General features: G+C 49.4%; 105 protein-coding genes and 1 pseudogene (1 of these 106 running past the window's edge). 72 read left to right on the top strand and 34 right to left on the bottom strand.

Features of this window, described 5'->3' with window-relative positions; genetic code table 11:
• Window positions 1–163, bottom strand: partial view of a hypothetical protein gene (locus ABO04_RS02375; protein ID WP_160809023.1) — the 5' portion only. It extends 107 nt beyond the left edge of the window; the window shows 163 of its 270 coding nt (coding positions 1–163); it begins with the start codon at window positions 161–163; its stop codon lies off the left edge, out of view.
• Window positions 164–257: 94 nt separating this feature from the next.
• Here ABO04_RS02375 and ABO04_RS02370 point away from each other — a divergent pair, with 94 nt between their 5' ends.
• The 3 genes from ABO04_RS02370 (at window position 258) to ABO04_RS02360 (ending at window position 1988) form a co-directional block, all read left to right on the top strand.
• On the top strand, window positions 258–518 hold the full coding sequence (locus ABO04_RS02370) for a type II toxin-antitoxin system Phd/YefM family antitoxin (protein WP_160809022.1): 261 nt from the start codon (window positions 258–260) through the stop codon (window positions 516–518).
• A 2-nt stretch (window positions 519–520) separates the two neighbouring features.
• The gene (locus ABO04_RS02365; protein WP_345852751.1) at window positions 521–781 is read left to right on the top strand and encodes a Txe/YoeB family addiction module toxin; all 261 of its coding nucleotides are present in this window, start codon (window positions 521–523) and stop codon (window positions 779–781) included.
• A gap of 133 nt (window positions 782–914) precedes the next feature.
• Window positions 915–1988, top strand: coding sequence for an Rpn family recombination-promoting nuclease/putative transposase (locus tag ABO04_RS02360; protein WP_160809021.1), 1074 nt, complete (start codon window positions 915–917; stop codon window positions 1986–1988).
• A 720-nt stretch (window positions 1989–2708) separates the two neighbouring features.
• Here ABO04_RS02360 and ABO04_RS12305 read toward each other — a convergent pair.
• Complete coding sequence (locus ABO04_RS12305; RefSeq protein WP_345852768.1) at window positions 2709–3032, bottom strand: hypothetical protein; 324 nt, start codon at window positions 3030–3032, stop codon at window positions 2709–2711.
• Here ABO04_RS12305 and ABO04_RS02355 point away from each other — a divergent pair.
• The 14 genes from ABO04_RS02355 (at window position 2937) to ABO04_RS02290 (ending at window position 17012) form a co-directional block, all read left to right on the top strand.
• Window positions 2937–4088, top strand: a complete 1152-nt coding sequence (locus ABO04_RS02355) for an ABC transporter ATP-binding protein (RefSeq protein ID WP_345852765.1) — start codon at window positions 2937–2939, stop codon at window positions 4086–4088. The two genes, ABO04_RS12305 and ABO04_RS02355, sit on opposite strands and share 96 nt — an antisense overlap.
• 35 nt (window positions 4089–4123) lie before the next feature.
• Window positions 4124–4852, top strand: a complete 729-nt coding sequence (locus ABO04_RS02350) for a class I SAM-dependent methyltransferase (RefSeq protein WP_160809020.1) — start codon at window positions 4124–4126, stop codon at window positions 4850–4852.
• A complete protein-coding gene (locus ABO04_RS02345; RefSeq protein WP_160809019.1) occupies window positions 4852–5940 on the top strand; it encodes a DegT/DnrJ/EryC1/StrS family aminotransferase in 1089 nt (362 codons plus the stop codon). Before ABO04_RS02350 ends, ABO04_RS02345 begins: the two co-directional genes overlap by 1 nt.
• A gap of 9 nt (window positions 5941–5949) precedes the next feature.
• Window positions 5950–6636, top strand: a complete 687-nt coding sequence (locus ABO04_RS02340) for a WbqC family protein (protein WP_160809018.1) — start codon at window positions 5950–5952, stop codon at window positions 6634–6636.
• On the top strand, window positions 6629–7612 hold the full coding sequence (locus ABO04_RS02335) for a sulfotransferase (protein WP_205012732.1): 984 nt from the start codon (window positions 6629–6631) through the stop codon (window positions 7610–7612). The genes ABO04_RS02340 and ABO04_RS02335 overlap by 8 nt, the downstream gene beginning before the upstream one ends.
• A 54-nt stretch (window positions 7613–7666) precedes the next feature.
• A complete protein-coding gene (locus ABO04_RS02330) occupies window positions 7667–8932 on the top strand; it encodes a glycosyltransferase (RefSeq protein ID WP_160809017.1) in 1266 nt (421 codons plus the stop codon).
• A 305-nt stretch (window positions 8933–9237) separates the two neighbouring features.
• Complete coding sequence (locus ABO04_RS02325) at window positions 9238–10626, top strand: hypothetical protein (protein WP_160809016.1); 1389 nt, start codon at window positions 9238–9240, stop codon at window positions 10624–10626.
• Between the two features lie 11 nt (window positions 10627–10637).
• Complete coding sequence (locus ABO04_RS02320) at window positions 10638–12185, top strand: glycosyltransferase family 4 protein (protein WP_160809015.1); 1548 nt, start codon at window positions 10638–10640, stop codon at window positions 12183–12185.
• Between the two features lie 14 nt (window positions 12186–12199).
• On the top strand, window positions 12200–13057 hold the full coding sequence (locus ABO04_RS02315; protein ID WP_160809014.1) for a sugar nucleotide-binding protein: 858 nt from the start codon (window positions 12200–12202) through the stop codon (window positions 13055–13057).
• Window positions 13058–13073: 16 nt separating this feature from the next.
• A complete protein-coding gene (locus ABO04_RS02310; RefSeq protein WP_160809013.1) occupies window positions 13074–14105 on the top strand; it encodes a GDP-mannose 4,6-dehydratase in 1032 nt (343 codons plus the stop codon).
• Between the two features lie 47 nt (window positions 14106–14152).
• Entirely contained in the window at window positions 14153–15184 is a 1032-nt protein-coding gene (locus ABO04_RS02305; protein ID WP_160809012.1) for a dehydrogenase, read from the top strand.
• Window positions 15181–15765, top strand: a complete 585-nt coding sequence (locus tag ABO04_RS02300) for a D-sedoheptulose 7-phosphate isomerase (protein ID WP_160809011.1) — start codon at window positions 15181–15183, stop codon at window positions 15763–15765. Before ABO04_RS02305 ends, ABO04_RS02300 begins: the two co-directional genes overlap by 4 nt.
• Window positions 15765–16451 (top strand): nucleotidyltransferase family protein, encoded by a 687-nt coding sequence (locus ABO04_RS02295; RefSeq protein WP_205012731.1) that lies wholly within the window; start codon window positions 15765–15767, stop codon window positions 16449–16451. The genes ABO04_RS02300 and ABO04_RS02295 overlap by 1 nt, the downstream gene beginning before the upstream one ends.
• Window positions 16452–16454: 3 nt before the next feature.
• A complete protein-coding gene (locus ABO04_RS02290) occupies window positions 16455–17012 on the top strand; it encodes an HAD family hydrolase (RefSeq protein ID WP_160809009.1) in 558 nt (185 codons plus the stop codon).
• Here the strand turns inward: ABO04_RS02290 and cysC are convergent.
• Window positions 16989–18794 (bottom strand): adenylyl-sulfate kinase, encoded by a 1806-nt coding sequence (cysC, locus tag ABO04_RS02285; RefSeq protein ID WP_240141378.1) that lies wholly within the window; start codon window positions 18792–18794, stop codon window positions 16989–16991. The genes ABO04_RS02290 and cysC overlap by 24 nt on opposite strands.
• Before the next feature lie 47 nt (window positions 18795–18841).
• On the opposite strand from cysC, the gene cysQ reads away from it, so the two are divergent.
• Together cysQ and ABO04_RS02275 are read left to right on the top strand one after the other, a co-directional pair.
• Window positions 18842–19630 (top strand): 3'(2'),5'-bisphosphate nucleotidase CysQ, encoded by a 789-nt coding sequence (gene cysQ / locus ABO04_RS02280; RefSeq protein ID WP_240141377.1) that lies wholly within the window; start codon window positions 18842–18844, stop codon window positions 19628–19630.
• Between the two features lie 19 nt (window positions 19631–19649).
• On the top strand, window positions 19650–20594 hold the full coding sequence (locus tag ABO04_RS02275) for a glycosyltransferase family 2 protein (RefSeq protein WP_160809007.1): 945 nt from the start codon (window positions 19650–19652) through the stop codon (window positions 20592–20594).
• Between the two features lie 109 nt (window positions 20595–20703).
• On the opposite strand, the gene ABO04_RS02270 is transcribed toward ABO04_RS02275, so the two are convergent.
• The 5 genes and pseudogenes from ABO04_RS02270 to ABO04_RS02250 all read right to left on the bottom strand — a co-directional run bounded on the left by ABO04_RS02270 (window position 20704) and on the right by ABO04_RS02250 (window position 23754).
• Window positions 20704–21003, bottom strand: a complete 300-nt coding sequence (locus tag ABO04_RS02270; RefSeq protein WP_160809006.1) for a type II toxin-antitoxin system RelE/ParE family toxin — start codon at window positions 21001–21003, stop codon at window positions 20704–20706.
• Window positions 21000–21266, bottom strand: a complete 267-nt coding sequence (locus tag ABO04_RS02265; protein WP_160809005.1) for a YlcI/YnfO family protein — start codon at window positions 21264–21266, stop codon at window positions 21000–21002. The genes ABO04_RS02270 and ABO04_RS02265 overlap by 4 nt, the downstream gene beginning before the upstream one ends.
• A gap of 300 nt (window positions 21267–21566) precedes the next feature.
• Window positions 21567–21689, bottom strand: a pseudogene (locus ABO04_RS02260) (integrase core domain-containing protein); the annotation flags it as partial.
• Window positions 21690–21848: 159 nt separating this feature from the next.
• Window positions 21849–22040 carry a hypothetical protein gene (locus ABO04_RS02255; protein ID WP_160809004.1) on the bottom strand — a complete coding sequence of 64 codons (192 nt, stop codon included), beginning with the start codon at window positions 22038–22040 and terminating at the stop codon, window positions 21849–21851.
• Window positions 22041–22587: 547 nt separating this feature from the next.
• Entirely contained in the window at window positions 22588–23754 is a 1167-nt protein-coding gene (locus ABO04_RS02250; RefSeq protein ID WP_160809003.1) for a damage-control phosphatase ARMT1 family protein, read from the bottom strand.
• A 105-nt stretch (window positions 23755–23859) separates the two neighbouring features.
• Between ABO04_RS02250 and ABO04_RS02245 the strand changes: the two genes are divergently transcribed.
• The 4 genes from ABO04_RS02245 (at window position 23860) to ppk1 (ending at window position 27479) form a co-directional block, all read left to right on the top strand.
• Complete coding sequence (locus ABO04_RS02245; protein WP_240141376.1) at window positions 23860–24393, top strand: hypothetical protein; 534 nt, start codon at window positions 23860–23862, stop codon at window positions 24391–24393.
• Window positions 24394–24433: 40 nt separating this feature from the next.
• Entirely contained in the window at window positions 24434–24946 is a 513-nt protein-coding gene (locus ABO04_RS02240; RefSeq protein WP_345852749.1) for an N-acetyltransferase, read from the top strand.
• An 80-nt stretch (window positions 24947–25026) separates the two neighbouring features.
• Window positions 25027–25299 carry an oxidative damage protection protein gene (locus ABO04_RS02235; RefSeq protein WP_160809001.1) on the top strand — a complete coding sequence of 91 codons (273 nt, stop codon included), beginning with the start codon at window positions 25027–25029 and terminating at the stop codon, window positions 25297–25299.
• Window positions 25300–25349: 50 nt separating this feature from the next.
• Entirely contained in the window at window positions 25350–27479 is a 2130-nt protein-coding gene (gene ppk1, locus ABO04_RS02230) for a polyphosphate kinase 1 (RefSeq protein WP_164504217.1), read from the top strand.
• Between the two features lie 217 nt (window positions 27480–27696).
• Here the strand turns inward: ppk1 and ABO04_RS02225 are convergent, their stop codons facing one another.
• The 11 genes from ABO04_RS02225 to ABO04_RS02175 form a co-directional block, all read right to left on the bottom strand.
• The gene (locus ABO04_RS02225) at window positions 27697–28128 is read right to left on the bottom strand and encodes a universal stress protein (protein WP_160809000.1); all 432 of its coding nucleotides are present in this window, start codon (window positions 28126–28128) and stop codon (window positions 27697–27699) included.
• 394 nt (window positions 28129–28522) lie between these two features.
• Window positions 28523–31135, bottom strand: coding sequence for a glycosyltransferase family 39 protein (locus ABO04_RS02220; RefSeq protein ID WP_160808999.1), 2613 nt, complete (start codon window positions 31133–31135; stop codon window positions 28523–28525).
• Window positions 31136–31242: 107 nt separating this feature from the next.
• Window positions 31243–32259 carry an endolytic transglycosylase MltG gene (gene mltG / locus ABO04_RS02215; protein ID WP_160808998.1) on the bottom strand — a complete coding sequence of 339 codons (1017 nt, stop codon included), beginning with the start codon at window positions 32257–32259 and terminating at the stop codon, window positions 31243–31245.
• A gap of 99 nt (window positions 32260–32358) precedes the next feature.
• Window positions 32359–33600, bottom strand: coding sequence for a beta-ketoacyl-ACP synthase II (gene fabF / locus ABO04_RS02210; RefSeq protein ID WP_160808997.1), 1242 nt, complete (start codon window positions 33598–33600; stop codon window positions 32359–32361).
• Between the two features lie 33 nt (window positions 33601–33633).
• Window positions 33634–33873, bottom strand: coding sequence for an acyl carrier protein (acpP, locus tag ABO04_RS02205; protein ID WP_160809120.1), 240 nt, complete (start codon window positions 33871–33873; stop codon window positions 33634–33636).
• A gap of 171 nt (window positions 33874–34044) precedes the next feature.
• Window positions 34045–34788: a 3-oxoacyl-ACP reductase FabG gene (fabG, locus tag ABO04_RS02200; protein WP_160808996.1), complete on the bottom strand. Its 744-nt coding sequence runs from the start codon at window positions 34786–34788 to the stop codon at window positions 34045–34047.
• A gap of 60 nt (window positions 34789–34848) precedes the next feature.
• The gene (gene fabD / locus ABO04_RS02195) at window positions 34849–35787 is read right to left on the bottom strand and encodes an ACP S-malonyltransferase (protein ID WP_160808995.1); all 939 of its coding nucleotides are present in this window, start codon (window positions 35785–35787) and stop codon (window positions 34849–34851) included.
• Between the two features lie 3 nt (window positions 35788–35790).
• The gene (locus ABO04_RS02190) at window positions 35791–36747 is read right to left on the bottom strand and encodes a beta-ketoacyl-ACP synthase III (protein WP_160808994.1); all 957 of its coding nucleotides are present in this window, start codon (window positions 36745–36747) and stop codon (window positions 35791–35793) included.
• A 16-nt stretch (window positions 36748–36763) separates the two neighbouring features.
• Window positions 36764–37810 carry a phosphate acyltransferase PlsX gene (plsX, locus tag ABO04_RS02185; RefSeq protein ID WP_160808993.1) on the bottom strand — a complete coding sequence of 349 codons (1047 nt, stop codon included), beginning with the start codon at window positions 37808–37810 and terminating at the stop codon, window positions 36764–36766.
• Between the two features lie 50 nt (window positions 37811–37860).
• Window positions 37861–38043 (bottom strand): 50S ribosomal protein L32, encoded by a 183-nt coding sequence (gene rpmF / locus ABO04_RS02180; protein WP_160808992.1) that lies wholly within the window; start codon window positions 38041–38043, stop codon window positions 37861–37863.
• A gap of 22 nt (window positions 38044–38065) precedes the next feature.
• Entirely contained in the window at window positions 38066–38569 is a 504-nt protein-coding gene (locus ABO04_RS02175; RefSeq protein WP_160808991.1) for a YceD family protein, read from the bottom strand.
• 68 nt (window positions 38570–38637) lie between these two features.
• On the opposite strand from ABO04_RS02175, the gene ABO04_RS02170 reads away from it, so the two are divergent.
• The 9 genes from ABO04_RS02170 to ABO04_RS02130 all read left to right on the top strand — a co-directional run bounded on the left by ABO04_RS02170 (window position 38638) and on the right by ABO04_RS02130 (window position 49103).
• Window positions 38638–39234 (top strand): Maf family nucleotide pyrophosphatase, encoded by a 597-nt coding sequence (locus ABO04_RS02170; RefSeq protein ID WP_240141375.1) that lies wholly within the window; start codon window positions 38638–38640, stop codon window positions 39232–39234.
• Window positions 39235–39396: 162 nt separating this feature from the next.
• Entirely contained in the window at window positions 39397–39768 is a 372-nt protein-coding gene (locus tag ABO04_RS02165) for a hypothetical protein (RefSeq protein ID WP_160808990.1), read from the top strand.
• A gap of 249 nt (window positions 39769–40017) precedes the next feature.
• Entirely contained in the window at window positions 40018–41292 is a 1275-nt protein-coding gene (locus tag ABO04_RS02160; RefSeq protein ID WP_345852747.1) for a TolC family protein, read from the top strand.
• On the top strand, window positions 41289–42785 hold the full coding sequence (locus ABO04_RS02155) for an efflux RND transporter periplasmic adaptor subunit (protein ID WP_160808988.1): 1497 nt from the start codon (window positions 41289–41291) through the stop codon (window positions 42783–42785). The genes ABO04_RS02160 and ABO04_RS02155 overlap by 4 nt, the downstream gene beginning before the upstream one ends.
• 107 nt (window positions 42786–42892) lie before the next feature.
• Window positions 42893–46102 carry a CusA/CzcA family heavy metal efflux RND transporter gene (locus ABO04_RS02150; RefSeq protein ID WP_160808987.1) on the top strand — a complete coding sequence of 1070 codons (3210 nt, stop codon included), beginning with the start codon at window positions 42893–42895 and terminating at the stop codon, window positions 46100–46102.
• Window positions 46103–46347: 245 nt separating this feature from the next.
• Window positions 46348–46779, top strand: a complete 432-nt coding sequence (locus ABO04_RS02145; RefSeq protein ID WP_160808986.1) for a hypothetical protein — start codon at window positions 46348–46350, stop codon at window positions 46777–46779.
• 26 nt (window positions 46780–46805) lie between these two features.
• The gene (locus ABO04_RS02140) at window positions 46806–47093 is read left to right on the top strand and encodes an HPr-rel-A system PqqD family peptide chaperone (RefSeq protein ID WP_160808985.1); all 288 of its coding nucleotides are present in this window, start codon (window positions 46806–46808) and stop codon (window positions 47091–47093) included.
• Window positions 47090–47998, top strand: coding sequence for an HprK-related kinase A (locus ABO04_RS02135; protein WP_160808984.1), 909 nt, complete (start codon window positions 47090–47092; stop codon window positions 47996–47998). The genes ABO04_RS02140 and ABO04_RS02135 overlap by 4 nt, the downstream gene beginning before the upstream one ends.
• Window positions 47991–49103, top strand: a complete 1113-nt coding sequence (locus ABO04_RS02130) for a nucleotidyltransferase family protein (protein WP_160808983.1) — start codon at window positions 47991–47993, stop codon at window positions 49101–49103. Before ABO04_RS02135 ends, ABO04_RS02130 begins: the two co-directional genes overlap by 8 nt.
• A 9-nt stretch (window positions 49104–49112) precedes the next feature.
• On the opposite strand, the gene mgtE is transcribed toward ABO04_RS02130, so the two are convergent.
• From mgtE to ABO04_RS02100, 6 genes are all read right to left on the bottom strand, one after another.
• Window positions 49113–50555, bottom strand: coding sequence for a magnesium transporter (gene mgtE, locus ABO04_RS02125; protein ID WP_160808982.1), 1443 nt, complete (start codon window positions 50553–50555; stop codon window positions 49113–49115).
• 585 nt (window positions 50556–51140) lie between these two features.
• Complete coding sequence (locus ABO04_RS02120) at window positions 51141–52340, bottom strand: hypothetical protein (protein ID WP_160808981.1); 1200 nt, start codon at window positions 52338–52340, stop codon at window positions 51141–51143.
• A gap of 42 nt (window positions 52341–52382) precedes the next feature.
• On the bottom strand, window positions 52383–53117 hold the full coding sequence (gene mtgA, locus ABO04_RS02115) for a monofunctional biosynthetic peptidoglycan transglycosylase (protein ID WP_160808980.1): 735 nt from the start codon (window positions 53115–53117) through the stop codon (window positions 52383–52385).
• Entirely contained in the window at window positions 53114–53947 is an 834-nt protein-coding gene (gene aroE, locus ABO04_RS02110; RefSeq protein ID WP_160808979.1) for a shikimate dehydrogenase, read from the bottom strand. The genes mtgA and aroE overlap by 4 nt, the downstream gene beginning before the upstream one ends.
• Window positions 53948–53980: 33 nt before the next feature.
• Window positions 53981–54892: an energy transducer TonB gene (locus tag ABO04_RS02105; RefSeq protein WP_160808978.1), complete on the bottom strand. Its 912-nt coding sequence runs from the start codon at window positions 54890–54892 to the stop codon at window positions 53981–53983.
• Between the two features lie 6 nt (window positions 54893–54898).
• Window positions 54899–56758 (bottom strand): RNB domain-containing ribonuclease, encoded by a 1860-nt coding sequence (locus ABO04_RS02100; protein ID WP_160808977.1) that lies wholly within the window; start codon window positions 56756–56758, stop codon window positions 54899–54901.
• A gap of 645 nt (window positions 56759–57403) precedes the next feature.
• Between ABO04_RS02100 and gltX the strand changes: the two genes are divergently transcribed.
• The 5 genes from gltX (at window position 57404) to ABO04_RS02075 (ending at window position 67619) form a co-directional block, all read left to right on the top strand.
• A complete protein-coding gene (gltX, locus tag ABO04_RS02095) occupies window positions 57404–58795 on the top strand; it encodes a glutamate--tRNA ligase (RefSeq protein WP_160808976.1) in 1392 nt (463 codons plus the stop codon).
• A 52-nt stretch (window positions 58796–58847) separates the two neighbouring features.
• Window positions 58848–62573, top strand: coding sequence for a methionine synthase (metH, locus tag ABO04_RS02090; RefSeq protein WP_160808975.1), 3726 nt, complete (start codon window positions 58848–58850; stop codon window positions 62571–62573).
• A 357-nt stretch (window positions 62574–62930) separates the two neighbouring features.
• Complete coding sequence (gdhA, locus tag ABO04_RS02085; RefSeq protein ID WP_160808974.1) at window positions 62931–64274, top strand: NADP-specific glutamate dehydrogenase; 1344 nt, start codon at window positions 62931–62933, stop codon at window positions 64272–64274.
• Between the two features lie 191 nt (window positions 64275–64465).
• Window positions 64466–66373 carry a lytic transglycosylase domain-containing protein gene (locus tag ABO04_RS02080; RefSeq protein ID WP_160808973.1) on the top strand — a complete coding sequence of 636 codons (1908 nt, stop codon included), beginning with the start codon at window positions 64466–64468 and terminating at the stop codon, window positions 66371–66373.
• A 7-nt stretch (window positions 66374–66380) separates the two neighbouring features.
• On the top strand, window positions 66381–67619 hold the full coding sequence (locus ABO04_RS02075; protein ID WP_160808972.1) for a multifunctional CCA addition/repair protein: 1239 nt from the start codon (window positions 66381–66383) through the stop codon (window positions 67617–67619).
• On the opposite strand, the gene ABO04_RS02070 is transcribed toward ABO04_RS02075, so the two are convergent.
• Window positions 67594–69345: an ABC transporter ATP-binding protein gene (locus ABO04_RS02070; RefSeq protein WP_160808971.1), complete on the bottom strand. Its 1752-nt coding sequence runs from the start codon at window positions 69343–69345 to the stop codon at window positions 67594–67596. The genes ABO04_RS02075 and ABO04_RS02070 overlap by 26 nt on opposite strands.
• Window positions 69346–69363: 18 nt before the next feature.
• Entirely contained in the window at window positions 69364–70191 is an 828-nt protein-coding gene (gene dapF / locus ABO04_RS02065; RefSeq protein WP_160808970.1) for a diaminopimelate epimerase, read from the bottom strand.
• 364 nt (window positions 70192–70555) lie between these two features.
• Between dapF and gspG the strand changes: the two genes are divergently transcribed.
• From gspG to ABO04_RS01995, 14 genes are all read left to right on the top strand, one after another.
• A complete protein-coding gene (gene gspG, locus ABO04_RS02060) occupies window positions 70556–70993 on the top strand; it encodes a type II secretion system major pseudopilin GspG (protein WP_160808969.1) in 438 nt (145 codons plus the stop codon).
• A gap of 18 nt (window positions 70994–71011) precedes the next feature.
• Complete coding sequence (locus tag ABO04_RS02055; RefSeq protein ID WP_160808968.1) at window positions 71012–72196, top strand: type II secretion system F family protein; 1185 nt, start codon at window positions 71012–71014, stop codon at window positions 72194–72196.
• Window positions 72196–73887, top strand: a complete 1692-nt coding sequence (locus ABO04_RS02050; RefSeq protein WP_160808967.1) for a GspE/PulE family protein — start codon at window positions 72196–72198, stop codon at window positions 73885–73887. The genes ABO04_RS02055 and ABO04_RS02050 overlap by 1 nt, the downstream gene beginning before the upstream one ends.
• Window positions 73868–74686: a hypothetical protein gene (locus ABO04_RS02045; RefSeq protein WP_160808966.1), complete on the top strand. Its 819-nt coding sequence runs from the start codon at window positions 73868–73870 to the stop codon at window positions 74684–74686. The genes ABO04_RS02050 and ABO04_RS02045 overlap by 20 nt, the downstream gene beginning before the upstream one ends.
• 18 nt (window positions 74687–74704) lie before the next feature.
• Window positions 74705–75241 carry a PilN domain-containing protein gene (locus ABO04_RS02040; protein ID WP_164504214.1) on the top strand — a complete coding sequence of 179 codons (537 nt, stop codon included), beginning with the start codon at window positions 74705–74707 and terminating at the stop codon, window positions 75239–75241.
• Complete coding sequence (locus tag ABO04_RS02035) at window positions 75223–75780, top strand: hypothetical protein (protein WP_160808965.1); 558 nt, start codon at window positions 75223–75225, stop codon at window positions 75778–75780. Before ABO04_RS02040 ends, ABO04_RS02035 begins: the two co-directional genes overlap by 19 nt.
• A 39-nt stretch (window positions 75781–75819) precedes the next feature.
• On the top strand, window positions 75820–76365 hold the full coding sequence (locus tag ABO04_RS02030; protein ID WP_160808964.1) for a hypothetical protein: 546 nt from the start codon (window positions 75820–75822) through the stop codon (window positions 76363–76365).
• 18 nt (window positions 76366–76383) lie between these two features.
• On the top strand, window positions 76384–78678 hold the full coding sequence (locus ABO04_RS02025; protein ID WP_160808963.1) for a FecR domain-containing protein: 2295 nt from the start codon (window positions 76384–76386) through the stop codon (window positions 78676–78678).
• Window positions 78675–79199: a type II secretion system protein gene (locus ABO04_RS02020; protein WP_160808962.1), complete on the top strand. Its 525-nt coding sequence runs from the start codon at window positions 78675–78677 to the stop codon at window positions 79197–79199. Before ABO04_RS02025 ends, ABO04_RS02020 begins: the two co-directional genes overlap by 4 nt.
• A 6-nt stretch (window positions 79200–79205) precedes the next feature.
• Window positions 79206–79619: a type II secretion system protein gene (locus ABO04_RS02015; RefSeq protein WP_160808961.1), complete on the top strand. Its 414-nt coding sequence runs from the start codon at window positions 79206–79208 to the stop codon at window positions 79617–79619.
• Entirely contained in the window at window positions 79613–80266 is a 654-nt protein-coding gene (locus ABO04_RS02010; RefSeq protein ID WP_160808960.1) for a type II secretion system protein, read from the top strand. The genes ABO04_RS02015 and ABO04_RS02010 overlap by 7 nt, the downstream gene beginning before the upstream one ends.
• A 253-nt stretch (window positions 80267–80519) precedes the next feature.
• The gene (locus ABO04_RS02005; protein WP_160808959.1) at window positions 80520–82229 is read left to right on the top strand and encodes a tetratricopeptide repeat protein; all 1710 of its coding nucleotides are present in this window, start codon (window positions 80520–80522) and stop codon (window positions 82227–82229) included.
• A gap of 183 nt (window positions 82230–82412) precedes the next feature.
• Window positions 82413–82733 (top strand): multidrug efflux SMR transporter, encoded by a 321-nt coding sequence (locus tag ABO04_RS02000; protein ID WP_160808958.1) that lies wholly within the window; start codon window positions 82413–82415, stop codon window positions 82731–82733.
• Window positions 82734–82821: 88 nt separating this feature from the next.
• Window positions 82822–84744 carry an ATP-binding cassette domain-containing protein gene (locus ABO04_RS01995; RefSeq protein ID WP_160808957.1) on the top strand — a complete coding sequence of 641 codons (1923 nt, stop codon included), beginning with the start codon at window positions 82822–82824 and terminating at the stop codon, window positions 84742–84744.
• Between the two features lie 267 nt (window positions 84745–85011).
• Here ABO04_RS01995 and ABO04_RS01990 read toward each other — a convergent pair whose 3' ends face one another.
• The 3 genes from ABO04_RS01990 to ABO04_RS01980 form a co-directional block, all read right to left on the bottom strand.
• Complete coding sequence (locus ABO04_RS01990; protein WP_160808956.1) at window positions 85012–86022, bottom strand: fatty acid desaturase; 1011 nt, start codon at window positions 86020–86022, stop codon at window positions 85012–85014.
• A gap of 831 nt (window positions 86023–86853) precedes the next feature.
• Entirely contained in the window at window positions 86854–87363 is a 510-nt protein-coding gene (gene trmL, locus ABO04_RS01985; RefSeq protein WP_160808955.1) for a tRNA (uridine(34)/cytosine(34)/5-carboxymethylaminomethyluridine(34)-2'-O)-methyltransferase TrmL, read from the bottom strand.
• A gap of 5 nt (window positions 87364–87368) precedes the next feature.
• A complete protein-coding gene (locus ABO04_RS01980; RefSeq protein WP_345852746.1) occupies window positions 87369–88061 on the bottom strand; it encodes a ComF family protein in 693 nt (230 codons plus the stop codon).
• Between the two features lie 142 nt (window positions 88062–88203).
• Here ABO04_RS01980 and bioB point away from each other — a divergent pair, with 142 nt between their 5' ends.
• From bioB to ABO04_RS01950, 6 genes are all read left to right on the top strand, one after another.
• Complete coding sequence (gene bioB, locus ABO04_RS01975) at window positions 88204–89214, top strand: biotin synthase BioB (protein WP_160808953.1); 1011 nt, start codon at window positions 88204–88206, stop codon at window positions 89212–89214.
• 4 nt (window positions 89215–89218) lie between these two features.
• Window positions 89219–90382: an 8-amino-7-oxononanoate synthase gene (bioF, locus tag ABO04_RS01970; RefSeq protein ID WP_160808952.1), complete on the top strand. Its 1164-nt coding sequence runs from the start codon at window positions 89219–89221 to the stop codon at window positions 90380–90382.
• A gap of 1 nt (window position 90383) precedes the next feature.
• Window positions 90384–91139 carry a pimeloyl-ACP methyl ester esterase BioH gene (gene bioH, locus ABO04_RS01965; protein ID WP_160808951.1) on the top strand — a complete coding sequence of 252 codons (756 nt, stop codon included), beginning with the start codon at window positions 90384–90386 and terminating at the stop codon, window positions 91137–91139.
• Complete coding sequence (gene bioC / locus ABO04_RS01960; protein ID WP_160808950.1) at window positions 91129–92025, top strand: malonyl-ACP O-methyltransferase BioC; 897 nt, start codon at window positions 91129–91131, stop codon at window positions 92023–92025. Before bioH ends, bioC begins: the two co-directional genes overlap by 11 nt.
• The gene (gene bioD, locus ABO04_RS01955) at window positions 92026–92709 is read left to right on the top strand and encodes a dethiobiotin synthase (RefSeq protein ID WP_160808949.1); all 684 of its coding nucleotides are present in this window, start codon (window positions 92026–92028) and stop codon (window positions 92707–92709) included.
• 120 nt (window positions 92710–92829) lie between these two features.
• Complete coding sequence (locus ABO04_RS01950) at window positions 92830–93618, top strand: peptidoglycan-binding protein (protein ID WP_160808948.1); 789 nt, start codon at window positions 92830–92832, stop codon at window positions 93616–93618.
• 136 nt (window positions 93619–93754) lie between these two features.
• Here the strand turns inward: ABO04_RS01950 and ABO04_RS01945 are convergent, their stop codons facing one another.
• Window positions 93755–94168 carry a hypothetical protein gene (locus ABO04_RS01945; RefSeq protein ID WP_160808947.1) on the bottom strand — a complete coding sequence of 138 codons (414 nt, stop codon included), beginning with the start codon at window positions 94166–94168 and terminating at the stop codon, window positions 93755–93757.
• Window positions 94169–94323: 155 nt separating this feature from the next.
• Window positions 94324–95268: a prolyl aminopeptidase gene (gene pip / locus ABO04_RS01940; protein ID WP_160808946.1), complete on the bottom strand. Its 945-nt coding sequence runs from the start codon at window positions 95266–95268 to the stop codon at window positions 94324–94326.
• 319 nt (window positions 95269–95587) lie between these two features.
• On the opposite strand from pip, the gene ABO04_RS01935 reads away from it, so the two are divergent.
• The 8 genes from ABO04_RS01935 to ABO04_RS01900 all read left to right on the top strand — a co-directional run bounded on the left by ABO04_RS01935 (window position 95588) and on the right by ABO04_RS01900 (window position 103718).
• Window positions 95588–96751 carry a patatin-like phospholipase family protein gene (locus ABO04_RS01935; RefSeq protein WP_160808945.1) on the top strand — a complete coding sequence of 388 codons (1164 nt, stop codon included), beginning with the start codon at window positions 95588–95590 and terminating at the stop codon, window positions 96749–96751.
• A gap of 5 nt (window positions 96752–96756) precedes the next feature.
• A complete protein-coding gene (locus ABO04_RS01930) occupies window positions 96757–97479 on the top strand; it encodes a TerC family protein (protein ID WP_160808944.1) in 723 nt (240 codons plus the stop codon).
• 22 nt (window positions 97480–97501) lie between these two features.
• The gene (locus ABO04_RS01925; RefSeq protein WP_345852745.1) at window positions 97502–98014 is read left to right on the top strand and encodes a universal stress protein; all 513 of its coding nucleotides are present in this window, start codon (window positions 97502–97504) and stop codon (window positions 98012–98014) included.
• Window positions 98015–98410: 396 nt separating this feature from the next.
• A complete protein-coding gene (locus ABO04_RS01920) occupies window positions 98411–99175 on the top strand; it encodes a 3',5'-cyclic-nucleotide phosphodiesterase (protein WP_160808943.1) in 765 nt (254 codons plus the stop codon).
• A 12-nt stretch (window positions 99176–99187) separates the two neighbouring features.
• Window positions 99188–101572 carry an ATPase, T2SS/T4P/T4SS family gene (locus ABO04_RS01915; protein WP_160808942.1) on the top strand — a complete coding sequence of 795 codons (2385 nt, stop codon included), beginning with the start codon at window positions 99188–99190 and terminating at the stop codon, window positions 101570–101572.
• Between the two features lie 260 nt (window positions 101573–101832).
• On the top strand, window positions 101833–102642 hold the full coding sequence (locus ABO04_RS01910) for a GGDEF domain-containing protein (RefSeq protein WP_160808941.1): 810 nt from the start codon (window positions 101833–101835) through the stop codon (window positions 102640–102642).
• 96 nt (window positions 102643–102738) lie between these two features.
• Window positions 102739–103092 carry a hypothetical protein gene (locus ABO04_RS01905; protein ID WP_160808940.1) on the top strand — a complete coding sequence of 118 codons (354 nt, stop codon included), beginning with the start codon at window positions 102739–102741 and terminating at the stop codon, window positions 103090–103092.
• Between the two features lie 488 nt (window positions 103093–103580).
• Entirely contained in the window at window positions 103581–103718 is a 138-nt protein-coding gene (locus tag ABO04_RS01900) for a hypothetical protein (RefSeq protein ID WP_160808939.1), read from the top strand.
• Window positions 103719–103843: 125 nt separating this feature from the next.
• On the opposite strand, the gene fumC is transcribed toward ABO04_RS01900, so the two are convergent.
• Both fumC and queF read right to left on the bottom strand, forming a co-directional pair.
• A complete protein-coding gene (fumC, locus tag ABO04_RS01895) occupies window positions 103844–105247 on the bottom strand; it encodes a class II fumarate hydratase (protein WP_160808938.1) in 1404 nt (467 codons plus the stop codon).
• A 34-nt stretch (window positions 105248–105281) separates the two neighbouring features.
• Window positions 105282–105701: a preQ(1) synthase gene (queF, locus tag ABO04_RS01890; protein WP_160808937.1), complete on the bottom strand. Its 420-nt coding sequence runs from the start codon at window positions 105699–105701 to the stop codon at window positions 105282–105284.
• Window positions 105702–105780: 79 nt separating this feature from the next.
• Between queF and smc the strand changes: the two genes are divergently transcribed.
• The 7 genes from smc to ABO04_RS01855 form a co-directional block, all read left to right on the top strand.
• Window positions 105781–109335, top strand: a complete 3555-nt coding sequence (gene smc / locus ABO04_RS01885) for a chromosome segregation protein SMC (protein ID WP_160808936.1) — start codon at window positions 105781–105783, stop codon at window positions 109333–109335.
• 80 nt (window positions 109336–109415) lie between these two features.
• Complete coding sequence (locus ABO04_RS01880; RefSeq protein ID WP_160808935.1) at window positions 109416–110555, top strand: cell division protein ZipA C-terminal FtsZ-binding domain-containing protein; 1140 nt, start codon at window positions 109416–109418, stop codon at window positions 110553–110555.
• A gap of 686 nt (window positions 110556–111241) precedes the next feature.
• A complete protein-coding gene (locus ABO04_RS01875) occupies window positions 111242–111787 on the top strand; it encodes a L,D-transpeptidase (RefSeq protein WP_160808934.1) in 546 nt (181 codons plus the stop codon).
• Window positions 111788–112082: 295 nt separating this feature from the next.
• Entirely contained in the window at window positions 112083–112460 is a 378-nt protein-coding gene (gene rpsL / locus ABO04_RS01870) for a 30S ribosomal protein S12 (protein ID WP_160808933.1), read from the top strand.
• A gap of 64 nt (window positions 112461–112524) precedes the next feature.
• Window positions 112525–112995 carry a 30S ribosomal protein S7 gene (gene rpsG / locus ABO04_RS01865; RefSeq protein ID WP_160808932.1) on the top strand — a complete coding sequence of 157 codons (471 nt, stop codon included), beginning with the start codon at window positions 112525–112527 and terminating at the stop codon, window positions 112993–112995.
• A gap of 74 nt (window positions 112996–113069) precedes the next feature.
• Window positions 113070–115160, top strand: a complete 2091-nt coding sequence (gene fusA / locus ABO04_RS01860) for an elongation factor G (protein WP_160808931.1) — start codon at window positions 113070–113072, stop codon at window positions 115158–115160.
• Window positions 115161–115188: 28 nt separating this feature from the next.
• On the top strand, window positions 115189–115343 hold a 155-nt coding region (locus ABO04_RS01855; protein ID WP_240141388.1), incomplete at its 3' end, for a GTP-binding protein.

Here is a 115343-nt window from a genome sequence, read left to right as displayed (position 1 = left end):
CACCACAACTTCTGGATTGCTTCACGCCTGCGGTGTTTGCAATGAACTGTGCTTGGTGCCAAGCGAAATCAGGTGAGGGCTTTATAAAATACAGCAGGCAGGGTGCAATAACCTGTCTACTATGCAGACGTTCAGCCAATGGAGGAATAATAAGGGATCCCATTCCTCCATGCTCCCTTTAAAGAGGGAGTTTGTGGCTTGTGTCTGATGTGTATCTTTTTTATAATTAGACAATTTATTGTACAAGTAAGGTTGCCATGAAGGTTGTTACTTATTCGCATGCGCGCAATGCGCTGAAGTCTGTTTTGGATGATGTCATTCAGGATGCTGATGTAGTTATTATTAGTCGCCGCGATGCAGAGGGTGACGCCGTGGTGATGTCGCTGGATAGCTATAACAGCATCATGGAAACACTGCACTTAACCAGTAATCCGGCAAATGCCGCCGCCCTGGCTAGGGCAATTGCTCAAGACAAGGCAAGACAGGCACAAGACCATCCATTGCTTTCCGCCGATTAATTGTGCGAGTCATTCGTTTTGTTCCTGATGCGTGGGAGGCTTATCTTTACTGGCAAGATCAGGACAAAAAAACGCTCAGGCGCTTGAATTCGCTGATTACCGCCACTGCTCGTGATCCATTTGTTGGTATTGGCAAACCGGAACCACTTCGGGGTGAATTATCGGGCTATTGGTCAAGACGTATCGATGAAACTAATCGCCTGGTTTATCGTGCTACTGATATCGAATTGGTGGTTATTGCCTGTCGATTTCACTATGAATGATGAAGCAACAGAGGACACCTGTTAGCTGGCCGGAGTCAATCGGCTGAAGAAATGGAATCCATGCCGGTGTGAGCAGAAAAGACCAGAATCAGTTAAAACATTCCTTTTTCCATTATTCCATTACACTTTGAGGATGGATCACGACCACAGCTACAAACTGTTGTTTTCTCATGCCGAAATGGTGGCGGATCTGCTGCGCGGCTTCGTGCGGGAAGACTGGGTGCAGGAACTGGATTTTTCCACCCTGGAAAAAATCAACGGCAGCTATGTCAGCGACGACCTGAGAGAACGCCATGACGACATCATCTGGCGGCTGCGCCGGAAAGAGGATCCGGCTGGAGAATGGGTGTATGTCTACCTGCTGCTGGAATTTCAATCTTCGGTTGACTGGTTCATGGCCGTACGCATCATGACCTATGTCGGCCTGCTGTATCAGGACCTGATTCACAGTGAATCCATCCAGGCCGGCAAACGTTTGCCGCCGGTACTGCCCATCGTTTTATATAATGGAGACAATCGCTGGCAAGCGCCGATTGACATCAGCGCACTGATCTATCCGGCACCTGGCGGACTGGAACGCTACCGCCCGCAGCTGAACTACCTGCTGCTGGATGAAGGCAGCTACCATGAACACGAACTGGCAGAACTGCGCAACCTGAGTGCTGCTCTGTTCCGGCTGGAGAACAGCCGCACCCCGGACGATGTCAAAGATGTATTGCAAGCGCTGATCGACTGGCTACAATCTCCTGAACAGACATCGCTGCGACGGGCATTTACTGTCTGGATCAGACGGGTATTTCTGCCTGGCAGAATGCCAAACATTAGCTTCGACGAAATTCACGACTTACAGGAGGCACACGACATGTTGTCAGAACGCGTCAAGGAATGGACCAAAGACTGGAAACAGCAGGGTATTGAAGAAGGCATTGAGCAAGGCATTGAGCAAGGCATTGAGCAAGGCATTGAGCAAGGCATTGAGCAAGGCATTGAGCAAGGCATTGAAAAAGGCATTGAGAGGGGCAGGCTGATCGGATTGCAGCAAGGTGAGTCGACATTTTTGCTGTGGTTGCTGGAGCGCAAATTCGGCCCGCTCGACCATGCTGTTGTTACCCGCGTCAATACTGCTGATTCTCAAACACTGCAGCACTGGGGCGAGCGCATTTTGACAGCACAAACTCTGGATGAGGTATTTAGCGGCGCAGACTGATTGTTGTACTCTCGGATCGTCACAGCTTGCGGCTTCCTCGTAAGGACGGTGATTAAGTTTTGTAGGGTGCACCATGTGCACCGCATCTGCTGTTTATGTTGGCCACAATCCGTGTTTTCACCGTGATGATGCATGGATATCGTATTCCGGCCTTGCTGCTATCGTTATTGGTCGGTGCACATGGTGCCCCTGCGACTCACACCACCGCCGCATGATGCACAAAGTGTATCCTGCCACTAAATACGTCTATTCCAAACGAGAACTCAAGCACAGGATGACGGGTTTCAGTATTTCTTTCCGATCTCTGAAAGAATGAAGCAATCCAGCCTCCTTGCAATCGACCAGCTGGATTATTCCGGTGTTCGCAAGGATAATGACGGTTTACCCGGCTTTTTCCTGAACAAAAGCCCGGGAGATCCTTCAAAAGCATAATATCATCGTTAATTTTTGATATAAAAATGGACATCAACAGTCTTAACACGAGCAGGATTAACCTCGAATCAATCAGGAACATACTGAATAAATTACTGTCTTTTATCGCGAACGTATTTGTCCCCAGCCACAGACCTACAGACTACAGCGAAAAAAAATTTGCCATGCCTCAAATATCCACTCTGAAACGTTGCCAACACATCTTTACAACTGCATAACAACCCATCGCATCCTATAAAATACCGCACATCAAACGCAAAATATTTTGAGTAATCTTTTCAGTAGCAATCAGCCTGCATGAACGATAAAGACACCATGGACCAGGAGCAGGATGACATCGCCATCCGAGTCAGCAATCTTTCCAAGTGCTACCAGATCTACGACACCCCGCGAGATCGGCTCAAGCAATTCATCCTGCCCCGGATACGACACGCTGTTGGCAGACAATCCGCGCAATACTTCAGAGAATTCTGGGCACTCAAGGATGTATCGTTTGAAGTAAAAAAAGGGGAAACCATCGGCATCATTGGCAAAAACGGCAGTGGCAAATCCACGTTGTTGCAGATGATCTGCGGCACCCTTAATCCCACTGCCGGCAGCATTACCACTCATGGCCGCATTGCCGCGTTACTGGAACTGGGCTCCGGCTTCAATCCGGAGTTTACCGGGCGTGAAAACGTATACATGAACGCCTCGGTGCTAGGGTTAAGCAAGGAAGAAATCGATCAACGTTTTGATGATATTGCTACCTTTGCGGATATTGGCGAGTTTATCGAACAGCCGGTTAAAACTTATTCCAGCGGAATGTTCGTACGATTAGCTTTTGCCGTAAATATTATGTCGCAGCCCGAGGTTATGGTAGTGGACGAGGCTCTTGCGGTTGGAGATATGGCATTTCAAGCCAAATGTATGACAGCGCTTCGTCGCTTGCAAGATAAAGGCGCTACAGTTCTTTTTGTAAGCCACGATATCAGCAGCATTAAAAGCCTGTGCTCACAAGCCATCTATCTCGAACATGGCCTGATGAAAGCTTTTGGTAAAGCTGCTTCTATAGCTGAGGATTATGAGCGAATAGTTCGTGAAGAAATGAATTGTGATGTACAGGCAGTGCCTATGCTGATAGATAATTCATCGCCTGAACGCTCTATTTCCTCATCAAAAATAAATAAATCGCTGGTTTTCAAAGTGTCAAATGAATTCGATGAGAGAGCAAAACTGTTCCGCTATGGCAAAGGGGGGGCGCGGATCCGGTTTGCTGAGTTGGTTGATATGAATGATCAGCCAGTGGTATCGGCTGAATTTAACCAGCAGGTAAAAATAAGAATCTACCTGGATGTACAGATTGATGTTGTTATATCTGCGAATTACTACATACAGGATGACAAAAAGAATCTGATTCTGGGGGCGGGGTTATCAACAGTTGGTGAACCACTGTTACATGGCGTTCCTGATAATCGTTACTCGGTGGCTTATACAACACGACTACCGATACAGGAAGGAAATTACAGTATTCAATTGCAATTAACAAAACCTGTCATTGCAGATCAGTCTGCAGAATTTCTTGATGTAATAGATGATGCAATCGTTTTCAACGTTCAAAGAAGAGCAAACAGACGTATATGGACAAAAGTCTATATTGAAAACTCTCTGGAAGTGCATGCAGTATGAAGTATAGGCACAGCTTTCATAATCGATTGAAATTGATGGGTACCAAGACCTATTGCCCGCTTTGCCAAGTAAAAAATGGCGGATTTAATCCCTTGCCAGATTTTTATAAACTTAATGCTGAACAATATGGATTTATCCATTTTGGTAATGGCGAGATGACAGCACATGAAACCTATTCATGTTCCAAATGTGGAGCATCAGATCGCGAGCGTTTATATGCTTATTGGCTGGAATATTTTTATAAATCTGAAGATAAGTGCGCAAATAAAGCAATTCATTTTGCACCAGAAGCGGGTTTGTCTGCTTTTCTACAAAAAACTGAACTGTTTGAAGAATACGAAACTGCTGATTTGATGATGGGTGGAGTTACCTATGAAACCGATCTCATGAATCTTCCTTTTACCGACGGAAGCTATGATTTTTTCATCTGTAGTCATGTGCTTGAGCATGTTTTTGATGATGATGCTGCTATTCGCGAGCTATTCAGGGTGACCAGGAAAGGAGGGCAAGGGATATTGATGGCACCAATAATTGTTGGGTTGTCTAAAACCATCGAAGATCCGTCTATTACAGATGAAGGAGAACGCTGGCGTTTGTTTGGACAAAATGACCACGTCCGCCTATATGCCCATGATGATTATGTTGCTCGCATTGGCGTATCTGGGTTTAAAGTTCACCAGTTTGATGAATCGTATTTTGGACAGTGGTTGTTTAAAAAGTTAGGGCTTAAATCCAGTAGCATTCTTTATGTGGTTTCCAAATAGTGATTCCTGTTACCCGCACAACCCTGCCTGATCTCGAAGATTACCTGACCTACCTGTGGCAAATCTGGAAGTCCGGCCAGCTGACCAATAATGGTGTGCTGTCCAGACAGCTACAAGCAGAAGTGATGGCATTTTTGGGTACCAATAATCTTGCACTGGTATCCAATGGCACACTCGCATTACAGCTAGCCATCAAAGCCTTGAGGCTCCAAGGTGAGATTATTACTACCCCCTATAGCTATGTGGCTACAACCAATACGATCTTATGGGAAGGCTGTACACCCGTATTTGTAGATGTCGATTCTGAATCATTTTGTATTAATCCTAACCTGATCGAAGCAGCAATTACAGAGAGGACGACGGGAATCCTGGCTACCCATGTTTATGGCTATCCTTGTGATGTTTCACGGATTCAGGAAATTGCTGATCGCTATAAATTAAAAGTGATTTACGATGCTGCCCATGCATTCGGCGTGCGTCTGCACGGCGAATCGCTGTTGAATCACGGTGATTGCAGCACCTTAAGTTTTCATGCAACCAAGCTTTTTCATACTGCCGAGGGTGGAGGTGTTGTTTGCCGGGACGAAGAGGTGGCAAAACGAGTTTTCCTCATGGGAAAATTTGGTCATATTGGAGAAGATGAATATCTCGATCTCGGTATCAATGCCAAAATATCCGAACTACATGCTGCCATGGGGTTGGTGGTGTTGCCTAAAGTGCCAGAAATTATTGCTGCACGGCGAGAATGTTCGGCGTGGTATGACGATTTGCTTGGCGGACTGGATCTGCAGCGCCCTAGAGTCATTGATGGCCTTGAATATAACTACGCCTACTATCCGGTTGTATTCCCATCACATGAAGCCATGATGAAGGTCCGTGCGGCGTTGCAGGCGCGTGACATCTTTCCGCGCCGTTATTTCTATCCTTCGCTCAATACATTGCCCTTTCTACCTGAACTTTTGCGTCGATCTTGTCCCGTTTCGGAATCTCTGGCGCATCGTGTGCTGGCGCTGCCGTTGTACCCTGCATTGGCTCGGCAGGATGTGGAAAGGATTGCAGTTTGTATCAGGAGAGTGGTGGTTGCATGAGTGTTTGAAATGAAGCTTGCCATCATGCAACCCTACTTTTTTCCCTATCTGGGATACTTTCAGCTCATTCACGCGGTGGATGCGTTCGTAGTGTATGACGATGTGAATTACATTAAGGGGGGCTGGGTTAACCGCAACTACATTCTTGCCAATGGCGACAGGCGACTCATTACCCTGCCACTACAGGATGCTAGTCCAAATAAACTCATCAATCAGGTCGAGGTCGGCAGCCAACACAAGATCCTGCAAAACTTACGCCATTGTTATGGCAAGGCGCCACACTTTAATGTCGTCTATCTCATTATCGAGGACATTCTTTCTCAGACAGAGAGAAATCTTGCTCGCTTCCTCGACTACCAGTTAAGACTTATCTGTGGCTATCTCAGCCTGAGCCCGCAATGGCATATCTCCTCTGCGCTGGACAAGGATAACGGATTGCGTGGGCAGGACAAAATTCTAACCATCTGCAAAGAATTGAGTGCTGCTCATTACATCAACATGTCCGGCGGCAAGGAACTTTACGACCGCAATACATTTGCACGTAATGGCCTGCAATTATCCTTTATTCAGCCACATTTGCTCAGTTACCGCCAGCTCAACAAGCCGTTCGTGCCAAACCTTTCCATCATTGATGTCATGATGTTCAATAGCCGAGAGCAATGCGCCAGATTGTTGGAGGGATACAATCTTGTCTGAGTTAAGAACCACAGCATTTCGCAGAAATGAATTGCTTGAAGAGCTACTTACGGAGTTGAATGCTGATTTATGGCCTTCAGAAGAGCGATTGATCGCTCAACAAGATATTGGGTTTTCATATCCACTTATTCTAGTGATGGGGCCTTTGCGCAGCGGCACCACCTTATTCATGCAGTGGCTTGCCAACACTGGCCTCGTCGCCTATCCAACTAACTTACTGTCACGTTTCTACCAAACCCCTATCATCGGAGCCAAGATACAGCTGTTGCTGACTGATCCGCGATACAACTTCCGCAATGAATTGGGTGAATTCATACAGCAGGTTGAGTACCATTCCGAGAACGGCAAGACTAGAGGGGTGTTGGCTCCAAACGAATTTTGGTATTTTTGGCGTCGTTTCCTGGCTGATCCTGCGCGCGACGTATGGATGGATGAAGAGTTGAAACAAAGCATGGATACGCGCACCATGCTCGCCGAGCTGTCGGGAATGATGCGGGTGTTCCAGAGGCCATTTGCAGCCAAGGGTATGCTGTTCAACTACAATATTCCTTTTCTTGATACCGTTCTTGACAAGGTATTGTTTATCCAGATCAAACGCGATATTGCCACCAATGTAGCTTCGGTACTAGAGGCTCGTAAACGTCAACTGGGTAGCGAGTCAGTCTGGTATTCATTCGAGATTCCCGAGTATGAATTACTCAAGAACCTTGATCCCATCGTTCAGACGGCGGGACAAGTATGTTCCATTAACAAGGCGATTGAATATGGACTTGTTAATGTAATGAAATCCAGAAAGCTGGTGATCAACTATGAAGATTTTTGTTCTGATCCTGAAAGCATTTTTCAACAGATCAAACAAAAGCTCAATCTGGGACAGGCTCATTCATATCAAGGTCCTGCGAGCTTTGATCTGTCTCGCAAGCCCGATCCATTTTTAGAGATAGCAGTCCATCGTGCGATTGAGCGTTTTATCTAGTGTTATTGTTATCTCACCCGCAACGACTTTTGAAAATCCAGTGGAATTATAAGAATGCCAAAGGTTTCCATCATTCTCACTTCCTTTAATCACGCGAAATACCTGCGTGAAGCTATTGACAGCGCACTTAATCAGACCTTCACCGATTTTGAGCTAATTATCTGGGATGACGCCTCTATTGATGAATCGTGGGGCATTATCCAGAGTTATAACGATTCACGCATCAAAACCTTTCGTAATGATGAGCAGAGGCGTGGTATTTATGGCATCAACAAGGCGATCTCAGAAATCGCGCAAGGTGAATACATCGCTATCCATCATTCCGATGATGTATGGTTACCCGAAAAACTTGAAAAGCAGATTACCTTTCTCGACACTCATCCTGATGTTGGAGCGGTTTTTACCAATGCACAAGCAATTGATGAAGAAGGAAATTCATTCCCAGACAAAAATCATTTTTATTACAAAATTTTCGATCAGCCAAACAGATCTCGTTATGAGTGGCTAAGATATTTCTTTGAAAAAGGTAATGCACTTTGCCATCCAAGCATCCTTATCCGCAAGCAATGTTATGATAATTGCGGGTTATATCGGTATGGCCTTGCCCAAATAGGTGATCTTGATATGTGGGTTAGGCTATGTCTTAAATACGAAATTTATGTTCTACCAGAAAAATTAGTAAGATTTCGTGTCCGTAATAACGAGGCCAATACCAGCGGGCAGAAGCCTGAAACAGAAATTCGGGGACAATATGAGTTCTACCATGTCCTGTCAAACTACAAGACGATTATAGATCGTCAAGAGTTGGTCAAAATTTTCCCGTATGCATCAAAATATGAATCTGATAAGTTGAGCCCGGAATACACCCTCGCTCGTGTTGCCCTGGAAGTAAAAAATTTTAGAGCTCATGAGGTTTTAGGGCTGAATATTATTTTCGATCTATTAAATATCGACTCTGCTGAGAAAATCTACAAAGATATGAGCTGTGAGTATATTGAACTGACAGGGCAACAAGATATTTATGGGCTTAACTCTATTCGAATGGCATCGCTCCAATGTAAAGAGCAGATTGATGCATTGACCGAGTGGGCGGCTAGTGCGGACACCTATGCTAAATCCAAGGTGGAAGAAGCAAGACAGCTTAAAGAGCAGATTGATGCATTGACCGAGTGGGCGACTAGTGCGGACATCTATGCCAAATCCAAGGAGGAAGAAGTGAGGCAGCTTGAGGGAGAAGTGGGATCCCTAAAAGATAAGCTTGAGTTGTACCAGCGGCACTGGATATTTAAAGTATTTCCTCAATCCAAACCGGGGGCCTAAATAGGGAGTCCTAGATGTTCGATAAACTACGCTAATTATTGCCCTAACAAGACACGTCTTTGTTTGCGTTGATAACAAGACCGTAAAATGCTAATTACTTTCTGGCCAGAAAACTCTTAATTGATATCGGTAATTAGCAAACCATGTGCTGATGTTGTGAATTACTTTGATAAGCTGACAATGATTGATATCGGGGTAGTCAGCGATCTGGGCTATGGAATATAAAGCATATTTTTCATGTTAGATATGGGAAAAGTATTTAGTTTGTTTACGAAACGATAGCTTAATTTTAAGTGAGGAGTAGTATGAAAATCGGTGTTTTTACGATCGCTTCAAAGAATTATCTCGCTTACGCTAGAACATTGATGGCATCGGTTAAAGAACATTTGCCAGAATACCGGCGCTATTTGTGTCTTGCTGATGAAGTGTCAGGTGAATTTGAGCCTTCGAAAGAAGTTTTTGAAGTCATTCAGGCAGATCAGATCGGAATTGATTCGTTTCAGGATATGACAATCCGTTATGACATCATGGAATTTAACACGGCAGTTAAACCTTTCATGATTGAATGGTTGTTCAACAATACTGACCTGGATGTCGTTATCTATCTGGATCCAGATATTCAGGTTTTCTCCAAATTTGATCGGCTTGAGGCGGTAATTGAAAGAGGGGCGTCTGTTGTCTTGATACCTCACATTACTCGACCAGTGGAAGATGGATTCAATCCCAATGACCACACCATGTTGCAGGCTGGTGTTTTCAATCTCGGTTTTATCGCGGTAAGGCGCTGTGAGGAAGCCAGGCAATTCATACGCTGGTGGGGGCGGCGCCTGAAAACGCAGTGTGCTTCAGATTTTTCTCGTAATTTGTTTACAGATCAACGCTGGTGTGACTTGGCGCCGTGTTTTCTCAACAATCTCCACGTATTCAAGGATCCAGGCTACAACATCGCATACTGGAACTTGATGCAGCGCAAAGTCGAGCGTACTGCAGAGGGAAAATGGCTGGTAGACAGCCAGCCACTGGTTTTTTTTCATTTTAGCGGGGTTAGCGCCGACAATAGAGAACTGGTTTCAAAACACCAGAATCGTTTCAACTGGAATGACATTGAGTTACTACAACCACTTTTCAAGGCATACTTGGATAATCTCCATCTGGCAGGGTGGAAAGCCTGTAAAAACTGGGATTATGCGTACTCTGTAATAAAACCTTCTCTCAAAATAGCCACGGTGATGCGGCAGTTTTACCGGGAAAAACATCCGGAAACGGTTTTTTATGAAAAAGATGATATTTCAGGTTATTTAATAAATCTTTGCAACCAGCCTTCATCTATCAATGCATATGGTGATGAGACTATCATCACTGAACTCATGATGTATATCTATCAAATTCGCCCTGATTTGCGGACGGCGTTTAGTCTCGCCACTCAAGAAGGAAGACGTGGTTTTGCTCATTGGTTTGAAATCTCGGCAGTGCGAGATTACGGTTTGCCTCAGCAAGTAGTGAGGCAACTCTTATCATCTGAAAAGGAAGAGCCCCCTGGACCTAAAAAAAAAATTATCAGAGCGATCTTGTCGCTGATGCACCTATTCAGGAAGCAGGCGGTGCAGATCGGGGAGTACCTTCCTGAAGCCATGTGCAATAAATTAAAGTATGTATGGCGCAAGTTTGAGCTGACACTTTTTCGAAATTTATAACGAGCAAAATTATGGGGCTTGAAATTTTACATTCTTCAGCTGAAATTCCACAATTGCTGGTAGAAGATTCAATCACGCAGCTGATGTATTTAATTTGGTGCAGCAGGAAAGATCTACAGCTTGCATTCGACCTGAGTTCGGTTGATGGTCAGCGCGCATTTTGTCAGTGGTATATGAATTCTGCATTTCGTGAATATGGACTTTCACCAAGCAGAAAAGAACCAACTGGTAGTGAGGGGGGAGAGCCAATAAAAATAAACTTCCCCTATACCATTATGGTCTGGATGCAAGGTGTGCTGGTGAAGCTGGCTTCGATTTTGCCTATCTCATTCAGGGAGAAAGGAAAGGTTGCATGGATTTATCTTCTCACTTGGGGATTGAAAAATGGCTATGAAGCAAATGTTAATGTCATAAAAAAACCCGTATCTGCTTCTACTATTGGTTTGCAAATCGGAGAACCTGGTGCAAATTTGATTGGGTATGCTTTTTCTGAACTTGGGATGGGGGAGCATGTTCGCATGTCGGCCGCTTCTATGGCAACAACTGATATTAATTTTGGTGTCATCAATTTTGATGTTGGCGTTTCCTCTCGACAGAAAGCCGAGCTCAGACACGGCACTTTAGAAACTACCAATCGATATAAGGCCAACATATTTCATATCAATGCCGACCAGATGTTGAGAGTTTATACAACACTTGGCGAAGATTTTTTTACTGATCGTTTCAATATTTCCTATCCATTTTGGGAACTTGCATTATTTCCAAAGGAATGGACGCCTTTTTTAAAAATGATGGATGAAGTTTGGGCACCTACAGAATTTATCCAGGAGGCCCTATCCAACGCCTTGGGCAAGGAAGCGGTTTATATGCCGGTTGGTGTTCAGTTGCCTTCGGTGAAAAACATTGACCGAGACCACTTTGGCATCCCTCATGATAAATATGTTTTTCTTATGACTTTTGATTTTTTCTCTTATATCCATCGAAAAAATCCATGGGCGGTAGTGCGTGCTTTTATCTTGGCCTTTCCAAATAAGAATGAAAACGCTGGATTGGTTATCAAAGTGATGAACGCCAATACCAGTGATGAGGGATGGAAAGAACTCATGGAGATTGCAGCATGCGACAAGCGTATCGTGATCATCAACAAAGTGATGCAGACAGAAGAGCTGTTAAGCTTGAAATTGGCATGCGATTGCTATGTTTCACTACATCGGGCAGAAGGGTTGGGCCGTGGACCGATGGAAGCGATGCTTTTGGGTAAGCCAACGATTGTTACCAACTATTCAGGTAGTACAGACTATGCTCAGAAGACTAACTCCTGCCTTGTTGATTATTCATTGGTTCCAGTGCAAGAGGGACAATACGTTCATTGGTCTGATCAGGTATGGGCTGACCCCGATATTGAACATGCCGCATGGCACATGAGAAGGCTTGCAAACGATGCGACATTGTCTTCTGATCTTGGCAAGGAAGCACAGCAATTCATAGCGAATAATTTTAGTCCGAGTCGTTGCGGTGAAATTTATAAGCAACGACTTCGCAAGCTTGGACTGATCTGATCTTGAATTACAAAATGAAACGTATAATCGTCGTTGGTGCAACTGGCTACATTGGCCAATACATATTTAATAAAGCCAAAATCTATGCTCTGGCTATTGGGACATCAACAACCGGAAAGAACAAAACGCTCCAACTCGATCTGGGGTATTCATCTAGTTTTGATTGGTCTTTCGTTTCTCCTGGCGATACAATTTTACTGGCCGCTGCGATCTCAGCTCCAGATGTCTGTGCGCGTGAGTATGACCGAGCATGGGCTGTCAATGTCACGGGTACTTCTGCATTTATCTCTGGTGCGATTGATCGCGGTGCCCGTGTGATCTTCTTCTCAAGCGACGCCGTCTATGGTGAGCGAGAAGATGAGTTTGATGAACGTGCTGCATGCAATCCGATTGGCGAATATGCCGTAATGAAGCGCGAGGTCGAGCAACGCTTTGCTGGAAACGCTTTGTTTAAAGTAATTCGCCTCTCTTATGTGTTCTCACGTGAAGACAAGTTTACCCGTTACCTTGCCGGATGTGCCCAGCGAAACGAGCAGGCTGATCTGTTTCATCCATTCTCCCGCGCCATTGTCCATCGTGATGATGTGGTGGCTGGGGCATTGGCACTGGCCGAACATTGGGATGATTTTCCTGAACAGATCATCAACTTTGGTGGCCCACAGATTCTTTCTCGGGTGGATTTTGCAGAATGCCTTCGCGAGGCTCATTTTCATGATTTGCGGTTCAAGATAACTGAGCCTGATGCAGATTTTTTTAAAAACCGACCCTGCATTATCGCAATGACATCAACAGTCTTTGCCAGACTGCTCGGACGGCCGCCGCACAGCCTCTGTGAGGCAGTTCAATCAGAGTTTGCATTGCCATCAAAGTAACTAACAAAAGAGCTTTATGACCAAGAAAATACTGATTACCGGAATTACCGGGCAGGTTGGCTCGCAACTTGCCGATTACATATTGGAGAACACACTCTATGACGTAATTGGTCTGATGCGCTGGCAGGAGCCGATGGATAACCTTTATCATCTGACTAACCGGATCAACCGCAAAGATCGGGTCAGTCTGTTTTATGCGGATCTCAATGATTATTCCGCGATTGCCAGGATGATCAGAGAAGTCCGGCCCGAATATATATCCCATCTGGCTGCTCAATCGTATCCGAAGACCTCATTCAATATTCCAATTGAAACATTGCAGACAAACATTATTGGTACAGCCAATCTCCTTGAAAATATTCGACAACTGAAAGAAGTCGATGGCTATAACCCTGTAGTACATGTTTGCTCTTCAAGTGAAGTATATGGCCGGGCAAAGCCAGGGGTTGCGTTATCGGAGGAGACTCAGTTTCATGGTGCCAGTCCGTATAGTATCAGCAAGATCGGTACAGATTATCTCGGGCAGTTTTATGGAGAGGCTTATAAAATTCGTACGTTTATTACCAGGATGGGTACGCATTCCGGGCCCAGGCGTAGTGATGTTTTTTTCGAGAGTACTGTCGCCAAGCAAATCGCTCTGATTGAAGCCGGGCATCAGGAACCAGTTATTCGTGTTGGGAACTTATCAAGTACGCGCACCTTTCAGGATGCGCGTGACGCGGTGAGAGCGTATTTTTTGCTGCTGGAGGCAAGCGAGCAGGGCAAGATTCCTTGTGGAGAATATTTCAATATTGCTGGAGAGGAAGCATTCAAACTCCCGGAAGTGATTGAACTCCTGCTTGAGATGAGTACACGACGCGATATCCGGGTTATCACTGACCAAGAGCGGCTTCGTCCCATTGATGCTGATTATCAGATGTTCGATAACACGAAAATTCGATCAACAATCAACTGGAAGCCGGAGATTCCGGCTCGCCAGATGTTTGCAGATTTGTTGAATCATTGGCGGGAAGAAATTTCGAAAGGAAAAATTCCCTTGAATCGGTAAGCACTTCAGTACGCTTTTACCCTGCTCCTCACAGAATAATCCAGGTAATGACAATAATCAGAAGTCGGGCGCCACTACGCCTCGGGCTGGCGGGTGGCGGTAGTGATGTGTCGCCGTACTGTGATGTTCATGGCGGTTATGTCCTTAATGCCACGATCGATCGCTATGCCTATGCTGTAATCAAGAGATTGGATGAAAATATTGTTCGTCTGATTGCAACGGATCAGCAGATGGAAATTTGCAGAGGTTTTATATTTCCACTGCCTTTGAACGGAAAACTGGATCTGCACAAGGCAGTCTATAACTACTTCATTCTGAATTACAATAATGGGATACCAATCTCCCTTGAACTGAGTACATTTTGTGATGCACCACCTGGGTCAGGTCTGGGCTCTTCTTCAACTCTAGTCGTTGCAATGATACGGGCCTTTGTTGAGCTGCTGAATTTACCCTTCGGTGATTATGATGTGGCTCGTATTGCCTTTCAGATAGAGCGTATTGAGTGTGGTTTGCAAGGCGGCAGGCAAGATCAGTACTCGGCAACATTTGGTGGTTTCAACTTTATGGAATTTTATGCAGATGATCGTGCCATCGTGAATCCGTTACGCATCAAAAATTGGATTATCTGTGAACTGGAGGCTTCGCTGGTATTGTATTTCACCGGTATTTCGCGGGAATCAGCGAAGATTATTGCAGACCAAAGTAACAATGTTAATTCAGGTGTCACCGGTGCTCTGGAAGCCATGCATGGCATTAAACGCGAAGCTTTATTAATGAAAGAATGCCTGTTGCGTGGTGACTTTGGTGGTCTCATTGAATCAATGCGTATGGGGTGGGAAAGTAAGAAACGTTCAGCCAGAACAGTTTCCAGTCCTCATATTGATGCAATTTATGACGCAGCGATTCAGGCCGGTGCGCTGGCAGGCAAGATTTCAGGAGCGGGTGGTGGCGGTTTTATGTTGTTTTTTGTACCTACAGAAAAACGGATGGATGTGATTCGCACTCTGAATAATTTCGGCGGGCAGGTAAGCAACTGCCATTTCACCAAAAATGGTACACAAGCCTGGAAGGTTAAATGAGAAGCTACATTTATTCCCAGATTCAGGAAACCCAGCAGACCGTATCAGTTATGTTGGCGGATGAGGGGTTACTGTCCCGTGTTGAAGCAGCAGCCCAAGCTTGTATCGGCTGTATGCAAGCGGGTAATAAAATCCTGTTGGCAGGTAATGGTGGCAGTGCTGCTGATGCGCAGCATATCGCTGGAGAGTTTGTCAGCCGTTTTGCTTTTGATCGGCCGGGTCTGCCGGCAATTGCGCTGACTACAGATACATCGATTTTGACTGCTATCGGTAACGATTATGGTTATGAAAATCTGTTTGCACGGCAGGTGCAGGCGCATGCGCAAAAAGGCGATGTATTCATTGCCTACTCTACTTCGGGCAAATCTTCCAACGTTTTGGCGGCATTGGAGGTAGCCCGGCAGAAAGAAGTCATTTGTATCGGTATGGCGGGTAACCGGGGCGGCCCGATGAAAAATTTATGTGACTATTATTTAGACGTTCCGTCGGCAGATACGCCGAAGATTCAGGAAGGTCACGCCGTACTGGGCCATATCCTCTGTGGTCTGGTGGAGCGTACACTGTTCAAGGCTCCTGCTTGATGGAAGGCATCATTCTGGCCGGAGGGTTGGGCACGCGCTTACGCACGATCGTAGCTGATGTACCCAAGCCTATGGCGCCGATTGCGGGTCGTCCATTTCTGGAAATTCTGCTTAATGTGCTGGCACGTAAAGGTTTCAAGCGGATCATCCTCTCGGTGGGGTTCATGGCAGAGAAGGTCAGTAGCTATTTTGGATCGCTTCATGCAGGTATGGATTTGATTTATGTGATAGAAGATCAACCGCTTGGCACAGGCGGCGGGGTACGTCTGTCGCTTGAACAGGCGATTTCTGATCACGTATTCGTATTCAATGGAGATACATTTCTGGATCTGGAAATCGATCGTGTGGAACAGCAATGGCAAGCTAGGCAGCGCCCTATCATTGTCGGACGGGCAGTGTCGGATACGTCGCGTTATGGTCGTTTACTTGCAAGCGATGGCGTGGTGCAGGGGTTTGCCGGAAAAGATATTGCAGGACCAGGCTTGATCAATGCCGGGTGTTATGTACTCAAGCGTCAGCAGCTGGACGGTTTTCCTGCCGACCAACCGTTCTCACTGGAGTCTGACTTTCTCACACCGACCGTGGCACGTGAAGAATTTGATATATTCGTTACAGCAGGAAAGTTCATCGATATAGGAGTGCCAGAGGATTTTCTGCGTGCACAGACTGAACTAGCCGGATTTTGATCTGTGGCCAATGCAGCACTATTCCTGGATCGTGATGGAGTGATTAATATCGACCACGGGTATGTTTATCAGCCACAGGATTTTGAATTCGTGCCGGATATATTTGATCTGGTTCGTACAGCACGTGATGTAGGCTACAAGGTAATCGTCATTACTAATCAGGCTGGGATTGGTCGGGGTTACTATACCGAGGCACAGTTTCACGCGCTTACACAATGGATGCGACAGCGCTTTGAAGATCAAAGTGCAAGCATCGATGCCGTTTATTTTTGTCCCTTCCACCCCAAGCATGGCGTGGGTCATTACCGGCAAGAGAGTGAGTTTCGCAAGCCTAATCCGGGTATGTTCTTTCAAGCAGCACGTGAGCATGAGCTGGATCTGAGCCGGTGTGTGCTTGTTGGTGACAAGGCCAGTGATATTGAAGCAGCCGCCGCTGCTGGTATCCCTGTGCGTTTTTTATTTCGTTCTACAGATCCTTGTCATGCAGCTATTTCCATATCGGGATTGGTAGAAGTGGAACAATTTCTTTTGAAAAATTTACTCGAACCTGGTGAGCAGTGATACCAGTATTGCGGAAACTGTGTCTGTGCCATCAATGACCAGGCTGGGGTGTTCTGGTGATTCATAAGGGCTGCTAATCCCTGTCATATTCGGTAGCTCTCCGCTTCTTGCCTTTTTGTATAGCCCTTTTGGATCGCGTTGCTCGCATATTTCCAGTGGGGTGTCGATATAAACCTCGACAAAGTTTTCTTTCCCGATAAGTTGTCGGGCCATTTCGCGTTCCGCTCTAAACGGGCTGATAAAAGCGGTGATCACGATCAGGCCGGCATCCATCATCAGTTTTGCTACTTCTGCAACACGGCGGATATTTTCTACCCGGTCGGCATTGGTAAAACCAAGGTCTTTGTTTAATCCGTGGCGCACATTGTCGCCATCCAGGATATAGGTCCGCTTGCCTTGTGAGTGCAGCTGCTTTTCCAGTGCATTGGCAATGGTGGATTTCCCGGAGCCGGACAGTCCGGTGAGCCAGATAACCTTGCCTTTGTGACCATTTAAGCGTTCACGATCTTCGCGACAAATGCTGAGGGCCTGCCGGTGCACATTTTGTGCTCGGCGCAGATTATGCATAATCAATCCCGTGGCTATCGTGGCGTGGCTGTATTGATCCACCAGCACAAAACTACCCAGTACGGGCAGCGTGGTATAGGTATCGAATGCTACCGGATGGTTCAGCGCCAGATTGCATGCCGCAATATCATTTTGTTTTAGCTGTTGGCATGCTTCGTGGATACCAGTATTTACGTCAAGGCGATATTTAATGGTAGTAATGGATGCGTCGACTTGCTGATTAGACAGGATTAGCCGGTAGTTTCGACCGACTAATCCTGGTTCAGCGTGCGTCCAGATCACTACGGCAGTAAATTGATCCGTTGTTTCCAGAGGTGAGTGCGCGGCTGAAATAACATCATTGCACGAAATTTTCACCTCTTTATCCAGTATCAGAGTGACAACTTCATTCGTATGCGCTTCAAATACATCTTTGTTTAAAGTGCGAATGTCTTTTACCCGCGCAGTTTCCCCGGAAGCAGCAATACGTACCGTGTCACCTATAGTAATTTGACCATTAGCGATCATTCCGTTGCAACGATCAGAGTGGATGTTCGCTGGATTATTTTTTTGCGCCAGAAATATGAAGCGGTTGTCAGTTATTTTTGCTGTTTCTATGGTTGCCAGATAGCCAATCAGTGAGAAGCCGTCGTACCAGGAGGTATGGATGGAGGGATTGAGAACGTTATTCCCCTGAAGCGACGCCATGGGTATGATTGCGGTACTTGCAAAATCCAGGTGACTGCACAGATCGTGAAAGTCCTGTTCGATACTGCGAAAGATGTGAGGATCAAAATCCATCAGATCCATCTTGTTGACGCCGAGAATGAGATGGCGAATTTTGAAGGACGATGCCAGATAAGCGTACCATTTGGCCTGGGTTTGTATTCCGCAGGTGGCGTCGATCAGAATGATTGCGACGTTTGCCTTGAAGAGTGCAGCATGTATTTCGCGGTTGTTTCTCTCGGGTGCTGTTGCAATGGTGATCGAGAATTCACGTCCTGTCGTTGAAGCAATGGACCAGGTTTCACTATCGACGGCGCTGGATTTGTGTTCGAAGTTGAAATTGTTGTCTTGTGTTTGTTGGTGGCTTGCTGCTTTGGAGAGATTATTCAACAGGAAGTCGAATAAGGTACGCTTGCCGCTATTTTTATCTCCGCAAATGAGAACGTGCAGCCTGTCAGATTGGGTGGATGCTATTGGCGGTTCGGTTGTTAGAGTCTCTTCCTGATGCATTATTTGTTGGCAGGCTGATGTGGTTGGTTACGAAATATAATTTCATTATGCAAAAAATTGATCTTACTGCCTTGCTGACAGAATTGTTGCCGATTGTTCAGGCGGCGGGTGACGCTATCATGGCAGTATACCGGGCTGGGGAGATTGATTTTCAGCAGAAGGTTGATCAAAGTCCGGTTACTCGAGCTGATCTGGCGGCGCATGATGTGTTGGTGCAACGCTTGAAGTTACTGATAGCGGGTTGCCCGATCGTATCGGAGGAAGATGAGACATCCCATCCGTATCGGGATGGTAAAAATCGTTTTTGGTTGATTGATCCACTTGATGGCACTCGGGAATTTATTAGCCACAATGGCGAATTTACCGTGAACGTCGCTTTGATTGAAGAAGGCCGTAGTGTACTCGGCGCTGTATACGCGCCTGCTATGGATTGTATGTATTGGGGTGGCCCAGGTTTGGGAGCATTTAGAAGAACGGAATCAGATACCTGGACGATTTGCGTGAGTTCGGGAGAGCCTGAAGATATTTGCCGTGTGGTAGCGAGCAGAAGCCATCTCGATGCTGGGACGCAGACGTTTATAGATCGCCTGGGAGAAGTGCTATTGTTACAGGTTGGCAGTTCCTTGAAATTTTGTCGCGTGGCAGAAGGCATGGCGGATATTTATCCGCGTCTTGCACCAACCAGCGAATGGGATACCGCAGCTGCTCAGGCTATTCTGGAGGGAGCGGGTGGCAAGGTGATCGACCTGGATGGGCGAGCATTGCGTTACGGCAAACCAGGCGTACTGAATCCGGCGTTCATTGCCGTGCGCGATGTTGCATTGATTCCTGTTTAATTGGCTGGACAGTTCAGGGATGGCTGGGGACGAATTGAGTGGTTTGCTTGATCAACGAGTGGCTATCCTGATGTGCACCTACAATGGTGCAGAATATTTGCAGGAGCAGCTGGATTCAATCGAAGCACAGGCATACCGGAATTGGTATTTGTATGTATCGGATGACGGTTCGCAGGATTCCACGCAGGATATTTTGCGCACCTTCGAGGCAAAAACGGATCGACTGCGTGTTATTCAGGGGCCAAGAAACGGGTTTTGTCAGAACTTCCTGTCGCTGATTTGTGATAGCTCAATCCAGGCGGATTACTATGCCTTATCTGACCAGGATGATATCTGGCATGAAGACAAGCTTTTGCATGCTGTTAGGGTATTGTCCGATATTCCTTGCGAAACCCCGGCACTTTATTGTTCCCGGACAAGCTTGGTTAACGAACGGAATATTGAAATCGGTTTGTCACCCCTGTTCAGACGCACTCCCGATTTTCGTAACGCACTTATACAAAATATAGGAAGCGGTAACACCATGGTGTTCAACCATGCGGCCAGGAAACTGGTATTGAAAGCGGGCTCAGGTATAGATCCTGTTGTGCATGACTGGTTTTTGTATATGGTGGTTACTGGTTGCGGGGGTATCGTGATTTATGATCCGGTTCCTTGTCTGCGGTATCGTCAGCATGCGGCCAACCTGATCGGAGCGAATACCGGGCTTGTTGCTCAAATGAAACGCTTCGGTCAGATGTTGGCCGGGGAGCACCAGCGGTGGAATACACGGAATCTTGAGGCGTTGTCCGGTTTGCACGAACAACTGACACCGGAAAATCGTTTCATTTATGACGAATTTTCCCGCTTTCGGAGTGCTTCACTGTGGAAACGGCTTGCGGGTTTATATCGTACAGGACTTTATCGGCAGACTTTTCGGGGAGATATTACCCTGTGGCTGGCTGCGCTGTTCAAGCGGTTTTAGCCTGATTTCTATCAGGCTCTGGATTTGCCGGAGCCTGATAATCCGGTGGACCAGATGACTTTACCTTTGTGACTATTCCCGGGGCGATTCAGGGCTCGCCGCGCACAGGTCAATAGTAGTCATCCTCTAATTGGTGGCGCACTGCTAGCACAGTAACTGTATTGTTATCTTCGATTTCGAATAAAGCCACGTAACCAGAATTTCCGAATGAAATAATAAACTTGCGAAGAAACGGATTCGTATCGTCAATTTTTCGGCAAGAAAACGGGGACTGTTCGAGTAGTGACCAGGCACTGCCAATGGTCTCTGGTGTCCTTTCGGCGACATCAAAGTCGTGCTCAGCAAGAAATCTGTACAACCGCTCGATATCTGCCTTTGCCTCCAGAGTGAAACGGATATTAAAGCTCACCCTTTGCTTCTCTGTTCATCCAGTATGGAGCGCAAGGAACTCATTACTTCTGCCTTGGATGCATACTGCCCGGAGGACTTAGCCACCTCTCGTGCTGCCAGGCCACGTGTTATGAATTCTTGTTGGGTTCGCCGACGTTCGATATGTTGCCGCAGAGACTCTTCAACAAAAGCGCTTAGAGATTCCCCTTCACGCAATACGCTTTCTGCGTCACGGCGGAACTCCGGTGTGACGCGTAGTGACGGAATAGTTGATGATTTCATAGTGTTACCAAATATGAGTTTCACATGCGATGCAACATACATCGTTCTCTCCTCAAACGCAATGATTGATGTTTCGAAGTGCAATGTAAAGCAGGCATCGAGAACAGTGACGTGGTCACCTAAATCTGGACAAATCAGTTAAGCGATTTTACTATTTCTGTTTTTGTCTCATATTGATTCGGACTTTTATATCTTGACCGATGACTGCTATAAAGCATGGAAATATGCTGTGGTCTAATTTGTCCGGACACCTCGATAAGAGGAAAATCCACCGGTAATCCTCCCATTTAGGTCAGTGCTTCAAAGTAGATATGCTGCCATGGCTAATTTTTGAATTGGGGTAATACCGCCCAGAGCCATATTGGGTCGTTCGTGATTGTAAATCCAGAGCCAGTGTGTGGCGAAATTCTGAACCTGACCAACGAATTAACAACCGAGGCCAGAATCTCTAGTTCTTACTGGTAGGAAATTCCCGGACAGGTCAAATGGCTTAAAGAGACGCTGATTGATTCCGTCAACTGACATAAATATTCAATAAAAAACCGCCTTTCGAGGCGGTTTTTTACTTGCGTTATTATATTTTTACCTTGTTTCTGCTTCTGTGTTTTTGTTTGAGTTTATTTGTCCTGTTCTTTGATTTACCTTATCCGGCATCGAATCACGTTCCATCATCATGCTGGGCGGATTATTACCAGGCCTATCTGTATCGATGAGACACCCGGTCAAAATAGTTGAAGCCATTAATAACGCAGCAACAGTAAATGTTTGTTTCATTCCTAATCTCTCCTTTAAAGGGAAATTTATCGGCAACATTACTATTCATGCAGTTTGGATTAATCATTTTCATTTAGAGGAACACCTGTAATCAAGTGTTTAATGCGTTGCCAATAAACTTTTAATCCTCAATCTAATAGTCATCTATTATAGATTCAGTGTAAGAATTTGATTTTATTATTGTATTTTATCATACTCCATATTGTTTACAAAATTATGAATTCCAGGAACAAGGATAACCAGTTAATCGAGTGTGAAAAATACATCAGTAAAACGTTAAAAGAAATCAGGTGGGTAGCAGTAAATATCAGCAAGAAAAAGGAGAATAAGGAATAGGGTCCAGGGTAATCCCCCATTTTTAACAGCACTCAGAAGTAGCAACGCTATGCAGCCATGGCCCAGCCAAGCATTTTTCGAACAGTCTGCTGGTGTTATGGTGTATCAGGGTGATCAGGAATTACGTCTGATCCAGGTTTCTGATTCCCGGCAGTTGCCGGTCAGCAAAGCGGCTCAGCAATCGTTTACCCGTGTATCGAGTCTGTGCTGTTTAATGTGATTTAATGCTTGTATTTTGAGCAACATATACGTTGGTGGCAAAAACCTGAATGATTCCATGGCGGCCACTCGTCAGCCAGTCAGGTTCCAATCGGCGGGTTTGTGCGAACGTTTCAGCTGACAGCCCTGCCAGCACTTCTGATTTCAGTGTGCGTAAAAACAGGGCTGATCGGCCAAAGCGCTGTAAGAAATAATCTTTCTCCGCAGTATGTGGCCAGCGACGATCGCCGGCAAAGAGCCGGTAGTTCAGGTCACCTTTGAGAATTACCAGTGCAGAATCCTGGAACATCTCCTGAGCTAGGCTATCTTCACAAAAACTGATCGGTAGCCCTAGTAACGAACTGGCCTGAATGATTAGCTGGCCATTACGCAACAGCTCGGCAATATCTTCTCCCAGCTGGTGTACCATCGGCACGGATGATGTTTTCAGGTTGTCAATCAGCCTTTCCATATCAGTCAGTATCATGTCCGAGATGAACATCGGCCAGGGCCTGACATGTGCAACGATGTTTGGACAATAGCTGCTGATTCTGCGGATCAGTAGCAGATCCGCCAGTACGTCTGTTCCGGCGTTATCAAATATAAAATCAATCCGGTGCATTCCAGAAGTAAGCAGCCTCTCTGCTGCATCGCGTTCGTCCACAAGTAGCGAAACCTGGTTAGCTGCAGGAATGGTGTGCTGGCTGAGATCAGCTGTGTTTCCGATAACCGACCCGCCCAGTAACGTTCCAATAGCGCAATCGGGATCGCAATAATCAGCCCGTGTGGCAAGCGATGCAATGGCCTGCTTGTTGGCCATTTCCTTGGCTGATTGAAACGGATCAACCGGTGTAGCTGCGGTATAGCCGCAAGCCAGCAAAATCCGCGCGTAGAAATAGAGCTCAACGGTAAGAAACGGCATATTCTCCCAGCGACGCCCACTGTACGGTTCGATCACCTGATCAAGCGTGCCGAAAATAGTCGGCGGCAAGGAGGTGATTGTGCCTTTCTGCATTTCAGTTGCCAGTTGTTGCAGCGCATGGGCAGCAGGTGTATCGGCATTGTCTATAAGCTTGCCAAGAATGACGGGCAGCCGCTTTTCCAGGGAGAAGGCGGCAAAGGAATTGGGTTCTGCAGTTGTCAGATGAGGCGGAATCAGGGGAGGCGGGCGAGATGGCATAATGATATTCTTGAATATTACTGGGATTGAGCATTGTACCGGCAGGGCAGCAGAACGACTATTGCCCGCTGATGAAGTGCATGCGTTATGAAAGGGGAGGAAGCCATGAGATGGCTGACAAGGAGGCACGACCGACTGCTGTGGATACTTGGCATGCTGATCATTTCGCCCGGCACAGGTTTTTCCGAATCTGGTGCTGACCGCCTGTCTCTCCGTAGCCGGCAAGCCTTGATTCTTCCGGAGATCTGGCTGGGAGGCGGTTTGGCGTATTTTCCTTTTTACACTCCACCGCTTCTGGTCTATCCGGAAATACCGGGGCTGTATCCCTGTTTCCCTTTGGGGAGTTGCATGGTGTTGCAACCCTATCGGAAATATGAACGGCGTAAGAAACGGCCACAGCCCGAGCTGGTCAAGCGTGGTAAACCTCTGGCAGATGAGGCTATGGAAGCCTGGCGCGCGGGATTGCGGCCGGTTGCAGAGCTATTTCGTACGGATGAACAGCTGATTGTGCCGACATTCCGGGGGCATAGTCTGATTCGTCCGGAATATCAGGATGCGGGTAGGATTCTTCCCGAATTCTCAGTGGATAAACTGAACCAGGATGCTGGAAATGGTGAGAATGAGCCGTCAGGTGAATAGTAAGACCCAGATACGAGTTTGCTCATCAGGAGATGAGAATGTGCTGTCATTGATTGGTCAGGCAACTTTTTTGGAAGCATTTGCGGGCGTTCTGGATGGGCAGAGTATTCTCGCGCATTGTGCTGGCGCCCATTCTATTGAACGCTATCGCAGCTGGTTGGCCGATAGTCGTTATAAACTCTGGCTGGCTGAAATCAGTCCGGGTAATGCGCCAGTTGGTTATATGGTGGTATCGCCTCCTGATCTTCCGTTGCTGAATCTTTCTGATCGGGATCTGGAGTTGAAACGTATTTACGTTTTCAGCAGGTTTCAGGGGCAGGGCCTTGGTAAAAGGCTGCTACAGAAAGCGATTACTGAAGCACATATCTATTCAGCAGAACGATTATTACTTGGTGTGTATAAGCATAATAATGCCGCCATCGGTTTTTATACCCGCATGGGTTTTCACAAGGTGGGGACCCGAAAATTCAATATGGGTGGGCTGGAATGTGATGATTATATTATGGAGCTGGCGCTTGCTTCTGAGTCTGTCCATTTGGAAAATATATTGTAAACTGCTTATTTGGCACGGCGTGCATTCATTTCTCATAAAAGTGGCCGTGTGACTCATTATTTTGAATGGATAACAATAATATGGCCAGAAATGTGCAATGTATCAAACTCGGGCGCGAGGCTGAAGGATTGGATTTTCCACCCTACCCGGGGGAGCTGGGTAAGCGGATTTTTGAGAATGTTTCCAGGGAAGCATGGGGGCAGTGGATTAAGCACCAGACCATGCTGGTGAATGAAATGCGATTAAGCATGGCAGATATCAAGGCGCGCAAATACCTTGCCACCCAGATGGAAGCCTATTTCTTTGGTGAAGGGGCTGAGCAGCCAGTGGGTTACGTTCCTCCCGAGAAATAAGCCATTGCAACGGTTTTCTGTGCCTCATAAATTTTGGGCAGTCATTGATCATGGATGATAGTAATGAGCCGGATAAGGTAGCGGTAGTTAAGCCAGATATACCCCTTGCCAAACAGTTTCTGAACCGAGAGCTCAGTCAGATTGCATTTAATCGCCGAGTGCTGGCCCAGGCAGAAAACGAGGAAACTCCTCTGCTGGAGCGCTTGCGCTTTATCTGTATCGTCAGTAACAATCTCGATGAATTCTTTGAAATTCGTGTTGCCGGGCTGAAAGAGCAGATCAAGCTGGATTCCCCGGGGTTTGGTCCGGATGGTATGCTGCCGGGTCAGGCGTTTGAGCGGGTGTCCGAACAGGTGCATGCGCTGATTTTCCGACAATATCAGCTGCTCAATGACACTATTCTGCCGGCCCTGGCAGAGCAGGGAATCTGTTTTTTGCGGCGTAATGTCTGGAACGAAAGCCAGCGTGAGTGGATCAGGGATTTCTTCTTCCGCGAGCTGATGCCGATGCTGACGCCCATCGGTCTTGATCCTTTGCATCCTTTTCCGCGTGTGTTGAATAAAAGCCTGAATTTTGCAGTCGGGCTGGAAGGAAAAGATGCGTTTGGCCGCAATTCCGGGATCGCAATCGTTCAAGCGCCCCGAATTCTGCCGCGTCTGATACGGTTGCCGAAAGAAGTGAGCAGCTATCCTTATGGCTTCATATTTTTATCCTCCATTATTCATGCGCATGTCGGTGAGCTTTTCGCGGGGATGCATGTCACGGGCTGTTACCAGTTCCGCGTCACCCGCGACAGTGATTTGTATGTGGATGAAGATGAAATCAAGAATCTGCGGGTTGCGTTGCAGGGTGAATTATCACAACGTCACCTGGGAGATGCAGTCAGGCTGGAAGTGGCGGATAACTGTTCGCAGCAAATGGCGGAATTCCTGCTGGAGCAGTTTTCACTCAAGAATGAGGACCTGTTTCAGGTAAACGGGCCGGTTAATCTGGCCAGAATGCTGCAGGTGTTTGATCTGATTGATCGGCCTGATCTCAACTTTCCCCGGTTTGTCCCGGGCCTTCCATTTTTACCCCAGAAAAAGAAAGGACATAACATTTTTGAGGTGATCGACAAGGGTGATATTTTGCTGCATCATCCTTATCAGTCGTTCCAGCCTGTCATTGAATTTATCCAGCAAGCCAGTATTGATCCGGATGTAATGGCAATCAAGCAGACGGTTTACCGTACGGGTTCTGATTCGACCCTGATGGAGGCGCTGATGGCGGCTGCCAGTCTGGGCAAGGAAGTTACCGTCGTGGTGGAGTTGCTTGCCCGTTTTGATGAAGAAGCCAATATTAATTGGGCGCAACAGCTGGAAGAGGTGGGGGCACACGTCATTTATGGTGTCTTTGGTCACAAGACCCATTGCAAAATGGCTATGGTGGTGCGGCGTGAAGCAGGTCAGTTGAAACGCTATGTGCATCTGAGCACGGGTAATTATCATTCTGGAACAGCGCGGGTTTATACTGATTTCGGTCTGCTGACTTGTCATGAGGAAATCTGTTCCGACGTCAGCGCAGTGTTTTTGCAATTAACCGGGCTGGGCAAGGCAAGCAAATTGCAGCATCTCTGGCAGTCGCCTTTTAATCTGCATAGCCAGATTCTGAACAGCATCCAGCAGGAAATAGAGCATGCCACCGCAGGAAAACCGGCGGCCATCATCGCCAAAATGAATGCCTTGCTGGAGCCGACTGTGATTCAGGCGTTGTACGCTGCTTCTGCTGCCGGGGTAAAAATCAATCTGATTGTACGCGGTGCCTGCGCCTTACGTCCCGGCGTTCCGGGGTTATCGGAACATATCCGGGTGCGCTCCATTGTGGGGCGATTCCTGGAGCACTCCCGTATTTTTTATTTTCTTAACGACAGGCAGCATAACGTCTATTTGGCAAGTGCCGACTGGATGGGCCGAAATTTCTTCCGGCGCGTGGAAATTTGTTTTCCCGTGCTTGATCCACGGTTGAAGAAACGGGTGATTGCAGAAGGATTGAAACCGTATCTGCGCGACAATGTGCAAGCCTGGGAAATGGATGGTGATGGTCATTACAAGCGAAAGTCTGCCAGAAGCAGCAGCAGATTCAGTGCACAGGAAGCTTTGCTTGAAAAACTTGCGGCAGTCAAACAGGAATCAATCGAATGATTCAGCCAGAGGCTCCTTAAGTAATAATACCTATGTCCCACAGCAGCGAGTATCTGCATCGATAGCCGTGGGGGAGACAGGAAGACTGACTGAAATGAGGTTCTACCGATCTTCGAACCGATAGGCTGATGTAATGTTACCTTTACCTTGCCAATAAGACACCTAACTAACGAACCCAGATTTTACTTTGCTGTTACGGCCAGTAGAGATTGCCGCGTTACTTGACGAGCAAAATCGGTATTTCGGTGAGATGAAGCACTTTGCTGGCAACTGATCCGAGCAGAAGATTCTTGATTACACCCAAGCCTCGTGTGCCGATGACGATTATATTGCACTGCTGCGCACGCGCAAATTCGGTAATGGTTTCGGCAGGATCGCCAAAGCGTATATGTAAATCATGTTTGATTCCGGCACTTTCAAGTCGTGCTTTTGCCGGTGCCATTAAAGCCAGCCCCTCTTCCTCACGCGCCTTGTTAATGGCCTGCATGTCCGCGAAGGTATCTTTGAAAATGACTTCACTCACTTTAATCGGTTCGCATACATTGAGCACATGCGCATGCAGTTTGCTGGTATCGACCGTATCGAGCATTTTCTCAACGGCACGCATGGCATTCTCAGAACCATCAAAGGCAATCAGGGCAATCGTCATAATAAGATCCTCATTATTTTTAATGACAGTCATTCAAATTTAGGGAAATACTGAACGCAACCGCCATCACGGCAGAGATAGTGCTACCGTAATTCCGGAATTTGTCGATGCGGCAAATCTTTTGAATGGTTTTATACGCTGCGCGATGACTTGTTTGAATGGGCTCAGTGTCTCACAGACGTATTTTACTCGGAAGCACTCATAATTTTGTTGCGATTAGGCCAAGATCATAAAATAGGCCTGTCCAGGCCAGTCAGTCTCACCCCCATTCGGGCCAGAATCTCGCGGAAAGACTGCGGCGCGTTAAAGCCGAACTCGGAATGCTTACTTTTTCATTCGATTTTGTCTTGCGGTGCTTTGCTTGATCGAGATCTTGAAAGCTTCCGAGAAGCTGCTACTTGTTTTCTGTCGCAACAGATGCTGATGATGAAGTGAGATTGCCACGGTATCCTTCTGCAGTACGGTAATAGAGCGTGCGCAACAAAATGCCATCATATCGATAGATTGCACGGGAATGCGTACTGCTGGGTTGAATCAGCATTCTTTCAAAATTTCTCTCGGCTGCATCTGATTCCAGCGCCTGCCGCTTCATCCCGATCAGCAGAATAGGCCGATTCGTGGGCTGTTCAGATGGATACCAGAAACTGTACATGGCTGCGTGTTCGCCAAACATATTACGAGATCGAATATCGAGAGGGGGATGATTGTTGTTGTAAAATGCAAGTGCGCTGGCGATAGACCATTTGCTCATACCCACCACAATTGGTGCTTCTCCGGTTGTTTGTCTGATTTCATCTGCGATTTTTTCGATTTCCGCTGTGGTTTCTCTCCAGAAATAATGTTCACTCAGAAATTGATAGGGGAGCCCAGGTATCCCCAATGTAACGTAATGTAGAATGAAAGCGTAGGTCAGTAATGAGATGGTAATCATTGGCCGCCAGGCGGCAGTCAGCCATTCCAAACTGTTTTTGAATACATTTTTCTGTCCGATCATCCAGGCTATAGTAGGGATCAGTGCCAGCCAGAGTGGGCCGGTCCAATGGAAGCGCAGAGGACCAGAGGTACTGGCTACTACAAAAACCATCAATGGAATTACGGTGAATATGCCAATGAAAAGAGATTTGCGGGGTGTCTGGTGGTAACGCAGAATAACTGAACGTAATGCGAGTATTGCAGCGACCAGCCCGATTGGCGTAAGCATAATAGCGATCTGGAGCATTAACCTGGGTGTGGCGAACTCGTGGTATGCCTTGTCGATTCTGCCGGTCTGAAACAGGAAGGAAGCCCAGTTATTTTCCATATTCCAGATAATTACCGGACTGAACAGGATCAGCGCAATCAATACAGCCAGATAGGGATGGGGGCGCAGCAGCCAGCGGCGTGCAACTGGATCAAGGATAGTGAAAACCAGCGCGGCGATACCAAGCAGCCCGAGTGTATATTTGGACAGAATGCCAAGACCGAAAGCAATACCAACACCAAGCCATGCCCGACTTTGATTCGCGAGCAGGGCCCGTTCCATATAGTAAAGTGTGGCCGCCCAGGCGGCAACCAGAGGCGCATCCGGTGTCATCGCCAACCCCGCTGCAAAGCTGAATGGCATAATTGCAAGCAACAGTACCGAACGCATAGCAGTGGATTTATCATAGAGGTTGCGCGCCAGGGCATATAAATAGGCCATTGTGATCAACCCGCACAGAAAAGCACCGATTCTTACCCCGAATTCATTCTGGCCAGCTAACGCAGTTCCCAGCCAGATCAGCCAGGCCACCATCGGTGGATGATCGAAAAAGCTTAAATCCATGTGCTGTGCGTATTGCCAGTAATAGGCTTCATCGGGTAGCAGCTGTGCTACGCTCATGTAAACCAGACGTAAGAGGATGACAAAACATGTAATACCTACGGCTGCAACGCGCCATCGTGTATCAGTAGAGACAACGGGCTCGGTTCGCGGGAATACGTAAAAGGCGGATCCAAGGTAATTCACAATGGCTGTTGCGATAATCGCAGGGAAAATAGCCCATTCGGTTGGCATGTTCCAGGTGTAGATCAACCAGGCCAGCACAGCGCCTCTCAGGAGCATTGCAAATATTCCGACGATCAGAAAGCGAGAAAACTGCCCCCAGCGCAAATGACCTGAATGATGTAGCCGGAATGACCATTTGGTGTTCAAAGTGTAGTTGAAGCTGGCTGCTGCCAGGAAGCTGGAAATATGTGCTGTTGCCAGACTGATGCCTTGCCCGGTCATCCATTGAAAGATCAATACGTCGATAAAGACACCCAGCAGTCCAACCATGGCAAAGCGGCTCGCTGTATAAAAGGAGACGGTGCCACCAGCCAGTATGATGAGTTGCCGCAGATAAGTCAGGTGATGTGAAAGAGAAAGTTTGGAGGTGCCGTGCAGTCGATTGTGAAAATGGATCGGGATTTCTTTTACACGCAACTGCCCACGTCCTGTCATCAGCAGTTCCAGTAGGATTTTATAGCCGCTCGCATTTTCTGTAATGTTTCCGATCAATTCTTTCCGGAAAGCAAAGAAGCCCGAGGTTGCATCGTTTACGTCACAAATAGTGCGTGCAAGCCAACCCCCTGCCCGAGATAGCCAGAGACGATAGAAAGGCCAACCGATGGTATCGCCGCCCGCTACGTAACGGCTGCCGATTGTGATGTCGTGAGTACCATCCAGAATTGGCTGGATCAGTGCAGCCAGTCGTTCTGGTGGGTGACTTAAATCAGCATCCATCACTGCGATGACTTCATGTTTCGCTGCTGCTGTTCCGTCGAGGATGGAAGCTGTCAGATCGGGTTGCGCGTGTCTTTCAATCAAGCGTACGTTATGCGTGTTTTGCCATTCTCTGACTTTATCAGGTGTGCCATCCGTGGAGCTGTCATCTACCACAATGACTTCAAATTGATCTCCCAGATTATCAAGAGAGAAAATGCTGGTTAGCAAGGGATCGATATTTCCAACTTCGTTCAGGGTAGGAATGATGAGTGAAAATTGCATGTTAAGCTCGGGTTATTCCCGGGATCTGTTGATATTGGTTTGGAGCAGGCTTCCCCGGGGTGGCAATATAGTAGAGAAAGGTTATCTTGATTCAATACCAGGATATGTTATGGACGGTTTTTCTGGTATTTCAGAACAGCGCGATTATGTTCTTCAAGTGTGGATGAGAAGTGAGAGGTTCCGTCACCTCTGGCAACAAAGTAGAATTCATTGGTAACAGCAGGATTAAAAGCAGCTCGAATGGAAGCCAGTCCTGGCATGGCTATAGGAGTAGGGGGCAGACCAAGCCGAGTGTAGGTGTTATATGCATGATCGGTCAGCAAATCAGCTTTGCGCAGATTACCATTAAATTTATCTCCCATGCCGTAGATCACGGTTGGATCAGTCTGAAGTTTCATGCTGTAGCGCAGACGATTGGCAAATACACCTGCAATCCGGGTGCGCTCATCATCTTTGCCTGTTTCCTTTTCGATGATAGAAGCGAGAATCAGGCCATCATACCGGTTCTTTAGCGGAAGTGATTTTTGTCTTGAAACCCATTCTATTTCCAGGTGATGTTGCATGGCATGGTAGGCACGTTTCAGAATTGTCAGATCACTGCTGTTTTTAGTAAAAAAATAAGTGTCCGGGAAAAAAATACCTTCGATTCCCGGTTCATTGGCTCCAATCAGTTGCAGTAGCTTTGTATCGCTGAATTCGCTTGATTCATGCCGGATAGCCGGATGCTCATCCAGCGCTTTTCTAAACTGCGAAAAAGTCCATCCTTCAAGAAAAGTAACTGCATATTGCCTGACTTTTCCCTGAGTGAGATATTCCAGCAGGTCCAGCGGTGATAAATTTTGAGTAAGCGCATATTCGCCTGCCTTGAGCGATGCATTGTATCCTGTCATATATGCAATGAGGATAAAGGACCATGCATTGGGAAGCATGTCTGCATCAGTTAATTGTCGAGCGATATTGTGCAGACTGCTCCCGGACTCGATCGAAAATTCGCAGGGTATCACCGGAAGTTCTACCGGTGTTGTGACCAGGTGATAGAACCATATGGAAAATAACGTGCTGCCAACCAGAATGACCAAGAGAATGAAACTTGGGATTCGTAGTGAACGTGTCGATTCAGGCATGTCAGCACACTCAGCGTTCGGTTAATGGGTCATGCCGGTATTTCCATATGTATTTCGATTGCGTCCGAATACTTCATACCGGAAACATGGGGATGATATTCAGACTCTTCGAAAGACTAATGTGCCGTTGGTTCCACCAAATCCGAATGAATTAGACAACGCTGCGTCAATTTTTATTTCTCTGGCGTTGTTAGGTACATAATCCAGGTCACACTCAGGATCAGGAGCGTCGAGATTAATGGTAGGTGGGGCAATCTGGTGGTAAACAGCCAGTGTGGAAAAAATGGCTTCCACCCCCCCTGCTGCACCCAGCAAATGTCCGGTCATCGATTTGGTGGAACTGATTGCCAGACGGCCAGCGTGCTCCCCAAAGCAACGTTTGACTGCGACTGTCTCGGCAATGTCGCCCAAAGGAGTTGATGTCCCATGTGCATTGATATAGTGGATATCTTCCAGATTCAGTTGTGCATCGGATAATGCATTCTTCATACAACGGGCAGCCCCTTCACCATCCTCACAGGGAGCAGTCATGTGATACGCATCCGCACTCATGCCAAATCCGGCCAGTTCCGCATAAATCTTTGCGCCGCGTTTTTTAGCGTGTTCCATTTCCTCCAGAACCAGGATACCTGCACCTTCTCCCAGAACAAATCCGTCTCTTTCGAGATCCCATGGCCGGCTTGCAGCTGCCGGATTGGCATTGTTGGATGATAGAGCACGGGCTGCGGCAAATCCGCCAACAGCCAGTGGAGTGATACTGGATTCCGCCCCCCCGCAAACCATGATATCCGCATCGCCATGTTCAATCATTCTCGCAGAGCTGCCAATGCAGTGTGTGGCTGTGGTACAGGCAGTTACAATGGCAAGATTGGGGCCCTTGTATCCGAACATGATGGATAGGTTGCCCGCCACCATATTAATAATAGTGCTGGGAATGAAAAAGGGAGAAATTTTCCGGGGGCCACCTGCATGATAGGCAGCATCGGTATGCTCAATCATGGACAAACCGCCGATTCCGGAACCGATATTGACGCCAATACGCTCTGCATCAAGTCCGGTTACATCGTTGATCCCGGCATCCCTGACAGCCTGAATGGCCGCTGCCATCCCATACTGGATAAAAATATCCATGCGACGCGCTTCCTTGGCGGAGAGGTATTCTGTTATCTCGAAGCCCTTGACCTCTCCAGCAATTTTTGAGGAAAAATCAGAGATATCAAAACGTGTGATCTGTGTAATGCCGGATTTACCGGCAATTACGCTTTCCCATGCTGCAGGAACCGTATTGCCGATAGGTGAGACTATGCCTAACCCGGTAATGACTATTTTACGTTTGGACAAAACGACTCCATTGAATCAATTGAAAGAATTATTTTACTGGGCTGAATTAGCGGCCACAAAATCAATGGCTTCTTGAACCGTATTGATTTTTTCGGCTTGCTCATCAGGAATTTCACATTCAAACTCTTCTTCCAGCGCCATGACGAGTTCAACCGTATCAAGTGAATCTGCTCCCAGATCGTTGACAAAGGAGGATTCATTTTTGACTTCTGTTTCATTGACGCCCAACTGCTCAGCTACAATTTTCTTGATACGTTGCTCTATTTCAGTAATTTCCATTGATATACCCATCCTTATCAGGTAAAAAACGCTTGCAAGTTTAACAAATTTCAAACAACCGGCAAAACCTGCCCGGTCATATCGACCAGATGCCGTTTACTGCTACAAAAAAGTGTTGAATATTTCATGATCTGAAGAGGTTTGCCAGAAACATCAGAAATCGGATTATTCCATATACATCCCGCCGTTTACATGCAGTGTGGCTCCGGTAATGTAATCCGCAGCTGGGGAAGCCAGAAAAACGACCACTGAAGCAACATCTTCCGGACGACCCAGTCTTCCCAGGGGGATATGCTGGATAAGTGATTGCTGCTGGTCTGGTGAGAGTGAGCGGGTCATGTCGGTATCGATAAACCCCGGGGCTACACAGTTTACTGTGATATTCCTGCTGCCGATTTCTTTTGCAAGCGATTTGCTGAAACCGATCATTCCTGCTTTAGCTGCCGCATAGCTGGTTTGTCCGGGATTTCCGGTAGCGCCGACGATTGACGAGATATTGATAATGCGGCCGCTGCGTGCTTTCATCATGGCACGCAGGACGGCACGGCTTAAGCAGAATACGGATTTCAAGTTGGTCTGCAAGACGCTGTCCCACTCATCGTCTTTCATGCGGGCAAGCAAGTTGTCGCGTGTAATACCGGCATTATTAACCAGGATTGCAACATCCCCCAGCGATTTTTGTATGGTTTCAATACCGTTATTAATGTGCTCGATATTGCTGACGTCCATAACCAGACCCATGCCCGGTAGATGAGCCTCACCCAGATACTGATTGATATGGCGAGCTCCATTTTCGGAAGTTGCAGTTCCCACCACAGTCGCTCCGTGCTTTCCCAGTTCCAGTGCAATAGCTTTACCGATGCCGCGACTTGCTCCTGTTACCAGCGCAATTTTACGTTCCAGTGCCATTCCGAAAGTTTGTGAGTTGATAGAAGAATTATTTCTGATGGTGTATTGCCAGCGTATTCATTATCTCAACGTTTCTACCGTTTTGAGCAGAGAACTGGAATCGGTGAGCGCAATATTCTCCAGACTTTTATCAATACGTCGAGTTAGCCCAGACAGCACCTTACCCGGCCCGCACTCCACAACATGACCTACGCCCAGTGCAGCGATAGTCTGAATGGTTTCTGTCCAGCGAACCGGGCTATAGAGTTGGCGTGCAAGTATCTCGCGAATGGAAGCCGCTTCAGGATGTGCCTGGACATCGACATTGTGCAGAACCGGAATCTGGGGAGGATGAAATGTGGTTTTATCCAGCATCAGTGCAAATTTTTCGGCTGCCGGCCGCATAAGTGAACAGTGTGATGGAATACTCATTGGCAGTGTGACCGCCAGTTTCGCGCCTTTTGATTTTGCGAGCGTCACCGCTTGTGCAATTGCCCGAGAGTGGCCGGCGATAACCACCTGACCGGGCGCATTGAAATTTGCAGGTTCAAGTGATGTATCTGGCAGCGCATTTACGACTTCAGTACATACCGAAGAGATCGTGTCATCGTCCAGCCCGACAATGGCTGCCATGCCGCCTGTTCCTTCGGGAACGGTTTCCTGCATGACTTCTGCGCGATGGCGAACCAGTTTCAGGGCGTCACTCAGGCTGAGTGATTCAGCTGCCACCAGCGCAGAATATTCACCAAGGCTGTGGCCAGCCAGATAATGTGGTTGGCTACCCTTTGCCTGTTGCCATGCACGGTAAAGAGCTATGTCGGCAGTCAGCATGACAGGCTGGGTGTTGATTGTGAGATTCAGGCTGTCTGCTGGCCCGCTACTGGCCAGAGACCATAAATCCTGCTGCAAAATATTGGATGCTTCATCGAACGTTTCGCGTATGGATGGGAGCTCGGAATAATGATTCATCATGCCGACTGACTGGGATCCCTGCCCGGGAAAAATAAAAGCAATCTTCATATTTTACCAGCGTACCAGAACTGATCCCCAGGTGAATCCCCCCCCCACACCTTCCAGCACAACATTTTGGTCTGGCTGGATGCGTCCGTCTCGTACTGCCTGATCCAGTGCCAGTGGCACGGAAGCAGCCGAAGTATTGCCATGTTGTGCGACAGTTGCCACTACTTTTTCTTCGGGGATACCCAGCTTTTTTGCTGTTGAGGTGATAATACGGATGTTGGCCTGATGAGGTATCAGCCAGTCAATATCGGAAGGTTGCAGGTCATTTGCCTGTAATGCTTCCAGTGCCGCTTCTTCCAGGACTTTAACAGCAAATTTGAATACGGTGCCGCCTTCCATTGTAATGAAGGGGGTCCCTTGTATTTTTCCGGAATGAATGGAAGCAGGGGCTGAAAGAACCTGGCTATAACTTCCATCCGCATGTAAATGAGAGGAGAGAATTCCCGGTTTCTGATCCCGGGTGAGCACTACTGCTCCTGCACCATCCCCAAACAGAACACAGGTGCTGCGATCATTCCAGTCCATGATCCTGGAATACACTTCACTGCCAACGACCAGTGCATTACGGGATTTTCCGGTGCTGACAAACATGTCCGCAGTAGCCAGCGCATAAATAAATCCGCTGCAGACAGCCTGAACATCAAATGCAGGACTGCTGACGATACCGAGTTTATTCTGCAGAATACAGGCAGTGCTTGGGAAAATCATGTCCGGTGTTGTCGTTGCAACGATTACCAGATCAATATCGCTCGCTTGAATACCTGCGGCCTGGATGGCATTCCGACTGGCTGCCAGAGCAAGGTCGCTGGCCATCTGATCCGGTGCAGCAATATGCCGTTGTTTAATACCGGTCCGTGTTTGTATCCATTCATCGCTGGTATCAACCATGGATTCAAGATCCAGGTTGGTCAGGATTTTTTCTGGTAGATAACTACCGGTACCAATTATGCGTGAATACATGGCCATGTTCAGTTGCTCACTCTGCTGATGCCGGTTGTGTGGTGTTTTGCTCGATGTTATATCGCAGTGTTTCAATATGTTCGACAATACGACGTAATGTGCCCCCTCGTATTTCGTCCACAGCACGCTTGATGGCACAACGGAACGCAAAACTGTCAGCTGCCCCGTGACTTTTGATGACGGTACCCCGCAATCCCAGCAGGCTTGCACCATTGTATTGCCGGTGATCGACGCGTCGTCTGAAGGCGTTGATCACCGGCAGGGCGACCAATCCTGCCAGTTTTCTGAATAAAGAGCGTCTGAATTCCTCTCGCAGATAACTGGCCAGCATTTGAGCCAATCCCTCCGAAGTCTTGAGTGCGACATTGCCGACAAAGCCGTCGCATACTACGACGTTGGTTGTCCCACGATAAATGTCATCTCCTTCAATGTTGCCATAAAAATTCAGGCCGCTGCTGCGAAATAATCTTGCCGCCTGTTTGACGACATCATTTCCCTTGATATCTTCTTCGCCGATATTTAATAGCCCGATACTCGGATTGGGTTTGTTCTCGATGGATGAAACCAGTGTTGCGCCCATTACGCCGAACTGGAACAGATGTTCAGCGGTGCAGTTTACATTTGCTCCCAGATCCAGTACATAGGTATGCCCTGAAATGGTAGGCAGAACAACTGCGAGTGCAGGCCGGTCTATTCCCGGAATGGTTTTGAGTACGAAGCGTGAAGTTGCCAGTAACGCGCCGGTGTTGCCGGCACTGATACATGCCTGTGCTTCGCCATTTTTAACCAGATTAAGCGCTACGCGCATGGAAGAATCTTTTTTGTTTCGCAGAGCGATAGCCGGATGTTCGTCCATGCCGACGATCTCGCTTGCCGGATGCAGTTTGAGTCGCGAGTGAGGCAATACCTTGAGTGCATCCAGTTCCTGCGCGAGAATTTCTAGCTGGCCAACCAGGATAATGCTGGTGTCACGGTCATGGCGCAGATACTCGACAGCCGATGGAACCGTGACATGCGGGCCGTGATCGCCACCCATGCAATCAATTGCTACCGTTATACTCACGTGTCAGGAAAGGATTGACAGCAGATATACTGAAAAACCAGCAGGAGTCATTAATCGTCGTTCTTGGTTTTAATTATTTTTTTTCCACGATAGAAACCGTTCGGGCTGATGTGATGCCGTAAATGTGTTTCTCCGGTGGTTGGCTCAATTGCGAGTGGCGGATTGGTTAGCGCATCATGAGAACGATGCATCCCACGTTTGGAGGGGGATTTCTTATTTTGTTGTACAGCCATAATTTAACTCCAAAAATTCAATTCAGTGCGTTCGTTTCAGCGATGCCAGTACAGTAAAAGGATGCTCTTTTGTAGCGGTTGTATGTATTTCAGCTTTGGTTGATACATGGCATTGCACATTTTGGTGGCGAGGAGATATCGGCAAGCCAAGGATGACTTCATCTTCTATCAGGAGCTGAATACTCAGTTCGCTCGAAGCATAAATTGCATCCACGAAAATATCTTCATCATAACGGGACAGTTCATCTTCATTTCTGGCCAGAAGCAATTCTGTCTCCAAATCAAGTCCGTATTCCATTTTTTTCAGACAGCGCTGGCAACTTAAATTAACGTTTCCGTTGACTGATATTTTCAGCATTGGTCTGCTGTGCCTATCCAGCTGTCCGCTGATCAGGTAGGTCAACTCTCCTGCTGTATCGGCCAGGTAACTGCGTAGCCGCTCAAGGCCAACCAGGGGGATATTTCCCTGAAGGGACCCGCGATTGCAGACAAAATCCAATGTATCTATAACAAGTTGGTCGGACATAAGGCGCGCATGTTATATTTTTTATGGAAAAGTGTCAAAACTACGAATCAGTATACTACTATAATATTTTGAAAAATCGCACTATTTACCCCCTGCTTGTGTTAGGTTCTAGCTCGATTTACCGGCGTGAACTGCTTCAGCATTTACAAATTCCCTTTGAAACCGCAGATCCGGCCATTGATGAGCTCGCCTTGCCTGAAGAGGCACCGGATGCAACAGCGCTGCGCCTGGCAAAAGAAAAGGCGTACGCATTGGCAAAATCGTTCCCTGATGCGCTCATTATCACAGCGGATCAGGTTGCTGCTTTGGATAAAATTCAACTGGGCAAGCCATTGAGCCATGAAAATGCTGTTCGGCAGTTGCGCTTGATGCGCGGCAGAGAGGTTATTTTTCATACAGCGCTATGTTTGCTTAACAGTCGTACTACTCGTCTGCAAACGCGTATTGTTTCTTGTTCGGTGAAGTATCGCGAGCTGAATGATGATCAGATTGAGCGTTACCTCACGAAGGAGCAGCCTTACCATTGTGCGGGTAGCGCAAAAGCGGAAGGACTGGGGATTGCTCTGATCGAACGCATTACCGGGGAGGATCCTAATGCGCTGATTGGATTGCCTTTGATAGCGCTGGTGGAAATGTTGATGGAGGAGGAGGTAGAGCTGTTTTAGTGCTGCCAGCTGTTGCTCGAATACTGCGCCCATTTTTCTGATTTTCCGCTCAGTCATGAAATGGCGGAAAGCGATATTTTCGTGTTACATTGGCGGCGATTCAACATAGATCACAAATATCCGCCGTTGTTTTTCAGATGAGTAAACTCTCCGTTGGCAATAATGAATAAACCTTCCACTGTCAGGCTGATCGTTCTGGCATTCCTTGTCAGCATGCTGGCAAACACGTTCGGATGGTCTTTCAACGGCAAGATGTTTACGCACGAACTGGCGCATCATCATCACAGGAAGCTGTTTCTGATAAATCCAGATGTACATCTTGAGCTGCACCACGCGCTTGATGGCAGTGTCGATCTGGATGCCGCTACGCATTTATGTCTGCATGCTGCCAGTCAGCTTCAGGCCTTTTACCCTCCCCCCTTATTGCAGATAAACGTTGTCGATATTGGAGAGGCGGTGCTGGAAATCGTTGACAGCACTTTCCCGGAAACAATACCCGATCGTCTCTACCACCCTCCTCGACCATTTTCCTGATTTTTCTGACTCGGCTGAACAGCAGCCGGGCCGGATAATCATTTTATACGGCCTTTTGGCATTCCAAAGAAGACGGGTAGCTGGCTGCTGGCAAACTGGTGTTTGCTGTGTGGCGTCAGCGATTTTCATAACATGATTTTGTGACTAATCATCATGATGGAATATCAGGCAATCAAAAGAAAATCAAGGCTGTTTTGTTTGGGGAAAATTATTTGTTTTCTGGCATGTGTGCTGACAGGAATCATTCCGGTGGCAGTAAGTGCAGTGCAGAGCGGGGAGGGACAGCAGGTCAGATATGTCAGCGAAAAGGGTGATCTTGTCTTGCAGCAGGTTTTGCAGCTGGTTTTGCAGAATAACCCTGAACTCGCTGCTTTTTCCAGAGAAACGAAAGCGCGCGAGGGTGCAAAATTGCAGGCTGGTTTGTTCAGCAATCCTGAGTTCAGTATCGAAGCGGAGGATATCAATTCTTCCAATAACACCATTCAGAAGCTTACAACTTTCCGTATCAGTCAACTGATCGAGCTCGGTGGCAAACGATCTGCCCGGATAAATGTGGCGGCGCTGGGCCAGGAACTGGCCAGTCAGGCTTATACCGCCAAGCGGCTGGAAATTATTGCGCGTACAGCCAGTGCCTTTGTCGATGTGCTGGAAAACCAGGCACAGGTAAATGTGCTGGAAGATACGCTGCATTTGGTCCAGGCCGCGATGGAATCGGTAGTCAAGCGGGTTGAAGCAGGAAAAGCGCCGCCCATGGAGGCAATTCGTTCGCAAGTTGCGTTATCCACTGCCAATATCGAGCTGGAACAGGCCCGACGCAATCTGATTGCCACCAGAACGAAACTTGCTCTGCTTTGGGGGGAATCCGAGCCCCGGTTCAATCAGGTACTGGGAGAGCTGGAGTCGTTTGTCGAGATCCCGGCGTTTGATCAGCTGGTGAAGCGTCTTGAAACCAATCCGCTTGTGCTGCAAAGCCTCAAGAATATTGCACAACGTGAGGCAATGGTCGAGCTGGAAAAAGCCAGAAAAATTCCAGACATAACAATTGGTGCGGGAGTTCGGCGTTATCTGGGAACGGATGACACCACTGCCGTGCTGAATATGTCGATTCCCATCCCGGTTTTTAACCGTAATCAGGGAAATGAGCTGGAAGCCCGCCATCGCCTCAGTAAGGCAATGGATGAACGCATGTCAGTTGAATTGCAACTTAGGACTGAATTTACACGTAATTATGAAAGCTTGCTGGCTGCCCGGAACGAGATCAGGGTATTGCATGATGAGGTGTTGCCGGGTGCGCAGAATGCCTTCGAAATTACCAATCGGGGGTATCAGCTGGGAAAATTCAGTTTTCTGGAAATGCTGGATACCCAGCGTGCCTTTTTTCAGAACCGAATTCTTTATGTGCGGGCGCTGGCTAACTATCAGCGGCTGGTCAACACGATCGAGCAGCTGATTGCCGCGCCGCTGGCTGATTCTGCTGTGAATTCCACAAGACTCGATAATCAGGGGAAGGAGCATATTCAATGAGCATATCTGGGCGGTTACCCATCGTTGCGGTGGTTCTGATCGGGATTCTACTGGGAACATGGTTGCTGACCCGGGATCAATCCGGGTTGCCGGATGCCGCGGAGCAGCTTTCTTCTGCGGAGAAAGGCGCTGAATTAGAACCGGCAGTCGGATCCAGGGGAGGGAAATTATTCATAAAGGATGATCTGGGTCTGGAATTGACCATTTATGAAAAAGGTGTGTTTCCACAATTCAGACTCTATTTGTACCGACAGGAACAACGCTTGCCACCAGCGGAGGTAGATGTAACGGTGACATTGTCACGTCTTGGCAGACCGGTGCAGCTGTTTCATTTTCGACCGGAGGGGGATTACCTGATCAGTGACCAGGAAGTGGGAGAGCCACATTCTTTCGAGCTGGTTATCGTGGCTGAATATCAGAGAAAAACCTACCGCTGGAATTACAGCCAGGTTGAAGCACGAGTGGAAATGTCCGATGCAACAATGCGAAGCAATGGTATCGAACTGGCTACCGCTGGCCCAGCCGTTATCCGTTCGGAGGTTACCTTGCCGGGTGAAATCATTTTCAATGAGCACCATATCGTGCATGTTGTGCCGCGCTTGCCTGGCATGGTGTTGTCGATTGAACGTCACCACGGAGAAAGAGTAAAAAAAGGGGAAGTGCTGGCGGTTATGGAGAGTGCCATGCTGGCTGAGCTGCGTAGTCAATACCTGCTTGCCCGCAGGCGGCAAACACTGGCACAAACGATTTTTGATCGTGAAGAACAACTGTGGCAGGAAAAGATCACTGCCAAACAGGACTATCTTACGGCACAACAACAACGGGAAGAAGCCGGCATTGCAATCCAGCTGGCAGCTGAACGCTTGCGGGCGCTGGGTGTGCAGCCGGAATCTGCGCTATCTGGAAAGAATCTGGCGCGCTATGAAATCCGTTCTCCTATTTCCGGAATTGTTATTGATGAAGCGATTGTCAGGGGAGAAGCCGTCAAGGAAGATAAAACCGCATACATTGTTGCGGATATTTCTACAGTCTGGGCGGCTGTCAGAGTGTTTCCCGGTAACCTGCATCAGGTTCACGTGGGGCAGCGGGCGGTTATCCGAGCGAATGCCTATGATCTGACGCGGGAAGGGAAAGTGACTTATGTGACGACGCTGCTCGACGAGCAGACGCGCACTGCGCTTGCCCGGGTGCAGCTCGACAATCAGGATGAACAATGGCGTCCCGGCATGTTCGTTAAGGCTGATTTGCAGGTTGAAGCAGTCGAGGTTCCAGTGGCAGTGTCGCTGGAAGCGATACAGACACTGGATGGCCAGTCGGTTGTGTTTGGGCGTTACGGAGAGTATTTCGAAATGCGTCCGCTTAAGCTGGGGCGCAGCGATAACCGGATGGCTGAAGTGGTCGAGGGGCTGCTTGCAGGCGAAAGCTATGCCACGCGCAACAGTTTCGTTATTAAATCGGAGCTGGGCAAGGCAGGAGCAACGCATGATCATTGAGAGCATGTCGGCTGTTTCGTTGCAATACTCTCTGATTCCCGATTCTGCAGACCTGGTGTCCTTTTATCCTGTGGGTAGCTGCTGTAAACCGGTCAGGGGGTGCTGTCATGTTTGAGCGAATTCTTCAGAGTGTCATTCGGCATCGTGGATTGGTGCTGCTGGCAGTTCTGGCTATGGCCGTACTGGGTTTTTATAACTATCAGAAGTTGCCAATCGATGCCGTGCCGGATATCACCAATGTGCAGGTACAGATTAATTCGGTTGCGCCAGGTTATTCGCCGATGGAGGCTGAGCTGCGTATTACTTTTCCGATTGAAACCATCATGGCGGGATTGCCCGGGTTGGATTACACGCGCTCCTTGTCCCGGTATGGCCTGTCTCAGGTAACGGTGGTATTCCGGGAAGGAACGGATATTTATTTTGCCCGCCAATTAGTAGGCCAGCGTATTCAGGAAGCAAAGGGGCAATTGCCCGCCAGTATCGAGCCGACGATGGGACCGATTTCTACCGGATTGGGCGAGATCTTCATGTGGACGGTCGAAAACGCCCCGGATGCACGTAAACCTGATGGAACAGCCTACACGCCAACTGATCTGCGTGAAATCCAGGATTGGATCATTCGCCCACAGTTGCGTATGGTGGAAGGTGTCACCGAAATCAACACCATCGGCGGGTTTGTCAAGCAATATCATGTTACGCCTTACCCGGAAAAACTGGTTGCCTATGGGCTGACGCTGCAGGAAATCGTGGCGGCGCTTGAGCGTAACAATCTCAACCTGGGAGCAGGTTACATTGAGAAACAGGGCGAACAGTATCTGGTACGTCTGCCGGGCCAGGTTACCAATATTGATGAAATTGGCGAGATTACACTGGGCAGCAGGCAAGGTACGCCGTTGCGTATCAAGGATGTGGCCGACATTCTGATTGGCAAGGAGCTGCGCACCGGTGCAGCTACTCGCAATGGCGAGGAAGTGGTGTTGGGAACAGCTCATATGTTAATCGGGGAAAACAGCCGCACTGTGGCGCATGCGGTTTCCAACAGGTTGATGGAAGTTAACCGGACCTTACCGGTGGGTGTGACTGCTGTCCCGGTGTATGACCGGACCACGCTGATTGACGGTGCGATTCATACCGTAGCGACTAATCTGATCGAGGGGGCTGCTCTCGTTATCGTAGTCTTGTTCCTGTTTCTCGGTAATATCCGTGCGGCGATCATTGCTGCACTCGTTATCCCGCTGTCGATGTTGTTTACATTCAGCGGCATGGTGGCCAATCAGGTCAGTGCCAATCTGATGAGCCTGGGGGCGCTGGATTTTGGCATTATCGTCGATGGTGTCATTGTCATCATCGAGAACAGCATTCGTTGTCTGGCACAGGAACAGGCGAGGCTGGGGCGGGCATTGAGTCGGGAAGAGCGTCTGAAGCTGGTGTTTTCAGCTACACAACAGGTGCGGCGGGCACTGATTTACGGACAGGTGATCGTCATGATCGTTTACCTGCCGATTTTTGCGCTGTCGGGTGTGGAAGGTAAAATGTTTCATCCCATGGCGTTTACCGTGGTGGTGGCGTTGCTCGGTGCGCTGATCCTGTCGGTGACCTTTGTGCCGGCAGCGATTGCTCTGTTTCTGACGGGCAAAGTAACAGAAAGAGAAAGCTGGATCGTTGTGCGGTGTAAGCGTTTCTATCAGCCGATACTCGTGGTGGTGATGCGCAATCAGGGTCTGACCATCACGGTGACCGCTGTCATCATGGTTTTGTCGGTGTTGCTTGCTACTCGCCTGGGCAGCGAGTTTATACCCAGCCTGAATGAGGGTGATATTGCACTGCATGCGATCCGTATTCCTGGTACCAGCCTTTCCACTGCCATTGCTATGCAGGAAGAACTGGAAAAGGTGATTCAGTTATTTCCGGAAGTAGAGCGGGTGTTCAGCAAAATGGGAACAGCTGAAGTCGCTACCGATCCCATGCCTCCCAGCGTGGCCGATACTTTTATCATATTAAAGCCGCAATCGGAATGGTCTGGCCGGTATCGGACCAAGGATGAACTGATTGCGGCCATGGAAAAAGCGGTATTACAGGTGCCAGGCAATAATTACGAATTTACCCAGCCGGTGCAAATGCGTTTCAATGAGTTGATCTCGGGTGTGAGAGCAGATTTAGCCATCAAAATATTCGGTGATGATCTGGATAAGTTGTTTGCCGTGGGCAAACGTGTCGAGGCGCTGGTTGCCACCGTGCCAGGCGCGGCGGATGTGAAAGTCGAACAGGTAACCGGTTTGCCGGTGTTGTCGATTCAGACTGATCGCAGCAGCATTTCGCGGTATGGATTGAATGTGGCCGATGTGCAGGATGCGGTGACCATTGCCGTGGGCGGTAAAAATGCCGGATTGATTTTCGAGGGAGATCGTCGCTTTGAATTGCAGGTGCGGCTGCCTGAATCGTTACGTTCCGATATGGAAGCATTGCGTTATTTGCCTCTTGGTCTACCGGTACAGCTTGGCTCACAAGGAGGATTGCTGGCTGGACAGCTGCCATTAGCGGGTTCAACTGCTTTTGTGACATTGGGGGAAGTGGCCGGTTTTAATCTCACGCAAGGACCGAACCAGATCAGTCGTGAAAACGGCAAACGCAGAGTGGTAGTATCTGCCAATGTGCGCGGGCGTGATCTGGGTTCTTTCGTCGAGGAGGTGCAGACACTGGTAGATGAGAAAATACAAATGCCTCCGGGTTACTGGCTGATATGGGGGGGGCAGTTCGAGCAGATGGTTTCGGCAGCGAATCGTCTGCAGATTGTGATACCGGTTGCACTGACACTGATTTTTGTGATGCTGTATACCGTATTTGGCAATTTTAGAGATGGTGCGCTGGTGTTTACCGGGGTGCCCTTTGCGTTGACGGGAGGAGTGCTGGCTTTATGGTTGCGAGACATTCCATTGTCGATTTCAGCCGGAATTGGATTCATTGCGCTATCGGGAATCGCGGTCATGAACGGCCTGGTTATGCTGACTTTCATCCGGGAATTGCGTCAGAAGGGATATGCGCTGACAGATGCTGTGCAAACCGGGGCGCTGACACGACTCAGACCGGTATTGATGACTGCGCTCACCGATGCAGTCGGATTTATTCCCATGGCGCTGGCAACTGGTCTGGGAGCGGAAGTGCAGCGTCCGCTTGCCACAGTTGTAATCGGTGGTGTCATTTCCTCGACCATTCTGACTCTGCTGGTGCTGCCGGTGCTGTATCATCTGTTGTACAGTCGGCTTGATGTGGGAAGGCAGCAGGAGGAAGATATTCCGGGGGAGGGGGTGTTACATTAAAATAAGTGCTTCCGTGCGGATGCTGAAAGTGTCGGATTGTTTTACATGTGCGAACGCATAGGATTTCATTTGGCGACAAGCTGGATTTATCTTGTTGTTTTATATGAAATAAATTGGTTGTGTTGTATCAGGTATGGAATGTGCTTATTTTAATATAAAGTGAGTGATCTGAAGATGCTTTTCCGTCTTCTGCTACTATAGTGATGCTCCAATTTTTCAGAAGTTTTGCCTGAGAGGTACTCAACATGTCAGAAAACAAAAAACAGAAACAGCCTGATCAGAATGTGGTCGGCAATTCAACCGCACGCAATATTCCTCAATCGTCACGCAGACGACTGCTGAAAAGTACGGCTGCCATTCCGGTTATTATGACGTTGCACAGTGGTGCGGCGATGGCGCGATCGAGTAATCTGGCGGGAGCAGAAATATCTGTCCACGAAGATGTGGCTGGTACTGACAGTGATGTATTTTGCGCATCTCATGAAGGTCAGCTAGAGGGGGGAGCCTATGATTTGGGAGAGACTCCGTCATATACACGTATTCCCAGGCAGAAAGAAGGGGGTGTTGAGCGCACTCCGGATGAAATCATGCAGGCATGTGAGAATCAAGGAGGAATTTTTATTTCTTCGGGTGCATTTAATTCTATTGGTAGCAGAACTGGCTGGACAGAAATTTAAGAAAAAACATATTTTTACCAGGCATCATGTACTGGTTGTCGAATGTTGATTTATCGTCGCTAAAAATAGAAAACTGGGACGGCGAATATACCGTGTTTCAACCGGAATCCGGGAAAACCCATTTTTTAAATGAGATGGGGTTGAAAATTCTTTTGATTTTGGATCAATCTCCTGCCACGCTGGGAACACTGTGTCAGGAATTGTCGGAATATTTTACATTGTTGCCTGATGCAAAATTTTCCGGACAAATCATGAAAACATTGCAGCGCTATGAAGCGCTGGGTCTGGTTTCAAGCGTGACAGAAAACACGTGAATGTCGGGCAGCTGTCGCAGGAAACGTTCCGCACATTACTTACTACATCAGGTCTGCGTGTCAAAACCGGGCCCTTTAATCTGTCGATCCAAACCCGATTTCCCCGCCTGATTGATCAGCTTCATCAGATGTATGCGCATTACGCACTAGTGAATGAAGCCGAGATTGTCGAATTTCACGTCCGGGTCACTTCAATGCGTTCGATCAGACGGCCATTGACCCGGCTGATTCAGTTTGAGGTGGATGGCCGCTCTCCGTTTCCGCCTGTCCCTGCCGAGCAGGCACTGGCAACATTGGAATGGGGCATCAATCTGGCGATTGCCATGCGTATCAATCATCTGCTGCTGTTCCATTCTGCAGCGGTAGAGCGCAATGGCCACGTATTGCTGTTGCCGGCCTGGCCTGGCAGTGGCAAAACAACCTTGTGCACAGCGTTGATTCATCGGGGCTATCGGTTATTCTCGGATGAGTTCGGGTTAATGGATCCGCAGTCGAGTGAATTTTTTCCATTACCTCGGCTGATGCCACTTAAGAATCAGTCTATCCAGGTGATTCGTGATTATTTTCCGGAAGCCGTGCTGGGGCCGGAAATACCGGGCACCCTCAAAGGTACGGTTGCACATATGCGACCATCGCAGGAAAGCATTGAGCGCTCGGATGAATCTGCAAAAGCCCGCTGGATTGTTTTTCCGAAATGGTCAGCTGGCGCAAATTTAAGCCTGGAATCTTTACCGCAATCCGAGGCTTTTTTGTTACTTGCCAGTAATGCATTCAACTATGAGGTACTCGGAGAAACCGCGTTTGGTGCGGTAACCAGTCTGGTTCGCAACTGTGAGTGTCGCAAACTGGTTTATTCCGATTTCGACAATGCGTTGAAAGCACTGGATGCGTTGACTGATGGCTGATTCCGGAATGCACCATCACCAGTTGTTGTTGGATGCGCTTGTTCAACCTGAAGTGCTAACCCGTTACAGCAGTCAGCAGTGGGAATTGCTGTTGCGCGTGGCCAGGCGCGCGAGATTGCTCGGATATCTTGCTGTTGTACTGGAAAGGAAAGGGTTGCTGGACAGCATTCCGGTACGTGCTGCCAATCTGTTGCGTTCCAGTTTGATTCAGGCAAGAAAACAGCAGCAGTCGGTCAGCTGGGAGTTGAATCGGGTACGTTGGGCACTGAATGAGCATAAGGTGCCTGTTATCGTGCTCAAAGGCATGGCCTATCTGTTGCAGGCACTGCCAAATGCTCCGGGGCGCCTGTTTGCAGATCTGGATTTGCTGGTGACGAAAGAAGATCTGGAACAGATTGAATTCAGTCTGTTGGACAAGGGTTGGAAGCACCATGCACTGTCTGATTATGACGAACGTTATTACCGGGAATGGAGCCATGAAATTCCGGCGCTGATTCATCCTGAACGTGGTGTGGAGGTGGATGTGCACCACACGCTGACATCCCCGTTGGGCAAATTGAAACTGGATCCGGCACCATTCCGAGAGGCAGCAGTTCGGGTGGAAGAAGGATTATATATGCTCAGCCCGGAAGATATGGTGCTGCATTGTGCAATCAATTTGTTTCAGAACAATGAGCTGGCGGATGATCTGCGTCATTTGCTGGATTTTCATGAAATGGTGTTGTTTTTCAGCAACCAGGAACCAGTTTTTCAGCAAAAATTAATGGAGCGTGCCAATCAGCTTGGGTTGGGGAGGCCATTGTTTTACGGCTTGTATTTCAGTCGTTTGCTGTTGTTGTCAACTGTTTCGGACGGACTGGAACAACAGCTGAATCAGCAGCCTGGGTGGTTAGTGCGGCAGATTATGCATTTCTGTGTACCGCTGGCTTTGCTGCCGCTGCACCCCGATCAGCCTTCCAAAATGGCGGCCTGCGCGCGCATGTGGCTGTACTGGCGCAGTCACTGGCTGCGTATGCCGTTGTACCGGTTGCTGCCGCATCTTGCCTATAAATTTTACCGGTCGATATTCCCGGAAAAAGTCGCTCATTCAGGGCAGGTCAGGTGATTGGGCAGGCTACAGCAGAAACAGAGTTGCCAGGCCTAAAAAAATGAAGAAGCCTCCACTGTCGGTTACGGCGGTGATCAGGACGCTGGAGCCAAGAGCCGGGTCACGTCCGAGTTTTTTGCGTGTCAGTGGGATGAGTACGCCGACCAGTGCAGCCAGCAGCAGATTCAGCAGCATGGCAAGCGACATGACCAGACCCAGTTGCACATTTTGATAGATGGCATAGGTAAATAATCCGACTACCCCTCCCCACACGATGCCATTGACGATGCTGACGCCGATTTCCTTGGTGATCAGTTTGAGTGTGCTGTCTTGGCTGACCTGCCCCAGTGCGAGAGCACGCACGATCATGGTAATGGTCTGGTTACCGGAATTGCCCCCCACACCGGCAACGATGGGCATCAGGGCGGCTAGTGCCACCAGTTTCTCAATCGAATTCTCAAAAAGTCCGATGACACGGGAGGCAATGAATGCCGTAACCAGATTAATTGCCAGCCAGGCCCAGCGGTTGCGGACACTTTTCCAGACGGGTGCGAATAAATCTTCTTCTTCGCTCAATCCCGCCTGATTACGCGCTTCTATATCCGCCTTTTCGCGCATAAAATCGATGACTGCATTGACTGTCACCCGGCCCAGCAGTTTTCCTTCCGGGGAGACAACGGCTGCGGTTACCAGGTCGTAACGTTCAAACGCCTGGGTCGCCTGCTCAGCTTTGTCATCCGGAAGAAATTTGACTGTTTTGCGCGTCATAACCTCTGTTACAGTAGTGTTCGGGTCACTTACCAATAATTGGTTCAACAGTAGCGTTCCTTGTAAGTGTTCGTCGCGGTTCACCACAAACAGCTGATCGGTATGATCTGGCAGTTCACCAAGTCGGCGTAAATAGCGCAGAACGACCTCGATCCGTACATCGCTCCGTACGGTAATGACATCAAAGTCCATCAGGGCACCGACTGCATCCTCGGAGTAGGACATGGCGGCGCGCAGCTGCTCACGTTCTTCCATGGGCAACGCCCGGAAAACGTCCTCCATGACATCACTGGGTAAATCTGGCGCCAGATCGGCAATTTCGTCTGCATCCAGCAGTTCTGCCGCAGCGACCAGTTCCTCGCTGTCCATGTCTTCGATCAGCGTTTGCCGGACGGCATCGGAGACTTCAAGCAGCACTTCCCCGTCATGTTCAGCCTTGACCAGTCCCCAGATGATCAGGCGATCTTCCAGCGGAAGCATTTCCAGAATACGGGCGATATCCGCTGGATGCAATTTGTCCAGCGCGCTTTGCAGGTTGGAGAGATTCTGTTTTTGGATGATCGATTCGATCAGCACTGGCTCTGGAGTATCCTGCAGACGAACAAAACCTTCTACCAGCTTGTATCTTTGCAGCAGATAGGTGATTTTCTGCAGTTTATTTTCCAGATGTTCATCCTGATTTTCGTGATGTTCTGTAGTCATGGCTGAATCAGTAAACGTGTTTGTTGGCGGGAAGCGATTGTAAGAATCAGTGAAGTACGCGCATCCGCTGCATGATTGTCTGATATCGGGAATATCAGCCGGAAAACAGGCAGAGGAAAAATAACTCCGTGAGTTTTCAGGATGATCGGAATACTACCAGCAATAAAGATAAATAATTGCTGTTTCTGTCTCTATTATTCTGGCTGCCGCCAAGCTGCCAGCGGCGTGACTGCCGGATTTTCTCATGGATACTGTAATTGTTGCAGTGCGAATCACACAATTTGCAAGGTGTGAAGAAGATGGAAAAAACTGGTACTGTCTGGGTTTGCAGATGAACTGGAGCGCTGAGTTTGTTGTGAAGGGAGCCAGCCATTCACAGCCTCATTTGTTTTGTATTCCATCCGTAAAACATAGTGTGCAGCTATGCGGGATTTAATCAGAGGCTTCTTAACTGTTATTCATTTTATCATGGAACTTTTATGGAGTTGTTACGCGACAGACAGCATAGTTTGTTGTGTTTTGCTTCAATAGGTCGCGGATGTGGCGAACAGTCTCGCAGAGAGTGAATGGTTCTCCCGGCCCGAATCATTTGGCGATGGTGATGCCAGGCGTACCTGTGCGCGGTAAGTCAGTTACCGTCATCTGCAGCAGCAGATATAGCATCTGGAAAGCGTCACGGTTCCAGCGGGTGTGTGGTTTCTGGTTATTTACCGAGTAGTATTTCCCATATGAGCGAATTGACAGATCAGCATCTGGTGGTGGAGTGTCTGTTACCAGGAGCGCCATTGTGGCATCGGGGTTTTCATTACGAAGAATGGGCGGGGTGCGCGGATCTTTTGCCACATGGTGTTCCGGCGCATCACCCAGAGAACGCCCAAGCGCACTGATAATTGCATGAAAACTTCGCAGCCGGAAGATGCCTCTCATAGGCCATTTTCCCCCTGTTCCACCAGAACGAATATCGAATGCCACATCATTCGGATCCCACTCCATTGCCATTTCATTCAGTTGTTCGCGTTCTTCTTCGGATAACGTGCCGGGATCATAGTTGGTAATGAGGATTGGCCCTTGCTTTTTCTGGTGAAGCATAAACAGCGCTTTCTCTGGGTCATGATGTACAGAAAATTTTTGTTCCAGCGTATGGAATCCTTCGGCAGAGACGGATGCGACAGGCAGGGTCCAGTTGTATTCCAGATTTAACGGCTCGGCCTGGAGCTGGTTTTGATCCTGAATGGCTGACAGATGCAGTACCGCTTTGCGGAACATCTCGTAACCTTTTATATCGGATGGATCATTACGATAGATTGTTTGTGACAGATGATCATGAATGCGCACCTCCTGGGCCATCAGTCTCAGTAACAAATCAATATCAAAACGCTGGCGCAGGAGAAGCATGAACTTGCTCTGTTGAAAAGGAGTCAGCAAGCGCTGGGTGAATTCTTCGCCCTCGATCGGGACGATGCTGATGGTTGGATTTTCCGCTACACTGCCGCCGAAGAGTGGCATTAATGTGTTTCCGGATAACCCACCCAGTGCAGGTGTAACGCCGGCACTGAAACGAAAGTCAAAGGTGGCTGCCACATTTGAGACCCCGGTGAAGTGTACTGGCTGATGGTGGTGAGCACGTGCGATGTTCATCAGCAACTGTCTGGAAATCGCGTTGGTAGTGGCCTCGTCATAGGTACTGACCGCGTGTTGTAGTGTAATCGGTGACAGACACCCCTGAAGTGCGAACAGCAGACATGGAAACAACGGCCAGAGTAGATGTTGATGTGTATTTTTCATATTAACTGGGAGATGTATGCTCGTTCATGCCTGCTCCTGTTTTCACGGGATTCTTGCTGTCGGCAGTCGCGATAGAATAATTCTGGTTTTCCTGAGCAGTTTGGGTGATTGGCGATGGGTATCATAAAAACGTGGATTGGAGATGATGGATGCCAGCCAAGCCGCTTGTCCAGGGGTAAGAGATGCTGCGGATACTCCAAAGTAATGCTGTGCGGCAGCTTCGATGCCAAATACACCTTCCCCCCATTCTATGATATTCAGGTAGATTTCCAGAATGCGCTGCTTGGTCAGAAGTTCTTCCATCATCAATGTGATGAGGGCTTCCTGTGCTTTACGCCATGCGGTTTTTTTACTTGATAGAAACAGATTCTTGGCAAGTTGCTGGCTGATGGTCGAACCACCCGCCACCAGTTTGCGTTGTTTCAGGTTCTTTTTCCAGGCCGTTTCGATGGCTTTGTAGTCGAATCCCTGATGCTGCATAAAACGGGCATCTTCAGTGGCGACGACTGCCCGTTTAAGATGACTGGAAATCTGTTCATAATCCACCCAGCGATGCTGTAATTTTGCTGACGGATTCTGCTGACGCATGGTTTCCAGGCGGCTCTGCATGAATGCACTGGTAGTTGGGGGGTATGCACGCCAGTAGACAATGTGCAGCAGAAACCAGGATTGATAAAGGAGTGCAACCGCCATGAACAGCAGCAGCGGGCGTAACAGCCAGGTACTGATTAATCCTGGTTTAGATGTGGTCAGTCGAGATATTCTGGTCAGTTTCACGAGGCATGGTGGCGCAGCTCATCTCGGAGCTGACTGATGACAAGCTGTGTTTCCGGACGGATGCCATGCCACAGCAGAAAAGATTCGGCAGCCTGTTCAACCAGCATGCCGGCGCCATCTGCCAGATGAACAACGCCCTGCGTACTGGCAAATTCCAGAAAGGGTGTCAGCGTGCTGCTGTACAGCAGATCGTAGGCAAGAGCAGTGCCGTGGAACAGATCCGGCGGTATGGGAGGGCATTCGTTATGCAGACTGGCTGAAGTGGCATTGATGACGAGATCGAAATGCTGCCCGATAAAATGCTGGTAATGGCCACCGATGATATTTCCATGGTGTGCAAATCGCTGTTGCAATGCGGTTGCCTTGTCAGGGGTACGATTGGCGACAGCCAGCAGGCTGGGTTGCTGTTGCAGCAGAGGCAGGATGATGCCACTGGCAGCACCACCGGCGCCCATCAGCAGGATATGTTTATCCTTCAAGGAAAAGTTCAGGTTGACTTCGATATCGCGCACCAGTCCGATGCCATCGGTATTGTCACCGAGCATTTCCTTATTTTCCTCGAACCGGAAAGTATTGACTGCACGTGCAGCGCGGGCGCGGTCGGTCAACCGGGTGGCCAGTGTATAGGCTTCAAACTTGAAGGGGACAGTGATATTCATGCCTTTTCCCCCGGTTTCCCGGAAATTCAGGACGGCTTGTTCAAATCCATCCAGTGGCGCCAGCAAGGTGGTGTAGCGCATGGTTCGGCCGGTCTGCTGCGCAAACCGGGTATGAATGAACGGTGACTTACTGTGTGCAACCGGGTTGCCAATGACGGCATAAATATCCATTTCGACTGATTTCAAGTGTTTTTAAAAAGAGTGTTACTTGCTTAATAGTTTGTCCGAGCGGGAAAATACCCAGGTACGGGTAATATGCAGAATATCGGTATCCCGACTGATATCAGGCGGGAAGGGAGCAAATCCGTTACGTGCAGCCAGTCGAACAATCCGGATGGCAGCATCATCCAGTATCTGGCTGCCGGAAGAACGATCGATTCCGATGGATTCAAGACTGCCATCAGCGCGTACACCTACGGTCAGTTGCAGGCTGCCGTATAATTTTTTTCTTCTGGCTTCTTCCGGGTAATTCAGGTTGCCGATACGTTCTACTTTGAGTCGCCAATCTTCCAGATAGCGGGCAAAACGATATTCGCGTGTACGTGCGCCGATGAATCTGCGTTTCGGACGTTTCTGATAGGCTTCGTGATCTTTTGCGATCTGTGCTTCCAGACGGGCAATTTCGAGGCTGCGTTGCAACAGATTGTCGTGGTTGTTCAAATGGGTGGCAGCAGGTTGATTCTGCCTGGGTTTATCCTGTTCCGGTTTTGCCTGCGGCAGGGATTGTGTGACACGCGCCTTGCTTTCAGCAACAGTCAGCAGTTTTTTGACTTCGCTTTCCAGCTGCTTTGTTTTCCGGGTGACATCGGCCAGGCTCATTGGTTTTACACCTGGCAGAACCGGCAGCGGTGTTTTGGCCTGGCGATCTTCCGCAACATTGCCGCCGCCTTCCAGATTGGCCTGGGCAAATACGTTGGTATCTACGGGCTTGGTTTGAGATTTGCTGTTAACCAGTACCACATCGATTGATTGCGTGATTTTGGTGTGTTTTGGCTCGGGTGGGCTGAGTGATATACCTGTGATGATGGCTACGTGCAAGAGCAACGAGAGCAACAGCGCCAGGAAAATTCTGCGATCGGGTTGCGTGGAGAAGCCGGTAACTACAGTGTGCTGCATTGGCGATCAATCTTCTCGCTTGCCAAGAAAGCTGACATTGAGCGTGCGATCCAGCAGATCGATCTGCGAAATGCCGACGGTAACGAATGTGCCAGGAGAGAGATCCGGCAGTGAAGGTGCCCGGGCTATCAGCGGCAGACGATCCAGCTTGACCAGATTTTCCTTTACAACGACTGCCCCGGTTGTATTGATGTTTTCCTGTAATAACCAGCGCAGACACCAATAGCGCTCCATTCCACGCTGAAATTCTGCGTAAGTTGCATAGGCCATTTCAAAATCCCGCATGGAGATCAGCAATGCATCATCTTCGCGGGTGTAGGCGGGTGGATTACCCGATACCAGCGCAATCAGTTGGCGCTGATTGATGAGATCGACGTAACGGCGCATGGGAGAGCTGCTCCAGGTGTATTGCGATACGCCCAACCCCTGATGTGGTGCAGGAGAAAGACTCATTTTTACCTTGCCATTTCCCTGGCTGCGGTAAATCCCGACAAATCCGCTATCCGCGAGCTGCTTACCCCATTCAGCATTCGCAAAAATCATCAGCTCTGATACGACTTTATCGATGGGTGCTCCCCGGCGTCGCTCAAAAATCGAAACACGATCCTGATCAATGCTGAAACTGTAATCTACTTTTTCGCTATTAATATCTTGATCCTTGCCGCGTAACTTTTCCATTTTGTTGGAAAAATTCCAGAGTATTCTTAGTTCATGAGCAAAGGGGTAATCTACCTGATTTTCACGTAAGGTAACTTCGTTAAACTGTTGTTCCAGTATATCAAGGCGCAAATTGGTGGAAACTTCAATGGTTTCAATCCGGCTGAAGGTGCGGGTGACATTAAAATCATCCGCTACATCCAGATATAGCGAGAGTACCGGGCGACGGCGTGCTGCGCTCAGAGTGAAATGCTGAATCACATTTTCCGGAAACATGGTGATTTTGCGGCCGGGCAGATAAACTGTTGACAGGCGCTGTGCTGCGAATTTATCAAGGAGTGAATTCGGAGCGACGCCCAGTGCAGGCGTGGCAATATGTATTCCGATGCGGAAGCTGCCGAATGTCAGCGGAGTGACAGAAAAGGCATCATCAATTTCAGTGGTGGTGGCATCATCAATGCTGAATGCCGTGACATCGGCTGCTGGTAAATCTTCCGGATCCGTATGCTGGAAATCGGACGAAAAAGTATCTGTACCGATTCCTTCCGGGAAGTGTTCATACAGAAACTGGTTGAAATGGTAATCGTGTGTTGACGGAATGGCTCCGCATCGTTCCAGCAGCTTGGGTACGCTTAGTCGGGTGGTATCGCACGCTGCTTCCAGTGCTTTCCATTCGATCGTGTTTTTGTCCGGTCCATATAACAGGTCATCGAGCAGCGGCTGGAAGGCATCGGGCAGTTCAAATGCCAGCAGCTGTTGCACATAACCGGCCTGTTTTTCCTCGGCCAATCGCTTCTTTTCCCGGCTGGCCAGGGCAGCTTGTAGAATTTCGGGGGGGGCTGCTTTGTAGCGCCCTGCTCCCTTTTTGTGAAAATAAATTGGGTTCTGACTCAGCAAAATTGTGATGCTCGCGATTTCAGCAGGATCGGGCGTGTGGCCAAAATAGTCGTTTGCCAGTGCCTGTCCGGTGAATTCATTGTTTTCCGCGCAGCATTCCCACAAGAAGTTTACATCGATGCCAGCAGCCATTTCCTGTGCCTGCTGCATGAATTCATGTATAGGTGGGTTTTCAAAGCGCAATAGAACTGATCCAGCCTTGATCTTAGAGCGCTTCCCATGTATGGACTCAATTTGCAGTGAGGTGGTGTTGTCAGCCAGGATATTGCCGACTTTGAATCCTCCTGCTTCCTCGTAAAAAACGTTTGTCAAATCGATCCTCAGTTCAACCCAGAACAGCGTGCGAAAAAATCATTTTCTAATGTTATCCGATTCAACGGGTGATAAACAATGGAGCGAATAAGCGGATTATGCCTGCGGAATTGATGGCCAGAATTAGCACACACCAAGGTAATCGAACCATCCAGAGAGACAGGGAAATACGCCGTTCATGGTAACATAATGGCGTCGTTATCAAAAAAACAAAGACCGCAGAAAAGAGTATTTCGTTGCTACTTTCTTGCACCCTGGCTCAAAAAGAGCTTTTGATTAGGTCCTCCATCAGACGCATTGCGGGAAAGATCATGATGATCACAAGAAGTGCGACGAGGGTCGTAGTTATTCTACGATGCCAGGGAGTGTGGCACAGCGAGCGCATGATTTTGTCGCAATCCTTTGGGATGCTGGTTTTACAGATAAACTGCGGCGTTGAGTTCGTTGTGAAGGGAACCACTACTCACTGCCTCACTCGTCTTGCACTCCATCCGTAAAACACAGTGTGCAGCCATGTGGGATTTAATCAGCGATTCCAGAAATACTTCGACCAGAGGAACCCGTGAGGATTATTGGGTATGGAAGCAGAGGCTCCAGAAAAACAGCCGTGTAAACGGTTATGTACACAACTTCTAATTTAATCAGATGGTAAAAACACGTTTTGCTCCAAGTCCTACCGGTTATCTGCATATCGGCGGTGCGCGTACGGCCCTTTTTTCCTGGGCGTTTGCCCGGAAGCACGGTGGAAAATTTGTTCTGAGGATCGAGGATACCGACCTTGAACGCTCGACCCAACAGTCCGTTCAGGCAATTCTCGATGGAATGGCCTGGCTGGGACTGGATTATGATGAAGGGCCGTATTACCAGATGCAGCGGTTGAGCCGCTATCAGGAAGTTGCTGAGCGATTACTTAGTCAGGGCCTTGCCTATCGCTGCTATGCCAGCAAGGAAGAACTGGATACGTTACGCGAACAGCAGCGTCTGGCCGGGTTGAAGCCGCGTTATGACGGCCGCTGGCGCGATAGCAGGCAGACCCCGCCAGCAGGTGTCACGCCAGTGGTGCGATTTAAAACTCCGCGGGAAGGGTATGCAGTGTTTGATGATCTGGTGAAAGGTAAAATCAGCGTCGCCAATCACGAGCTGGATGATCTGGTATTGTTGAGAAGTGACGGAACGCCTACCTATAATTTTGGTGTGGTGCTGGATGATCTCGATATGGGCATCACGCATGTCATCCGCGGAGATGATCATGTCAATAATACTCCGCGCCAGATCAATATCCTCAAGGCGTTGGGTGTAACCATTCCACAATATGCGCATGTGCCTATGATTCTGGGTGCAGATGGCGAGCGTTTATCCAAGCGGCACGGTGCGGTATCCGTGATGCATTACCGCGATCAGGGCTATCTGCCGGAGGCGCTGATCAATTATCTGGCGCGGCTCGGATGGTCACACGGGGATGAGGAAATCTTTAGCCAGGAACAATTGGTTGAATGGTTTGATCTGGCTGCGATTAACCGTTCACCGGCAAAATTTAATCCGGAGAAACTGACCTGGCTGAACCAGCATTACCTGAAAGTTGCCAATGATATCCAGCTGGCGGAGCTGGTCACCCCCTTTTTGCTGGAAAGAAAATACAGCCTGCCGGGAGAGGAAAATCTGCTTCGGATCGTGAATTTGCTTAAGGAGCGTGTCAACACCGTAGAGGAGCTGGCCGACGCGTCCGCTTATTTTTTTCAAGCTATCGAAGCCCCTGAGGCGCTCAGAACACAATATTTCACTGCCGAGATTCGCCCGGTGCTGGCGTACCTGATTGATCGTTTGGCGCAGATCGAATGGAAGCGGCAAACGATTCATCAAGAGATCAAGCAGACAGTTTCTTTCCATAAGCTGAAGTTTCCCAATCTGGCGATGCCGCTGCGTGTCATGGTCACGGGTGCGGCACATACACCGGCGATCGACGCGGTGCTGGAGTTGATTGGTAAGGAAGAAACGCTGCGTCGTTTGCGTGACCAGCTGAATACTTTCCCGCAGTGAGGGTGCTGTATTTTGTTTTTGTTGATCGAAAATTTTTGTTCAAAGACTTGTTATGACAATGCATGAACGTGCTGATTTGCTGAAACAGTTGCTGGCTGGGCGTATTCTGCTGCTCGACGGTGCCATGGGCACGATGATCCAGAGCTACAAGCTGACTGAATCGGATTATAGAGGAGAACGTTTTGCCGATTTTCCGCATGATCTCAAGGGTAATAACGATCTGCTGTGTCTGACTAAACCGGAGGTGATTCGCGCCATTCATCGTGCCTATCTTGAAGCCGGGTCGGACATTATCGAAACCAACACCTTCAATTCAAATGCGCCTTCCATGGCGGATTACCACATGCAGGATCTGGTGTATGAGCTGAACGTGGCGGGTGCACGGCTGGCGTGTGAGGAAGCGCGAGCCATGGAAGCGCAACAACCCGGCCGGCCCCGTTTTGTTGCCGGGGTGATCGGTCCTACTACCAAAACAGCTTCGCTCTCTCCGGATGTCAATGATCCTGGTTTTCGTGCCATTACTTTCGATGATCTGGTGGAAAGCTATACCGAATCGGTACGCGGACTGGTGGATGGTGGGGCCGATATTCTGCTGGTTGAAACCATCTTTGATACGTTGAATGCCAAGGCGGCATTGTTTGCCATTGATCAGTATTTCGAGACACACGGATTGCGTTTTCCGATAATGATATCGGTCACGATCACGGATGCATCGGGGCGTAATCTGTCCGGACAGACACCGGAAGCCTTCTGGAATTCAGTGCGGCATGCACGCCCGCTTTCAGTGGGAATCAACTGTGCGCTGGGCGCGGAACTGATGCGTCCTTATGTGCAGGAACTGTCGAACGTTTCCGAGGTTTATACCAGTGCCCACCCCAATGCGGGTTTGCCTAATCCGCTGGCGGAAACCGGTTATGACGAAACACCGGAATATACTGCGCGGCTGATCAAGGATTTTGCACAATCAGGATTCGTCAATATTGTGGGCGGGTGTTGTGGTACGACACCGCAGCATATTGCTGCCATCGCAGAAGCAATACGGGACATTCCACCACGTGTACTGCCGGATATTCCTAAAAAACTGAGATTATCCGGGCTTGAACCCCTCAGCATTGATGAGCACTCTCTGTTTGTGAACGTGGGCGAGCGTACCAACGTCACCGGTTCCAAGGCATTTGCCCGTCTGGTTCTTAGCGGAAATTATGCAGAAGGGCTGGTGATTGCGCGCAACCAGGTGGAGAACGGTGCGCAGATCATCGATATCAACATGGATGAAGGCATGCTAGATTCGCAAAAGGCGATGGTGACTTTTTTGAATCTGGTTGCATCCGAACCGGATATCAGCAAACTGCCGATCATGGTTGATTCCAGCAGATGGTCAGTGATTGAAGCCGGGTTGAAATGTATCCAGGGCAAGGCAATCATCAATTCCATCAGTCTCAAAGAAGGAGAAGAGGAATTTTTGCAGCACGCCCGATTGGCGCGCCGTTATGGGGCAGCGGTAATTGTGATGGCGTTCGACGAAACCGGGCAGGCCGATACCCTGCAGCGCAAAGTAGATATTTGTACGCGCAGTTACCATACTTTGATCGAAAAGGTCGATTTTCCACCTGAAGATATCATTTTCGATCCCAATATTTTTGCCATTGCCACCGGGATTGAGGAACACAGTAATTACGCCGTCGATTTTATTGAAGCAACACGCGCTATCCGGCAAACGCTGCCCTACGCCAAGATCAGCGGCGGAGTCTCTAACGTTTCATTCTCGTTCCGGGGGAACGAACCGATTCGTGAAGCTATTCATACTGCGTTTCTGTACCACGCGGTCAAGGCCGGCATGACCATGGGGATCGTCAATGCCGGGCAGTTGGGTGTGTACTCCGATATTCCATCTGATCTGCTGGAGCATGTTGAAGATGTTCTGCTCAATCGGCGACCCGATGCAACTGAACGTCTGGTGGAGTTTGCAGAAAATTTCAAGGGCCAGAAAAAGGAACAGGTTGAAGATCTTGCCTGGCGGGATGAGCCGATACGACAACGCCTGATTCATGCATTGGTCAGGGGTATCACCACCTATATCGTCGAGGATACAGAGCTGATCCGACAGGAAATCGACAGCCAGGGAGGCAAGCCGATCGAAGTGATCGAAGGTCCGCTCATGGATGGCATGAATGTGGTGGGCGACCTGTTTGGTGCAGGAAAAATGTTTTTGCCGCAGGTGGTCAAGTCCGCGCGTGTGATGAAGCAGGCGGTTGCCCATTTGTTGCCGTATATCGAGGCGGAAAAAAAGATTTCCGGTGACAGCAAGCCCAAGGGCAAGCTGGTGATTGCCACTGTCAAGGGGGACGTACATGACATCGGCAAGAATATCGTTACGGTCGTGCTGCAGTGCAATAACTTTGAAGTGGTCAATTTGGGAGTCATGGTCCCCAGTGCGCAGATTCTGGAGACAGCGCGTCGTGAGCAGGCGGATATGATCGGATTATCGGGTCTGATCACTCCCTCGCTGGAGGAGATGGCGCATGTTGCTAGGGAAATGGAGCGCGAGCAATTCACCATACCTTTGCTGATCGGTGGCGCAACTACTTCACGTATGCACACCGCAGTTAAAATTGCACCGCATTACAGTGGCTTCACCGTGTGGGTGCCTGATGCCAGCCGGGCGGTTGGGGTATGCAGTAATCTGATGTCGCAGGATTTACGTGAGGATTATATCCAGCAGGTCAGAGCCGAACAGGAAAAAAGCCGAGCGCAGCATAAGAACAAGAAAGGGCCTTCCAAGTTGCTGCCTTTCGAAGAAGCACGGACTAACGCCTTTAAAACCGACTGGAATAGTTATATCCCGCCGGAGCCAGATTTTCTGGGATTGCGGACACTCAATAACTATCCACTCGAAACGCTGGTTCCATACATTGACTGGACACCGTTTTTTCAGGCATGGGAGCTGCATGGACGTTATCCGGCAATTCTTCAGGATAAACTTGTCGGAGAAGCTGCCAGCAATCTGTTTCGTGATGCCCAGAACATGCTCAGGAAGGTCGTCGAACAGAAATGGCTTGCAGCCAACGCGGTTATCGGCCTGTTTCCGGCCAATACCGTTAATGGGGATGATATCGAGATTTATGCTGATCGCAGCCGCAGCAAGACGGTCATGACTTGGCACACTTTACGACAGCAGACTGCCAAGCCTGCAGGACATCCGAATCTGGCACTGGCTGATTTTATCGCACCGCGGGAAACCGGTATTGCCGATACCATCGGTTTATTTGCAGTAAGCTCCGGCTTCGGTATCGATGAACGGGTGCGCGCATTTGAGGCAGAAAACGATGATTATAGTGCGATCATACTGAAAGCATTGGCCGATCGCCTGGCGGAAGCCTTTGCAGAACATATGCATGCGCGGGTGCGGCGGGAATTCTGGGGGTATGTGAAAGACGAGAGTCTCGACAATGAACAGCTGATTGACGAGCAATATCAGGGAATCCGTCCGGCACCAGGTTATCCGGCGTGCCCTGATCATACAGAAAAAGGCCCGTTATTTGCTCTGCTGGAAGCAGAAAAGCGCAGCGGCATCATCGTGACTGAAGCTTTTGCAATGGTACCAACAGCGGCTGTCTCCGGTTTTTATATTTCTCATCCGGCATCCAAATATTTCGCCGTTGGCAAAATCGGTAAGGATCAGGTTGAAGATTACGCAAGACGCAAGGGGTGGACCCTGGAGAAGGCGGAGCGTTGGCTGGCGCCTACTCTGGCATATGAGCCTGGAAACCGCGGTTAATCATCGCTTATCAGTTTCTGAAAACCATGACGGATAGTGAGCCTGCTGCTTTCGCTCATGCGTGAGATCGCTACGTGCCGATTGCACACCTGGGGTGCTATCTGGCTGCGTTGCGCCTTGTCAGAAGGTGCATTGCGCATGCCTGGGTAACGCACCCAATATGCGTTTTCCAGGTTGAACGCTGATTACCCTGCTTGTGTAGCAGTGCATTCCTGCCCTCTCGGGATTATTTCAGAAATGGCTTGCAATCTTTCCCGGAATCAGTGAAATTTTGCGATGATTATCGGCGCGTTATGGGAATAAAGCGGCCGGTTTTTGTGCGTGATCCGGAACATTATTTACTGAGGGGAGTGGAGAATGAAATACAGCAGTATCGAGGAATTCAAGAATTATGTTTCTGAAAGGAATCCGGGACAACCGGAATTTCTGCAGGCTGTTGCTGAAGTGATTGAAAGTTTGTGGCCTTTTATTGTTGATCGTCCCCGTTATTCTGAGCAAGGTCTGCTGGATCGCCTGGTCGAGCCGGAACGGGTTATTATTTTCCGGGTGGCATGGGTGGATGATCGTGGGGAAGTCAGAGTCAATCGAGGGTATCGGATCCAGCATAATTCGGCGATTGGCCCGTATAAAGGCGGGACTCGGTTCCATCCGTCAGTCAATCTTTCCATCCTTAAATTTCTTGCGTTTGAACAGGCTTTCAAAAATGCCCTGACGACTCTGCCCATGGGCGGAGGGAAAGGGGGCGCTGATTTTGATCCTAAAGGCAAGAGTCCTGGAGAAATCATGCGCTTCTGCCAGGCGTATGCAACTGAATTGTTTCGCCATGTCGGGGCGGATACAGACGTGCCCGCCGGTGATATTGGCGTGGGTGGCAGGGAAGTCGGTTATATGGCCGGCATGGTCAAGAAACTGACTAACCGGTCGGATTGTGTGTTTACCGGCAAAGGATTGAGTTTTGGCGGGTCATTGTTGCGGCCGGAGGCGACCGGGTATGGTCTGGTCTACTTTGCCGAAGAGATGCTGAATCATACGGGTCGTTCGCTGAAAGACTTGCGGGTATCCGTTTCTGGTTCTGGAAATGTGGCGCAGTTTGCCATTGACAAAGCGATGTCGCTGGGTGCCAGAGTGGTCACCGTTTCGGATTCAAGTGGTACGGTAGTGGATGAAGCTGGATTTACTCCGGAAAAACTGGCGATTCTGGCTGAAGTCAAGAATCGTTTTTACGGGCGTGTCAATGAGTATGCTGAAAGGATAGATGCGCAATTTCTTCCATGTGAAAAACCATGGAATGTACCGGTGGATGTTGCTTTGCCCTGTGCCACACAGAACGAACTGAATGATAATGACGCCGCAATACTGATCAGGAATGGTGTGAGTTGTGTGGCTGAGGGGGCTAACATGCCGTGTACTGCGGGGGCGGTAGAGCGGTTCCAGTATGCAAAAATACTGTTTGCACCCGGTAAGGCAAGTAATGCTGGAGGTGTGGCTACTTCCGGTCTGGAGATGAGTCAGCAGGCCATGCGGCTTTCCTGGACAAGTGGCGAAGTAGATATGCGCCTGCACGAAATTATGCGTGCTATTCACCGTTCCTGTATCGGGTACGGTGAGAAGAGTGATGGAACGGTTAATTATGTAGATGGCGCCAATATAGCTGGATTTGTGAAAGTGGCGGAAGCAATGCTGGCACAAGGCGTTATCTGATTACAAGAATGTTGTACATTGTTACATTGATGGACTTTGACAGTAATAGATGAGCGATACTCCTTCTTATTGTGATATGGATATGTTGTTTCCCCTGTAGGCTGGATGGGTTGCAGCCGGTTTGTAAATAGACTGGCCGGTTGCTCTGATGGATTTAATCTTGATCATGGTTTTGAATGGATGGACAGGTCATGAGTAAAGTTCTTGCCGGGTTATTGCTGATGTTCTGGGTACAGTTGCTTGTTGCAGGGGGAGATGAGGATTACCTGAAAGTACGAGAGGCATTCCGGGCAGGTAATGCGGCGCATGTTGCCGAGTATGCCGAACGTATGAAACGGCACGTACTGTTTCCTTATGCAGAATATTTCAGGCTGCGTATGGAGCTGGAAACAACAGACGCCAGCACAATCAGGGCTTTCCTGACGCGTTATGACGGTAGTTTCGTGGCCGACAGATTGCGGGGAGAGTGGCTGCAGATTCTCGGGAAACGTCGGCAATGGACGCTGTTTGCCGAGGAATATCCAAAGTTGGTCAACCGGGAGGAGAGTCTGCAATGTTATGCACTGCAACACCGGCTGGCCAGGGGAGATAAAGCAGCGGGTGCAGAGGCGCGCTCACTCTGGTTTACCGGGCGTGATATGCCGGTCAGTTGTGTGGCTGTATTCGATTCACTGATCGGAACCAATGTTATCCGAGTAGAGGATATCTGGACCCGAATCAGGCTGGCCTTCGAAGCCGGCAATACCGGTGTGGCCAAAAGTGTAAACAAATATCTGCCGCATCATCAGGCGCTTGACCTGCAGAAACTGAGTGCTGCAACCAGGGATGCCAGGCGTTTTCTCGATCGGCAGACCGTTTTTAAATCACGCGCAGACCGGGAAATTGCGTTGTTCGCGCTGTTACGTCTGCTGCGTAGCGAAACCAACCAAGCATTTGCGCGCTGGCATAAAATCCGTGGACAGTTTCCCGAGACAGATCAATCCTACTTTATGGGAAATCTTGCCTACTGGGCGGCGATTCGACAGGATTCACGTGCAATGAACTGGTTCATGGAGGCTACGCGGAGTAAGCATGCTTATCCGTTGTCCGAAACGAAACAGGCATGGCGGGCTCGGGTAGCATTGCGTGAAGGTAACTGGCAGCGTCTGCTGCATAGCATCAGCCAAATGCCTGCCGCTATGCAGCAGGAGGACGTCTGGCGTTACTGGCACGCGCGTGCGCTGAAAGTCGGCAAGAAGAATGTGGAAGCCAATACCTTGCTGATTCCTTTGAACCATGAGCATAGTTTTTATGGGCAGATGGCCAGAGAAGAACTGGGTGAGATGCTCAGTGTCCCGGCGATTGAATACCAGGTCAGTGCTCAGGAAATTCAGCTCATGGAACAGAATCCGGGTATTCGCCGGGCCATGGCATTGTATCGGCTGAATCAGCGAGTGGAGGCAAATCGCGAATGGATCTGGACGGTGCAGCATTTCAGCGATGCACAACTGCTGGCAGCTGCCAAAGTGGCTCAGCGTTACGGTATTTATGACCGTGCAATCAATACTGCAATCAAAACGGTGACTCATCATGATTTCAACTTGCGCTATCTGGCACCCTATCGTGAACAGATGCGTCCTGTTGTGCAACAGCAGCAGCTGGATGAATCATTTGTATATGGGTTGATTCGACAGGAAAGCCGTTTTATCGCGGATATCAAGTCCAGCGCCGGAGCAGCCGGACTGATGCAGCTGATGCCGGCAACTGCCAAATGGGTAGCCGGCAAGCTGGGTGTCAAAAATTTTCATAACAGCCTGATCACGGATATCAATACTAATCTTCAGTTGGGTACCTATTACCTGAAGCATGTACTGGATCAGCTGGACGATCAGCCGCTGCTGGCTGCGGCTGCCTACAACGCCGGGCCGGGCCGGGCAAAACGCTGGAGAGGCGCACAGCCGCTGGAGGGCGCAATCTATGCCGAGACTATCCCATTCAATGAAACGCGCGATTATGTCAAAGTGGTATTGAGCAATTCAATGTATTACGCTAATAATTTTGAACAACTCAACCGGCCAACGCTGAAACAACGGTTGGGGACAGTCGCAGCGGCACGGTGATTGCTTGATGAAAGTATATCGGGTGGGCGGTGCGGTACGCGATGAGCTGCTGGGGTTACCTGTCAAGGATCAGGATTATGTGGTGGTAGGCACTACTCCGGAGGAAATGGTGCGGCTGGGATACCGTCCGGTGGGCAAGGATTTTCCAGTGTTTCTACATCCGGAAACGCACGAACAGTATGCGCTGGCGCGGACTGAACGGAAAATTGCCCGAGGGTACCGGGGATTTGCAGTTTATGCCTCTCCAGAAGTAACACTGCAGGAGGATCTGGCCCGGCGTGATCTGACAATCAATGCTATCGCCAGGAATGAGGCGGGTACCATGATTGATCCATTTGGCGGAATTGCCGATTTGCAGGCTGGTATTCTGCGCCATATTGGTCCGGCATTTGTTGAAGATCCTGTGAGAGTACTACGGGTCGCACGGTTTGCGGCTCGTTTCGGTTTTCAGGTCGCTCCGGAAACGATGGCCTTGATGAAGGAAATTGTTCACAGCGGAGAAACCGATGCCCTGGTGCCGGAGCGGGTCTGGCAGGAAATAGCGCATGGACTGATGGAACAGCATCCCTCGCGTATGTTTCATGTGTTGCGGGAGTGTGGTGCACTCGCTCGTATCTTGCCCGAAGTAGATGTTTTGTTCGGTGTCCCACAACCTGCGCATGCGCATCCTGAAATCGATACCGGTATTCATGTCATGATGGTCATCGATTATGCAGCATCACAACAATATCCTCTTGAGGTGCGTTTTGCCGGGTTGATGCATGATCTGGGGAAAGGCACGACCCCTCCTGATCAATGGCCGCGTCATATTGGCCATGAAGCGCGCAGCGTGGAACTGGTTATGAACCTGTGTGAGCGTATCCGGGTGCCAAAGGATATCAGAGACCTGGCGCTGCTGGTGGCACGTTTTCATGGCGATGTTCACCGGGCACTGGAGCTGCGCCCAGCTACGATTGCCAACCTGCTGCAGGCGATCGATGCTTATCGCAAGAAAGCCCGTTTCAAGACTTTTCTGCAGGCTTGTGCCAGTGATTTCCATGGGCGCCCGGGTTTTGCAGACAAACCTTATCCCCAGAAGGCGCATTTGAGCAGCGCACTACAGGCTGCAGCTGGTGTGGATGCAGGTGCCATTGCTCTGCAGCTCAATCAGTCCCATGCCGGAGAGGCGGATCTGCCTATGCGGATCAATCGTCAGGTCTACGCTGCGCGGGTCGAGCGAATCAGCGCCCTGCTTTCAAATCCGTAACATCGGGCAAATCGTTGTCAATCTGTGCAGATCGGGCAGCGGTATCCGACAGCAGTTTTGCGGTGCCATTGGAAACGATGAATACGCGGCTTGCTGCGTTGATGACTGCTGGCTGGTGGGAGACCGCGATGATCGTGAATTCCTTAGCCAGGTTCTGCAGTGTAGTGCAGATAATGCGCTCGCTTTCCGGATCCAATGCGCTGGTAGGTTCATCCAGCAATAACAGTTTAGGTCGGTGTGCCAGCGCCCGGGCAATGGCGATGCGCTGTCGTTGTCCGCCGGACAACATCCCCCCCCGTTCTCCGACAACGGTGTGCATACCATCGGGGAGTGCGCTGACGAAATTCCACGCGCCGGCCTGTCTGAGCGCATGCTCCGCATCCTCGATACTGATGGTGGAATCGCCGATGAGGATATTGCTCAGGATGGTGTCATGCAGCAGTACTGTATCCTGGGAAACATAGCCAATCATGTGCCGCCAGCGGCGCAGATCAATATTGTGCAGAGGTACGCCATCAATCAGGATTTCACCGGATTCCGGCTCGGCCAGCCCGCAGAGCAAATCGAGTAATGTACTTTTACCTGCGCCTGAAGAGCCAATGAGGGCAGTGAACGATTGCACCGGAATATCGATATTCAAATCACTGAAAATGGTTTTTCGCTCATAGCTGAAGACAACATGTCGCAGGCTCAGACCCTGTTCCAGGGTCGGTATCAATGTGCCGGTTGATCTCTCGGCTTCCATGCGCGCTTCCTCGGCTGCATTACGCAAGGCCCAGTAAGCACTTTCCTGTGCCACCAGTTGCTGATAGCGGCGCTGCGTTTTGTTGAGCAACCCCAGAATCCGGGTCAACAAAAACACCATGACCATGACTTCCGGCAGCGACAGTTTCCAGATTACCAGCGCCAGATAGAGGCCGCTGGCGGTCAGGGCAGCCAGAATCGGTTCCTGCAGAGCCTGCAGGGCAGCCCGGTTGCTGACTTCCTTGCGGGTGGCTTTTTCCAATAACCGGGTTTGCTCGCGCAGTATGGCATCCGCGACGTTATCGCGCGCCATGGCTTTCAGGGATTTAACCGAGCCGAGCACATCGGAGAGATAGGTCAGCAAATGACGCAACAAATGGGTCTGCTTGTTACCGGCGCGTTTGGTTGCTCTGACCAGCCGGTGCAGTACACCGAACAGGATAGCCCCGATAACCAGCGAGGCCAGCGTGGCTTCCCAGGAAATAAACAGCGCTACAATGCTGTACACCAGTGCCTCAATAGCCAGCGCCAGCACATTGACGCTGTGCTCAAAACCGTTGGCAGCACGGTAGGCTTCGGTGGCGATTGAATTGGCCAGCGCACCAGAGGGCTGACGCAGATAGTATTGCCAGCGGCTGGCAAGCAGCGCCTTGATCAGATCCAGCCGCAGCGCCGTGGCAACATGCGCGACTGTATGGCCCACCTGCTGGTTGGTCAACAGCAGAATGGCACCCTTGAGAAACATGCCGCCGACGATAAACAGCAAAATGGTTTCCAGCGTAGGTTCCAGCCCGATTTGATGCAGCATATTGACAACCAGTCGATCCATTTTAGAGTCAACTGATTCGCCTACCGCAATAGACAACAGGGGAAGCAATGCAGTCAGACTGAGTGCTTCGGCAACGCCGGCCAGCAGCAGCGCAATCAGCACGAACGCGCTGCGCCTGGGAAAAACCATGATATAGGTGATCAGTGTGCGCATGATAGAACGAATGGGTGTTTACAAATCAATCGTACCTTCAAATACAGCGATAGCCGGTCCGGTCATCCAGACCGGTTGATCTTTTCCCTCCCAGCGAATCTGGAGGTTGCCACCGCGCATGGTGACCTGTACTTCGGAATCCAGCAACCCACGTGCGATGCCACTGACGGCTGCCGCGCAGGCACCGGTGCCGCATGCCAGTGTTTCGCCGGCACCACGCTCGAACACGCGCAGTCGGATATGGGTGCGATCGATGATCTGCATATAGCCGGCGTTGACCCTGTCAGGGAACAGCGGATGGGATTCAATGGCCGGGCCTTCGGTTGTGACCGGCGCCTGATCGATATCTGGCACAATTTGTACGGCATGCGGGTTGCCCAGGGAGACAACAGAGATTTCAATGGTTTTATCACCGATCCGCAACGGGTAAACAGGCGCACGCTGTACTGCTTTAAAAGGAATTTCAGCTGGTTCAAAACGGGGAACGCCCATATTGACGGTGACTTCGCTGTTATCCTCAATGGTTGGCGTGATGATGCCGCATGCAGTTTCAACACGAATGGTGTTTTTACGGGTCAGAGCATGATCGCGCACGAAGCGGGCGAAGCAGCGGGCGCCATTACCGCATTGTTCCACTTCTCCGCCATCGGCATTGAAGATACGATAACGAAAATCTCCCCCTTTCCCGGGCTGTTCCACCACCAGCAATTGATCAAATCCGATACCGAAATGACGATCCGCCAATCGGCGGATCGTGGCAGGATCAAGGGAAACAGCCTGGTTAATTGCGTCGATCACGATGAAATCATTCCCCAATCCATGCATCTTCGTAAACTTCAATTTCATCTGTAGAATCTTTCAGGTTGGTCAGGATGTGCGCGCATATCCTGGAATTAGAGACTTCTTAATGTCATATTTTCCCGCTTGACCGGGATGGAACGCAACTCTACTATATTGAGCCGGGAATATGTCAGAACCTGGCTGTGGTAATGAGGGACATTTCTACTCACGGTCGTTGTCAATGCGAGATGAGAATGATTGTGAAGGAACATGATACTGTTCATCGTACTGTATGATGCAACTTTCGGTTTTATAACGACAATCCTGTGCAATTTTCCGATATTCCCGGTTTCTGATCATGTTCCTTTTACCCATCTGCCTTCTTCCTGGAAGATTTCCGGAAAAATCTAAATTCAAGGATCACCTGAATATGAAGTATGCGTCAAACATCCGGTCGTGTATGGTTTGTGAACGCGGGTTCACCTTGCTTGAATTATTGGTCGTCATGGTCATCATTGGTTTGCTGGCGGCTTATGTCGGACCCAAGTATTTCTCTCAGGTGGGAAAATCCGAAGTCAAAATGGCGCAGGCGCAGATTGATTCTTTAGAGAAGGCGCTACATCAGTATCGGCTGGATGTGGGTACTTATCCTACAACCGAGCAGGGATTGAATGCGCTACTCACTGCTCCTGCCAATGAGCCGAGGTGGCAGGGGCCTTATTTGAGTAAGCGTCTGCCGGCCGATCCGTGGGGCAGGCCCTATCAGTATAAATACCCGGGTGCGCAGAACGATTTCGATTTGTTCTCGTTCGGCAAGGATGGCCAGCCCGGAGGAAGTGGTGAGGATGCGGATATCACCAACTGGTAATAGTATTCGATATTGCTGATGCGTTATACGGTAAGAGCTTTGCTGGCCGGAAAAGGTACTGTGCTGCTCGAACTCGAAGCGGCCAGTGAGGCTGAGGTGCGTAACCGGATCAGTGCTCAGGGTGGGGTGGTATTGAATATCCGGCGGAATTTTTCAAGCCTGTTGCCCCGATCGCGCTCCTCTTTTCCGTTGTCCAATTTTTCCCAGGAACTGCTTGCCTTACTGACAGCCGGTCTGAGTCTGGTGGAAGGGATTGAAACCCTGGTCGAAAAAGAAGAGGACAGTACGGTACGTGAATTACTGCAGCAGATACTGGCGCGCCTGCGTGAAGGAGTAACATTTTCGCGTGCACTGGAATTCTATCCACAGGTATTTCCGCCTCTGTATGTCGCCACCATTCGTGCCAGCGAACAGACGGGCGATCTGGGCGAGGCGCTGTCGCGTTATCTCATCTATCAGTCACAAATGGATCTGGTACGTAAAAAGCTGGTGGGCGCATCCATCTATCCGGCTCTGCTACTGGTGTTAGGGGGCTTGGTAGCCCTCTTTCTACTGGTGTTTGTTGTTCCCAAATTCAGTGCCATTTATGAAGATATGGATACGGATCTGCCCTGGATGTCCATGCTGCTGATCGAATGGGGGCATCTGGTACAAAAAAGTGGCTGGGTGCTGGCAGGGACGGCAGCGCTTTTTCTGGCAGCGGTGTTTTATACACTTTCACAGCAGCGGGTTCGTGCGCACCTTTTGCAGGCAGTCTGGCGTATTCCGGCAATCGGTGAGCGGATGCGGGTCTATCAGCTTGCCCGTTTCTATAAAACGCTGGGGATGCTGCTGCGCGGCGGGATTCCTGTAACACAAGCACTGGAAATGGTCAGTGATCTGTTGCAGCCGCATTTTCGTCCGCGGGTGAAAACAGCGGCTGCACTCATCCGTGAAGGCAAGGCAATTTCCAGCGCAATGCAGAGTGCGGGGCTGACCACTGCAGTGGGCAGCCGCATGCTGCGCGTAGGAGAGCGTACCGGCATGATGGGCGACATGATGGAGCGCATCGGTAATTTTCACGATGAGGAGATCGGTCGTTGGGTCGAGTGGATGACCAAACTGATCGAGCCATTATTGATGGCGGTGATCGGAACCGTCATCGGCGGCATTATCATTCTTATGTACCTGCCGATTTTTGAGCTGGCGGGGAGCATCAACTGATGCAGATCAACGTTGTCTCGCCCGATAAACCGGTGATCGATGCGGCGATGCTCAGTCAGGCGTGTGAACAGGCCATCGCTCGCAGCACTTCACTGATCAGAGTACTGGAAGAAACGTATCAGGGCACGCCGGATGAACTGGTAGCTGTACTGGGGGAAGTGCTGCGCATGCCGGTACTGGTCATGGATGACTTGCATGCACTGTATCCGGCCTTTGACAGATTGCCTTTTGCACTGGCTGCCAAACGTGAATGTATGTTGCTGCAGAAGGAGGATCAGTCGTATCTGCTGGCGGTAGGGGATCCTTTCCGGCCGGGTCTGCGTGACTGGGTGGAGGAATACGTGCCGGTGGGTGCATTGTGGCATCTGGTGCATCCGGCTGATCTGGCCGCCTTTTTCGTGCAGCAGGAACAGACCATGCGTGCGATGGACAATGTGCTGTCTGCTGCTCAGGAGAATCTGACCCAGAGCGGTATCGAGGAGTTATCACTTAAAACGATTCACGAAGGTACCAGTCAGGTGGTGCGCCTGGTGCACTCCACTCTGTACGATGCGCATAAATCACAGGCAAGCGACATTCATCTGGAGACCACGCCGGGTGCATTGTCCATCAAATACCGGATCGATGGTGTATTGACCAGCGTGGGTATTATGCAGGGGGTAAATCTGGCTGAGCAGGTGATTTCCCGGATCAAGGTCATGTCGGATCTGGATATTGCCGAGCGCCGCATTCCGCAGGATGGTCGTTTCAAGGTGTCCATTCAGGGCAGGGAAATCGATTTCCGGGTATCGGTCATGCCCAGTATTTTTGGTGAAGATGCCGTGTTGCGGATATTGGATCGTCAGGCACTGACTGACCATGTTGAAGGACTGACGCTGAACCAGCTGGGATTCAACGCAGCTGCCATTGCTAGTATACGTCGCCTCAGTTCCGAACCGTACGGCATGCTGCTGGTGACCGGGCCGACCGGCAGCGGCAAGACGACTTCGCTGTATGCCGCTATTTCAGAAGTCAATCACGGCAATGACAAAATCATTACGATTGAGGATCCAATCGAATATCAGTTGTCTGGTGTGTTGCAGATACCGGTCAACGAGAAAAAGGGGCTGACTTTTGCCCGCGGATTGCGTTCGATTCTGCGGCACGATCCTGACAAGATCATGGTGGGTGAAATCCGGGATGCCGAAACGGCACAGATTGCCATTCAGGCAGCGCTGACAGGGCATTTGGTGTTTACTACAGTGCATGCAAACAACGTGTTTGACGTGATTGGCCGGTTTGCCCACATGGGGGTTGACCCTTACAGCTTTGTTTCGGCATTGAACGGCATCGTGGCGCAGCGACTGGTACGCTTGTTATGTCCGAACTGCAAGGTTGCAGAACGACCGGATCAGCAGATGATCGCGGATTCGGGGATTCTCCCGGAACAGACAGGGCAGTTTGATTTTCACTCAGCCAAAGGGTGTGGTCATTGCCGGGGCAGTGGCTATCGCGGACGCGGCGCTATTGCCGAAATCCTGCTGTTGAATGATGAAATCCGTGAGTTGATTATTGCGCAGGCGCCGATTCGTCGCATCAAGGAGGCAGCCCGGCTCAATGGCACTCGTTTTTTGCGTGAGGCCGTGCTGGATAGGGTTAAAACCGGACAGACCAGCTTACAGGAGGCCAATCGTGTCACTGTTGTGGCGTAATCAGATGCAGGTTTTTCTGGCGCCGGATCGGGTCAATCTGACGGGGACTGCACGCGGCATCAGGCCTGTGCAGCAGTTCAGCCAATCAGGTGTATGTGTTCGGGAAAATGATTCAAGGCAGTGGAAAGCGTCTCTGCAGTTGCTGGAGCAGATGCTCAAACAGGTAGATGACAGTTTCAGACGGAGTGGCGAGTTGTATATCACACTATCGAATCACTTCGTTCGTTATGGTGTTATTGCACCGCAACCTTCCCTGGCGAACCCGGATGAACTGATAGCTTATGCGGGTTTTCAGATGCGCGAAATTTATGGTGAACGTATCGATGAGTGGGAGCTTAGCCTGAGTACCTGGGATCCTTATAGCGGGGCGCTGTGCGCAGCCATTGCGCGTGATTTGCAATCGGAACTGGAATCACTTGCAAATCGTTGTGGAACCCGGCTGGCGGGTATCGAACCTTATCTGGCTGCGGCGCTGGATCACTGGGCAAAACAGCTGACCGCAAGGCTGATGTGGTTTGTGCTGGTGGAAACAGGACGATTCTGTCTGGTTGTATTGTCCGAGGGTGTCTGGCGTTGCGCACGCAACCAGAGAGTTGTGCAGAATCTGCAGGAAGAACTGCTGACAGCTCTGGAACAGGAGTCGATCATTCTCAGTCCGGATCAGTCGGTGGAGCGAGTGTATGTGTTTGCTCCGGAATCAACCAGACGGTTACCAATGCATGCTCTCCGTTGGCAGTTCGTACATCTGTCGGATGAGAAATATCTCGCGCCTTCGTATTTTCCCCGGCAACAGAAATAGTGGATAGCAGTCAGGATCATGCGTAGTCTGAAACTGAATTTTCCCTACCGCAGGCAGCAGATGCCACTGGTGGATTATCTGCTGTTGTTTCTGGGAGTGGTGGTGGCGCTTACAGTGATATATACGCTCAAGCAGACCATGTCAAAAATCACGTACTGGGAAGTACGCGAGGCACGCATCGTTCAGCAGCAGAAACATGACAGACAACCCCGAACGCCGATAGTGCGTATCAATAAAGCCACGCAGCAGGAATTCAAACGGGCGGATGATATTCTGCGTCAGCTCAATCTGCCCTGGGAAGCGTTGTTCGATGCGCTGGAACTGGCCGCCAGCGAGCAGATTGCACTGCTGTCACTGCAGCCCAGTGTGTCCGGTCAGACCATTCGTATTACGGGTGAAGCGCGAGATCTTGGCGCTCTGGTGGAGTATGTCCAGGCACTCGAACTGGGGCCGGTACTGAAAAATGTGCATTTGGCCAGTTATAAAACCCGGCAGGATCATCCACGCCATCCCATTGTTTTTTCAGTTGTTGCAACATGGCACGAATCGCTTTAGGAAACTGGCTGGTCAGAGCGCGCTGGCAGATTGCTTGTCTGGGGACTGTCGGCCGGGCAGGAGCGGGATTGCTCATGTTGGCGCTGGTGTTTTTTATAGCGGCGGTTATGCCCCGAAAACAGGCTCTGGAAGCATTAGAAAACAAAGTGGAAACCATGCAGCAGGTTCAGCCTGATGCTGCTGTCGGGCAGACCAGGCTGAATAATAACCAGGCGTTGCAGGTTTTTTATGATTTTCTGCCGCGCAATGATTCCTCTCCTTACTGGATCAGTGAACTTGACCGGATCGCCAAAGAGAGTGGCGTGGAGTTGAACAGCAGCGATTACCGGTTGATGATGGAAAAAGACTCAAAATTAACACGTTATGAAATTCAGCTACCGTTGCGCGGGACCTATCCCCACATTCGCGCATTCATTGCGGGTGCGTTGCAGTCTGTACCGTCACTGGCGCTGGCTGATGTCGTTATCCGGCGTGAATCCACACTGTCCAGCCGGCTGGATGCACGATTGACACTACATCTTTATCTGAATGATTACTGACTGTTTTGCTATTTACTGTTGGTTTCCGGGAAACTGCACATGACCAGGGACAGCTGGCGCAAACGGATTATCTGGGGTGCATTGGCGGCTACGGTACTGGCAGCCTTGTTGCTGGATGAGGAGGATGAGACGTATGAAGATGCTGTTGTGCAGCCGGTGCTGACGTCTGCCGGATTTGCCGGCAGCAGCCGGACAACTGGACAACCTCGTGAGGTACTGCCGATTGATCAGCTGGGCAAACGAAAATTCAGTACTGAAGCGGATGATATTTTTCCGGTCACGTCCTGGGAGCCGAAACTGACGATGCAGCGTCCGCAATCCTCTGCTTCCTCTGCTTTTCTGCCACGCCAGCCTGTGATGCAGCGTCCTCCTGCTCCCGAACTGCCACCGTTGCCATTTGAATATCTCGGTAAAGTCAGCGCGGATGGAAAAACCAGAATATTTCTGGCCTGGGGAGACGAAAACCATGTTGTTGCCGTCGGCGCCCGTATTAGCGGGCAGTACCGTGTTGACCGGATCCGGGAAGATGCAGTTGAGCTGACTTACCTTCCACTGGGAATCAGGCAAACACTGCTTATCAACTAGCGCTATTCATAAAGATTCATGAACAAAGAGAAAATTTTTTTCGTGTTGCTGCTGTTCACGTTGATCACCGGTTGTGCGACACAGATGACACGCAATCCCTCTTTTCTGGAAGGGAAGCAGCTGATTGCAGAAGGCCGGCTGGAAGAGGGATTGAGCAAGCTGGAACAGGCTGCCCGCGAAGAACCGGACAGCAGAGAAATTGGTGCGACGCTGGCCAGAGAACGTGACACTATCATTGGCCAGATTCTGTTCGAAGCGGATAACGCCCGGCTGGCTGGCAATCTAGACCAGGCCGAGCAGAATTACCAGCGTGTACTGAACATCCGAGCCAATAGTGAACGTGCCCGGGAAGGGTTGGATGCAGTTGATCTGGAGCGCCGCCATATCGTTCTGGTCAACCAGGCAAAAGAGGCACTTGCGTATGATGATGTGGATGAGGCGGAAAAAATCGTAAGAAGGGTACTGGCTGATAATCCGATGCAATCTGAAGCAAGACAGCTGATCAAGGCGCTCAGTGAACGGATTGCACGAGCCGAGATGTCCGAGCTCTCCCTGATTTCAGAATTCAACAGGCCGATTACCATGGAGTTTCGCGATGCTTCGCTGAAAACCATGTTTGAGCTGATTTCGCGTACCGCCGGTATCAATTTCGTATTTGATCATACTGTGCGGCAGGAAGCGACGACTTCGATCTTCGTCCGTGAAAATTCGATTGAAGACGTGCTGAAACTGTTGCTGCTGACGAATCAGCTTGCCTACAAGGTGCTCAACAGCAATACGCTGCTGATTTATCCGGATACACCGGCCAAACAAAAGGATTATCAGGAGCTGGTGGTGCGCAGCTTTCATATCGCCAACACGGATGTCAAACAAATGGTGGCGATGATCCGCGGACTGGTCAAGGCACGTGACATCTATGTCAACGAGAAACTGAATTTGTTTGTGATACGGGATACGCTGGAAATGATCCGGCTGGTGGAACGTCTGGTTGCCATTAATGATTTTCCCGATCCGGAAGTGATGCTGGATGTGGTGGTGTTGGAGGTGAAGCGAGACAGCACGCTTGATCTGGGGCCGGATATGCCGACTTCGCTGACATTCAGTGCCGTGCCCGGCGTGGGTGCACCTGCCCAGGTAGCGGCGGATTCCGTGGTTAAAATGAGCATGATCAAGAATGCAGGATTTGAAGGGTTGCGGAGTTTCACCATCAGCAATCAGGCCAGAATCGATTTCGGCAAAACCCTGACCAATGCGGATGTCCTGGCTAACCCCCGTATTCGTGTCAAAAGCCGAGAGAAGGCAAAAATCCATATCGGTAACAAGGAGCCAGTGTTTACGGTTACCAATACCGCTAATGTTGGATCGGCTGCTTCAGCAACTTATATCGACGTCGGGTTGAAATTTGAAGTCGAGCCGGTGGTCAGAACCAACAACGAGGTCACATTGAAGGCATTGCTGGAAGTCAGCAGCAATCTCGGTGAAAAAAGATCAGGGGGCGGAGAAAATGCAGCCACAGCCATTGTCATCGGCACACGTACGGCAGAAACAGTGCTGGAGCTGCGGGATGGAGAAACGCAGGTGCTGGCCGGACTGATTCAGGATGATCTGAGCAGGGTGAAATCGGGGATTGCCGGATTGACCGATATACCGGTATTGGGTGATATTTTCTCCAAGCAGGTTAGAAAACATAATAAAACTGAAATCATTTTGCTGATTACACCGCACATCATTCGCAATGTCATACAGCCCAACCACTTCGAAAGCGAATTTTATTCCGGTACAGCCAGTGCTGCCGGGAAACTGCCTGTCATGATCCGGAAAACAGCACCACACTCACTGGCGATGGAATCCTCGAACAGTGCACCAGTCAGAGGCTATACACCTTTTGACCGGACAGCACAGTCTGCCGGGTTATCCGGGGCGACACCCGATTTGTTTGAAGAAGCAATTGGACAGGCAAGAGAAGATTTTCCCTCACTGACGTTGCGTGCACCGGAAAGTGTGGCAACGGGGCGAGAATTTACTGCCACTGTCAGGCTGGTGACGCAGGATCCCGTTCTGTCCGGCGAATTGAACCTGATTTATGATCCGGAAGCGCTGGAGCTGATGGATGGTGGGGAGAAATCTGGAATGCGCATTCTGCAGTTTGGACGGGATCAACCTACCGGCATGACAGCAGTGCTGCGTTTCAAGGCAATCAGCGCAAATCCGGCTACAACCGAGATTGCATTACAGAATCTGCGGGTACACGATGAGATGGATCAGCCAATTGAAACAGAGGTGCCCCCGGCAGCAACTATCCAGATTCAATGAAGCATACTTTGAAGGTGGCCAGGCAAATATTCCCGGGGAACCGTCATTTTCAGACATGTCAGGGTTTTACGCTGATTGAACTGATGGTCGTGGTGGCGGTCATGGGAATTTTGGCTTCTGCAGCGATGCCGCTGGGTGAAATGGTTGTCAAGCGGGAAAAGGAGCAGGCACTGCGTACGGCACTGCGCCAGATCCGCACGGCGATCGATACCTACAAGCAGGCAGCCGATGAGGGGCGTATCGAAAAAAAGGCCGATGAAACCGGCTATCCCCGCGCACTGGAAGATCTTGCCACAGGGATGGATGATGTACGGGACCCGGACAAGAAAAAAATCTTCTTTATGCGCCGTTTGCCACGTGATCCGATGTTCCCGGATATTGAGGTAACCGCCGCCGAAACCTGGGGCAAGCGCAGTTACGCCAGCCCGCCCGACAATCCGGAAGACGGGGATGATGTGTATGATGTTTATTCCCTGTCGGAAAAGGTAGGATTGAACGGAATTCCTTACAACCAGTGGTAAAGCGTAGTGTTCAGATCATTTTTAAACCGGTTAAGGCAACCCGGTAGTGATCAGCGTGAACAGGGTTTCACGCTGATTGAACTGCTGGTGGTGATGGTTATCATCGCCATCTTACTTACCATTGTATCGCCCCGCTACTTCAATTCAGTTGATCGGGCGAAGGAAACTGTACTCAAGCAGAATCTTGGTATATTGCGGGATGCTATTGATAAATATTATGCTGATACCGGCAAATATCCTGTCGGTCTGCAGCAGCTGGTCGAGGATCGCTACATTCGTGCGATACCGGTTGATCCGGTAACCGAGGAAGATGTCTGGGTGGAAATTCCACCTCCCGATCCGGAAATGGAGGGGGTGTTTGATATACATACTACTTCCGACCGGCAGGCGCTGGATGGGACATTTTATGAAAAATGGTGATAAAACAATTCGCAAAAGCGCAGGGATATATTTATATCTGGATGTTGTTTGCTGTTATGCTGGCAGGCGTGATGCTGGCTGCATCCGGACTGGTCTGGCAAACAGAAGCCAAACGGGGAAAGGAGCAGGAATTGCTGTTTGTAGGGGATCAGTTCAAGCGGGCGATCGAATCCTATTACAATGTTTCCCAGACAACCGGAGGTGGTGCGGGAAACTACCCGGAATCGCTGGCGCAATTACTTAAGGATGAGCGTTTCCCGGTTGTCAAACGACATCTCAGAAAAATTTACCGTGATCCGATGACTAACAGCCGTGACTGGGGACTGATCAGGCAGGAAGACGGTGGCATCATTGGTATTTATAGTCTTTCGACGGGTGTGCCGATCAAGCGCGCCACCTTTCCGGCAGATTATGCTGCGTTTGAAAATGCCGAGAGTTACCAGGACTGGAAATTCACTCTGGCTGCCAGTGGTGCAGGAAAGAAGGGAACACAGCGGACGGATGGTCAGAAAAGTATGCCCGGGGGAAATGGCATGATGCTGGAATCCCAGGATGTTTCATCGGATCCGCTTACGCAGAATCAATCTTCCCCGGATGTAAGCCCTTTTCCGCCCCCGCAAGATTCTGCGGATCAATCGATTGATTAAGGAGTCTCTGGTTTTGCAGATGAACTGCGGCGTTGAGTTTGTTGTGAAGGGGCCACCGTGCACTGCTTCATTCGTCTCGCATTCCATCCGCAAAACACGGTGTGCGGTCATGTGGGATTTAATCAGAGGTTCATTAATGATGGTTTTTTGAATGAATAAGATTGAAAGCGGCTGAATATGCCGTAATTACAAGAACCAGGCTTGTTGTTTGCAGGTCTTGGATAGATAAATGGTTGCCGAAGGCTGAGATGAGATGAATGTTATTGTGACGATATTGTTGGCAGTGTTGTTGAACATGGTGGGATGCACCCAACTTCCCAGAGCAGGCAATAACATTGTGGAAGATTCCGTAGCCGGCAGTACAACACCCGCTACCGGACTGACTGCCGACCTGCTTTTTGATTTTCTGCAGGGAGAAATTGCTTTGCAGCGGAATCAGCCAGACGTTGCTGTGGAAAGTTTTATTCGAATGGCAAGGGAAACCCGTGACCCGGGGATCGCAGAGCATGCAACTGATATCGCGCTGCGGGCGCGCCGTTTCGATGATGCACGGGAAGCTATTGATTTATGGGCGGCGCTGGAACCTGATTCCATACAGGCGCATCAGGCGGCGGTAGCACTGTTTGTGGCAACCGGGGAGCTGGATAAAGTGCGCCCCCATATTGAACGATTGCTTGTGCTTGAACCGGAAACTGTTGATAAAGCGTTCATGCAGATCAACAAGCTTCTATCGCACAATCCAGACAAGAAAGGCGTGCTGAAGCTGGTGCAGCGGCTTGCAGCACCCTATCCTGATCTGCCGGAAGCGCATTTTGCGATCTCACAGGCGGCCTGGGCTGCTGACGAATTCAAAGCTGCATCAAGGGCGATGAATCAGGCGCTTCTGTTACGACCAGGATGGGAAATGGCGGCGGTGCATCAAGGGCAGATTCTGCAGAAAATCGATAAAAGCGCAGCTTTGTCTTTTTATAGTCAGTATCTCGACAGCTTTCCCAGGGCGAATGATATCCGGATTGCCTATATTCGCATGCTAATGGAAGAAAAGGAATTTGATCAGGGGCGTGAGCAGTTTCAACAACTGGAGCAGGCCAATCCATCCAATCCGGATATCGCACTGGCAATCGGCCTTTTGTCTGCCGAGCTGGACGATCTGGAGAATGCCGAGAAGTATTTCAAACGTGCCCTGCAACTGGGATTTGAAGATGCCAATACGATTCATTTCAATCTTGGGCGTCTCTATGAGATCGCGCAGCGTGATGCGGAGGCAATGGATGCCTACCGGAACGTGGCAGGTGGAGATCGTTATATTCCGGCTCATGTGCGCTATGCTGTTTTACTAGCAAAACGGGATGGCCTGGCAGCTGCCAGGCGCTATCTGAATACGGTTCAGATTTTGAATGAGCCGCAGCGGGTACAACTGCTCATCGCCGAGGCACAACTGCTGAGAAATAATAATGATTTCCGGGGAGCGTATGATTTGCTGGATACCTATCTCGAAAATCATCCGCAACAGGTCGAACTGCTGTATGACCGGGCATTGATGGCCGACAAGATCGGCAAACTGGATGTGCTGGAACGGGATTTGCGCAAATTGATCGAGTTAAGGCCGGATAACGCTCATGCCTATAATGCATTGGGCTACAGCCTGGCTGAGCGTGGCTTGCAGCTGCCGGAAGCATTGGCATTGATCCAGAAAGCCATTGCACTGTCTCCGGAAGATCCTTACATCCTGGACAGTCTGGGCTGGGTGTATTACCGCATGGGTGATCTGAAAAAAGGGATCAATTATCTGAAGCTTGCCTTCGATGAACGCTCCGATCCTGAAATTGCAGCACATTATGGCGAACTGCTCTGGATGAACGGTGCAAAGGAAGATGCCAAAAAAATATGGCAATCGGCACTGGAAGAGCATCCCGAAAACGAGTTACTGCTGGATACAATCAAGCGGTTAACCGGACGTTAAGAAAGCAGATAAAATAATCAGCATACAATGCTGATAACGAGTACAGTCGTAATTTTTCGGTAACCTGTTAATCAGAATTGCACTGCGTATTTGAGTGCGCTCGCCTCGTTTAAAACTTAGATTGTATTGATCAGAGGTTCCCTTAGCGTCAGCCGTTTCAATTACATCGAAGGATACAAATCTATGGCTTGGATCTATCTGCTTCTTGCTGGTGCATTTGAAATTGGCTGGCCTGTTGGCTTAAAGCTGGCTCAGCAAACCGAAACAAGGGGTATCGGTATCGTGGTTGCGGTTACGTTCATGGCAATTAGCGGCTTCTTTCTGTGGCTTGCCCAGAAGGAAATTCCGATTGGTACTTCCTACGCCATATGGACAGGGATTGGTGCTGCCGGTACCTTTATTGTTGGTGTTCTTTTCTATGGTGATCCAAACAGCTTGGGTCGGTATTTGGGTGTGGCGTTAATTGTGGCAGGTGTCGCCACTCTTAAACTGACACACAGCTAGGGAAGCTCTGATAATTCCTGAATCCTCTCGCGTAGAATAGCGTCTTTAATTCAATTCGCGGCCACTCGGTGGGCGTTATATTACGTTTGTGATCAGTCTTCGGAATTTGCGCTTAGTGCGCGGCGCCAAGGTGCTTATCGAGAGTGCCACGCTGCAAATCCATTCAGGCTGGAAAGTCGGGCTGACCGGCGCCAATGGCAGCGGAAAATCCAGCTTGTTCGCTATGCTGCGCGATCAGCTGCACCCTGACCAGGGTGACCTGGATATGCCGCCCGCCTGGGTGATCGCCCACGTTGCACAGGAAACGCCGGGCCTGGCACAGTCGGCGATCGAGTATGTGCTCGATGGTGATGCCGAGTTGCGTCGTATCGAAGCAGATCTGGCTGCGGCAGAGCGTATCGGCGACGATGCGCACAACGGTGCCCATATTGGTGAACTCCATGCCCGCCTGCACGAGATTGATGGCTATGCAGCACGTTCGCGTGCCGCTTCGCTGCTTGCTGGGCTGGGTTTTTTACAATCCGATATCGAACGCCCGGTTGCAGATTTCTCCGGGGGCTGGCGCATGCGCCTGAACCTTGCGCAGGCGCTGATGTGTCGCTCCGATCTGTTACTGCTGGATGAACCAACCAACCACCTCGACCTCGATGCAGTGATCTGGCTTGAGGCCTGGTTGCGCGGCTACCGTGGCACGCTGCTGCTGATCTCGCACGACCGCGAGTTTCTTGATGCGTGCGTCACCCACATCACCCATATCGAGCAGCAGAAGCTTACCCTCTATACCGGCGGCTATTCTGACTTTGAGCGCCAGCGCGGCGAGCGTCTGCAGCAGCAACAGGCGCTGTTCGAGAAACAGCAGCGCAATATCGCACATATGGAAGACTATATCCGTCGCTTCCGCGCCAAGGCCACCAAGGCCCGCCAAGCACAAAGCCGGATTAAGGCACTCGAGCGCATGGAACGTATCGCCGCAGCGCACGTCGACACGCCCTTCAGCTTCGCTTTCCGTGATGCGCCACCGGCTCCCGACCCTTTACTGCAAATCGAGGATGGTGCGGTGGGTTATGGCGACAAGACGGTGCTCGAACACATCACGCTGACGCTACGTCCGGGCGAGCGCATCGGGCTGCTCGGGCGCAATGGCGCCGGCAAATCCACGCTGATCAAGCTGCTTGCCCACGAGCTGCAGCTCACCAGCGGCCGCCGCCTAGAGGGTAAGGGCCTGGCCACCGGTTACTTCGCCCAGCACCAGCTGGAAACGCTGCGCCCGGACGAGTCTGCGCTGCAGCACATGATCCGCCTTGATCCACAGGCGCGCGAGCAGGAGTTGCGCGACTACCTTGGCGGCTTCGACTTCCGCGGCGACGGTGTGGGCGGCACCTCTACCCCGGCGATTACACCCTGTGGCCCGTTCTCCGGCGGCGAGAAGTCACGCCTGGCACTGGCTCTGCTGATCTGGCAAAAACCCAACCTGCTGCTGTTGGATGAACCGACTAACCACCTCGATCTTGAGATGCGCCACGCACTCACACTGGCGCTGCAGGACTACGAGGGTGCGATGGTGCTGGTGTCGCACGACCGCGCACTGCTGCGTAGCACCTGTGATTGCTTCCTGCTGGCGGACGATGGCCGCATTCAGCCCTTCGATGGCGATCTCGATGATTACCGCGACTGGCTCACCACGCACCGTACCGAAGTCGCAGCTGCGGCAGCCTGTCCTGACCAGGCCGCCAACAAGACGACACGCAAGGCTGATCGTCAGGCCCGTATTCTGGTACGCCGACCATTGATGAAGGAAATCGAGCAAATCGATAAACGCTTGGCGGCGTGGAACAGAGAAAAGGGTGAGCTCGAGGTGCGTTTGGCTGATCCCACGTTATACACAGGACAGCAGGCTGACGAGGTGCCAATGCTGAATAAGCGTCTGGCCGAGCTTGCGCAACATATCGAAGAGGCGGAACTGCGCTGGCTGGAACTGCATGAGACTTTGGAAACCATCCCGGCCAACTGACTCATGTTGATATAAGCGAACCTGTTGATACAGTCGATGATGTGAACTCCGGAATCAGTGGTGTCAATACCACCTGCAGTCTACGATTGATTTTGTGTCTGGCCATACTGCCACGGTATGACATTACAGCTTAATGCCCAAGTTGGGTTGGCGATACTTGTATTATGCCCTGATCTCAAAGCAGCATTTTGTCGGAATTTTTTGCGCTGGAAGTTGGCAGACTGTTTCAGAAGATGTCGTTATTTCTCTTGGTGCTCTAATTACAGGCTAATCACTATTTTTAGTAAAAGACTCGGATGAATACGAATTTCGGGGTTTTGTTGTAGCCACAGTCTCGGGACCCTGCCAGAGCGCATGAATAAAAACTGCAAGATAACTTTTATCAATCAGTGCTCCGACTCGCTCAATTTCAGGAAGCAACAATGTATGTAATTTCTGCAGGTTGTACCAAGGCACGCCAGGGTAGGCATGATGCCCAATGTGATAATTGATATTATTCCAAAAAAATGAATGCAATTGGTTGCTAATGACCGTCCTGGTTCCTACCAGTGGCCCAGCATCCCAAGGACAGCCATAATGTTCAGCGATGAATCGCATACTATTGAAAAAACCAAAAAAAATAAGTGGCCAGAACCACACAGCAAATACTTGATCTATAACACCTTGAGAAGCTGCCCACTCGAATGTGGCCCACATTACAATTATGTGAAGTGCTATCTCGCCCCAGTGGATCAATGCTTTCTTCCCACGCAAAACCTTTAGCGGAAAAATCAATGTAAACTGAATCGCGGTCAAGAATACACCGATGATTGCGTAGGCATAAAAGAGTATAAAATCGCCGACTCCACGCTTCCCCATCGTGAACGCATCCGGGTCCTTCGGTGTGCGATTATGTCTATGGTGAATGAGATGATCTTCCTTAAAGGCAGTAAATGAAATAATGAATGGGATCATCGCAAAAATTCCGAATGCCCGATTCTTCCAGCGGGTTTTAAATAAAATGCTGTGCGTACAGTCGTGCATAAAGGTCACAATTCCCATCTGTATGTAACCCATTCCTAAGTAGCAGAACCAGGTCAATGCCCAATAGCTTGAATTCCAGGCAATAATTCCCAGTGCAATCCAAATCCCGTAGAAAAGAGGAAGTTTTAGGTTGGGTACCCAATCGTGCTGATAGAGCTGCTTTAATTCCGCAGGGCTATTGAAAAGAAGCGAGGACTTATTTTGCTTATGTAAGGCTCTGAATATTTGTAGCTCTTTTGTTCTTTTGGCCTGCACGGGTACTCTCTTGGAGGTGAAATTCCTCCCGTAAGTTGATTACAAAAAAGATGAGAAGATGAAAAGTTGAGGAAATAGACTCTCGTCGTAAATCCATGGTATTTCATTTTCCTGTGCTTGCGGAAAAAGTTTAAGATTAAATGTGTAAATCTCATTGTAATTCCAATGAACGACCAGCTTGCACATAGAAGCAGGTGAGTCTGGCCGACCTGTGTGTTCCAATTCAGCTTCTGCGCAAGCTGTAGGGCCTCGTCGCGCATTTTCTGGCCAGACTCATCCACCCTGAAACTACAAATTTAGGGAGCTGCAACATTTCAGATTGTTTTATGCCTGTGGTATTTGCGGGTGGCGAGTTTGATTACTTCGCTGGGTGATTTGGGATGCAGACGGCAGTCAGCCGGTTAACTGCCGGGACAATTTCAATCAGCCGTTCCGGCCGGTTGATGATGGCGTAGTCCATGGCCGAACAAATATGGAATTTGCATCACGATCGATCGTGATACCAAACAGGCTCAATCCCAGCCGTCGGGCTTCGATCACAGCCTGACGGGTGTCTTACGATACCGTAACGTCCTTCGTAGTGATCCAGATCATTTGGCTTGCCGTCGTTTAGCAGCAGGAACAGCCAATGACGCTCCGGCCGCTATGCAATTAACTGGCTGGATCCGTATCTTCCGGTGATAGATCGAGATCGAATGTCAATACCTTGGAAGCACTGCGTGGATGAGAAGTGATCGCCAGTTCCTCCATCGATTCAGCTACATTCCTGGCAGGCAGATCGATTTACATCTCTGTTTCCATATCCGTCCGATCAGCGCCTTGTGCAGCGTATCAGACTGGATGATAGCCACTTCCGCAATCTGCCGAAACGTGTTCCTGGATGCTGCCACTAAAACCGGTTTGTCGCCAGGCTTCGTAAACGATGACTGCTACCGCATTGGAAAGATTCAGGCTGCGGGAAGCGGGCATCATGGGGATGCGGACACGACAATCCTGTGAAAAATTTGCCAGCACCTCGGCGGGTAATCCCCGGGTTTCGGAGCCGAACAGGAAGACGTCATCGTCCCTGTAATCTGTTTTGTCATAATGGTGTGTTGCCCGCGTGCTAACAGCAAAGATGCGCCGATTGTTCATGAGCTTGAGGCAGGATACCAGATCCTCATGGACGGTGAGGCGTGTCCATTCATGATAATCCAGCCCGGCACGCCGCAGCTGCCGGTCACTCAAATTGAATCCCAGTGGTTTGATCAGATGTAGCTGTGTGCCGGTATTGGCACAGAGACGAATAATATTACCGGTATTCGGGGGGATTTCCGGCTGATGAAGGATGACTTGCAGCATGTAGGTTAATTAGCTGGACTAAATGATTGCGATGGCCAGGCTGCAGCATTTCCGGATGATTTTCCTGGGAATGCTCTGGCAATGACCCAGGCGTGCACACTATCTGCTCCCTGACGGCGGATCACCCTGGCCAGCTCGTTCATGGTGGCGCCGCTGGTCATGACATCATCCACGATGGCGACCTGTTTTCCGGCAAAATCCTGTGTACAGATAAATGCATTGCGTACATTCTGTTTCCGCTTTTTCCATGGAATCTCAGTCTGCGAAGGGGTGCTGCGTGTACGTGCGCAGGCGGTAGCCAATAGTTTGCAGCCTGTTTCCCTGCATAGATAGCGACTGATTTCAAGTGCCTGGTTGAATCCTCTTTCCCGCAGTCGGGCCGGGTGGAGTGGCACCGGGATGACATAATCAGGTAAAGGATCTTTCTGAAGTTCTGTCAACAGCAAATCAGCCAGTATCGGTGCCAGTGGCAGAGCAGAACGGTATTTCAATGCCTGTATCAGCGCATCGACTGGATAGGTATAACGCACGGCAGCCCGGATATGGTTCCATGCGGGTGGTTTGCGCAGGCAGGTTCCGCAAATCTGTGAGGAAGGCATGGGGAGCAGACAGGAAGGACAGTGTTCCTGCAGTAATCCGGGAAAATCCTGCAGGCAGGCGGTGCAGATATCCTGATGGCTGGATGTCAGGCACAACACACAGTGTTTGCGCTGGAATAATTGCTTAAAATTTAATCTTCTGTTCAAAATACGGGAATAAAAAATTGACAATTGGAGGGGTATCCGTAATGATTGCCCGCTATTCATTATAACTTGGAGCAGGCTCTTGCCGAGAATGATCATGGAATCCGGAACCGGTTTAATTTCTGAAAAACAGTGCACACACCATCACCCTGATGCAGCTATTCAGCAGGAATCATCGCCACACTGGTCTGTAAAAGAGATCGGAGTGCTACTGGATCTGCCATTTTCTGATTTGATTTTTCAGGCACAAACGGTGCATCGTCAGTATCACGATGCTAACGGTGTGCAGCTATCTACACTGCTGTCGGTAAAAACCGGTGGATGTTCCGAAGACTGCGCCTATTGTCCGCAGGCGGCGCGGTATCATACCGGGGTGGAAAATCAGTCGATTCTGTCGCGTGAGGAAGTGGTGGCGGCAGCAACCAAAGCAAAAGAAAGCGGAGCGACGCGTTTCTGCATGGGGGCAGCCTGGCGGGGACCCAAACAGCGTGACATCGAACATATGACCGGGCTTATCAGTGCGGTTAAGGATCTGGGGCTGGAAACCTGTGCCACGCTGGGTATCCTGAAGCCCGGACAGGCTGCTCAACTCAAGGAAGCCGGGCTGGATTACTACAATCACAATCTCGATACGTCGCCCGAATTTTACGGCGAGATCATCACCACGCGCGAATATCAAAGTCGTCTGGATACATTGGAGGAAGTGCGCGGTTCCAATATCAATGTCTGCTGTGGCGGCATTGTCGGCATGGGCGAATCGCGCACTGCTCGTGCCGGACTGATTGCGCAACTGGCCAATCTTAATCCCTATCCGGAATCTGTGCCGATCAATTACCTGGTGCAGGTGGAAGGTACGCCCTTATATGGAACTCCTGAGCTAGATCCGTTTGAATTCGTTCGCACCATTGCGGCAGCCCGTATCACCATGCCCAAGGCAAAGGTCAGATTATCAGCTGGCCGCCGGCAGATGCCGGAAGCCATTCAGGCGCTGTGTTTTCTAGCTGGTGCCAATTCCATCTTTTATGGCGATAAATTGTTGACAACCGGTAATCCGGATACGGAACAGGATGCGGCTTTACTCAAAAAACTGGGGTTGCACGCGCTCTAGTTGTATGCTGCCGGATTTAACCGAGGCACTGCAGCAACGCAGGCATGAAGGACTGTACCGCTCCCGCCCGGTGCTGGCAGGGCCGCAGTCGCCGCATGTCATCATTGATGGTAAGGCATATCTTGCTTTCTGCAGCAATGACTATCTGGGGCTGGCCAATCATTCAGCTCTGATCGAGGCCGTAGCGGAAGGCGCACGGCGTTATGGTGTGGGCTCGGGTGCTTCACACCTGATCAGTGGCCATTCACAGGCGCACCACGAGCTGGAACAGGCGTTGGCTGAATTTGTTGGGTTGCCGCGTGCATTGCTGTTTTCCACCGGCTATATGGCTAATCTGGCAGCAGTGACGGCACTGGTGGGACGAGGTGATGCCATTTTTGCGGATCGTCTCAATCACGCTTCACTCAATGATGCCGCTTTGCTGTCACGCGCCTGTTTCATTCGTTATTCCCATCTGGATCTTGTGGCGCTGGAAAAACAGCTGGCAGTAACTGAAGCACGGCGCAAACTGGTGATTTCGGATGCGGTATTCAGTATGGATGGGGATTGTGCACCGGTCGCAGCCTTGCTGGATTTATGCCGGCGTTTCGATGCCTGGTTGCTGCTGGACGATGCCCATGGCTTTGGTGTGCTGGGCGCTGAAGGGCGGGGCAGTCTGTCTTTTTTGGAAGCCGCAGAACGTAATATGCCCAACCTGATTTACATGGGCACGCTGGGCAAGGCGGCTGGTGTATCCGGTGCGTTTGTGGCGGCGCAAATGCCTGTCATTGAAACACTGATTCAACAGGGTCGCACCTACGGCTACACTACGGCAGCTGCGCCATTGTTGTCACATGTATTGCTGACCAGTTTGCAATTGATTCAGCAAGAAACCTGGCGGCGTGATCAATTAATCAGATTGATTGAGCGGCTGCGGCACAGTCTGCAATCATTACCGTGGCAATTACTGCCATCGAATACGCCGATACAGCCGTTACTGACAGACGAGAGTCAAGAAGCGGTTCGATTGGGTCAGGCGCTGCGTGAACGTGGAATCTGGGTGCCGGCGATTCGTCCGCCGACTGTGCCGCAAGGCAGCGCGCGGTTACGTATCAGCTTGTCTGCAGCTCATACCGAAGCGGATATCGACCGATTGAGTACAGCTTTGCACGAGCTCTCTGAGTACTGATATGGCGATCCACATTAAAATAATCGGAGCGGGGCCGGATCTGGTGATGCTGCACGGCTGGGCCATGCACAGCGGCGTTTGGGAGGGTGTGATCGGATCACTGTCGCACCGTTTCCGGCTGCATTGCGTGGATTTGCCTGGACATGGCGCCAGCCGTGACTGCATGTTGGAATCATTGGAGCAGATGACGACGGTGATTGCAGCGCATCTGCCCAAGTACTACAGCGTTTGTGGCTGGTCACTGGGTAGTCAGGTGGCGATCAGACTGGCGTTGCAGGCACCGGAATGTGTACAGCAGCTGGTGTTGGTTTCCAGTACGCCCTGCTTTGTTAAACGGGTAAACTGGCCATGGGGCATGGAAGCGAATACTTTGACGCTGTTCATGGAAAATATGGCGCGCGATTATACCCAGACGCTCAACCGTTTTCTGACGTTGCAAGTCAGTGGCAGTGAAGATCAGACCCGGGTGCTGGCGCAGTTGCGGCGCAGCATTCTACAAACTGAACCGCCAACACCAGCGACGTTACAGGCAGGGCTGAAAATTCTGCAAACCAGTGACTTGCGGGCCGATCTGGATCAAATCAGGCAACCTGTCCTGCTGATTCATGGTCAGAATGATGTGATCGCGCCTGTCGGTGCGGCGGAATGGATGCAGCAGCACCTGCTCCAGGCACAGTTGAAACTGTTTCCACACTGCGGCCATGCGCCGTTCCTTTCTTTTCCTGAGCAATTTGTGAGTTGTTTTGATGCTTTATGATCATGTACTTGACAAGCGCATGCTGCGCCGGTCGTTTGAACAGGCGGCGGCCAGCTATGACCAGTCTGCCGTGCTGCAGCGCGAAATTTGTGATCGCATGCTGTCTCGCCTGGAATATATCAAATATGTTCCCGGAAAAATTATCGATGCGGGCAGCGGCACGGGTTACGGCACGCGTAAACTGATTGAACGCTATCCGGCGGCAGAGATTGTGCCGATGGATATTGCGTTGACGATGCATGATCATGCACGCACAGTCATTGCCGAGCAGTTACCCGCCTGGCGACGCTGGCTGCCATTCGGGCGTCATCAGCCTGAAGGCTATATCTGCGCGGACATGGAACAGTTGCCCTTGCGCGAAGCCAGTGTCGGCATGATCTGGTCCAATCTTGCGATCCAATGGTGCAATGATCTCAAACAGACTTTTACCGAAGCGTATCGCGTGCTGGAGAATGGCGGACTGCTGATGTTCAGTACCTTCGGGCCGGATACACTGAAGGAATTGCGGCAGGTTTTCAAGTCAGTGGATCCGTTCAACCATGTCAATCGTTTCACGGATATGCACGATGTCGGCGATATGCTGGTGGGGAGTGGTTTTTCATTACCGGTGATGGATATGGAATACATCACGCTGACCTATGAGGATGTCAGGAGTGTCATGCGGGATCTCAAGGCAATCGGTGCCCACAATGTGACGCATGGGCGTCGGCGTGGCCTGATGGGCAAGGCCGCATGGCAGCAGGTGATTGATCAGTACGAAACCTTGCGCCAGGATGGCAGGCTGCCGGCAACCTATGAAGTGGTCTATGGCCATGCCTGGAAACCGGAATCACGTACAGTGCAGCTGAAACCGGAGACACGGCGCAGACTGGGGCTGGAGCCCTGAATGCCAGTCGGTTTTTTTGTCACCGGCACCGATACCGGGATCGGTAAAACCACGGTGAGCTGTGCGCTGCTGCATGCGTTTGCGGCGGAAGGACATACGGTAGTGGGTATGAAACCGGTTGCCGCCGGGTGTGAGAACGGCATCTGGCCGGATGTGGAACATCTGCAAGCTGCCAGCAACATCCGTATGCCGCAGGCTTTGATCAACCCTTATGCTTTTGAGGAGCCCATTGCACCGCATATCGCGGCGCAGCAGACCGGTGTTGATATTAATCCTCAAACGATTCAGCAAGCCTGCCAAAATCTGATGGCAGTAGCAGACGTGACCATTGTTGAAGGCGTGGGAGGGTTTAAAGTACCGCTATCTGCATCTGATACTGTTACGCGTCGTTACGACACCGGCGATCTCGCCAGCTTGCTGGGGTTGCCGGTGATTCTGGTTGCGGGAATACGGCTGGGCTGGCTGAATCACACATTGCTGACAGTTCAGGCGATTCAATCTGGTGGACTGACACTGGCCGGCTGGGTTGCCAATACTATGGATCCAGCGATATTGCAGCTGGAAGCGAATATCCAGACGTTGGCCGAGTGGCTGGATTGTCCGCCACTGGGTGTATTGCCGTATCAGGCGCAACCCGACGCGCAACAGCTGGCGCGCCGTATTGATCTTTCCAGATTGCGATGACCGGGTATCCTGACGTGTAGTCAAAAAATCAGATCCATAACCAAGAAAATAAGGATAACAATCGTTATTGATTTTGGACCTGACCTCTGCGTTTTGCGTATATAACACGGGAGGACAAACGTGATTCCAGTAGATGGAAATTTTATTCTGGCCATCGTCCCTCGTTTTTCCGGCAGCAGGAAACAAAAACAAGAACAGATAATTGGCGCCATTTCAGCCATTTTTTCATCCACGCTCAACCACTATGCCATCAACACGCGACTGCGAATTGCCCACTTCATGGGGCAAGTTACACACGAATGCGATGGCTTTGTCACGACAGAAGAATATGCTTCCGGCGCTGCATACGAAGGCAGACATGATTTAGGGAACACACAACGCGGAGATGGCAAACGTTACAAAGGTCGTGGACTGATTCAACTGACCGGCCGGGCCAACTATCGCAAAATCGGCCCGCTTCTGGATTTACCACTGGAAGAAGCCCCCGAATTGGCGGCGGAGCCGGTCAATTCACTCAAAATTGCCTGCGAATACTGGAAAATGCGCAATATCAACGCCAAAGCCGAGCAGGATGATCTGTTTGCTGTTACTCGACTTGTCAATGGTGGACTCAACGGCCTGGAAGATCGCCGCCAATATCTGATTAAAGCCAAATCCGAGCTGGCAAAAATTGAAGGACTGATCATTGCCGCAAATGAAGGTGGCCACACCACTATCCTGCATCGCGGCTCCTTTGGTGCGGGCGTGGCAGAACTGCAAAAACTGCTGAACAAAGCCGGATTTGCCTTATCAATTGACGGTGATTTTGGTGCCGCCACCGAATTGGCCATCATGACATTTCAGAAAAATCATAGCCTCGCCGTCGATGGCATTGTTGGCAAAAACACCTGGGCCAAACTGCGCAGCTAATTACCATCGAATCAAGCGACTGGATTCAACGTCGGATCGCACAGGAAACCATCCTTGAGGGGCACACTGACGAGCATGGCGTTGCTGCCGGTCTGAGCCTGGTGGCACAGGTGGCTTTTCAGAGATTTCTTGATTGTTATGGATTAACCTTGATAAACCATTTTGGTTGCATAACATCGAAATCCTGGCGGATATTGGATGGTAAATCGCTGGCTGAATCCAGCACAAAAGGCTGATCATCTACTCGTTTGAATACAACCCAATGCCAGAAATTTTTGCCTTCTTCCTGATGATGCTTGATGGACAACAAAGCCAGATCGGGCAGTACCTCCCAGGATTCAAACGGAATTTCGTTCTCGGATATTTTGATTCCAGCATTCGACAACATACATCTGACATACTGAGTATCCGACCACAAAGATTTATCCGAAGCATGAATGCCCATAGCATTGGCTTTGATCTTCATTTCTGAGTACGTTTTACCCAGAATGTTGGCAACGGACGCAATACCACATCCAGTGGTTTCTTCCTGCACTACTGGCTTAAGCACTGATTTTTCCTGATACATAACGCTTGTGCTCAGATACGTGCGTTTCGCACATCACCTGTGACGTATTATCTGGGCTGATTTACAATGCAAACGCGAGGTGGCAGCCAGATAAAAGAATCTGTATTCATGAATGTTCGTTAGCTCGGAGAGTGAGGTCAGGATTTGAATTTCTCGGTGGCTTTGACGAGTTCAGTTTGGATACCGGGCTCCCAGGCTGAATGGCCGGCATCATTGACGACGATGTAGTCTGCTTCCGGCCAGGCTTTATGCAGATCATACGCACTGGTGATCGGGCAGACGGCGTCATAACGTCCCTGGACGATGATGCCGGGCAGGTGGCGGATTTTATGCAGGTTGTCGAGCAGGCTGTTTTCCGGCAGAAAAATATTGTTTTTAAAATAGTGTGCTTCTATCTTGGCCAGTCCCAATGCCACTGTGTCGCTGACAAAATGATTGACGATGTCAGGATTGGGCAGCAGGGTTGAGCAGCTGCCTTCATAACGACTCCAGGCTTTGGCGGCGAGCATGTGCACTGCAGGATCGGGGTGCATCAATAACTGATAATAAGCTGACAGAATATCCTGTCGTTCTTCTGCTGACAGCGGTGCGGTAAATTCTTCCCATACTTCAGGAAACAGTGTGCGCAGTCCGTATAAGAACCAGTCGATTTCTCTTGGGCGGCACAGAAAAATGCCACGCAGAATAAATCCCAGGCAGCTTTCAGGATGTGCCTCACCGTAGGAAAGTGCCAGTGTGCTACCCCACGATCCGCCGAAAATCAGCCATTGTCTGATGCCGAGATGGCAGCGCAAGGTTTCGATGTCTTCGATCAGTAGTGGTGTGGTGTTGTCTTTGGTGATGCCCAGCGGCGTTGAACGTCCGGCGCCACGCTGGTCGAAAATAATGATCCGGTAATAGTGTGGATCAAAAAAACGGCGATGTTCCGGAGAAGCGCCGGCGCCAGGCCCACCATGCAGGAACAGGACGGGGACGCCATCCGGGTTGCCTGATTGTTCCCAGTACATGGTGTGAATGCTATCCAGTGGTAGCATGCCGTGATCATAAGGTTCAACAAGGGGGAAAAGTTCAGTCTGTATCATGATAAGTGGATATGTCGGGTTTTCAGGAAAATGCAGTTGTGCTTGTATTGCGGCATTTTAGCACTTTGTCATGCCAGAGCTGTGATTGGTAGTTGATGGGATTATCGTTAACCTGTTTTTGCGAATGTGAGGTTTATGAGAATATCTCATGAGTACGGGAGTTACTGTATAGTCGCGCGAGCGGCGGATACCGGTGTATCTATTGATTGATCAGGTGTTGTGCAGGATGTTATGTCTTGCATATTGTGAGCTGAACAGGAAATCTGAAAACATAAGCAGGAGTATAAATAATGATGCCGATACAGATCGGGATGGAGTAGTGAGCGGAATACCCCAAGATGATTCGCAGCAGTCAAGGTTGGGCCTGGTTCTGACTGGCGGTGGCGCGCGGGCGGCTTATCAGGTAGGTGTATTACGGGCCATTGCCGAAATGCTGCCGCCGCATGCACGTAGTCCTTTTCCAGTGATTTGCGGTACTTCTGCCGGAGCGATCAACGCTGCCGGTCTTGCCATGGCAGCAACTCATTTTTCTACGGGAGTTAAACGGTTGGAGACCGTATGGGGCAATCTTCATACCGGCCAGATTTATCGTTCTGATTTGATCGGCGTGTTAAATAACGCGCTACGTTATTTTGTTTCGCTCGTATCGAGCAGAATGGCGGGAAAACCGGTTTCGCTGCTGGACAATACGCCACTCCGGCAATTGCTGGCTTGTCATTTACCCTTCAGAGGCATACGCAGAAGTATCCATGCAGGGGCGTTGCATGGACTTGGCATAACGGCCTGGGGCTATGCTTCCGAGCAATCTGTTACTTTTTATCAGGCCAGCCCCAGCATCATTCCCTGGAAGCGTGCACAACGTATCGGTGTTCCATCGCGCATTGGTATTCAGCATCTGGTGGCATCTGCTTCGATCCCACTGATTTTCCCGGCAATCCGGGTAAATCGCGAATATTTTGGTGATGGTTCCATGCGGCAGTTTGCGCCATTGAGCCCAGCATTGCATCTGGGGGCAGATCGCTTGCTGGTGATTGGGGTAAACGAAAAAAAAGAGGTTGATTGCAAACGTATCAAGGTGACCGGCTATCCGCCTCCGGCACAGATTGCCGGACATGTGATGAACAGTATTTTTCTGGATGGTCTGGATGCGGATCTTGAGCGTTTGAAGCGCATCAACCAGACGCTCAGCCTGATTCCTGAGGTGCAAGTGGGAAATACGCCTTTGCTACGTACGGTGGCCTGTATGGTAATCACTCCGAGTGAGAGAATTGATGAGCTGGCGCAGGCATATGCCAGCAGCTTGCCACGCGCAATTCGCTATTTTTTTCATGCTGCCGGGGCAATGGGGCCAAAAGGTTCGGCTATGCTCAGTTATGTGTTATTTGAGGCACCCTTTTGCCGGGCATTGATTGATTTGGGTTATCAGGACACGATGCGGCAGCAGGATGAGGTACTCGCGTTTATTTCCGGGCAACAGGAGTAAGCATTATGGAAGTGACTGATCCCCAGTTCTGGGTTGCCGTTTTTCAGATTATTGCTATTGATATTGCACTGGGTGCTGATAATGCGGTAGTCATCGCGCTGGCATGCCGGAATTTACCTGAAAATAAGCGTAATCAGGGCATATTCTGGGGAATGGCGGGAGCGATCGGGATACGTGTTCTGCTGGTTTTTTTTGCCCTTCAACTATTGACGTTGCCTTATCTGAAAATAATCGGTGCTTTTTTGTTGTTGTGGATCGGCGTTAAGCTGTTGTTACCGGAGCCGGCCATCAACGAGAGCGGACCGGTCGTGAAAGGAGGCGCGACAACTTTGTCGGGTGTCATCAAAACCATTGTTGTCGCTGATGCAGTGATGAGTCTGGACAATGTGATGGGCATTGCAGGTGCGGCTAAGGATAGCCTGGCGCTGGTGATATTTGGTTTGTTGTTCAGCGTTCCCATCATTGTTTGGGGTAGCAAGCTGGTGATGAAGTGGATTGAGCGTTTTCCCGTTATTATTGTTGCTGGTGCCGGTTTGTTAGGCTGGATTGCGGGCGGATTATTGACGACTGATACGGTTAGCCAGGAATGGGTGGATACGCAGGCTGCTTATCTGCATTGGCTTGCGCCAGTGGGAAGCGCGTTGCTGGTTATCAGCATCGGAAAATGGCTGGCAATACGGATACATAAAAAGAGAGGTGTTTCGGTCGATTTGCTGAAAAAAGATTGAATCCGGTCAGGCAGCATGTGTTGTGGAAGGATCGGATTATAAGTTCTTGGTGCTGGCTGATTATTGCAGTGTTGTTTGTGATGGATTACACGTGAAAAGAGGGGATCTTATGCTAAAAATGCTACTACCTGTAGATGGTTCTGAAGCTTCCCAGCGGGCGGTTGAGGAATTCGTAAAACGGCTCGACTGGTATCGTGAAAGACCGGATATTCATTTGTTGAACGTGCGTATTCCTTTGACGGGTAATGTTTCCATGTTTGTTAGTAAAGAAGAGATCGGGGATTATTATCGTGAGGAAGGGCTTAAGGGCTTGCAGCAGGCACGTGATCACCTAGAAGAGAAGGGTGTTGCTTACCGACACCATATTGTAGTAGGAGAAATTGTGCCTATGATTTTGCAGTTTTCTGAAGAAATAAAGTGCGACCAGATCATTATTGGCCCACGCGGGTTGGGAGCCGTTAAGGGTTTGCTACTTGGTTCTGTTGCTAACAAGCTGATTCAACTTTCAACTGTTCCAGTATTGTTGCTTAAATAATAGTGGAAATCGACCGTAAGTCTCCATTTGTTGCAGTAAACCGAGGGAATCTCTGTAAAAACTATCTGCATTGCCATTTTTGCGTTAAAAGGTGGCTTAAAATGCTCATTTATTATGTAAAGCTCAGCCTTTTACTCGGTACCAGCACCTCGTCCTGCGGGTTAGCCTGGTAGCGTTTTTCAGAGGTGCCTTAGTATCGCATCACGCTGCTAGACAGGATACGACGAAAGGTCGCACACTCCTTGTGCGCAATATGGGACAACGCCGCATGGCGTGCTCGTCCGATGGATGTACCTGATCGAGGCGGTGAAGGTCAGTGTTCGTATAACCGTTGAGATAGTCGAAAGTGATCAACTGTCGCGTTCGGGCTGATTCTGGAATGGAGGGTTTGTAGTTTTGAGATTAAGAGTATTGGGTTGTAGTGGAGGAATAGGAGCAAATTCTCATACGACCGCGATGTTGCTGGATGAAGATATTCTCATCGATGCTGGTACCGGGGTTGGCACGCTTTCTCTGGATGAACTGTCGAAAATTGACCATGTATTTGTTACGCACGCCCATCTGGACCATACTGCTTTTATTCCTTTTTTGGTAGATACAACGGGCAGTCTGCGTGATCGCCCGCTGGTTGTGCATGCTTTGCCATCCACGCTGAAGTGTTTACAGACACATATTTTTAACTGGCATGTCTGGCCGGATTTTTCCTGTATTCCCAATGCAGCTTGCCCTTACATGCGTTATGAGCCAATTGCTGTGGGTGAAACTGTGGTGTTGGGTTCACGTAAGATAACGCCTGTGCCGGCGCATCATGTTATTCCAGCTGTGGGTTTTCAGCTTGATTCCGGGCGATCCAGTTTAGTATTTACAGGCGATACCACGGCCAGTGACGCGTTATGGGAAGCAATCAATCAGATTACGAACCTGCGCTATTTAATTATCGAATCTGCCTTCAGTAACGCTAATCAGGATCTCGCAATACGTTCCGGACATTTTTATCCGGCTATGCTCGCTGATGAATTGAATAAATTGCAGCGTGATGCCGAAATATATATTACTCACCTGCGACAGGGCGAGGCAGAAGTCACTATGCGTGAAATTCTGGCTGGCGTTACGTGTTTCAGCCCTCATAGATTGATGAGTAATCATATATTTGAATTTTAGGATAGCGTAAAAATGCGTACATCTCAGTCTTTTCAGACGGGTTTGGGCGTTATTTCCAAAGTCGACATTTCATCCGATTCTGCTGGGTGTTTGCGATCTGTGATCGACAAAATTCACACAGCGAGAGATATCGACGAAATCATGTTTGAGATAAACCAGGATATCTGCGAGGCGTTTAATGCAGATCGCTTGACGATCTATTCCGTAAGTAGTGATAGAACCAGCCTTATTTCGCGTGTTAAAACCGGTCTGGATTCCTGCCAAGATTTGACATTACCGATTAATGAACAGAGTGTTGCCGGCTTTGTGGCTTTACACAGGAAAATTGTTAATTTCGCGGATGTTTATGATCGGAATGAGCTCGGAAGGCAGGGGGAGTACTCGCGTTTTCTGCAAGAAGCGGATAAGCGGACAGGATATCGGACTAAACAGATGCTTGTGGCACCGATTCTAAGTAGCGGTGATAACGATTTTCTGGGTGTGGTGCAGCTCATCAATAACCGGGCTGATGAGCCTTTCTCGCAAAAGATAGTTGATCATTTGGGTGAAGTCTGCCAGGTATTGGCAGCTGCCTTTAAACAGTATCGGATGCAACGGCTGTTAGGCAAGACCCGTTATGATCAGCTGATTGTCGATATGGTGATCAGTACCAGCGAGTTTGAGTTGGCGACCAGGCGGGCGCGTGAAATGGGTTGTGATCTGGAAGATGTATTAATTGATGAATTGGGTATCGGCGTCATGCAAATAGGTGAGGCCTTGGCCAGTTTTTTTAGTGTGAAATACGAAGGTTACAAGTCAGATCGAGTTAAACCGATGGATCTGCTGAAAAATCTTAAACGGGAGTTTGTTCAGAGTAACAGCTGGTTGCCGATAGATGACGGAAATGATGGATTGGTCGTGCTGGCCTTGGATCCAGAGCGTATCAAGGCGCTGCGTATTGTTAATCAGATCTTTCCGAAGTACAAGAAGATCATCTATACGGTTTGTACCCGTCGTGAATTCAAGGCCACGTTGGATTTATTCTATGGTAGTGCGGAAGTGGAAAATCTGGGTGGCAGCATTGATGACATGCTCTCCAATCTGGAAGAAGGCATAGAGGAGATCAGGGAGGCTGAAGCGGATGAAACTTCGGCAGCTGCAGACAATGAACTGGTTAAGCTGGTGAATCGCATTATTATGGATGCCTATAAAATGGGTGTTTCGGATATTCATATCGAACCCTTGCCCGGCAAGGGAAAAACCGGTGTCCGTTTCCGTAAAGATGGTTCATTGATGCCCTATATTGAAATTCCTGCCAATTATCGTAATCCACTGGTGACACGCATCAAGATTATGTGTGATCTGGACATTTCGGAAAAACGCAAACCACAGGATGGCAAGATCAAGTTTCGCAAGTTCGCACCGCTTGATATCGAGCTTCGGGTTGCGACTATTCCTTCAGCTGGCGGTGTAGAAGATGTTGTTATGCGTATTCTGACTGCAGGTGAACCGATTCCGTTGGAAAAAATGGGGTTCACTCCTGCCAACCAGGCGCAGCTGAAATCGATTATCAGTAAACCCTATGGATTATTTTTTGTCTGCGGACCGACTGGTTCCGGTAAAACGACAACACTGCATTCTATTCTTAAGTATCTGAACCGGCCGGAAACCAAAATCTGGACGGCAGAAGATCCGGTTGAGATCACTCAGAAAGGATTACGTCAAGTACAAATTAACGCCAAGGCTGGCCTGACTTTTGCCACAATCATGAAATCTTTTCTGCGAGCGGACCCGGATATCATCATGGTGGGTGAGATGCGAGACAAGGAGACGACTGGAATCGGTATTGAAGCCTCACTTACCGGGCATCTGGTATTTGCTACGCTGCATACCAATAGTGCTCCGGAATCTATTATTCGTTTGCTGGATATGGGTATGGATCCATTCAATTTTGCTGATGCATTGCTGGGGATTCTGGCGCAACGCCTGGCTAAGCGATTGTGCAAATGTAAAAAACCGTATACGGCCAGCCAAGAAGAAATTCGTGCGTTACTGACAGAATATTGTGAGGAGTTGAAAAATATCGAGCCCTTCAAGGCTGATCCCGACGCGGCCTATCGTGAAATTGAAGCGCGCTGGATTCAGCAATATGGTGATGAAAATGGACAGATTACTCTGTATCAGCCGATCGGTTGCAAGCACTGTACAGAAACCGGTTATGCGGGTCGGGTTGGTCTGCATGAATTACTGGCGGCGACTGATGCACTCAAGAAAAACATACAGGAACACGCACGTGTCACTGAAATGCTGGTGACCGCACTGGGTGATGGCATGCGTACTCTGAAGCAGGATGGGATAGAGAAGGTGCTGCAGGGAATTACCGATATTCATCAGGTGCGTGCGGTGTGTATCAAATAAAGAATTTCCGCATAGCTTGTCAAACAACCTCTTGTTTCGTTGATATTCATAAATGCCTGACAATCGCATGACTGAATACTGGCACGGTTTTCCTTCAATTCTTTCCTTTGTTTCAAGCAGCTTCTGTTAGCCTTTCTATTGCTAAATAAATGCTTGGTAGCAGGGTTTTTTCCGAATCCGGGCGGATATTTTTCTCAGATAATTTCCCGGATTGCTCCGGAAAATTACAACTATTGCGGTGTAGTTCCAGGAGGATGATCATGCAGATTTCAGATGAAAAAAAGGTATTGCAGCTGGTCAAATCTTCGATTGCTGGCAAGAAAAAAAATAAGATTGAAGAGAAAAATCAGAAACCGATAGCGGGTGCGGACGAATATAGCCAGCAGGTTGAGCAATACGCGTGTCGAATCCGGGAAACCAGTAATGTAGACGAGATCATTGATATCTTGGATACAGTATTGGGTGAAACCAGGAGTCTGCGTTACAGTAATGAGATATACAGCGCGCAGGAGCAGGTGCGGCTTGCTGAAAACCAGATCGAGCTGCTCAAGCAAGAGCTTGAGCAGCTGCGGGAGTTTGTGCATTACGATCAGATGACGGGCGCATTCAACCGGCGTGGTCTGGATGCGATTTATTTGCGGGAGGCGGCGCGTGCTGATCGAAACGAGAATACATTGTGTGCGGTCATGTTCGATCTGGATGATTTCAAGCGAATCAATGATGTCTATGGTCATCAGTTCGGTGATGATGTTTTGATTCACCTGGTAAAGCTGACGAAAAAATCGCTGCGGCCAAGTGATGTGGTCGCCCGCTACAGCGGTGAGAAATTTGTTGTATTACTGCCGGACGTCACGCTGGAGTCAGCAGTCTGGGTGATGCAGCGCTTGCAGAATAGTTTCTCCAAAAAAACACTTGCAGACATGGATGGTAATCCTGTTCCAATTGTTTTCAGTGGTGGTGTTGCTTTCCGTCAGCTTCGTGAAAGTCAGAAATCCTTGTTTAAACGTGCAGATGAAGCACTTTGTCAGGCCAAGAAATCCGGTAAGGGCCGCATCATGGTCGCCCCTTGATAATTGGACTCAATGGAAATATTTTTCTGGGCAAGCAGTTAATGCTGGACCGCAATCAGAATCTGATTGCCTGTGAGCTCTTATTTCGGATAGCAAGTGAATAGCCAGGCAGAAGTTTCGGATGGTTTTCATGCTTCTGCCAACGTGGTGGTGAATGCGTACGGCTATCTGGGTATCCGGCATGTCCTTGGTAATCTGCGTGGATTTTCAATATTAATCATGAGTTACTGCTGGGGACGATTACACCTACTCCCGAGGTCATGCAGCATTGAACTGAAGGCATGGCTGGTGATTTTGCTGGCGGAGAAGGTGGATAGCCTAGAGCGGGCCAGGATGTATACGGATATGGGATTTGAAATGTTTCAGGGTGATTTCTTTGCCAGGCCTATTATTGTTTCGGGTAGCAAGATCAAATCCAGCAGGCTGTTTCCGAGATTATTGTCGCTGTGATGCGTGACGCCGAAATTGATGAGATTGAGCGGTTATTCAAGTACGAGCCAAACTTGAGTTATAGTCTTTTGTGCATGGTTAATTCCGTGATGGAAGCCAGGGAAAAGAGGGATATGGAACAAGCAGAGAGTGTTATTAGCGAGGCTTGGGTTTCTGGATCAGGCTGACTTGGCAAAAGCGGGGCTCGATGCTCTGGATTGGGCCAATCATATGCATTAGTCAGCTTCGCCCAGGAAAACCTGAGTAATGAGTTCGATTCAGCATTTTATTTTTTGTGTGTATCCTTTGACAGAGCCTTTGCTTTTGCTTCCATTGTCAAAAAATCTAGGTTAGAATCTTTTTAGCTTTGTGGATTTACAGAGGTAGTAGGTGCATAAAGCGAGTAGTGTCGGGTATCTGGACTAATAAAGTCACTATCGGTTTCCCGAGCGAGTGGGAGTTTATCTGAGAAGAGATAAAAGTATTTAATTAATTAGGAGGATAAGGCTATGGGATATGATGCAGAGACAACCCAGAGAGAAGCAGCGAAGAATCAGCAAGCATGGAAAGTAATTGTTGTTGCTACAGTTTCTTTTCTTGCGATTGGGATGATGATCTGGTTTGGTGGATTTGGCGGTAAGTACTAATTTTATAGTACTTCGTGTACCACGTTAGGCGGTTTGAATCAAGAATTCAAACCGCCTTGTTTTTAGCTCCAGTTATTAAGCTGAATTGGTTATCCATTTGGATGGGGGCGTGACAGATTTCTGCCCTATAGACCTTCTTTTGTTCTTCCCACCATTTTGTGCGGGTTAACCCACACGTCAAATTGTTCTGCTGTAATGTAACCAAGCCTGATCGCGGCTTCTTTTAACGTTAGTGTTTCATGGTGGGCTTTTTTGGCAATTTCAGATGCCTTGTCATAGCCGATATAAGGATTAAGTGCAGTGACTAGCATCAATGAATTTTGTAAATGCTGCTGAATACGCGTTGTATCAGCGGTAATGCCCGTTACACAATGTGTATTGAAGCTTTTTGCGCCGTCCGCGAGCAAACGTGTACTTTGTAAAAAATTGTGAATAATCAGTGGCTTCATGGCGTTAAGCTCAAAATTCCCCATGGCGCCGCCCAGATTGATTGCAACATCATTTCCTATAATCTGGCACGCCAGCATAACAACCGCCTCTGCTTGGGTGGGATTGACTTTTCCGGGCATGATCGAGCTTCCCGGTTCGTTTTCCGGAATAAGAATTTCACCAATACCACAGCGCGGACCGGATGCCAGCCAGCGGATATCGTTGGCAATTTTGATCAGTGCGGTCGCCAGTGTTTTCAGCACCCCATGTGCATGGACTAGTGCATCATGTGCGGCCAATGCCTCGAATTTGTTGGTCGCGGTTACAAAAGGATAACCGCTGAGGCGCGCAATTTCTGCCGCGACACGTTGCGCGAATTCCGGGTGAGTGTTAAGACCGGTTCCTACAGCGGTTCCTCCCTGTGCCAGTTCCAGCAGATGCGGCAGTGCGGATTCAAGGTGAGCCAGCCCATGATCAAGCTGTGAAACATAGCCTGAAAATTCCTGCCCCAGTGTCAGTGGTGTGGCATCCTGTAAATGGGTGCGGCCGATTTTGACGATATCGGAAAATGCTGCTGATTTGGAAGCCAGTGTTTTACGCAAAGCTTCCAGTGCAGGAATGAGCTGGTTGCGGATGGCTTCCACGGCAGCAATGTGCATGGCTGTAGGAAAAACATCATTGGAGGATTGCCCCTTGTTGACATGGTCGTTCGGATGTACCTTGCGATCCTTGCCGCGTGTCCCGCCCAGGATTTCTGAAGCGCGATTGGCCAGCACTTCGTTCATGTTCATGTTGGTTTGCGTACCGGAACCAGTTTGCCAGACGAGCAGTGGGAATTCGCTGTTATGCTTACCCGTCAGCACTTCGTCAGCTGCAGCAATGATTGCTCGGGCAATTGTCTCTTCCAGTAATCCCAGTTCCTGATTGACGCTGGCGGCCGCACGTTTAACCACTGCCAGCGCATGAATTAATGCTGTTGGCATGCGTTCGCCTGAAATGACGAAGTTTTCGAGGGATCGTTGTGTTTGCGCACCCCAGAGAGCGTTGACAGGAACCTGCACGGTACCCATTGTGTCGTACTCTTCGCGATATTGATTCATAGACTATTTTCCAAAACGAGTTGACTGGTTATGCTTATCCGTGGGTGTTGAATTGTTGCCCGAAAGCTTCAAGCGATACCGGTGTTTGAGGCCGCCAGCCTTTTTTGCGATGCTCTGCGACGACATTAGTGAAAATTCCTCCGCGCACGTAAAATTTCGAGGTCAGCCGGATGAAGCGGGGCTTCATGGCAGCCACCAGATCATCCAGAATCTGATTGGTTACCGCTTCATGAAAGGCACCTTCATCACGATATGACCAGATATAGAGCTTGAGACTCTTGAGCTCGATGCATTTTTTGTCGGGAATATAGTCCAGCGTCAGCCTCGCAAAATCCGGCTGACCAGTTTTAGGGCACAAGCAGGTAAACTCTGGTATTTCCATGTGAATTCGATAATCCCGTGTCTGTACGGGATTTTCAAAGGTCTCCAGTTGCTTCGAAGGTTGGGTAGTCATGGTTTCCTCAAATTTTTACAGCAGGAAAATCGTTTAGAATGACCTATTCTGCTGAAATTATAACCGTTTACCTTTTAAATTGCGCCTGACCGAAATCAAGCTGGCCGGCTTCAAAACATTTGTCGATCCTGCAGTGGTGCCTGTACCGGGGAATCTGGTCGGAATCGTTGGACCGAACGGCTGCGGTAAGTCCAATATCATCGACGCGGTGCGCTGGGTACTGGGAGAGTCGCGTGCCTCGGCATTACGGGGGGAGTCGCTGCAGGATGTGATTTTCAACGGATCAGCCACACGCAAGTCAGTCGGCCGGGCCAGTGTGGAGCTGATTTTTGATAACAGTGCGGGCAAGGCAGCGGGCCAGTGGAAAGCCTACAGCGAAATCGCCATCAGGCGTGTCGTTCAGCGTGATGGAGAGTCGTCTTATTACATCAATAATATTCGTGTACGCCGTCGGGATATCACCGATATGTTCCTGGGGACTGGTGTCAGCGGGCGTGGCTACGCCATCATCGAACAAGGGATGATTTCTCGTATTATCGAGGCCAGGCCGCAGGAGCTGCGTGCATTTCTTGAAGAAGCATCCGGTATCAGCAGATACCATGAGAAACGCCGTGAAACTGGATTACGTCTGAGTGATGCGCGCGGCAACCTGCAGCGTGTAGACGATGTTCTCCAGGAATTGGGCAAGCAGCAACAGCACCTTGAGGCACAGGCAGAACATGCAACCCGCTACCAGGATTGGCACAAACAATTGACCGCTGCGCAGCATGCACTATGGACATTGCGTAGGCAGGAGGCTGCTGAATCATGGCGTGAAGCACAGGGAGCGATTGAACGTCTGACGCAGGAAATGGAAATTATCCGGTCAAGTGTGCAGGAAGCAGGTGAACAGCTGGATGAACTGCGTATGCATCACCGGGTCGTGAATGATCGTCAACATCAGATCCAGGGAGAATTGTATGCTGCCGATGGTGAAATGATACGTATCGAACAGAACATCCATCACATCCGCGCAAACAGGGAGCAACTCAATCGTCAAATTACCGAGGCTGCGCAGCAGTTGCATAATCACGAGCAGCAATTGAATGAAGTGAATGAAAATCTGGCATCCTGGCAGAGCAAGCTGGAACAGACAAAAAGTTATCACTTGTCTTGCAAAGAGAAACACGCCGCGGAGGCCGGGAAGCTGCCACAAATGGAATCGTCTGCACAAGCGGACCAGGTGCAGTTGACCGGCTTGCGGGAAGAACTGGCGCTGGCCAGACAGAATGAGAAATTGCAGCAAAGTCAGCGGACATACGCTGAAAAAACGTTGCGTCAGTTGATGGTGCGCCGCGAGCGCTTGCTGGAAGAGCAGCTGTACCAGCCGGAGATTGACTCGACGCAGTTGGATGAGTTGCAGATGGAGTCAGCAGAACTTGCTGCTCTGCTGGAGCAGAATCAGTATGCACTCGGTGAGCTGGAAACGCAGATATGTGGTGCGCAGCAGGAACGCGATACCATGCGGCAGATCGTCCAGTCGCTGCAGCACGATATGGTCCAGGTAAATGCTCAGCGCGATATTCTGCAACGCTTGCAGGATCAGATCGAAGATAACCAGGAGCTGAATGCATGGATGGCCAAAAATCAGCTGGATATGCTGCCGAGGCTGTGGCAGCAGATTTCAGTCGAGTCTGGCTGGGAAACGGCATTGGAAGCGATACTGCGTGAGCGTATCCAGGCGGTGGCTGTCGATCGATTGGAGCAAATACTGGATTGGGAGGCCGATCAGGAAAATCGGCGGCCGCCAGCAAAATGGTCTGTGTGCGAATTGATGCTGCCGGATCAGCCTGTGGATAATCATGCTGCGGCCCGACCGGATCAGCGAGCCTGGAAGCCGTTCGGTATGTTGCTGAATTGTCATAACCCGGCTGTACAGGCCATACTGGAGAGCTGGCTGCAGGGTGTATTCGTTACTGATAGTCTGGCGGCTGCACTGGCTGACCGATCGCTGCTTGTTTCTGGCGAGATGTTGGTGACTGCGGAAGGACATAGTATTACCGATTGCGGAGTGAATTATTTCGCACCTGATTCTGAGGTACATGGCATCCTGCAGCGCCAGCGTGAAATCGCGCAGATCGGGGAAAAGTGTAAACAAATCGAACGATCGGTTTTATCTCGACAGCAAGATCTGGCTGAAGTGGAGCAGAGTTATCAGCGTATCGCGGCCGAGATCGTGCAAATTCGTAAAGCAATCGAAGAAAGCAGAACACAACGGCATGAGCGGCAGATACAGGTTGTACAGTTGACGCAACACATCGAGCGGGTGACACAGCAGCAGGCTCAGCTTGAAACCGGACTGGCTGATCTGGCAATACAGATTGAGGAAGAAGCATCGCAAAAATATCAGGCGGAAACAGAGTGTGCTGCGTGTGAGGCAGAAAGAGTCGTGCTGGAAGCGCATGCAGGCCAGGCTGAATCCGTCTGTCAGTTATCCGGGCAAGCGCTGGTATCACAGCGGTTACTGGTGCAGCAGTTATCGGAGGCGCTGCATGAAGCCGCCTTCAACGAACAGAACTGCCAGAGCAGGATCATTGATTGTGAGCAGCGCGTTGAAATAATTACGCGGAACAGGGGTGCCCTGACTGAAAACATGCATAAATTGCAGCATGATCGCGTCAGTCTGGATGAATCGTCATTGGCTGCCGGTGCTGCGCATTGGCAGGTGCTGCGTGATCAGCACGAGCAGGCGTTGATGGCAGTTCGGAATGAGCTGGAAAACATAGACAATTCATTGCTGGAAACGGAACAAACCCGGATGCAGGCAGAACAACGATTGCTTGAGTGTGGTGAGGCGTTGGGTCAGCTACGGCTTCGCGCGCAAGAAGCAGGGATAACTGAAGCCCAGTTTGCAGCCAGGCTGATGGAGTTAGGGGAAATCGTGCAGGAAATGGTGCTGCAACAGATCAATGAAACACCGGCAAAACTGCAGACACGTATCAATCGGCTTACCGGAGATATTGCAGCACTTGGCCCGGTCAATCTGGCTGCGCTGCAGGAGCTGGAGGCATTAAAATCACGCCGGGTACATCTGGAAGAACAATCGCATGATTTGCGTGAAGCCATTGCCACACTGGAGCAGGCTATTCGGCAGATTGATCGCGAAACCCGGGAGCGTTTGCAGGAAACATTCAATCAGATCAACCAGAATCTTGTCGAGCTGTTTGCTTCCATTTTTGGCGGAGGATTTGCAGAGCTGGTGTTGAGCGGTGAAGATATTCTGGATGCAGGGGTACAGTTGAATGCGCATCCACCGGGTAAACGAAACAGCTCCATTCATCTGCTCTCCGGCGGAGAAAAAGCATTAACGGCACTGGCGCTGGTTTTTTCATTGTTTCGGTTGAATCCTGCACCGTTCTGTCTGCTGGATGAAGTGGATGCTCCGCTGGATGACAGTAACGCAGGGCGTTTCTGTGAGCTGGTCAAACGTATGTCTAAGGAGACCCAGTTTCTTTTCATCAGTCATAACAAAATTGCCATGCAGATGGCACAGCAGCTGATTGGTGTAACCATGCGTGAACAGGGGGTTTCCCGAGTGGTGACGGTGGACATTGGGAAAATGATGACGGCTGGGGATTCGTTCGGGTGTATCTGAGACGTTTATTGATGAATTACTTGTGTGCAATTAGAACGACTATAATCATGCTGATTGCACCAAATAGGGGATAACAGTTTATGAGTGATTTGCAAATCAGCCTGGTTATTATCGGTGTTGTAGTTATTGTCGGAGTTGTCATCTTTAACAGGATTCAGCTGATGCGCCATCATCACAGGGTTCAGAATATATTCAGGCATGAACATGATGATGTTTTGTTGAATGATGAGTGCAAACCGATTCCGGCAGACGAACGGATTGAGCCCCAGTTCAATGATGAGACGTCGTCAGTTTCGGATGATATGGTGGATTTGGCTCATGTCCAGACTGATCAGCACATTGTGAAGGATCAGTCGGTAACGAAAGGATCTGGCGTGCAGAAAAAGGTTGTCAGTATTGACGATACGATCAATTATATTGCTGATATCCGCTCGGATTCACCCGTTCCGCATGAGAAACTCATGGATTTGCTGCAGCAGAAATTCGATTACGGAAAACCAGTGCGTTGGTACGGCCTGCAATCCGAAGGACAGCCGTGGGAGGAGATTTTGCTGGATACGCTTAGTCCCGGGAATGTCTATATCCAGTTAAAAGGATGTTTGCAGCTTGTGGATCGTTCGGGACTGGTAACAGAAATCAATTTATCAAGATTTCGTGACATGGCTGAAGATTTTTCTGGACAGATTCATGCAGAGGTCGAGTGTCCTGATATTGCGGAGGCATATGCCAGAGCAGTTGATCTGGATAAATTCTGTGCTGATGTTGATGTGATTATGGGGGTTAATATTATCAGTAAGGATGGTGGCGCTTTCGTTGGAACCAAAATCCGTGCGCTGGCGGAGGCATCCGGTTTTAGGTTGGAATCCGAAGGGGTTTTCAGATATCGGGATAGCGAAACAAATGAAGTAATGTTTTCCCTTGGCAATTTTGAGTCCGCTCTATTTTTGCCGGCAAATATGCGGACACTCACCACTCGTGGTGTTACCTTTCTGCTGGATGTGCCGAGAGTTGCGAATGGTGAAAAGGTGTTCGACCAGATGGTTCATGTCGCCAGGCTTTTTTCATCAACATTGAATGGTATTCTGGTGGATGATAACAGAGTGCCGCTGAGTGAAAGCGGGGTAAAAAGAAGTAGGCAGCAGTTGGTTGATATTCAGGCCACAATGGCGGCGCACAATATTACCGCTGGTAGTGAAGCGGCGCTGAAATTATTTGATTGATAATGTTGCAAGTGATTCAGGCCACGGATGAATCCAGGAATATTCAGAATCATCCGCGCCAGGTTTAACTGGAGGCCAATAAACGGCATTGCTGGTGTCAGTGTGATCTCAGTCAGTTACAACCCCGTTCTGTGACGATCCTCATAGGAGGAGGGTGGCCGGAATACCTCCCGTGCGTTTACGGTCAGGAAAGCTGGCCTGATTTGACTTTGTATCTGTAATAAAATAGGTAACGCGCCCTTTTGTGACGGTTTCTTGAATAAATTATGATTTTCTATTTGTTCCATCTTTGATGCATGTGGGGATGAAAATATTATTCTTTATTAATGTCGCAAGCTGCGACAAAAAAGCAGATAGTATCCTATGATGATCCAGGAACGCGGGAAGTTATCCAAAGTCGATTGCAATTTTGGATCTGAAAATCTGTCTGGATCGCAATCAAGGACAGGAAAAGACACAGCCGTACAAATCATGAATCTGCCTGCATTCAAGAGACGCTGCCCAAGTTCGGCTCCGACTTCATTCAGCCTGGTAAGTAACCTTGAGGAAGTATCAAATACTATTGTAATAATAGCAGGATTCTATATGAGGCTTCGCTTGAGTTCACCCAGCAATTCTGTTTGTTGCATTAACAGATGTTGCGCTTCTCGGGATTTTGATTTTTAACGAATGTGGCCTGCGATACAATGCGCTGGATATTGATTGGATTGTTCTTATTGTTAGTATTTCCATTCCAAAGTTATGCAACTCAGAACGTATGGATTTTGATAGATACTTCAGAGCAGCAGTTGAGCATCATGCGAGAAAATAAAGTCTTGTTAACTTTTGATAACATTGCTATTGGGCGATATGGAGCGAGTCGCTCAAGAATGAAAGGGGATAATCAGACTCCATTGGGATCGTTCCAAATTAGCTGGATTAAGCAACATAATCGTTTTTATCGCTTTTATGGCATCAATTACCCTAATCAAGAAGTAGCGGATCTGGCTCTTTCAGAGGGGAGAATTTCACGGCAAGTGTGGGAAAATATAGCCAATACCATTGAATCTACGGGTTCGCCACCACAAGATACATCGCTTGGTGGTTATATCGGTATTCATGGGATAGGTAAGGGCGAGCAGACAGTACATTCTCGTTTTAATTGGACAAACGGGTGTATAGCGATTACTAACGCACAAATTGATCAGTTGAATCCTTGGATAAAATTGGGTACGCGCGTTGTAATACGATGATAGTTTCTTGCGGAAGGCATGCCGGAAAATACTTTCGGCAGAAGGTATTATTATGCCTAGCGTACTGAGCCAGCTGACAGGTTCAATTTCTGCAACAGAATACTTTACCTTGACTTGAAAATAATAACACCGTAGAATTCGCAGTCTTTTTTAGCTGCTATATCTATGTAGCCTTTATTTAAGAAAGTAAGGTTATGGAGTGAAAATAGCACGGATTGAGGGCGTAAGGAGATTGTGCTTGCCTGAAATCTGTTTAATGGAATTAAAATCGGACGTATGAAAAGCTGGGAGCAAAATGCCGACAATTAGTCAATTGGTGCGCAAACCACGTAAAGCAAAACAAGTAAAAAGCAAGGTTCCTGCCCTTGAGAGTTGTCCTCAAAAAAGAGGAGTGTGTACTCGTGTTTATACGACGACTCCTAAAAAGCCGAATTCTGCGCTCAGAAAAGTAGCCAGAGTGCGATTAACCAATGGTTACGAAGTGAGTAGTTACATCGGGGGTGAAGGGCATAATCTGCAAGAGCACTCGGTGGTGCTGATACGTGGTGGGAGAGTTAAGGATTTGCCGGGTGTTCGTTATCATACCGTGCGTGGAAGTCTGGATACGGCAGGTGTGAAGGATAGAAGAAAAGCGCGTTCAAAATACGGTTCGAAAAAACCGAAAAGTGCGTAAGAGACGCAGCTCGAGTGTGTTGTTGTCGGGCGAAATTAATATCAAAATACTGAGATAGTGCAAAATGCCAAGACGCAGAGAAGTGCCCAAAAGAGAAATTTTGCCGGACCCAAAGTATCATAACGTGGAGCTGGCAAAATTTGTAAACGTATTGATGACGCGCGGAAAGAAATCAATTTCTGAGCAAATCATATATGGTGCTTTAAGTCATATAGAAAAGAAGTCCGGGAAGGATCCGGTGGAAGTGTTTACACAAGCCCTGTCAAACATCAGGCCGATCGTAGAGGTGAAGAGTAGGCGAGTGGGTGGCGCAAATTATCAGGTTCCAGTCGAGGTTAGGTCAGTAAGAAGGAGTGCTCTGGCCATGCGATGGTTGCGAGATGCGGCTCGTAAACGTAGTGAGAAGTCGATGGATTTAAGACTGGCCGGCGAGTTGTTGGAGGCTTCTGAGAACCGAGGGACGGCAATTAAGAAGCGGGAAGAGGTGCACAGGATGGCAGAATCAAATAAGGCATTTTCTCATTTCAGGTTTTGAGGTTTAGGTTTGGTTGTTTGCGTATTAAGCGTATTTGTAGCTATTTATCAAGAAAACAATCTTAGGGTATAGCAGTGTCGAAGAGAAATCCGTTAGAACGATATCGTAACATAGGCATTATGGCTCATATTGATGCAGGGAAAACGACAACAAGTGAGCGTATATTGTTTTATACAGGCGTTTCCCATAAATTGGGAGAGGTGCATGACGGCGCAGCGACTATGGATTGGATGGAGCAGGAGCAGGAAAGGGGTATTACGATTACTTCTGCTGCCACAACGTGTTTCTGGAGAGGGATGGCGGGCAATTATCCAGAACACAGAATTAATGTAATTGATACGCCGGGGCACGTTGATTTTACAATTGAAGTAGAGCGTTCACTGCGAGTGTTGGATGGGGCATGTACGGTATTTTGTGCGGTAGGTGGTGTGCAGCCGCAAACAGAGACAGTTTGGCGACAAGCCAATAAATATGGTGTTCCAAGGTTGGCTTTTGTAAACAAAATGGACAGATCCGGCGCGAATTTCATGCGTGTTCGCGAGCAAATGATAAGTAGATTAAAAGCTAATCCTGTGCCGATCCAGTTGCCTATCGGAGCAGAAGATAAGTTTGCTGGCGTCATAGATCTTGTGAAGATGAAAGCTATTTATTGGGACGATGCGAGTCAGGGCACCAAGTTTGAGGAACGCGAAATTCCTGAATCTCAGCAAGCCGATGCAATTGCTTGGCGCGAAAAAATGATGGAATCTGCGGCCGAAGCAAGTGAAGAGCTGATGGATAAATATCTGGAGGCGGGCGATTTGTCGGTAGAAGACATAAAGCGAGGGCTTCGTGCAAGAACAATAAATAATGAAATTGTTCCAATGCTCTGCGGGACCGCATTCAAGAATAAAGGTGTACAGGCTATGCTGGATGCGGTTTTGGATTATCTGCCTTCCCCATTAGATGTTCCTGCAATTAAGGGTACGGATGAAAATGGTTTGGAAGATGAGCGTGGACCGAGTGAAGGCAGTCCGTTTGCGGCATTGGCATTTAAAATTGCGACAGATCCCTATGTTGGGCAGCTAATATTTTTTCGGGTATATTCCGGCGTTGTTAAATCAGGTGATACCGTATTCAATCCGGTTAAAGGGAAAAAAGAAAGGATTGGTAGGCTGTTGCAAATGCATGCTAACCAACGCGAAGAAATTAAAGAAGTTGGAACGGGTGATATTGCTGCTGCAGTAGGTTTGAAGGATGTGGTAACCGGAGATACGTTGTGTGATCCTGATCATATAATCACGCTGGAACGTATGGATTTTCCAGAGCCGGTTATACATGTGGCAGTGGAGCCAAAAACCAAGATTGATCAGGAAAAGATGGGGATTGCACTGAACCGACTGGCTCAGGAAGATCCATCTTTCAGAGTCAGGACGGATGAGGAGTCAGGCCAGACGATTATTTCCGGGATGGGCGAGCTTCATCTGGAAATTATTGTGGATAGGATGAAGAGGGAGTTTGGGGTAGAGGCAAACGTAGGTGCTCCACAAGTTGCGTATCGAGAGGCAATAAGAAAGCAGGTGGAGGTTGAGGGTAAGTTCGTTAAGCAAAGTGGCGGTCGTGGTCAATATGGTCATGTATGGTTACGGATGGAGCCTAATGAAGCGGGCAAAGGGTTTGAGTTTGTTGATGCAATCAAGGGTGGTGTTGTTCCAAGGGAGTACATTCCCGCTGTCGAGAAAGGATTGCAGGATTCATTATCGAATGGCGTGCTTGCGGGATATCCGGTTGTTGATGTAAAAATTGCATTGTTTGATGGTTCATACCATGATGTTGATTCCAACGAAAATGCTTTCAAGATGGCTGCGTCAATAGCCTTTAAAGAAGGTATGAAAAAAGCCAATCCAGTTCTGTTGGAGCCGATGATGGCTGTGGAGGTAGAAACACCATCTGAGTTTATGGGTAATGTGGTTGGTGATCTATCTTCACGTCGCGGAATTATTCAGGGAATGGATGATATTCCAGGGTTTAAGGTTATACGAGCAGAGGTGCCATTGGCGGAAATGTTTGGGTATTCCACTGTGCTTCGATCTGCTACTCAAGGCAGGGCAACGTATTCTATGGAATTCAAACACTATTCCGAAGCTCCCAAAAATGTGGCTGAGGCAATTATCAGTAAAAAATAGAGCTATTAAATAAAAAGAGGTTGGCGTAATGGCGAAAAGTAAATTTGAGCGGGTAAAGCCGCATGTGAATGTAGGGACGATAGGTCACGTGGATCATGGTAAGACGACGTTAACGGCGGCGATCACGACGATACTGACCAGAAAATTTGGTGGAGAGGCCAAGTCGTACACTCAGATAGATTC

Source organism: Nitrosomonas sp. HPC101 (assembly GCF_009833125.1).
Classification (GTDB): domain Bacteria; phylum Pseudomonadota; class Gammaproteobacteria; order Burkholderiales; family Nitrosomonadaceae; genus Nitrosomonas.
Note: the sequence above shows the minus strand (reverse complement) of the source record. Positions and strands in the feature narration are given on the sequence as shown.

Bases quoted from the DNA above. Each gene is read 5' to 3' on its own strand.
- ABO04_RS02370 (WP_160809022.1), top strand. From the start codon at position 258: ATGAAGGTTGTTACTTATTCGCATGCGCGCAATGCGCTGAAGTCTGTT.
- ABO04_RS02360 (WP_160809021.1), top strand. From the start codon at position 915: ATGGATCACGACCACAGCTACAAACTGTTGTTTTCTCATGCCGAAATG.
- ABO04_RS12305 (WP_345852768.1), bottom strand. From the start codon at position 3,032: ATGAGTGGTAATGCTGCCGGCAGTGGGATTAAGGGTGCCGCAGATCAT.
- ABO04_RS02350 (WP_160809020.1), top strand. From the start codon at position 4,124: ATGGGTACCAAGACCTATTGCCCGCTTTGCCAAGTAAAAAATGGCGGA.
- ABO04_RS02340 (WP_160809018.1), top strand. From the start codon at position 5,950: ATGAAGCTTGCCATCATGCAACCCTACTTTTTTCCCTATCTGGGATAC.
- ABO04_RS02330 (WP_160809017.1), top strand. From the start codon at position 7,667: ATGCCAAAGGTTTCCATCATTCTCACTTCCTTTAATCACGCGAAATAC.
- ABO04_RS02325 (WP_160809016.1), top strand. From the start codon at position 9,238: ATGAAAATCGGTGTTTTTACGATCGCTTCAAAGAATTATCTCGCTTAC.
- ABO04_RS02320 (WP_160809015.1), top strand. From the start codon at position 10,638: ATGGGGCTTGAAATTTTACATTCTTCAGCTGAAATTCCACAATTGCTG.
- ABO04_RS02315 (WP_160809014.1), top strand. From the start codon at position 12,200: ATGAAACGTATAATCGTCGTTGGTGCAACTGGCTACATTGGCCAATAC.
- ABO04_RS02310 (WP_160809013.1), top strand. From the start codon at position 13,074: ATGACCAAGAAAATACTGATTACCGGAATTACCGGGCAGGTTGGCTCG.
- ABO04_RS02305 (WP_160809012.1), top strand. From the start codon at position 14,153: ATGACAATAATCAGAAGTCGGGCGCCACTACGCCTCGGGCTGGCGGGT.
- ABO04_RS02300 (WP_160809011.1), top strand. From the start codon at position 15,181: ATGAGAAGCTACATTTATTCCCAGATTCAGGAAACCCAGCAGACCGTA.
- ABO04_RS02295 (WP_205012731.1), top strand. From the start codon at position 15,765: ATGGAAGGCATCATTCTGGCCGGAGGGTTGGGCACGCGCTTACGCACG.
- cysC (WP_240141378.1), bottom strand. From the start codon at position 18,794: ATGCATCAGGAAGAGACTCTAACAACCGAACCGCCAATAGCATCCACC.
- cysQ (WP_240141377.1), top strand. From the start codon at position 18,842: ATGCAAAAAATTGATCTTACTGCCTTGCTGACAGAATTGTTGCCGATT.
- ABO04_RS02275 (WP_160809007.1), top strand. From the start codon at position 19,650: ATGGCTGGGGACGAATTGAGTGGTTTGCTTGATCAACGAGTGGCTATC.
- ABO04_RS02265 (WP_160809005.1), bottom strand. From the start codon at position 21,266: ATGAAATCATCAACTATTCCGTCACTACGCGTCACACCGGAGTTCCGC.
- ABO04_RS02255 (WP_160809004.1), bottom strand. From the start codon at position 22,040: ATGAAACAAACATTTACTGTTGCTGCGTTATTAATGGCTTCAACTATT.
- ABO04_RS02250 (WP_160809003.1), bottom strand. From the start codon at position 23,754: ATGCCATCTCGCCCGCCTCCCCTGATTCCGCCTCATCTGACAACTGCA.
- ABO04_RS02245 (WP_240141376.1), top strand. From the start codon at position 23,860: ATGAGATGGCTGACAAGGAGGCACGACCGACTGCTGTGGATACTTGGC.
- ABO04_RS02235 (WP_160809001.1), top strand. From the start codon at position 25,027: ATGGCCAGAAATGTGCAATGTATCAAACTCGGGCGCGAGGCTGAAGGA.
- ppk1 (WP_164504217.1), top strand. From the start codon at position 25,350: ATGGATGATAGTAATGAGCCGGATAAGGTAGCGGTAGTTAAGCCAGAT.
- ABO04_RS02225 (WP_160809000.1), bottom strand. From the start codon at position 28,128: ATGACGATTGCCCTGATTGCCTTTGATGGTTCTGAGAATGCCATGCGT.
- ABO04_RS02220 (WP_160808999.1), bottom strand. From the start codon at position 31,135: ATGCAATTTTCACTCATCATTCCTACCCTGAACGAAGTTGGAAATATC.
- mltG (WP_160808998.1), bottom strand. From the start codon at position 32,259: ATGCCTGAATCGACACGTTCACTACGAATCCCAAGTTTCATTCTCTTG.
- fabG (WP_160808996.1), bottom strand. From the start codon at position 34,788: ATGGCACTGGAACGTAAAATTGCGCTGGTAACAGGAGCAAGTCGCGGC.
- fabD (WP_160808995.1), bottom strand. From the start codon at position 35,787: ATGAAGATTGCTTTTATTTTTCCCGGGCAGGGATCCCAGTCAGTCGGC.
- ABO04_RS02190 (WP_160808994.1), bottom strand. From the start codon at position 36,747: ATGTATTCACGCATAATTGGTACCGGTAGTTATCTACCAGAAAAAATC.
- rpmF (WP_160808992.1), bottom strand. From the start codon at position 38,043: ATGGCTGTACAACAAAATAAGAAATCCCCCTCCAAACGTGGGATGCAT.
- ABO04_RS02175 (WP_160808991.1), bottom strand. From the start codon at position 38,569: ATGTCCGACCAACTTGTTATAGATACATTGGATTTTGTCTGCAATCGC.
- ABO04_RS02165 (WP_160808990.1), top strand. From the start codon at position 39,397: ATGAATAAACCTTCCACTGTCAGGCTGATCGTTCTGGCATTCCTTGTC.
- ABO04_RS02155 (WP_160808988.1), top strand. From the start codon at position 41,289: ATGAGCATATCTGGGCGGTTACCCATCGTTGCGGTGGTTCTGATCGGG.
- ABO04_RS02150 (WP_160808987.1), top strand. From the start codon at position 42,893: ATGTTTGAGCGAATTCTTCAGAGTGTCATTCGGCATCGTGGATTGGTG.
- ABO04_RS02145 (WP_160808986.1), top strand. From the start codon at position 46,348: ATGTCAGAAAACAAAAAACAGAAACAGCCTGATCAGAATGTGGTCGGC.
- ABO04_RS02140 (WP_160808985.1), top strand. From the start codon at position 46,806: ATGTACTGGTTGTCGAATGTTGATTTATCGTCGCTAAAAATAGAAAAC.
- ABO04_RS02130 (WP_160808983.1), top strand. From the start codon at position 47,991: ATGGCTGATTCCGGAATGCACCATCACCAGTTGTTGTTGGATGCGCTT.
- mgtE (WP_160808982.1), bottom strand. From the start codon at position 50,555: ATGACTACAGAACATCACGAAAATCAGGATGAACATCTGGAAAATAAA.
- ABO04_RS02120 (WP_160808981.1), bottom strand. From the start codon at position 52,340: ATGAAAAATACACATCAACATCTACTCTGGCCGTTGTTTCCATGTCTG.
- aroE (WP_160808979.1), bottom strand. From the start codon at position 53,947: ATGGATATTTATGCCGTCATTGGCAACCCGGTTGCACACAGTAAGTCA.
- ABO04_RS02105 (WP_160808978.1), bottom strand. From the start codon at position 54,892: ATGCAGCACACTGTAGTTACCGGCTTCTCCACGCAACCCGATCGCAGA.
- gltX (WP_160808976.1), top strand. From the start codon at position 57,404: ATGGTAAAAACACGTTTTGCTCCAAGTCCTACCGGTTATCTGCATATC.
- metH (WP_160808975.1), top strand. From the start codon at position 58,848: ATGACAATGCATGAACGTGCTGATTTGCTGAAACAGTTGCTGGCTGGG.
- gdhA (WP_160808974.1), top strand. From the start codon at position 62,931: ATGAAATACAGCAGTATCGAGGAATTCAAGAATTATGTTTCTGAAAGG.
- ABO04_RS02080 (WP_160808973.1), top strand. From the start codon at position 64,466: ATGAGTAAAGTTCTTGCCGGGTTATTGCTGATGTTCTGGGTACAGTTG.
- ABO04_RS02075 (WP_160808972.1), top strand. From the start codon at position 66,381: ATGAAAGTATATCGGGTGGGCGGTGCGGTACGCGATGAGCTGCTGGGG.
- ABO04_RS02070 (WP_160808971.1), bottom strand. From the start codon at position 69,345: ATGCGCACACTGATCACCTATATCATGGTTTTTCCCAGGCGCAGCGCG.
- dapF (WP_160808970.1), bottom strand. From the start codon at position 70,191: ATGAAATTGAAGTTTACGAAGATGCATGGATTGGGGAATGATTTCATC.
- gspG (WP_160808969.1), top strand. From the start codon at position 70,556: ATGAAGTATGCGTCAAACATCCGGTCGTGTATGGTTTGTGAACGCGGG.
- ABO04_RS02055 (WP_160808968.1), top strand. From the start codon at position 71,012: ATGCGTTATACGGTAAGAGCTTTGCTGGCCGGAAAAGGTACTGTGCTG.
- ABO04_RS02050 (WP_160808967.1), top strand. From the start codon at position 72,196: ATGCAGATCAACGTTGTCTCGCCCGATAAACCGGTGATCGATGCGGCG.
- ABO04_RS02040 (WP_164504214.1), top strand. From the start codon at position 74,705: ATGCGTAGTCTGAAACTGAATTTTCCCTACCGCAGGCAGCAGATGCCA.
- ABO04_RS02035 (WP_160808965.1), top strand. From the start codon at position 75,223: ATGGCACGAATCGCTTTAGGAAACTGGCTGGTCAGAGCGCGCTGGCAG.
- ABO04_RS02030 (WP_160808964.1), top strand. From the start codon at position 75,820: ATGACCAGGGACAGCTGGCGCAAACGGATTATCTGGGGTGCATTGGCG.
- ABO04_RS02025 (WP_160808963.1), top strand. From the start codon at position 76,384: ATGAACAAAGAGAAAATTTTTTTCGTGTTGCTGCTGTTCACGTTGATC.
- ABO04_RS02020 (WP_160808962.1), top strand. From the start codon at position 78,675: ATGAAGCATACTTTGAAGGTGGCCAGGCAAATATTCCCGGGGAACCGT.
- ABO04_RS02010 (WP_160808960.1), top strand. From the start codon at position 79,613: ATGGTGATAAAACAATTCGCAAAAGCGCAGGGATATATTTATATCTGG.
- ABO04_RS02005 (WP_160808959.1), top strand. From the start codon at position 80,520: ATGAATGTTATTGTGACGATATTGTTGGCAGTGTTGTTGAACATGGTG.
- ABO04_RS02000 (WP_160808958.1), top strand. From the start codon at position 82,413: ATGGCTTGGATCTATCTGCTTCTTGCTGGTGCATTTGAAATTGGCTGG.
- trmL (WP_160808955.1), bottom strand. From the start codon at position 87,363: ATGCTGCAAGTCATCCTTCATCAGCCGGAAATCCCCCCGAATACCGGT.
- bioB (WP_160808953.1), top strand. From the start codon at position 88,204: ATGGAATCCGGAACCGGTTTAATTTCTGAAAAACAGTGCACACACCAT.
- bioF (WP_160808952.1), top strand. From the start codon at position 89,219: ATGCTGCCGGATTTAACCGAGGCACTGCAGCAACGCAGGCATGAAGGA.
- bioH (WP_160808951.1), top strand. From the start codon at position 90,384: ATGGCGATCCACATTAAAATAATCGGAGCGGGGCCGGATCTGGTGATG.
- bioC (WP_160808950.1), top strand. From the start codon at position 91,129: ATGCTTTATGATCATGTACTTGACAAGCGCATGCTGCGCCGGTCGTTT.
- bioD (WP_160808949.1), top strand. From the start codon at position 92,026: ATGCCAGTCGGTTTTTTTGTCACCGGCACCGATACCGGGATCGGTAAA.
- pip (WP_160808946.1), bottom strand. From the start codon at position 95,268: ATGATACAGACTGAACTTTTCCCCCTTGTTGAACCTTATGATCACGGC.
- ABO04_RS01930 (WP_160808944.1), top strand. From the start codon at position 96,757: ATGGAAGTGACTGATCCCCAGTTCTGGGTTGCCGTTTTTCAGATTATT.
- ABO04_RS01915 (WP_160808942.1), top strand. From the start codon at position 99,188: ATGCGTACATCTCAGTCTTTTCAGACGGGTTTGGGCGTTATTTCCAAA.
- ABO04_RS01910 (WP_160808941.1), top strand. From the start codon at position 101,833: ATGCAGATTTCAGATGAAAAAAAGGTATTGCAGCTGGTCAAATCTTCG.
- ABO04_RS01900 (WP_160808939.1), top strand. From the start codon at position 103,581: ATGGGATATGATGCAGAGACAACCCAGAGAGAAGCAGCGAAGAATCAG.
- fumC (WP_160808938.1), bottom strand. From the start codon at position 105,247: ATGAATCAATATCGCGAAGAGTACGACACAATGGGTACCGTGCAGGTT.
- queF (WP_160808937.1), bottom strand. From the start codon at position 105,701: ATGACTACCCAACCTTCGAAGCAACTGGAGACCTTTGAAAATCCCGTA.
- ABO04_RS01880 (WP_160808935.1), top strand. From the start codon at position 109,416: ATGAGTGATTTGCAAATCAGCCTGGTTATTATCGGTGTTGTAGTTATT.
- ABO04_RS01875 (WP_160808934.1), top strand. From the start codon at position 111,242: ATGCGCTGGATATTGATTGGATTGTTCTTATTGTTAGTATTTCCATTC.
- rpsL (WP_160808933.1), top strand. From the start codon at position 112,083: ATGCCGACAATTAGTCAATTGGTGCGCAAACCACGTAAAGCAAAACAA.
- rpsG (WP_160808932.1), top strand. From the start codon at position 112,525: ATGCCAAGACGCAGAGAAGTGCCCAAAAGAGAAATTTTGCCGGACCCA.